The sequence below is a fragment of the Terrabacter sp. GCM10028922 genome (assembly GCF_042666095.1).
Classification (GTDB): domain Bacteria; phylum Actinomycetota; class Actinomycetes; order Actinomycetales; family Dermatophilaceae; genus Terrabacter.
In genome coordinates this window covers 1-112,914 of sequence record NZ_JBHTFG010000036.1, presented here as the reverse complement: position 1 = coordinate 112,914, position 112,914 = coordinate 1, and the positions used below count along the sequence as shown (strand labels likewise).

General features: G+C 70.0%; 116 protein-coding genes and 3 tRNA genes (1 of these 119 only partly in view). 95 read left to right on the top strand and 24 right to left on the bottom strand.

The features are described from left to right. The 3 genes from ACFQU3_RS23180 to ACFQU3_RS23170 all read right to left on the bottom strand — a co-directional run. Nucleotides 1–609, bottom strand: the start of a protein-coding gene (locus tag ACFQU3_RS23180; protein ID WP_385914207.1) for a cupin domain-containing protein. The gene continues 639 nt to the left of window position 1, outside the view; only the first 609 of its 1,248 coding nucleotides appear in the window; it begins with the start codon at nt 607–609; its stop codon lies beyond the left edge, outside the window. Next, the gene (locus ACFQU3_RS23175) at nt 609–797 is read right to left on the bottom strand and encodes a BatC protein (RefSeq protein ID WP_385914205.1); all 189 of its coding nucleotides are present in this window, start codon (nt 795–797) and stop codon (nt 609–611) included. Before ACFQU3_RS23175 ends, ACFQU3_RS23180 begins: the two co-directional genes overlap by 1 nt. A gap of 86 nt (nt 798–883) precedes the next feature. Further along, entirely contained in the window at nt 884–1,705 is an 822-nt protein-coding gene (locus tag ACFQU3_RS23170) for a hydrolase (protein ID WP_385914203.1), read from the bottom strand. Nucleotides 1,706–1,765: 60 nt separating this feature from the next. Here ACFQU3_RS23170 and ACFQU3_RS23165 point away from each other — a divergent pair, with 60 nt between their 5' ends. After that, nucleotides 1,766–2,650, top strand: coding sequence for a hypothetical protein (locus ACFQU3_RS23165; RefSeq protein ID WP_385914201.1), 885 nt, complete (start codon nt 1,766–1,768; stop codon nt 2,648–2,650). Nucleotides 2,651–2,662: 12 nt separating this feature from the next. Here the strand turns inward: ACFQU3_RS23165 and ACFQU3_RS23160 are convergent, their stop codons facing one another. Further along, nucleotides 2,663–4,015, bottom strand: a complete 1,353-nt coding sequence (locus tag ACFQU3_RS23160) for an AI-2E family transporter (protein ID WP_385914199.1) — start codon at nt 4,013–4,015, stop codon at nt 2,663–2,665. Between the two features lie 150 nt (nt 4,016–4,165). Here ACFQU3_RS23160 and ACFQU3_RS23155 point away from each other — a divergent pair. From ACFQU3_RS23155 to ACFQU3_RS23130, 6 genes are all read left to right on the top strand, one after another. Continuing rightward, nucleotides 4,166–4,238 (top strand) — tRNA-Thr (locus tag ACFQU3_RS23155). A gap of 59 nt (nt 4,239–4,297) precedes the next feature. Next, nucleotides 4,298–4,374 (top strand) — tRNA-Met (locus ACFQU3_RS23150). A gap of 169 nt (nt 4,375–4,543) precedes the next feature. Continuing rightward, complete coding sequence (gene rpmG / locus ACFQU3_RS23145; RefSeq protein WP_034801502.1) at nt 4,544–4,714, top strand: 50S ribosomal protein L33; 171 nt, start codon at nt 4,544–4,546, stop codon at nt 4,712–4,714. A 104-nt stretch (nt 4,715–4,818) separates the two neighbouring features. Continuing rightward, nucleotides 4,819–5,265, top strand: a complete 447-nt coding sequence (locus tag ACFQU3_RS23140; RefSeq protein WP_385914197.1) for a MaoC family dehydratase N-terminal domain-containing protein — start codon at nt 4,819–4,821, stop codon at nt 5,263–5,265. Beyond that, entirely contained in the window at nt 5,265–5,720 is a 456-nt protein-coding gene (locus ACFQU3_RS23135) for a MaoC/PaaZ C-terminal domain-containing protein (protein WP_385914195.1), read from the top strand. Before ACFQU3_RS23140 ends, ACFQU3_RS23135 begins: the two co-directional genes overlap by 1 nt. A 17-nt stretch (nt 5,721–5,737) precedes the next feature. Next, nucleotides 5,738–6,811, top strand: coding sequence for a UDP-N-acetylmuramate dehydrogenase (locus ACFQU3_RS23130; protein ID WP_385914193.1), 1,074 nt, complete (start codon nt 5,738–5,740; stop codon nt 6,809–6,811). 72 nt (nt 6,812–6,883) lie between these two features. Here the strand turns inward: ACFQU3_RS23130 and ACFQU3_RS23125 are convergent, their stop codons facing one another. From ACFQU3_RS23125 to ACFQU3_RS23110, 4 genes are all read right to left on the bottom strand, one after another. After that, nucleotides 6,884–7,561, bottom strand: a complete 678-nt coding sequence (locus ACFQU3_RS23125; protein ID WP_385914191.1) for a hypothetical protein — start codon at nt 7,559–7,561, stop codon at nt 6,884–6,886. 125 nt (nt 7,562–7,686) lie between these two features. Further along, on the bottom strand, nt 7,687–8,736 hold the full coding sequence (locus ACFQU3_RS23120; protein WP_385914190.1) for an adenosine deaminase: 1,050 nt from the start codon (nt 8,734–8,736) through the stop codon (nt 7,687–7,689). A 147-nt stretch (nt 8,737–8,883) separates the two neighbouring features. Next, entirely contained in the window at nt 8,884–9,414 is a 531-nt protein-coding gene (locus tag ACFQU3_RS23115) for a DUF5709 domain-containing protein (protein WP_385914188.1), read from the bottom strand. Beyond that, entirely contained in the window at nt 9,411–10,775 is a 1,365-nt protein-coding gene (locus tag ACFQU3_RS23110; RefSeq protein WP_385914186.1) for an aminotransferase, read from the bottom strand. Before ACFQU3_RS23110 ends, ACFQU3_RS23115 begins: the two co-directional genes overlap by 4 nt. 224 nt (nt 10,776–10,999) lie before the next feature. Between ACFQU3_RS23110 and ACFQU3_RS23105 the strand changes: the two genes are divergently transcribed. The 8 genes from ACFQU3_RS23105 (at nt 11,000) to ACFQU3_RS23070 (ending at nt 17,340) form a co-directional block, all read left to right on the top strand. Then, a tRNA-Trp gene (locus ACFQU3_RS23105) sits at nt 11,000–11,072 on the top strand. Nucleotides 11,073–11,189: 117 nt separating this feature from the next. Then, nucleotides 11,190–11,459, top strand: a complete 270-nt coding sequence (gene secE, locus ACFQU3_RS23100) for a preprotein translocase subunit SecE (protein WP_385914184.1) — start codon at nt 11,190–11,192, stop codon at nt 11,457–11,459. Between the two features lie 82 nt (nt 11,460–11,541). After that, entirely contained in the window at nt 11,542–12,432 is an 891-nt protein-coding gene (gene nusG, locus ACFQU3_RS23095; RefSeq protein ID WP_385914182.1) for a transcription termination/antitermination protein NusG, read from the top strand. 95 nt (nt 12,433–12,527) lie between these two features. Continuing rightward, complete coding sequence (rplK, locus tag ACFQU3_RS23090) at nt 12,528–12,959, top strand: 50S ribosomal protein L11 (protein ID WP_385914180.1); 432 nt, start codon at nt 12,528–12,530, stop codon at nt 12,957–12,959. Between the two features lie 145 nt (nt 12,960–13,104). After that, nucleotides 13,105–13,824, top strand: coding sequence for a 50S ribosomal protein L1 (gene rplA, locus ACFQU3_RS23085; RefSeq protein ID WP_385914178.1), 720 nt, complete (start codon nt 13,105–13,107; stop codon nt 13,822–13,824). Between the two features lie 132 nt (nt 13,825–13,956). After that, nucleotides 13,957–15,822 carry a gamma-glutamyltransferase gene (gene ggt, locus ACFQU3_RS23080; protein WP_385914177.1) on the top strand — a complete coding sequence of 622 codons (1,866 nt, stop codon included), beginning with the start codon at nt 13,957–13,959 and terminating at the stop codon, nt 15,820–15,822. Between the two features lie 160 nt (nt 15,823–15,982). Continuing rightward, entirely contained in the window at nt 15,983–17,059 is a 1,077-nt protein-coding gene (locus ACFQU3_RS23075; RefSeq protein ID WP_385914175.1) for a C2 family cysteine protease, read from the top strand. Continuing rightward, nucleotides 17,059–17,340, top strand: coding sequence for a hypothetical protein (locus ACFQU3_RS23070; protein ID WP_385914174.1), 282 nt, complete (start codon nt 17,059–17,061; stop codon nt 17,338–17,340). The genes ACFQU3_RS23075 and ACFQU3_RS23070 overlap by 1 nt, the downstream gene beginning before the upstream one ends. A gap of 19 nt (nt 17,341–17,359) precedes the next feature. Here the strand turns inward: ACFQU3_RS23070 and ACFQU3_RS23065 are convergent, their stop codons facing one another. Next, entirely contained in the window at nt 17,360–17,830 is a 471-nt protein-coding gene (locus ACFQU3_RS23065; protein WP_385914172.1) for a hypothetical protein, read from the bottom strand. Nucleotides 17,831–18,007: 177 nt separating this feature from the next. On the opposite strand from ACFQU3_RS23065, the gene ACFQU3_RS23060 reads away from it, so the two are divergent. Then, nucleotides 18,008–19,273 (top strand): choice-of-anchor P family protein, encoded by a 1,266-nt coding sequence (locus ACFQU3_RS23060; protein ID WP_385914171.1) that lies wholly within the window; start codon nt 18,008–18,010, stop codon nt 19,271–19,273. Between the two features lie 97 nt (nt 19,274–19,370). Here ACFQU3_RS23060 and ACFQU3_RS23055 read toward each other — a convergent pair whose 3' ends face one another. Beyond that, nucleotides 19,371–20,273: a DUF3152 domain-containing protein gene (locus ACFQU3_RS23055; protein ID WP_385914169.1), complete on the bottom strand. Its 903-nt coding sequence runs from the start codon at nt 20,271–20,273 to the stop codon at nt 19,371–19,373. Nucleotides 20,274–20,635: 362 nt separating this feature from the next. On the opposite strand from ACFQU3_RS23055, the gene rplJ reads away from it, so the two are divergent. Next, complete coding sequence (rplJ, locus tag ACFQU3_RS23050; protein WP_385914167.1) at nt 20,636–21,253, top strand: 50S ribosomal protein L10; 618 nt, start codon at nt 20,636–20,638, stop codon at nt 21,251–21,253. 69 nt (nt 21,254–21,322) lie between these two features. After that, nucleotides 21,323–21,709 (top strand): 50S ribosomal protein L7/L12, encoded by a 387-nt coding sequence (gene rplL, locus ACFQU3_RS23045; protein ID WP_385914165.1) that lies wholly within the window; start codon nt 21,323–21,325, stop codon nt 21,707–21,709. Between the two features lie 135 nt (nt 21,710–21,844). Here rplL and ACFQU3_RS23040 read toward each other — a convergent pair whose 3' ends face one another. After that, nucleotides 21,845–22,972 (bottom strand): pyridoxal-phosphate-dependent aminotransferase family protein, encoded by a 1,128-nt coding sequence (locus ACFQU3_RS23040; protein ID WP_385914163.1) that lies wholly within the window; start codon nt 22,970–22,972, stop codon nt 21,845–21,847. Further along, complete coding sequence (locus ACFQU3_RS23035) at nt 22,972–24,360, bottom strand: FAD-binding oxidoreductase (protein ID WP_385914161.1); 1,389 nt, start codon at nt 24,358–24,360, stop codon at nt 22,972–22,974. Before ACFQU3_RS23035 ends, ACFQU3_RS23040 begins: the two co-directional genes overlap by 1 nt. Before the next feature lie 123 nt (nt 24,361–24,483). Here ACFQU3_RS23035 and ACFQU3_RS23030 point away from each other — a divergent pair, with 123 nt between their 5' ends. Then, on the top strand, nt 24,484–25,557 hold the full coding sequence (locus ACFQU3_RS23030; protein WP_385914160.1) for a hypothetical protein: 1,074 nt from the start codon (nt 24,484–24,486) through the stop codon (nt 25,555–25,557). Between the two features lie 9 nt (nt 25,558–25,566). On the opposite strand, the gene ACFQU3_RS23025 is transcribed toward ACFQU3_RS23030, so the two are convergent. After that, nucleotides 25,567–26,037, bottom strand: a complete 471-nt coding sequence (locus ACFQU3_RS23025; protein ID WP_385914158.1) for a DUF4178 domain-containing protein — start codon at nt 26,035–26,037, stop codon at nt 25,567–25,569. Nucleotides 26,038–26,185: 148 nt separating this feature from the next. On the opposite strand from ACFQU3_RS23025, the gene ACFQU3_RS23020 reads away from it, so the two are divergent. The 13 genes from ACFQU3_RS23020 to ACFQU3_RS22960 all read left to right on the top strand — a co-directional run bounded on the left by ACFQU3_RS23020 (nt 26,186) and on the right by ACFQU3_RS22960 (nt 39,578). Next, nucleotides 26,186–27,202 (top strand): ABC transporter ATP-binding protein, encoded by a 1,017-nt coding sequence (locus ACFQU3_RS23020; protein ID WP_385914156.1) that lies wholly within the window; start codon nt 26,186–26,188, stop codon nt 27,200–27,202. A gap of 1 nt (nt 27,203) precedes the next feature. Further along, a complete protein-coding gene (locus ACFQU3_RS23015; RefSeq protein WP_385914154.1) occupies nt 27,204–27,974 on the top strand; it encodes an MlaE family ABC transporter permease in 771 nt (256 codons plus the stop codon). Nucleotides 27,975–28,073: 99 nt separating this feature from the next. After that, on the top strand, nt 28,074–28,838 hold the full coding sequence (locus ACFQU3_RS23010) for an ABC transporter permease (protein ID WP_385914774.1): 765 nt from the start codon (nt 28,074–28,076) through the stop codon (nt 28,836–28,838). After that, nucleotides 28,835–30,166 carry an MCE family protein gene (locus ACFQU3_RS23005; protein WP_385914152.1) on the top strand — a complete coding sequence of 444 codons (1,332 nt, stop codon included), beginning with the start codon at nt 28,835–28,837 and terminating at the stop codon, nt 30,164–30,166. The genes ACFQU3_RS23010 and ACFQU3_RS23005 overlap by 4 nt, the downstream gene beginning before the upstream one ends. After that, nucleotides 30,163–31,194: an MCE family protein gene (locus ACFQU3_RS23000; protein ID WP_385914150.1), complete on the top strand. Its 1,032-nt coding sequence runs from the start codon at nt 30,163–30,165 to the stop codon at nt 31,192–31,194. Before ACFQU3_RS23005 ends, ACFQU3_RS23000 begins: the two co-directional genes overlap by 4 nt. Continuing rightward, nucleotides 31,191–32,222: an MCE family protein gene (locus ACFQU3_RS22995; RefSeq protein WP_385914149.1), complete on the top strand. Its 1,032-nt coding sequence runs from the start codon at nt 31,191–31,193 to the stop codon at nt 32,220–32,222. Before ACFQU3_RS23000 ends, ACFQU3_RS22995 begins: the two co-directional genes overlap by 4 nt. Then, nucleotides 32,222–33,436, top strand: a complete 1,215-nt coding sequence (locus ACFQU3_RS22990; RefSeq protein ID WP_385914147.1) for an MCE family protein — start codon at nt 32,222–32,224, stop codon at nt 33,434–33,436. Before ACFQU3_RS22995 ends, ACFQU3_RS22990 begins: the two co-directional genes overlap by 1 nt. Before the next feature lie 56 nt (nt 33,437–33,492). After that, a complete protein-coding gene (locus ACFQU3_RS22985) occupies nt 33,493–34,692 on the top strand; it encodes an MCE family protein (RefSeq protein WP_385914145.1) in 1,200 nt (399 codons plus the stop codon). After that, nucleotides 34,689–35,987 (top strand): MCE family protein, encoded by a 1,299-nt coding sequence (locus tag ACFQU3_RS22980; RefSeq protein WP_385914143.1) that lies wholly within the window; start codon nt 34,689–34,691, stop codon nt 35,985–35,987. The genes ACFQU3_RS22985 and ACFQU3_RS22980 overlap by 4 nt, the downstream gene beginning before the upstream one ends. A 24-nt stretch (nt 35,988–36,011) precedes the next feature. Beyond that, nucleotides 36,012–36,662 (top strand): hypothetical protein, encoded by a 651-nt coding sequence (locus ACFQU3_RS22975; protein ID WP_385914141.1) that lies wholly within the window; start codon nt 36,012–36,014, stop codon nt 36,660–36,662. Further along, a complete protein-coding gene (locus ACFQU3_RS22970; RefSeq protein WP_385914139.1) occupies nt 36,646–37,401 on the top strand; it encodes a hypothetical protein in 756 nt (251 codons plus the stop codon). The genes ACFQU3_RS22975 and ACFQU3_RS22970 overlap by 17 nt, the downstream gene beginning before the upstream one ends. A 138-nt stretch (nt 37,402–37,539) precedes the next feature. Beyond that, nucleotides 37,540–38,502 carry a nitrilase-related carbon-nitrogen hydrolase gene (locus ACFQU3_RS22965; protein ID WP_385914137.1) on the top strand — a complete coding sequence of 321 codons (963 nt, stop codon included), beginning with the start codon at nt 37,540–37,542 and terminating at the stop codon, nt 38,500–38,502. Between the two features lie 65 nt (nt 38,503–38,567). After that, nucleotides 38,568–39,578 carry an agmatine/peptidylarginine deiminase gene (locus ACFQU3_RS22960; protein ID WP_385914771.1) on the top strand — a complete coding sequence of 337 codons (1,011 nt, stop codon included), beginning with the start codon at nt 38,568–38,570 and terminating at the stop codon, nt 39,576–39,578. A gap of 145 nt (nt 39,579–39,723) precedes the next feature. Here ACFQU3_RS22960 and ACFQU3_RS22955 read toward each other — a convergent pair whose 3' ends face one another. Then, nucleotides 39,724–40,038 (bottom strand): DUF4282 domain-containing protein, encoded by a 315-nt coding sequence (locus ACFQU3_RS22955; RefSeq protein ID WP_385914135.1) that lies wholly within the window; start codon nt 40,036–40,038, stop codon nt 39,724–39,726. Between ACFQU3_RS22955 and ACFQU3_RS22950 the strand changes: the two genes are divergently transcribed. The 9 genes from ACFQU3_RS22950 to tuf all read left to right on the top strand — a co-directional run bounded on the left by ACFQU3_RS22950 (nt 40,028) and on the right by tuf (nt 55,470). Beyond that, nucleotides 40,028–40,276 carry a hypothetical protein gene (locus ACFQU3_RS22950; protein ID WP_385914133.1) on the top strand — a complete coding sequence of 83 codons (249 nt, stop codon included), beginning with the start codon at nt 40,028–40,030 and terminating at the stop codon, nt 40,274–40,276. The two genes, ACFQU3_RS22955 and ACFQU3_RS22950, sit on opposite strands and share 11 nt — an antisense overlap. A 517-nt stretch (nt 40,277–40,793) precedes the next feature. Further along, nucleotides 40,794–44,276, top strand: coding sequence for a DNA-directed RNA polymerase subunit beta (rpoB, locus tag ACFQU3_RS22945; RefSeq protein ID WP_385914131.1), 3,483 nt, complete (start codon nt 40,794–40,796; stop codon nt 44,274–44,276). 122 nt (nt 44,277–44,398) lie between these two features. After that, nucleotides 44,399–48,295: a DNA-directed RNA polymerase subunit beta' gene (locus ACFQU3_RS22940; RefSeq protein ID WP_385914129.1), complete on the top strand. Its 3,897-nt coding sequence runs from the start codon at nt 44,399–44,401 to the stop codon at nt 48,293–48,295. Nucleotides 48,296–48,441: 146 nt separating this feature from the next. Then, nucleotides 48,442–50,058 carry a D-alanyl-D-alanine carboxypeptidase/D-alanyl-D-alanine-endopeptidase gene (dacB, locus tag ACFQU3_RS22935; RefSeq protein WP_385914127.1) on the top strand — a complete coding sequence of 539 codons (1,617 nt, stop codon included), beginning with the start codon at nt 48,442–48,444 and terminating at the stop codon, nt 50,056–50,058. A 35-nt stretch (nt 50,059–50,093) separates the two neighbouring features. Continuing rightward, complete coding sequence (locus ACFQU3_RS22930; protein WP_385914126.1) at nt 50,094–50,687, top strand: hypothetical protein; 594 nt, start codon at nt 50,094–50,096, stop codon at nt 50,685–50,687. 388 nt (nt 50,688–51,075) lie between these two features. Then, entirely contained in the window at nt 51,076–51,450 is a 375-nt protein-coding gene (gene rpsL, locus ACFQU3_RS22925) for a 30S ribosomal protein S12 (RefSeq protein WP_020143255.1), read from the top strand. After that, a complete protein-coding gene (gene rpsG / locus ACFQU3_RS22920) occupies nt 51,450–51,920 on the top strand; it encodes a 30S ribosomal protein S7 (RefSeq protein ID WP_045191913.1) in 471 nt (156 codons plus the stop codon). The genes rpsL and rpsG overlap by 1 nt, the downstream gene beginning before the upstream one ends. A gap of 132 nt (nt 51,921–52,052) precedes the next feature. Then, on the top strand, nt 52,053–54,170 hold the full coding sequence (fusA, locus tag ACFQU3_RS22915; protein ID WP_385914124.1) for an elongation factor G: 2,118 nt from the start codon (nt 52,053–52,055) through the stop codon (nt 54,168–54,170). Between the two features lie 103 nt (nt 54,171–54,273). Beyond that, nucleotides 54,274–55,470 carry an elongation factor Tu gene (gene tuf / locus ACFQU3_RS22910; protein ID WP_188032320.1) on the top strand — a complete coding sequence of 399 codons (1,197 nt, stop codon included), beginning with the start codon at nt 54,274–54,276 and terminating at the stop codon, nt 55,468–55,470. A gap of 447 nt (nt 55,471–55,917) precedes the next feature. Here tuf and ACFQU3_RS22905 read toward each other — a convergent pair whose 3' ends face one another. Together ACFQU3_RS22905 and ACFQU3_RS22900 are read right to left on the bottom strand one after the other, a co-directional pair. Then, nucleotides 55,918–56,421 carry a hypothetical protein gene (locus ACFQU3_RS22905; RefSeq protein ID WP_385914121.1) on the bottom strand — a complete coding sequence of 168 codons (504 nt, stop codon included), beginning with the start codon at nt 56,419–56,421 and terminating at the stop codon, nt 55,918–55,920. Continuing rightward, entirely contained in the window at nt 56,418–57,581 is a 1,164-nt protein-coding gene (locus ACFQU3_RS22900) for a WXG100 family type VII secretion target (RefSeq protein WP_385914120.1), read from the bottom strand. Before ACFQU3_RS22900 ends, ACFQU3_RS22905 begins: the two co-directional genes overlap by 4 nt. Nucleotides 57,582–57,720: 139 nt before the next feature. Between ACFQU3_RS22900 and ACFQU3_RS22895 the strand changes: the two genes are divergently transcribed. From ACFQU3_RS22895 to ACFQU3_RS22765, 27 genes are all read left to right on the top strand, one after another. Beyond that, nucleotides 57,721–59,025, top strand: coding sequence for a M18 family aminopeptidase (locus tag ACFQU3_RS22895; protein ID WP_385914118.1), 1,305 nt, complete (start codon nt 57,721–57,723; stop codon nt 59,023–59,025). 60 nt (nt 59,026–59,085) lie between these two features. After that, entirely contained in the window at nt 59,086–59,508 is a 423-nt protein-coding gene (locus ACFQU3_RS22890; RefSeq protein WP_385914117.1) for a thiol-disulfide oxidoreductase DCC family protein, read from the top strand. A gap of 339 nt (nt 59,509–59,847) precedes the next feature. Next, nucleotides 59,848–60,156: a 30S ribosomal protein S10 gene (gene rpsJ / locus ACFQU3_RS22885; RefSeq protein ID WP_009775966.1), complete on the top strand. Its 309-nt coding sequence runs from the start codon at nt 59,848–59,850 to the stop codon at nt 60,154–60,156. 13 nt (nt 60,157–60,169) lie between these two features. Then, nucleotides 60,170–60,823, top strand: coding sequence for a 50S ribosomal protein L3 (gene rplC, locus ACFQU3_RS22880; RefSeq protein ID WP_385914115.1), 654 nt, complete (start codon nt 60,170–60,172; stop codon nt 60,821–60,823). Beyond that, complete coding sequence (gene rplD, locus ACFQU3_RS22875; RefSeq protein WP_385914113.1) at nt 60,820–61,446, top strand: 50S ribosomal protein L4; 627 nt, start codon at nt 60,820–60,822, stop codon at nt 61,444–61,446. The genes rplC and rplD overlap by 4 nt, the downstream gene beginning before the upstream one ends. Beyond that, nucleotides 61,443–61,742 (top strand): 50S ribosomal protein L23, encoded by a 300-nt coding sequence (gene rplW, locus ACFQU3_RS22870; protein WP_385914111.1) that lies wholly within the window; start codon nt 61,443–61,445, stop codon nt 61,740–61,742. Before rplD ends, rplW begins: the two co-directional genes overlap by 4 nt. A gap of 29 nt (nt 61,743–61,771) precedes the next feature. Beyond that, nucleotides 61,772–62,608 (top strand): 50S ribosomal protein L2, encoded by an 837-nt coding sequence (gene rplB / locus ACFQU3_RS22865; protein WP_385914109.1) that lies wholly within the window; start codon nt 61,772–61,774, stop codon nt 62,606–62,608. 15 nt (nt 62,609–62,623) lie between these two features. Continuing rightward, on the top strand, nt 62,624–62,905 hold the full coding sequence (gene rpsS / locus ACFQU3_RS22860) for a 30S ribosomal protein S19 (RefSeq protein ID WP_141823434.1): 282 nt from the start codon (nt 62,624–62,626) through the stop codon (nt 62,903–62,905). A gap of 26 nt (nt 62,906–62,931) precedes the next feature. After that, on the top strand, nt 62,932–63,315 hold the full coding sequence (gene rplV, locus ACFQU3_RS22855) for a 50S ribosomal protein L22 (protein WP_385914107.1): 384 nt from the start codon (nt 62,932–62,934) through the stop codon (nt 63,313–63,315). After that, complete coding sequence (rpsC, locus tag ACFQU3_RS22850; RefSeq protein ID WP_385914105.1) at nt 63,315–64,139, top strand: 30S ribosomal protein S3; 825 nt, start codon at nt 63,315–63,317, stop codon at nt 64,137–64,139. The genes rplV and rpsC overlap by 1 nt, the downstream gene beginning before the upstream one ends. 2 nt (nt 64,140–64,141) lie before the next feature. Beyond that, a complete protein-coding gene (rplP, locus tag ACFQU3_RS22845) occupies nt 64,142–64,561 on the top strand; it encodes a 50S ribosomal protein L16 (protein ID WP_385914103.1) in 420 nt (139 codons plus the stop codon). Next, nucleotides 64,561–64,929, top strand: coding sequence for a 50S ribosomal protein L29 (rpmC, locus tag ACFQU3_RS22840; RefSeq protein WP_385914101.1), 369 nt, complete (start codon nt 64,561–64,563; stop codon nt 64,927–64,929). The genes rplP and rpmC overlap by 1 nt, the downstream gene beginning before the upstream one ends. Then, nucleotides 64,926–65,216, top strand: coding sequence for a 30S ribosomal protein S17 (rpsQ, locus tag ACFQU3_RS22835; RefSeq protein WP_188032307.1), 291 nt, complete (start codon nt 64,926–64,928; stop codon nt 65,214–65,216). Before rpmC ends, rpsQ begins: the two co-directional genes overlap by 4 nt. 75 nt (nt 65,217–65,291) lie before the next feature. Then, nucleotides 65,292–65,660: a 50S ribosomal protein L14 gene (gene rplN / locus ACFQU3_RS22830; RefSeq protein ID WP_142181405.1), complete on the top strand. Its 369-nt coding sequence runs from the start codon at nt 65,292–65,294 to the stop codon at nt 65,658–65,660. Nucleotides 65,661–65,662: 2 nt separating this feature from the next. Continuing rightward, nucleotides 65,663–66,034, top strand: coding sequence for a 50S ribosomal protein L24 (gene rplX / locus ACFQU3_RS22825; protein ID WP_385914099.1), 372 nt, complete (start codon nt 65,663–65,665; stop codon nt 66,032–66,034). A gap of 1 nt (nt 66,035) precedes the next feature. Continuing rightward, entirely contained in the window at nt 66,036–66,611 is a 576-nt protein-coding gene (gene rplE / locus ACFQU3_RS22820; protein ID WP_385914097.1) for a 50S ribosomal protein L5, read from the top strand. A 1-nt stretch (nt 66,612) separates the two neighbouring features. Further along, nucleotides 66,613–66,798 (top strand): type Z 30S ribosomal protein S14, encoded by a 186-nt coding sequence (locus tag ACFQU3_RS22815; protein WP_020143231.1) that lies wholly within the window; start codon nt 66,613–66,615, stop codon nt 66,796–66,798. Nucleotides 66,799–66,931: 133 nt separating this feature from the next. Beyond that, nucleotides 66,932–67,330 carry a 30S ribosomal protein S8 gene (rpsH, locus tag ACFQU3_RS22810; RefSeq protein ID WP_385914095.1) on the top strand — a complete coding sequence of 133 codons (399 nt, stop codon included), beginning with the start codon at nt 66,932–66,934 and terminating at the stop codon, nt 67,328–67,330. A 12-nt stretch (nt 67,331–67,342) separates the two neighbouring features. Next, nucleotides 67,343–67,879: a 50S ribosomal protein L6 gene (gene rplF, locus ACFQU3_RS22805; RefSeq protein ID WP_385914093.1), complete on the top strand. Its 537-nt coding sequence runs from the start codon at nt 67,343–67,345 to the stop codon at nt 67,877–67,879. Nucleotides 67,880–67,882: 3 nt separating this feature from the next. Then, entirely contained in the window at nt 67,883–68,257 is a 375-nt protein-coding gene (gene rplR, locus ACFQU3_RS22800; RefSeq protein ID WP_385914091.1) for a 50S ribosomal protein L18, read from the top strand. A 43-nt stretch (nt 68,258–68,300) separates the two neighbouring features. Then, complete coding sequence (gene rpsE / locus ACFQU3_RS22795; protein ID WP_385914089.1) at nt 68,301–68,957, top strand: 30S ribosomal protein S5; 657 nt, start codon at nt 68,301–68,303, stop codon at nt 68,955–68,957. Beyond that, a complete protein-coding gene (rpmD, locus tag ACFQU3_RS22790) occupies nt 68,957–69,139 on the top strand; it encodes a 50S ribosomal protein L30 (protein WP_045191891.1) in 183 nt (60 codons plus the stop codon). Before rpsE ends, rpmD begins: the two co-directional genes overlap by 1 nt. 2 nt (nt 69,140–69,141) lie before the next feature. Continuing rightward, a complete protein-coding gene (rplO, locus tag ACFQU3_RS22785) occupies nt 69,142–69,630 on the top strand; it encodes a 50S ribosomal protein L15 (RefSeq protein ID WP_385914088.1) in 489 nt (162 codons plus the stop codon). Nucleotides 69,631–69,810: 180 nt separating this feature from the next. Then, complete coding sequence (secY, locus tag ACFQU3_RS22780; protein WP_385914769.1) at nt 69,811–71,136, top strand: preprotein translocase subunit SecY; 1,326 nt, start codon at nt 69,811–69,813, stop codon at nt 71,134–71,136. Then, entirely contained in the window at nt 71,137–71,706 is a 570-nt protein-coding gene (locus ACFQU3_RS22775; RefSeq protein ID WP_385914086.1) for an adenylate kinase, read from the top strand. It abuts the gene before it with no gap. A gap of 21 nt (nt 71,707–71,727) precedes the next feature. Next, complete coding sequence (gene map, locus ACFQU3_RS22770) at nt 71,728–72,582, top strand: type I methionyl aminopeptidase (RefSeq protein ID WP_385914084.1); 855 nt, start codon at nt 71,728–71,730, stop codon at nt 72,580–72,582. A 55-nt stretch (nt 72,583–72,637) separates the two neighbouring features. Then, a complete protein-coding gene (locus ACFQU3_RS22765; RefSeq protein WP_385914082.1) occupies nt 72,638–74,086 on the top strand; it encodes a serine hydrolase domain-containing protein in 1,449 nt (482 codons plus the stop codon). Between the two features lie 15 nt (nt 74,087–74,101). On the opposite strand, the gene ACFQU3_RS22760 is transcribed toward ACFQU3_RS22765, so the two are convergent. After that, complete coding sequence (locus ACFQU3_RS22760) at nt 74,102–74,821, bottom strand: hypothetical protein (protein WP_385914080.1); 720 nt, start codon at nt 74,819–74,821, stop codon at nt 74,102–74,104. A gap of 81 nt (nt 74,822–74,902) precedes the next feature. Continuing rightward, nucleotides 74,903–75,118, bottom strand: coding sequence for a hypothetical protein (locus tag ACFQU3_RS22755; protein WP_385914078.1), 216 nt, complete (start codon nt 75,116–75,118; stop codon nt 74,903–74,905). 133 nt (nt 75,119–75,251) lie between these two features. On the opposite strand from ACFQU3_RS22755, the gene ACFQU3_RS22750 reads away from it, so the two are divergent. The 8 genes from ACFQU3_RS22750 to rplQ all read left to right on the top strand — a co-directional run bounded on the left by ACFQU3_RS22750 (nt 75,252) and on the right by rplQ (nt 79,842). Next, the gene (locus ACFQU3_RS22750) at nt 75,252–75,596 is read left to right on the top strand and encodes an iron chaperone (protein ID WP_385914076.1); all 345 of its coding nucleotides are present in this window, start codon (nt 75,252–75,254) and stop codon (nt 75,594–75,596) included. A gap of 201 nt (nt 75,597–75,797) precedes the next feature. After that, nucleotides 75,798–76,019 carry a translation initiation factor IF-1 gene (infA, locus tag ACFQU3_RS22745; RefSeq protein WP_006946284.1) on the top strand — a complete coding sequence of 74 codons (222 nt, stop codon included), beginning with the start codon at nt 75,798–75,800 and terminating at the stop codon, nt 76,017–76,019. A gap of 157 nt (nt 76,020–76,176) precedes the next feature. After that, entirely contained in the window at nt 76,177–76,290 is a 114-nt protein-coding gene (gene rpmJ / locus ACFQU3_RS22740; RefSeq protein WP_006592630.1) for a 50S ribosomal protein L36, read from the top strand. 222 nt (nt 76,291–76,512) lie between these two features. Beyond that, nucleotides 76,513–76,887: a 30S ribosomal protein S13 gene (gene rpsM / locus ACFQU3_RS22735; protein ID WP_141823451.1), complete on the top strand. Its 375-nt coding sequence runs from the start codon at nt 76,513–76,515 to the stop codon at nt 76,885–76,887. A 56-nt stretch (nt 76,888–76,943) separates the two neighbouring features. Next, nucleotides 76,944–77,339 carry a 30S ribosomal protein S11 gene (rpsK, locus tag ACFQU3_RS22730; RefSeq protein WP_188032296.1) on the top strand — a complete coding sequence of 132 codons (396 nt, stop codon included), beginning with the start codon at nt 76,944–76,946 and terminating at the stop codon, nt 77,337–77,339. A 41-nt stretch (nt 77,340–77,380) separates the two neighbouring features. Next, a complete protein-coding gene (gene rpsD, locus ACFQU3_RS22725) occupies nt 77,381–77,989 on the top strand; it encodes a 30S ribosomal protein S4 (protein ID WP_385914070.1) in 609 nt (202 codons plus the stop codon). Between the two features lie 158 nt (nt 77,990–78,147). Beyond that, the gene (locus tag ACFQU3_RS22720; protein WP_188032294.1) at nt 78,148–79,179 is read left to right on the top strand and encodes a DNA-directed RNA polymerase subunit alpha; all 1,032 of its coding nucleotides are present in this window, start codon (nt 78,148–78,150) and stop codon (nt 79,177–79,179) included. 72 nt (nt 79,180–79,251) lie between these two features. Next, nucleotides 79,252–79,842 (top strand): 50S ribosomal protein L17, encoded by a 591-nt coding sequence (rplQ, locus tag ACFQU3_RS22715; RefSeq protein WP_385914068.1) that lies wholly within the window; start codon nt 79,252–79,254, stop codon nt 79,840–79,842. Nucleotides 79,843–79,964: 122 nt separating this feature from the next. On the opposite strand, the gene ACFQU3_RS22710 is transcribed toward rplQ, so the two are convergent. After that, nucleotides 79,965–80,504 (bottom strand): hypothetical protein, encoded by a 540-nt coding sequence (locus ACFQU3_RS22710; RefSeq protein WP_385914066.1) that lies wholly within the window; start codon nt 80,502–80,504, stop codon nt 79,965–79,967. A gap of 126 nt (nt 80,505–80,630) precedes the next feature. Between ACFQU3_RS22710 and truA the strand changes: the two genes are divergently transcribed. The 10 genes from truA (at nt 80,631) to ACFQU3_RS22660 (ending at nt 91,377) form a co-directional block, all read left to right on the top strand. Next, the gene (truA, locus tag ACFQU3_RS22705; protein ID WP_385914064.1) at nt 80,631–81,488 is read left to right on the top strand and encodes a tRNA pseudouridine(38-40) synthase TruA; all 858 of its coding nucleotides are present in this window, start codon (nt 80,631–80,633) and stop codon (nt 81,486–81,488) included. A 61-nt stretch (nt 81,489–81,549) separates the two neighbouring features. Continuing rightward, nucleotides 81,550–82,164, top strand: coding sequence for a hypothetical protein (locus ACFQU3_RS22700; RefSeq protein ID WP_385914062.1), 615 nt, complete (start codon nt 81,550–81,552; stop codon nt 82,162–82,164). A 16-nt stretch (nt 82,165–82,180) separates the two neighbouring features. After that, nucleotides 82,181–82,807 (top strand): hypothetical protein, encoded by a 627-nt coding sequence (locus ACFQU3_RS22695; RefSeq protein WP_385914061.1) that lies wholly within the window; start codon nt 82,181–82,183, stop codon nt 82,805–82,807. Nucleotides 82,808–82,897: 90 nt separating this feature from the next. After that, nucleotides 82,898–84,580: an ABC-F family ATP-binding cassette domain-containing protein gene (locus ACFQU3_RS22690; RefSeq protein ID WP_385914059.1), complete on the top strand. Its 1,683-nt coding sequence runs from the start codon at nt 82,898–82,900 to the stop codon at nt 84,578–84,580. 65 nt (nt 84,581–84,645) lie between these two features. Next, nucleotides 84,646–85,698, top strand: a complete 1,053-nt coding sequence (locus tag ACFQU3_RS22685) for a nitronate monooxygenase (protein ID WP_385914057.1) — start codon at nt 84,646–84,648, stop codon at nt 85,696–85,698. Between the two features lie 147 nt (nt 85,699–85,845). After that, nucleotides 85,846–87,366 (top strand): ABC transporter substrate-binding protein, encoded by a 1,521-nt coding sequence (locus ACFQU3_RS22680; RefSeq protein WP_385914055.1) that lies wholly within the window; start codon nt 85,846–85,848, stop codon nt 87,364–87,366. Between the two features lie 32 nt (nt 87,367–87,398). Beyond that, on the top strand, nt 87,399–88,340 hold the full coding sequence (locus tag ACFQU3_RS22675) for an ABC transporter permease (protein ID WP_385914053.1): 942 nt from the start codon (nt 87,399–87,401) through the stop codon (nt 88,338–88,340). Then, nucleotides 88,324–89,169: an ABC transporter permease gene (locus tag ACFQU3_RS22670; RefSeq protein WP_385914051.1), complete on the top strand. Its 846-nt coding sequence runs from the start codon at nt 88,324–88,326 to the stop codon at nt 89,167–89,169. The genes ACFQU3_RS22675 and ACFQU3_RS22670 overlap by 17 nt, the downstream gene beginning before the upstream one ends. Continuing rightward, the gene (locus ACFQU3_RS22665) at nt 89,162–90,763 is read left to right on the top strand and encodes an ATP-binding cassette domain-containing protein (RefSeq protein ID WP_385914049.1); all 1,602 of its coding nucleotides are present in this window, start codon (nt 89,162–89,164) and stop codon (nt 90,761–90,763) included. The genes ACFQU3_RS22670 and ACFQU3_RS22665 overlap by 8 nt, the downstream gene beginning before the upstream one ends. 83 nt (nt 90,764–90,846) lie before the next feature. Continuing rightward, nucleotides 90,847–91,377, top strand: coding sequence for a YbaK/EbsC family protein (locus tag ACFQU3_RS22660; RefSeq protein WP_385914047.1), 531 nt, complete (start codon nt 90,847–90,849; stop codon nt 91,375–91,377). 13 nt (nt 91,378–91,390) lie between these two features. Here the strand turns inward: ACFQU3_RS22660 and ACFQU3_RS22655 are convergent, their stop codons facing one another. Next, on the bottom strand, nt 91,391–91,672 hold the full coding sequence (locus ACFQU3_RS22655) for a WhiB family transcriptional regulator (protein WP_385914045.1): 282 nt from the start codon (nt 91,670–91,672) through the stop codon (nt 91,391–91,393). 202 nt (nt 91,673–91,874) lie between these two features. On the opposite strand from ACFQU3_RS22655, the gene ACFQU3_RS22650 reads away from it, so the two are divergent. From ACFQU3_RS22650 to ACFQU3_RS22640, 3 genes are all read left to right on the top strand, one after another. Next, entirely contained in the window at nt 91,875–92,942 is a 1,068-nt protein-coding gene (locus tag ACFQU3_RS22650; RefSeq protein WP_385914043.1) for a MerR family transcriptional regulator, read from the top strand. A gap of 115 nt (nt 92,943–93,057) precedes the next feature. Further along, the gene (pulA, locus tag ACFQU3_RS22645; RefSeq protein WP_385914041.1) at nt 93,058–98,901 is read left to right on the top strand and encodes a pullulanase-type alpha-1,6-glucosidase; all 5,844 of its coding nucleotides are present in this window, start codon (nt 93,058–93,060) and stop codon (nt 98,899–98,901) included. 84 nt (nt 98,902–98,985) lie between these two features. Further along, nucleotides 98,986–99,927 carry an aldo/keto reductase gene (locus ACFQU3_RS22640; protein ID WP_385914766.1) on the top strand — a complete coding sequence of 314 codons (942 nt, stop codon included), beginning with the start codon at nt 98,986–98,988 and terminating at the stop codon, nt 99,925–99,927. 107 nt (nt 99,928–100,034) lie between these two features. Here ACFQU3_RS22640 and ACFQU3_RS22635 read toward each other — a convergent pair whose 3' ends face one another. Next, complete coding sequence (locus tag ACFQU3_RS22635) at nt 100,035–101,378, bottom strand: MFS transporter (protein ID WP_385914039.1); 1,344 nt, start codon at nt 101,376–101,378, stop codon at nt 100,035–100,037. Continuing rightward, complete coding sequence (locus ACFQU3_RS22630; protein WP_385914037.1) at nt 101,375–102,043, bottom strand: winged helix-turn-helix domain-containing protein; 669 nt, start codon at nt 102,041–102,043, stop codon at nt 101,375–101,377. Before ACFQU3_RS22630 ends, ACFQU3_RS22635 begins: the two co-directional genes overlap by 4 nt. Nucleotides 102,044–102,348: 305 nt before the next feature. On the opposite strand from ACFQU3_RS22630, the gene rplM reads away from it, so the two are divergent. The 5 genes from rplM (at nt 102,349) to ACFQU3_RS22605 (ending at nt 108,350) form a co-directional block, all read left to right on the top strand. Next, nucleotides 102,349–102,792, top strand: a complete 444-nt coding sequence (gene rplM / locus ACFQU3_RS22625) for a 50S ribosomal protein L13 (RefSeq protein WP_385914035.1) — start codon at nt 102,349–102,351, stop codon at nt 102,790–102,792. A 41-nt stretch (nt 102,793–102,833) separates the two neighbouring features. Then, nucleotides 102,834–103,337: a 30S ribosomal protein S9 gene (gene rpsI / locus ACFQU3_RS22620; protein ID WP_385914033.1), complete on the top strand. Its 504-nt coding sequence runs from the start codon at nt 102,834–102,836 to the stop codon at nt 103,335–103,337. A 262-nt stretch (nt 103,338–103,599) separates the two neighbouring features. Continuing rightward, entirely contained in the window at nt 103,600–104,946 is a 1,347-nt protein-coding gene (gene glmM / locus ACFQU3_RS22615) for a phosphoglucosamine mutase (protein ID WP_385914031.1), read from the top strand. Between the two features lie 122 nt (nt 104,947–105,068). Beyond that, on the top strand, nt 105,069–107,135 hold the full coding sequence (locus tag ACFQU3_RS22610; RefSeq protein ID WP_385914029.1) for a M3 family metallopeptidase: 2,067 nt from the start codon (nt 105,069–105,071) through the stop codon (nt 107,133–107,135). A gap of 33 nt (nt 107,136–107,168) precedes the next feature. Further along, a complete protein-coding gene (locus ACFQU3_RS22605; protein WP_385914764.1) occupies nt 107,169–108,350 on the top strand; it encodes a low temperature requirement protein A in 1,182 nt (393 codons plus the stop codon). 337 nt (nt 108,351–108,687) lie between these two features. On the opposite strand, the gene ACFQU3_RS22600 is transcribed toward ACFQU3_RS22605, so the two are convergent. Next, nucleotides 108,688–109,161 (bottom strand): beta-class carbonic anhydrase, encoded by a 474-nt coding sequence (locus ACFQU3_RS22600; RefSeq protein WP_385914027.1) that lies wholly within the window; start codon nt 109,159–109,161, stop codon nt 108,688–108,690. A gap of 56 nt (nt 109,162–109,217) precedes the next feature. Then, nucleotides 109,218–110,930: a fumarate hydratase gene (locus tag ACFQU3_RS22595; RefSeq protein WP_385914025.1), complete on the bottom strand. Its 1,713-nt coding sequence runs from the start codon at nt 110,928–110,930 to the stop codon at nt 109,218–109,220. 467 nt (nt 110,931–111,397) lie between these two features. On the opposite strand from ACFQU3_RS22595, the gene ACFQU3_RS22590 reads away from it, so the two are divergent. After that, complete coding sequence (locus tag ACFQU3_RS22590; RefSeq protein ID WP_385914023.1) at nt 111,398–112,723, top strand: ABC transporter substrate-binding protein; 1,326 nt, start codon at nt 111,398–111,400, stop codon at nt 112,721–112,723. Nucleotides 112,724–112,914: the final 191 nt, after the last annotated feature.

Below are 112,914 nucleotides of genomic sequence, written 5' to 3'. Positions count from 1 at the left end.
CTCCTCGACCTCGGCACGGTGGTCGGTCCACGGCTCGTCGCGCAGCGGGGCCGTGTGGACGGGCGGGTGCAGGCGCCAGCGTTTCTCACCGCCCATCTGCACCACGAAGACGTCGTGGACGTCGTAGTGGTCGCTGAAGCCGGTGTTCTGGCTCGGGGTGACGTAGGCGTTGGCCTGCACGGGGTGACCCAGCTCCTCGGCGAGCTGCTGGGTGAAGTCGATGAGCGGACCCCACGTGCGGTGCAGACCCTGCAGGACGATGGTGGAGCCGTCGGCGAAGAGGCGAAGCAGCTTGTCGTCACTGACCTGGTCGCCGACCGTCGCACCGACGCCGCCGCCCTGCGTGAACTCGCGGTCGCCGAGGGTGCGGCCGTTCCGGGCAACGCGCAGGAACGGCGCGCGCAGCCCGCGCCGCGACACGAGCTCGTCGACGGAGCCCTCCCCGAACAGGTCGAGGATCCCGCCGGGAAGGTCGTCCACACGCGTGAGCAGGGGCGTGCGTCCCCAGTGGTCACGCGCGAACGTGTCGGCGTCGACCGGCACGAGACGTCGTAACGCCGAGCGCCCACGCGGCTGCGTGGGCGCCCGGCCCGTCGTGCCAGCGGTCATCAGGCTCCGCCGTCTGCACCGCCGTCGTGGCTCTCCACGTCGGCTCCGCCGTCGGCGGGTCCCTCGGTGTCTGCTCCTCCGTCAGCTCCGCTGTCGTGGCTGCCCACGTCGGCTCCGCCGTCGGCCGGGCCCTCGGTCATCGGGTCGTCGCTGGTGTCGCCCACCGGGTCCAGCGGGTTGTCGCTCATGGCTTCTCCTCCAGAGGGTGCGAGGCGGCGCCGGACGACGCCGTCGCAGTTGACCTACCCGGTCGCCGGGCCTTCTGCACGCCCGGTCACGTCAGGTGGTCGAAGTCCCCGCGCGTCCAGGCTGCATGGCGGTCGGCGGAGCGGCGGACCACCGTCTTGGCGTCAGTTGGCACGACGGCGCCGAAGTTGTTGTAGAGGCGGTCGTAGTGCAGCCCCTCGAGCTGACGTGCGATGCGCTGGACGACGTTGCCCGACAGCGGGATCCGGTTCGGGTAGCTGCGCAGGAAGCTCACCGTCCGCCGGTCCGGGTTCGGGAAGACGGCGTCGCCGGCGAGCAGCACCCCGCGGCCGTCCGCACCGGCCTGCCACTCGACGACCGCCTGCCCGCGGAAGTGCCCGCCCACCCGGTGCAGCGTGAGGCCGGTCGCCACCTCGCGCCGTTCGTCGTACAGCTCGACGAGCGGGTCACGGCGTCGCACCCATTCGGCGTCGGGGGAGGCGACCAGGACCGGCACGTCGCCGAGTGCGCGCGCCCACTCCGTCTGCACGCCGTACATGTGCGGGTGGCTCGCGGCGACCGCGAGCGTCGGCCCGAGCGACCGCACGAAGGAGACGGCTGCGTCGTCGACGTAGCCGACGCAGTCGAAGAGCAGCACGCCCTCCGCAGTGCGCACGACCATGGTCTGCTGGCCGATGCCGACCGCAGGGTCGGCCCTCAGCCCCCAGAGGTCGTCCTCCACGGGGTCGATCGTGATCCGTGTGCCCGCCTCGCGAAGCTCACTGAGGGTGGTCCACCGTTGGCCCGACTCGGGCACCCACTGACGCTCGTCCTCGCACACGGCGCACTGCGCCGGCGGCTCCGCGAGGTCATCGGTCTCGACGGCACAGGTCGCACAGATCCAGATCACGGGGTCCAGACTGCCCGTCAGGAACGGGCTGCACCACCCGGTTTGGGGCAGGATGCAGGGGTGATCCTGCACCTGCGCGCCGCCGTCGAGCAGCTGTATGCCGCTCCGCCGGCTCAGTTCACCCCGCTGCGCTCTGAGCTGGTGGCGCAGGCGAAGTCGGCCGGCGAGAAGGAGCTTGCCGCCTCGATCGGTGCGCTGCGCAAGCCGACGGTCGCTGCGTGGGCGGTCAACCACTTCGTCCGCGGGCACGCCGACGAGCTCGAGGAGTTCAGGACCTTCGCGGAGCTCCTCCGCGAGGCGCAGCGCAGTCTCGACGCCGACCAGCTGCGCGTGCTCGGGCGTGAACGCTCCAAACGTGTCGACGCCCTCGCGGACCGCATCGCCGAGGTGGCCGCGGCCGAGGGGCAGAAGCTGGGTGCAGGCGTGGCGCAGGAGGTGCGAGACACCCTGACGGCGCTCATCGCCGACGAGGACGCGGAGGCCTCCGTTCTCACCGGTTCGCTCGTGCGGGCCCTGAGCTACTCCGGATTCGGTTCGGTCGACGTCGAGGACGTCGTGGCCCTCGGTACGGCCGGCGACGGCGACGAGTACGCCGACGAGGCCCGTCCCTCCCTGTCCGTCCTTCCCGGTGGGGGAGGCGACACCGTCGACCTCGAGGAGCGACGCCGGGCCAAGCGCACCGCGGAGCGCGCGAGGCTCCAGGCCGCGCTGGACGTCGCCCGAACCGAGCTGCGCACCGCCGACCGGCAGGTCGCCGTCCTCACGGCCCGGCACGAGGAGGTCACCGAGGGCATCGCCGACCTCGAGCGGCGGCTCGCCACGGCACGCGCCCGGCTGGAGAAGGTCACGGGCGAGCTCGACGAGGCGGCCGGCATACGTGATCGGCGCGAGCAGGAGGAGGCGGCGGCGCAGGAGGCTCTCGACGCCCACGACGCTGCCGACTGACGCGGGGGCCGCTCAGCCGCGGCGCAGCAGCCGCTGCAGCAGCGCCGGTCCCTGCTCCGGGTCGACCGCCGGCTCGCCGCCGGCCTCGGTCGGAGGTTCCTCGTCGTCGCCGTCCCCCTCCCGCTCGCCCGGCTGGAGCTGCGCGAGGTGGGGGAGCAGCTCGTACTTGTGCGCGTAGATGTCGAAGAGGGCCAGCATGAGCGCTGCGACGGGCACGGCGACGAAGGCGCCACCCACGCCGAAGAGCGAGGCACCGAAGAGCACCGAGCCGAACGACACCGCGGGGTGCACGTCGACCGCCTGGGCCGAGATCCGCGGCTCGATGGTGAGGTTCTCGACCTGCTGGTAGACGAGCGCGAAGGCCAGCATCGCGAGCCCCTGCCACGGCTGGTCGCCGACGAGCCCCACGAACACCGGCAACGCGATCGCGATGTAGGTGCCGACGTTGGGCACGAACTGCGCGACGATGCCCGTCCACACGCCGAGGGCCAGCCAGTACGGCATACCGATGATGAGCATGAACAGGCCGCTGAAGCCCCCGCAGATGCCGGCGAGCACGAGGCGTGCCGCCACGTACCCTCCGGTCTTGCGCACCGCGAGCTCCCAGGCGACGCCGACGACCTCCTGCTGGCGGGGCGGCACCAGCTGGGCGACCCAGCGGCGCAGCCGGGGGCCGTCGGCGGAGAAGTAGTAGGTGAAGAACGCAAAGGTGAGGCTGCCGAACGCCGCTCCGAGGACCGCGGCGACGACGCCGAAGAGGCCACCTGCGAGGTTCTGCGCGACCGACGCGAGTGCCGTGGTGCCGATGCCGAGCTGGTCGAGCAGCTTCCGGTAGTCGAGCGTGATGCCGAAGGTCTCGTTGGCCCAGGCGGCCAGGCTCTCGACGAGCGAGGGGACGGCTCGCACCAGCGTGGCGATCTGCTCGCCGAGGAGCTGTCCGAAGACGACGAGGAAGACTGCGAGGAAGACGACGGTGCCGAGCATGACGAGGGCGGTGGCGAACCCGCGTCGCATGCGTCTGCTGAGGCGGGCGACGGCAGGCTCCATCGCGATCGAGGCGATGACCGACATGACGAGCATGAAGATGACGTTGCCGGCGTCCGAGAGCACCCACTTGCCGATGGCCGCGAGCGCGACGACGGCGACGACGGTCCAACCTGCCCGCCACATGCTGCGCCGGTCGAAGTGCACGCGCACCTCCGTCGCGTCCACCTCCCGGTAGGGCTCGAACGGGCTCCGGGTGCTGCGTCCCGGCAGCGTCCTCGACGCCGGCACCGAGTCCGGGCTCGACGGGCTCGACGGGCTCGACGGGCTCGACGGGCTCGACGGGCCGGCGGCGGTCGCTGCTTCGGGGCGATCGGTCATGGCCCGATCCTGTCAGGCGCCGGGCACCCCACGAGGGGGCCCGCGGAGTGCTGGGTCGATTTCGTATCCGCGCCGCCGACCGTGTAGTCTCACCGTCGCACAACAGGTCGACCTTGGCCCGTCCGCGTGACGGTCTGCAGTGTCGGCCGCGCCCCAATAGCTCAGTCGGCAGAGCGTTTCCATGGTAAGGAAAAGGTCTAGGGTTCGATTCCCTATTGGGGCTCTGGTCGGTCGGGCCCCGGTCCGTCGCAGTCGCGGCGAGGTCGGGGAACGGCAGCCCATGGCGGGGTAGCTCAGCTGGTTAGAGCGCACGACTCATAATCGTGAGGTCGCGGGATCGAGCCCCGCTCCCGCTACCACTTCAGCGTGCACCCGCGCCGATTTCTCGAATCGTCCGGGTGTCGCGTAACCTTGGACGTCGCGCCTGCGTGTCACCCCGGGATGCCGCCCGGAACGCGTGACGCTCCGCGCGACACCCGTCGCAAGACGACCGAACACCAAAGAACGTTCCCGAAAGAGCAGGTTGCCGTGGCCAGCAAGAGCACCGACGTCCGTCCCAAGATCACGATGGCGTGCGTGGACTGCAAGGACCGCAACTACATCACGAAGAAGAACCGTCGGAACAACCCCGACCGTCTCGCGATGAACAAGTTCTGCCCCAAGTGCGGCAAGCACACGGAGCACCGCGAGACCCGCTGACCCAGCGCGATCCCCTGACCGCTCCCTCGGCCACCCGGCCGGGGGAGCGTCGTCGTTCCCGGACGCGTCGGGCCGGGGTCGGTGACGCTCGATAGGGTGCCCGTATGCCGGTGAACGCAGACTTCCAGGGCCGGGTCTACCCGCCCACCGAGACCTATCGGGTCAGTGCCGCCAAGATCCGCGAGTTCGCCGAGGCCGTCGGCTCGTCCGACCCGGTGCACGTCGACGCCGCCGTCGCCCGCGCGCGTGGCTATGCCGACGTCATCGCACCCCCGACGTTCGCGGTCCTCATCGCCCAGCAGTGCGACGCGCAGCTGGTCAACGACCCGGAGGCCGGCATCGACTTCTCCCGCGTCGTGCACGGCGAGCAGCGGTTCACCCACCACCGGCCCCTCACCGCTGGCGACGCCGTCGTCGGCACGCTCCACGTCGACGCGGTGCGTGAGGCGGGCGGGCACGCCATGGTCACGACCCGCACCGAGCTGGCCACCGAGACCGGCGAGGCCGTCTGCACGGCCACCTCGACCATCGTCATCCGAGGAGACGAGTGATGAGCACCCAGCCCACGGCCCCCGCGCCCGTGACGGTCCGAGCCTTCTCCGACGTGTCGGTCGGCGACGCACTGCCGTCGATTACCGTTCACGTCGACCGCGCCCGCCTCGTGCAGTATGCCGGTGCGTCGCTCGACCGCAACCGGATCCACTGGGACGAGCCGTTCGCCAAGAAGGTCGGGCTGCCCGATGTCATCGCACACGGCATGTTCACGATGGGTTCGGCCGTCACACTCGTGACCGACTGGGTCGGCGACGCCGGCCGCGTCGTCGAGTACGGCGTCCGTTTCACCCGGCCCGTCGTCGTCCCCTACGAGACGGGCGCCGACATCGAGGTCTCCGGCGTCGTCAAGGCGGCCGACCCGGAGACGAAGCGCGTCACCGTCGAGCTCACGGCGACCGCCGACGGCGCCAAGATCCTGGGCCGCGCGCTCGCCGTCGCCAGGCTCGACTGACCGGGCCGGTCCACCGCGTGCGCGAGCAACACGACGTTCCGCTGTCGACCTTCACGACGATGCGGGTGGGTGGCCCTGCTTCGCGGGTCGTCACCGTCGAGACCGCCGACGAGCTCGTCGACGCGGTCCGCGAGGTCGACGACGCCGACGAGCCCCTCCTTGTCCTGTCGGGCGGCTCCAACCTCGTGGTGTCCGACGACGGGTTCCAGGGCACCGTCGTGCGCATCGCCACGTCCGGCATCCACCCCGAGTCGGCCGACCTCTGCGGCGGGGTGATGGTCCGTGTCGCGGCCGGTGAGGTGTGGGACGACGTCGTCGCCCGGGCCGTAGACGAGGGCTGGGCGGGCATCGAGGCCCTGAGCGGCATCCCGGGGCTCACGGGCGCGACCCCGATCCAGAACGTCGGCGCCTACGGCCAGGACGTGTCGCAGACGGTCGCGCAGGTGCGCACGTGGGACCGCCAGGAGCAGGCCGTGCGCACCTTCATGAACGCCGACTGCGCCTTCACCTACCGCCACTCGCGGTTCAAGGGCCACTCTCGCTACGTCGTGCTCGACGTCCTCTTCCAGTTCGAGGTGGGCACCCTCAGCCGCCCCGTGGCGTATGCCGCCCTGGCGAAGGGTCTCGGTACCGAGCTGGGCACCCGGGTGCCCTTGTCGGACGCCCGAGCGGCCGTGCTCGAGCAGCGCCGGTCGCGCGGCATGGTGCTCGACGACGCCGACCCCGACACGTGGTCGTGCGGGTCGTTCTTCACCAACCCGATCCTCAGCCGGCACGAGTTCGACGACCTCGTCGAGCGGGTGGGGGAGCGACTCGGCTGGGAGGGCCCCACGCCGCCGCGCTTCCCCGAGCCCGACGGCCGCGTCAAGACGAGCGCGGCCTGGCTCATCGACCAGGCCGGCTTCGGCAAGGGCTTCGGACTGGGGGCCCCGGCTGCCCTGTCGACGAAGCACACGCTCGCCGTGACCAACCGTGGTGGAGCCACCACCTCCGACGTCCTCGCACTGGCGCGGCAGGTGCGCGACGGTGTCCGTGACGCGTTCGGCGTCACCCTGGTCAACGAGCCGGTGCTCGTCGGCGAGCGCCTCTGACAGCCTCGACGAAAGCGAGCGGCCCCGGACCCCAGTGGGTCCGGGGCCGCTCGGCATTGGCGGGGCTGTTGCCTACTTCGTGAGGACGACCGAGAAGGTCTTCGCCGTGATGCTCTTGTCGGTGGTGCTGACCTCGTACGCAGGTCGGTTGAAGGCCAGGCGCAGCGAGCTCGTCGTGCCCTTGTCGACCTTGAAGAACACCCAGCCGCGGTCGCGGTCGTCGCGCTTCGTCGTCTTGAGGGGGTCGGCTTTGAAGGCCTTGCCGAACTCGGACGTGACCGGGACGTTCTGCTTGGGGCTCGCGGCGATGAGGGTCAGCATCGACGGCTCGAGGGCGGCCGAGTAGCGCGAGCCTGCGTCGAACTCGACCTTGACGCCGACGATCTCGAAGGCCTCTGCGCCGACGGGCTGGTTCTTCGGGAACGGCAGGTTGCGCGAGACCCGGAGCGCGGTGATCGTGTGGCCGAGGTCAGGGTCCTTGATGACGGCCTTGATGGTGCGCGTCGAGAACTTGGCCGGGGGCGTGCTCGTGGGCGACGCCGTGGCCGTGGTGGTCTCGGACGTCGTCGTGGTCGTGCTCGTGGCAGGCGTCGTGCCGGCGGGAGCGGTCGGGTCGGCCGTCACGGGCGCCTCCCCGCTGCACGCCGCGAGCGCGACGACGGGGGCGACGAGGCCGACGACTGCGAGGCGTCGCAGACGGGCGCCGGTGGCGGTCGATGGGCGTGCGGAAGCGGGGGCAGAAGTTGTCATCTCCGGACCAGCATGACCGGGCGCACCGACCCTGAGCAAACCCGGTCCAGCGTCGGTGAGCGCCGCACCCTGTGCGCGCTGGCCCGTTTTGACCGGGTACCGCTGGGTTCCGGGTGTGGCCGGTGTCACGCCGGCGCGGCAGGCGTCGCGGCCGGCTTCTCCAGCCACGCGTCGACGTCCGCGAGGGCCGCCTTGCGCAGACGAGGCGGCATCCGGCTGCCCTCGAGGGAGCCTCTCGCGAGGCGGGCGAGGCCCTTGTCGTCGAAGCCGAGGTCACGGGCGGCGGCATACTGCGCCGCGAGGCGGGAGCCGAAGAGCAGGGGGTCGTCGGCGCCGAGGGCGACGGGCACGCCCGACTCGACGATGCGTCGCAGGGGCACGTCGGCAGGGTCGGCGTAGACACCGAGGGCCACGTTGCTGCCGGGGCACACCTCGAGGGTGACGCCGGCCTCGGCCACCGCGTCGAGCACCTGCGGGTCCTCGACGCACCGCACGCCGTGGCCGATCCGGTCCGGGTCGAGGTGCTCGAGGGTCTCCATGACCGACTGCGCACCGAGCAGCTCGCCGCCGTGCGGGACCAGTGCGAGCCCGGCGCGGCGCGCGATGTCGAACGCGGGTGCGAATTCGGCGACGAGCCCGCGGCGCTCGTCGTTGGAGAGCCCGAAGCCGACCACGGTGCCGGCCTCCTCGCCCGCGTGGTGAGCCGCGAGCCGGGCGAGCGTGCGCGCCTCGAGCGGGTGGCGCATCCGGCTGGCCGCGACGACGACGCCCACGCCGGTGCCACCTTCGGTCGACACTGCGCGCGCCTCGTCGAGGACGATCTCAAGCGCGGGGGTGATGCCGCCGACGAACGGAGCGTACGAGGTGGGGTCGACCTGGATCTCGAGCCAACGCGACCCCTCGGCCGCATCGTCCTGGGCGGCCTCACGCACGATGCGGCGCATGTCGGCCTCACCGCGCACGCACGACCGGGCCGCGTCGTAGAGGCGCTGGAAGCGGAACCAGCCACGCTCGTCGGTGGCCCGGGCCAGTTTCGGCGGCCAGCCCGAGACGAGGGCGTCGGGCAGCCGGATGCCGTGGGTCTCGGCGAGGTCACGCACGGTGCCGATGCGCATCGAACCGGTGAAGTGCAGGTGCAGGTGGGCCTTCGGCAGGTCCTGCACCGCACGCGTCATGCGGGCCAGTGTGTCACCCGACACGGCACGTCTCGCGCGCTCCACTGCTGAGCGCGCCAACGGGGCTCGGGGCGCGCGAAAGGTCACGCGGTCCCACTCGTTTCGCGCGCTCCACGCGGGAGCGCGCGAAACGGGCGGCCTCAGCGGTCAGTGGTCCTCGGGCTCGTCGGCGATCTCGTCGACGACGTGCATCGCGGCCTCCTCGGCCGAGGCACCTGCTCCGTCGACGCCCACGTCGCTGGCCCACGCCTGCTTCTCGTCGTCGTCGTGCGCGCCCTCGTCGTCGGCCACGAGGCGTCCGGCCCTCGCGTCGCCGACCTCGTTGTCGCCGAGCCAGTCGTCCTCGGCGTCGATCGAGTCGGGGTCGTCGCCGCCGACGCGGTCGCCGTCGAGCCCGCTCTCGTTGTCGGGCCGGCCGTAGGCGGAGTTCGGGTCGGTCTCCTCCTGGAGGATCCGCTGGTCGATCGTCTCGTCGATCGACTCCTCGTAGGCCGTCGTGCCGTGGGCGTCGACGCCCTGCGGGCGGTCGTTGGGGGAGTAGCCGCGGTCGAGGACGTCCTCCAGATCGCCGTCGTCGAGCGTGTCCTCGGGCTGCAGCTGGTCCTCGTCGTCGACGCTGTAGCTCGTCAGGTCGTCGTCGATGTTCTCGTTCGGCTCGTGGGGGTCGGTGGCACTCATCGCGCGGCTCCTTCGGTGGCGGGCTCTGCGGTCTCGGGCGACGGGACGTCGCCCCCTGCCCCTACCCCGGCGCCCCGGTCGGCCGTCACCTTCTCGGCGGCAGCGAGCGCCACGCACGTGGCGACGCCGGCCATCGCCGTGCGCACCTCGTCGAGCACCGGGAACGTCGGCGCGAGGCGGATGTTGCGGTCGCGGGGGTCCAAGCCGTGCGGGAACGACGCACCCGCCGGCGTCAGTGCGATGCCCGCCGCCTTGGCGAGCTCGACGACTCGTGACGCGGTGCCGTCGAGCACGTCGAGGTTGACGAAGTAGCCGCCCGTCGGGTGGCTCCACTCCGCGACGTCGAGTCCGTCGAGGCCCGCCGTCAGCGCCTCGTCGACGGCCGCGAACTTCGGCGCGATGATCTCGCGGTGACCCCGCATGTGGGCGCGCACGCCCTGCGCGTCCTTGAAGAACTCGACGTGGCGCAGGTGGTTGACCTTGTCGGGGCCGATGGACCCCATCGACAGGTGCTTGAGGTACCACCTGACGTTGGCCTCGCTCGCGGCCAGCACCGCCACGCCCGCGCCGGCGAAGGTGATCTTCGACGTCGAGGCGAACATGATCGGCCGGTTCGGGTGCCCCGAGGCTGCCGCGAGCGTCAGGATGTCCGCACTCTTCGCCTCGTCCTCGGTGAGGTGGTGGAACGCGTACGCGTTGTCCCAGAAGATCGTGAAGTCCGGTGCGGCCGCCGGCATGGCCGCGAGGCGGGCCGCGATCTCCTGCGACACCACGGCACCGGTCGGGTTCGCGTACGTCGGGACGATCCAGATGCCCTTGACGCTCGGGTCGTCCTTGACGAGCGCCTCGACGGCCGCCATGTCGGGGCCGTCGTCGTGCATGTCGACGGTGACCATCTCGATGCCGAACGACGCGAGCATGGAGAAGTGCCGGTCGTAGCCGGGCACCGGGCAGATGAAGCGGACCTTCTCCTCCTGCGACCACGGTCGCGGGGAGTCGACGCCTCCGAAGAGCAGGAAGTCGACGATCGTGGAGTACATCATCGTGAGGCTGGAGTTGCCGCCGGCGATGACCTGCGACGGCTCGACCCAGAGCAGCTCCGCGAAGATGGCCCGCAGCTCGGCCAGCCCCTCGAGGCCGCCGTAGTTGCGCACGTCGACCCCGGCGGCGTCCTTCGTCGACGACGGCAGGCTCAGCAGGTCGTCGGACAGGTCGAGCTGGGCTGCGGACGGCTTGCCTCGCGTCAGGTCGAGCTTGAGGCCGCGGTCCTGCAGGGCCGCGTAGGCTGACCGCTGCTCGGCGAGGAAGCCGGCCAGGTCGTCGTCGGACAGGGACGCGAGGGGGGTGCGCGGGTTCGTCACGACTCGATCCTGCCACTGCGGCGTGTCCCGGAGGGAGCCCGGTCCGTATGCCGGGTGGCGCCGACCGTGCGCCCCGCGTGGTGGGCGCGAGCAGGGGTCTGAGCGGGGGTGCGCCGCCGGTTCGCGCTGGGGTCCGATCGTCCCGTATGATCGTCGCTCGGACGGCTTCGCTGGCCATGCTGACGCATGCCGTCCCGCCGGAAACCACCCAACGGTCCCGGTGAAGGGCAATAGCTCAATTGGTAGAGCACTGGTCTCCAAAACCAGCGGTTGGGGGTTCGAGTCCCTCTTGCCCTGCGCATCCCAGTGATGTGGTCGTCGTGCAAGGCGGCACGCGGCTTCTGCCCTGACGTGGACACCACGTGTCCGGGGACGGCTGTCGCGGGCCTCGTACCCAGGCAGAAAGAAGGAATCGTGACGGAGACGAGCGCCAGGCGCGGGTCCGACCGGGCCGACAGGGCCAGCGGCGGCAACCCCGTGTCGCGGTTCTTCGGCGCGCTCAGCCTCTTCGTGCGCCAGATCCTCGACGAGCTGCGCAAGGTCGTGCGGCCGACGGGCCCCGAGCTCGTTCGCTACACCACGGTCGTCGTCGTGTTCGTCGTGATCATGATGGCTGTCGTGTCGGGGCTCGACTTCGGTCTGAGCAAGCTGATCGCGTGGGTCTTCACGGGCACCACGTTCTGACGCAGCGGCCGTCACACCGCGTCACGGGACGTCACCACCAGCCGCGACCGGCTGGTCCACAAGCAAGGAAGTAGGTCAGAGCGTGTCCGAGCAGTTCGCCCACGAGGGCGCCCCGAACGGCGAGAGCACCGAGAACGACGTCGTCGACCCCACGGTCGAGTCCGACGACCTCTCGGCGTCCGACGTCGCGGGAGCTGAGGACACCGAGGTCGACGCCGACATCGCCGCCACGAACGATGTGGACGACGTCGACGACCTCGATGCCGCTGACGAGACCGACGACGCCGACGAGGCCGACGACGACGACGCCGAGGTGGACGTCGACGCCGAGCTCGCCGAGGACGCCGCCCCGGCCGAGGGCAGCGGTGACCCCGTCGCCGACTTCAAGGCCGACCTGCGTTCGCGTTTCGGTGACTGGTACGTCATCCACTCCTACGCCGGCTACGAGAACCGCGTGAAGGCCAACCTCGAGACCCGCATCCAGACCCTCAACATGGAGGACTTCATCTTCGAGATCGAGGTCCCCATGGAGGAGGTCACCGAGATCAAGAACGGCCAGAAGAAGCAGGTCCGTCGCGTCCGGATGCCCGGGTACGTCCTGGTCCGCATGGACCTCACCGACGAGAGCTGGGGCGCGGTGCGCCACACGCCCGGCGTGACCGGCTTCGTCGGCAACGCCCACCAGCCCGTGCCGCTGTCGATCGACGAGGTCTTCACGATGCTCGCGCCGAGCTTCGAGGCTGCCGCCGCGGCGTCCGGCGGGGCCACGACCAAGACCGCCGCCCCGAAGGACGTCCGCGTCATCGACTTCGAGGTCGGCGAGTCCGTCACCGTCATGGAGGGGCCGTTCGAGACCCTTCCCGCCACGATCTCCGAGATCAACACCGACACGCAGAAGCTCAAGGTGCTCGTCTCGATCTTCGGCCGGGAGACCCCGGTCGAGCTCTCCTTCGCCCAGGTCGCCAAGATCTGACGAAGGTCCACACCCGTTCGGTGCGGCACCCCGCACCGGCATGCAACCGGGTCATCGCCCACGGCGTCGGCCCACAACGAAGAAGGTAGGCACCCATGCCCCCCAAGAAGAAGGTCTCCGGCTTCATCAAGCTGCAGATCCAGGCCGGTCAGGCCACGCCCGCCCCGCCCGTCGGCCCGGCCCTCGGCCAGCACGGCGTCAACATCATGGAGTTCGTCAAGGCGTACAACGCCGCGACGGAGGCCCAGCGCGGCAACGTCATCCCGGTCGAGATCACGGTCTACGAGGACCGCTCGTTCACCTTCGTCACGAAGACGCCCCCGGCCGCCGAGCTCATCAAGAAGGCCGCCGGCGTCGCCAAGGGCTCCGGTGAGCCGCACAAGACCAAGGTCGCCAAGCTCTCGCGCGACCAGGTCCTCGACATCGCCCGTCAGAAGATGGAAGACCTCAACGCCAACGACGAGGAGATGGCTGCCCGCATCATCGCCGGCACCGCTCGCTCGATGGGCATCGACACCGAGCTCTGAGCAGCACGGGTCACCGAAGCTTCGGGAGCCCGCCCTCGCAGGGGGCGGGCCGACCCGGAACCGGGCCGGACGGCATTCGTCGTCGGCCCCGTGGGAGACCAGCGCACGGTCGCACCACGACTCCACCAGGAAAGCAGGAGCAGTCATGAAGCGCAGCAAGAGCTACCGCGCAGCCGCCGAGCTCATCACGCCCGGCAAGGTCTACGCCCCCCTCGAGGCCGTCCGCGTCGCCAAGCAGACCGCGAAGGCCAAGTACGACGAGACCGTCGAGGTCGCCATGCGTCTCGGCGTCGACCCCCGCAAGGCCGACCAGGCCGTCCGCGGCACGGTCAACCTGCCGCACGGCACGGGCAAGACCGCCCGCGTCCTCGTCTTCGCCAACGGCGACAAGGCCGAGGCAGCCCGTGAGGCCGGTGCCGACCACGTCGGCTCCGACGACCTCCTCGAGAAGGTCCAGGGCGGCTGGCTCGACTTCGACGCCGTCGTCGCGACGCCCGACATGATGGGCAAGGTCGGCCGCCTGGGCAAGGTCCTCGGCCCCCGCGGTCTCATGCCGAACCCGAAGACCGGCACGGTCACGATGGACGTCGCCAAGGCCGTCTCCGACATCAAGGGCGGCAAGATCGAGTTCCGCGTCGACAAGCACGCGAACCTCCACTTCATCATCGGCAAGGCGTCCTTCGACGAGAAGTCCCTCGTCGAGAACTACGCCGCAGCCCTCGAGGAGATCCTGCGTCTCAAGCCGGCCAGCTCCAAGGGCCGCTACATCGAGAAGGCCACCGTCTCCACGACGATGGGCCCGGGCATCCCGCTCGACTTCTCCAAGACGCGCAACCTCCTCGCCGAGGATGACGCGACCGCCTGAGGTCGCCTCGCTCGTCGAGAGCCCGTCATCGTCTCGGTGGCGGGCTCTCGCCATGTCGGATGGCTCGATCCACGGCTCGATCCACGCGCCTCGGAGGGGTTCGGCGGGGGCCTGCGCCGGTACGGTCGGAGGATGAGCCGACACACCCGCAGCACCAGACGTTGGATCGTCGCAGGCGTGGCCGCAGGCCTCCCGCTCGCACTGCTCGCGCCGCAGGCCGGCGCCCAGCCCCCGGCCGCCCCGGCGGCACCGACCGTCGACACTGCTCGACACGGCACGACGACTGACCTGCCCAAGGTCCCGGTCATGGTGGGCTCCGGCGGGGCGGTGAGCTCGGTCGACCGTGACGCCTCACAGGTCGGGATCGACGTGCTGGCCCATGGGGGCAACGCCGCCGACGCCGCGGTCGCGACCGCGGCCGCCCTCGGTGTGACGGAGCCGTACAGCGCCGGCATCGGCGGCGGCGGGTTCCTCGTCTACTACGACGCGGCGAGCAAGAAGGTCTCGACGATCGACGGTCGCGAGACAGCGCCCGCGACGTTCACCGACCGGGCGTTCATCGACCCCGCGACGGGGCAGCCCTACGCGTTCGCCACGGCCGTCAACTCCGGCCTCTCCGTCGGCGTCCCCGGCACACCGGCCTTGTGGGACAAGGCGTTGCGCGACTTCGGCACCCTGTCGCTCAACGACGCCCTGAAGCCGGCCGAGAAGCTGGCGGCGAAGGGCTTCGTCGTCGACAAGACCTTCTCCGACCAGACAGCTGCGAACGCCACTCGCTTCAAGACGTTCCCGGAGACGGCACGGGTGTTCCTGCGCGACGGCGCCGCCCCGCCGGTCGGGTCCACGTTCACCAACCCCGACATGGCGACGGCCTACCGCACGCTGCGCACCCAGGGCGTGAAGTCGCTGTATGCCGGGTCGCTGGGTCGTGCGGTGGTCGCCGAGGCCCAGGCCCCGCACACCGACGGCACCAGTGTGCCGGCCGGCCAGATCACGATGGCCGACCTCGGCGCGTACCGGGCCCTGGCCAAGGACCCGATCCACTCGCAGTACAAGGGGTACGACGTCTACGGCATGCCGGTCCCGAGCTCAGGTGGCATCGCCGTCGCCGAGATCCTCAACCTCATGACGGCGTACGAGCAGCGCACCGGCATGTCCACGGCCGACGTCGACGAGGTCCAGTACCTCCACCGCTTCTCCGAAGCGTCAGCCACCGCCTTCGCCGACCGCAACCGCTACGTGGGCGACGTGGCCGGCGTCCCGGTCGGCGAGCTCGTCGACCCTGGCTTCGCGGCCGAGCGGGCCTGCTTCTTCGACCCGGCGGCGGCGCAGCCGCGGCCCATAGCGCCCGGTGTTCCCGATGGCGACTACACGTCGTGCCCGACCACCACGGTCGCCGAGAGGCAGCCCAACGACGGCCAGTCGACCACGCACCTGACGGTCGCCGACCGCTGGGGCAACGTCGCGGCCTACACGCTCACCATCGAGCAGACCGGTGGCTCGGGCATCACCGTGCCGGGCTACGGGTTCCTGCTCAACAACGAGCTGACCGACTTCAACTTCACGCCGACGCAGGGCGCCGCGCCCGACCCGAACCTGCCGGGGCCGAGCAAGCGGCCGCGGTCGTCGATGAGCCCGACGATCATCCTCGACGACGGTGCCCCGTTCCTCGCCGTGGGCTCGCCCGGCGGCGCGACGATCATCACCTCGGTGTCGCAGACGATCCTCGGCTACCTCGACCGCGACCTGAGCCTCGTGAACGCCATCGCGTCGCCGCGTCTCAGCTCCCGCAACGGCGCTTCCGAGCCGGCGGAGCCTGCCCTCCTGGCCAGCCCGGTCGCAGCGGGCCTGCGCGCGCTGGGCCACACGCTGTCCGACGGCGGCGAGATCGGCGCCGTGACGGCGATCCGGTCCTTCGGTGAGGGCCGGTTCGAGGCTGCCGCCGAGACCACCCGGCGGGGTGGGGGGTCGGCGATGGTGGTGTCGCCGGCGCCGTGAGAGGCGCCCTCGGCGACGCCCTGAGAGGCCCGGGAGTCGTGACGCGGCCCGGTCGATGGGGAGTGCTGCCCATCGACCGGGCCGTGGTCCGCTGAATAGGCTCGGGCGCGTGGCGGGACGTACCGGGTCGAACCGCACGGGCTGACAGGGGGAGCGCGTCGTGGCGATCTACCGCAAGGGCGCCGACACCGTGGCGCTGCGGCTGTCCGCGGACCGGTTGACCGGCCTGGGCCGCGAGCTCGAGGGCATCGGCCTCGAGTGCAACCGTGCAGTCGGCTCGCTCCGGGGTAGCTGGGGCGGCCGTGACCTCGACCATCTCGTCCAGCGGTGGCCGGGCACCGACCAGGGGCTGACGGCGTGCCGTGGGACCCTCGACTCGATGGCGGCGGCGCTGCGGCGCAACGCCGGCGCGCAGGACGCCGTGAGCGGCGAGGCGGGCGGTGGCTCGCCCTTCTCGCGCAACCCCACCGGGGGCGTCGGCAGCGGCGACGGCGGCGACCGGAACTCGCGCAACCCCGAGGACGGTCCCGGCCCGTACGAGGACATCGCGGACATCCCCATGGACGACGGGTCACTCGGCATGGACGACATCGAGCAGGGCCAGATCGGTGACTGCTGGGTCCTCGCAGCGCTCGGCCCGGTTGCCCAGGACGATCCCGCCTTCATCCGCGAGCACGTCCGCTACGACGCCGAGGCCGGCACCTACACGGTGACCCTCTACGACGACGGCGAGCCCGTCGACGTCGTCGTCGACGCGTCCGTCGTCGAGAACGGCGCCCGCGACCCTCAAGGCAACCCGAACTACGCGTCGATCTACGAGAAGGCGATGGCTTCGTTCCACGGCGGCAGCTACGACGACATCGACGGCGGCCACTCCGACGACGCGTTCGAGACGATCACGGGGCGTGACGCCGACAGCGGCGGCGAGTCGAGCTTCGACGACATCCAGGACCGCCTCGAGGGCGGCGACCTCATGGCCGTCGGCACCGAGGACGACGACGCGTTCTGGTGGTGGGAGGACGAGGTCGACGACAGCACGATCGTGCCGAACCACGCGTACATGGTCGACCGCATCGAGGAGCGTGACGGCCAGCGGATGATCCACCTCATCAACCCGTGGGGGCCTGACGGTGGCACGCTCGACGGCGAGCAGAAGGTCGGCGACGTCTGGCTCACGGAGGACGAGTACAAGGCGAACTTCGACAGCACGTACAGCGTGTCCGGCAAGGAGGGCTGATGAAGCAGGTCACGGCGGACCAGGGCAGCCAGCCGCGCTTCGGGCAGGTGCGTGTCGGCATCATGCGGGCCGGCGTCAAGCAGGGCGTGCGGACCGCGCGGCTCGCCGTGCGCACGCCCGACGAGTCGCGCATCGTGGACGTCGCCGAGGGATCGACCGTCGACGTGCCCGGCCACGGGTCGATCACCGTCACGGGCGTGCACCGCCGGCCCGTGCCGCAGGGGCGCGAGTCGGTCGACCTCGAGTGGCGCGACGAGGACGCGCGCGAAGCCGGGGAGTAGCAGCACGCGCGGAGGCGGCTCAGCAGTCGCCGCTGACCGGCACGCTGAGCCGTACGGTGCTGCGTCCCTTGGACTGGACCGCGACCCGGGCGTCCTGGTCGTCGGTCGCGGTGACCGCGACCCAGCCGCCGGGCAGCTGCTCGTCCCGGGCGTCCGCGAACCCGCGGTCCCCGAGGCTCGAGTCGAGGGCCTGGCGCAGCTCGGGCATCCTCGAGGACAGGTCGGTCGCGGTCTCGAACGATGCGGAGTACCACGTGCACCCGTCGTCCCCGCGCTGAGTCGTCTCGTCGCTGCCCCGTGTCCACCGGACGCCGAGCGCGTCGCCGGTCACCCCGGTCACGGCCTCGACCACCGGTCCGTATGCCGCCGCGGCACCGGAGGCGTCCAGCGACCGACCCGTGCAGCCCGCCGCCCCGATGCCGCAGACGGCGGCGAGCGCGACCCCTGCCGCGACGCGACGAACCTTCCCCGGGCGTGTCCGTGCTGTCATGCCCCGATTGTGGCAGTTGCCCCGGTCGGCGGTCGGCAGGTCCTGCCGCGGTGCGTGCGCGGAGCGCGCCGCAGTGAACCGCGCAAGTGCCGCATAACGGATGCCCGGTTTGTGTCGTTGAGCCGGGTACATCGGTCAGGGGATCGATGTCAGGGCATCGATGACAGGAGCAGGACCATGCGAACCAGGCAGAGGAAACTCGCCGCCGTCCTGGCGGCGGCCGCCATCTCGGGGCTGGGCGCGCCCCTTGCCGCTGCACCGGCCTCGGCAGCGGTGCTCCCGAAGGTCGCGTTCACGGCGCAGGCCTACGGCACCCAGGTCAACATCGGGGGTGTCGTGAGGTCCGGGCCCACCGCCCTCAGCTCGATCGGGTGCACGACGACCGCCCCCCGGTCGACGTCGGCAGCCGTCACCTCGGCGAACCTCCCCGTCGTCGGCTCGGTCGGCGCCGTCACGACGGCGGCGCGCACGAGCCAGTCGCTCTCGAGCAAGGCGAGCTTCTCCAGCGCCAAGGTCAAGGGCGTCAACCTCCTCGGTGGCCTCGTCCGCGCCGACGCGCTCGCCACGTCGAGCTCAGCCTCGGTCAACGGAGCGCGGCAGTACACCGGGGGCAACAGCGCCACACTGACCAACCTCGTCATCTCGGGTCGACCCGTGAGCGCGACAGCGGGGCCCAACACCCGCATCCGTGTCGGGGCAGCAGGGCAGACGCCCTTCGCGACCGCCGTCGTCAACAAGCAGGAGCGCGTCACCTCGAACGGTGAGCTTCGCGTGGCCACCGCTGCGGTGACGGTCATCATCGACGGCAGCAACAGCCTGGGCCTGCCCATCGGCTCGCGCATCGACGTCGCCCAGTCCCGCGCGTACCTCTCGGCACCCGTGACCGGCCTCGTCGGTGGCAAGGGGTTCGCGACGTCGGCCACCCTGCTCGACGGCCGCGTGGCATCCTCTCCGACGGCGCTGGTCTACGCGCGCTGCACGTCCGGTGACGGCGCGAGCAACGTCGCGGGCGTGACGCTCGCTGGCCTGTTGTCCACCGGCACGACGCAGACGACCTCGAGGTCGTCGGCCACGTCGACGTCGCGGTCCGTGACGGTCAAGAACACCGTCGCCTCGCCGAACGTGCTGCTCGGGCTCATCTCGGCGTCCGCGGTGACGGCCGAGACGTCGGTCTCCCAGACGGGCGCTCTGGCCCCGGTCGTGCGTGACTCGTCGCGCTTCCTCGCGCTCAGGGTCGCGGGCTTCCCGGCCATCACCGACACCGTGCGGCCCAACACCGTCGTCACGATCCCGCAGCTCGGCAAGGTCACCTTCCACAAGGTGACGAGGAGCTCGACCTCGATCGAGGTCGTCATGATCGAAGTGGTGCTGAACAGGTCCGTCGGCAGCCTTCCCACCGGCGCGGTGCTGCGGATCGGCTACTCGAACAGCAAGCTCGCCTGACGCGAGCCGCACGGCATCCGGCCAGGTGGCCGCGGGTCCCCACCGCCCGCGGCCACCGCTGTGCCCGGGCAGCCTGTCGGTACGGCAGAGGCGGACGTCAGGCGCGCTTGGCGGTCGGCCAGGGCCACGCGGTGCAGCCCTTGAGCCCGTAGGTCTGCTGCATCATGACGGGCGCGGGCCGGCCGGCGCCGCCGCAGTACGCGTGAGCGTGGCCGATCCCGTGGCCGACCTCGTGGTTGACGAGGTAGGTCCGGTAGCCGTCGACGTCGGTGCCGTACGCCGCGGCGCCGAGCACCCAGCGCCGCAGGTTGAGCGCGATGCGTCCACCGTTGTGACAGCTGACCTGGCCGCGCGTCTGCAGGGGTGCGCACAGCCTGTCGGTCGTGGTCGGGCTGGCCAGGGTGATGTGCAGGTCGATCGGGGCCCCCGCCGCGGCGTCGGCGGGCGAGACGTTGACGAAGCGCACGCCGTCCTTGGCCTGCCAGCCGCGCGGGTCCGTGAGCACCGAGCCGACCGACGTGGCGAGGTCTGCGGCACGGACGTCGAGGCCGCCCTCGAGCTCGACGGTGTAGCGCACGACGCGGCCCGTGGCCGGTGACGGCTTCAGCGCGGCGGCAGGCACCGCGACCACGGTGAACGCGCCCGAACCCTTCTCGATGACGGCGCCCGCAGCGTCGCGGCCGTCACCTGCGGTGTCAGCGTCGGCGGCCTTCGTCGCGCTGTCTGCCCTGCCGCCGCCCACGAGCGAGTCGGTCGAGGTCTCGGGCACGCGCTCGACCTCGTCGACCGACACGGCCGGCGCGATGCCCGCGGCGAGGGCCACGCGCGAGGCGCGCAGGACGCTCCCATCGGCGACGGGCTGCTCGGCGCCTGCCCACGACACGGACCACACGTCAGCCGCGACGCAGAGCATGACGGCCAGACCGGCCCACGTGCGCCGGCGTCGGATCGCCTGACGTTGCGACGGGGTCGGGGAGCGGACTGCAGAGCCACGCGCCATGGGTGCCACGCTAGGACACCTACCCGGTGAACGCAGGGAGCAGGCGCATGACGCGCGGGCGCTGACGTGCGTCCTCAGGTCGGCGTGACCGGTGCTCCGGTGCCTGCACTGCTCGATTTGGCCCGCACCCGCAGCGTCCCGTACTCTGGTCGACGACCAATGACCGCCGGTTTGGAGGGCGTGGGCAACCACGATCTCCCGAAGGTCCCGCACGATGCGGGCAGCCAGCGCAGGACACTCAGCCTCACGGCATACCGAGCGTATGCCGCTGCGAGCCCCGAGCGCCCTGCGCCGGGGCTCTTTTCGTGCAGGCCCTGCGGGCCCCTTCGCCGGCGGCCACCACGCAAGGGAAGGAGGCCCAGATGGCGAACGCCGAGAAGAGCGCAGCCATTGCCGAGATCGCGGACAAGTTCCGTGAGTCCGGCGCGGCCGTTCTCACCGAGTACCGCGGTCTGACCGTGGCACAGCTCTCGCAGCTGCGCAGCTCGATCCGGGAACACGCCACCTACGCCGTGGTCAAGAACACGCTCACGGAGCGCGCCGCGAAGGAGGCCGGTATCTCGGCCTTCGACGGCCACCTCCAGGGCCCGTCGGCCATCGCCTTCATCACCGGTGACCCGGTCGAGGCGGCCAAGGGTCTGCGTGACTTCGCCAAGGCTCACCCCCTCCTCGTGATCAAGGCTGGCGTCCTCGACGGCAAGTCCTTGAGCCCCGAGGAGATCACGAAGCTCGCGGACCTCGAGTCCCGCGAGGTTCTGCTGGCCAAGCTTGCGGGCGCCATGAAGGGCTCCCTCACCAAGGCTGCATACCTCTTCGTCGCTCCTCTGTCGCAGACGGCCCGTGTGGTCGACGCCCTGCGCCAGAAGGTCGAGGCGCAGGGTCCCGCCACGCCGGCTGCCGCCGACGAGGCTCCCGCCACGGAGGCCGCTGCGGCCGACGAGGCGACCACCGACGTCGCCGAGGGTGGCGACGAGAGCTGACTGCGCTCCCGCGCACCAGCTCGACTCAACAACACGCCACTCACGGCAATATCTAGGAAGGAAGCCACCATGGCGAAGCTCAGCACCGACGAGCTCCTTGACGCTTTCAAGGAGATGACCCTCATCGAGCTCTCCGAGTTCGTGAAGCAGTTCGAGGAGACCTTCGAGGTCACCGCTGCTGCCCCCGTTGCCGCCGCTCCCGCGGCCGGCGCCGGCGGCGCTGCCCCCGTCGAGGAGGAGGAGAAGGACTCGTTCGACGTCGTTCTCGTTGCCGCCGGCGAGAAGAAGATCCAGGTCATCAAGGAGGTCCGCGCGCTCACGAGCCTCGGCCTCAAGGAGGCCAAGGACCTCGTGGACGGCGCCCCGAAGCCCGTTCTCGAGAACGTCGACAAGGCTGCGGCCGAGAAGGCCAAGGAGCAGCTCGAGGGCGCCGGCGCCACCGTCGAGCTCAAGTGAGCCGTCCCGGCTAGACGCGAGTCAGCCGGGGCTCCAGCATCACCGCGAAGGCGGGTCCGACCACACGGTCGGGCCCGCCTTCCGCTGTTCCGTCTCAGCGGCGACGGGGCGGGGGTCGGGCGGCGACGGGCTGGGTCAGGACGCGTGCGCCAACGCGTCCCTGAGTGCGCCGAGGACGAGGGCGACGCGGTCGGGCCGCGCGTTGTGGCCCATGAGACCGATGCGCCAGACGGTGGCGGCGAACTCGCCGACGCCGGCGCCGATCTCGAGGTTGTGCCGTTCGAGGAGGTAGCCGCGCACGGCGGCGGAGTCGACACCCTCGGGTACGCGGACGGTCGTCAGCTCGGGCAGGCGGGCACCCTCGGCGGCGAAGAGCTCGAGGCCCATCTCGAGCAGGCCCTCCTGGAGCAGGCGGCCGGCCTCGGCGTGGCGGTCCCACACCTTCTCGAGCCCCTCGGCCGCGATGCGCTGCAGCCCCGCGTGCAGGCTCGCCACCATCGCGGTCGGTGCGGTGTGGTGGTAGGTGCGCTTGCCCGCCCCGGACGCCTCGCCGACGTAGCCGCCCAGCAGGCCGAGGTCGAGGTACCACGACGACGGCTTCTCGACGCGGCGTTCGAAGGCGCGGTCGCTGATCGTGAACGGGGCGAGCCCGGGCGCGACGCCGAGGCACTTCTGGGTGCCGGCGTAGCCGATGTCGATGCCCCACTCGTCGGCGCGCAGCTCGATGCCGCCGATGCTCGTGACCGCGTCGACGAGCAGCAGCGCGTCGCCCTTCGCGGCCCCGAGGGCGGCGATGTCGGAGCGGACACCTGTCGAGGTCTCGGCGTGCACGGCCGCGATGATCGAGGGCGCGGGGTGCGCCGCGACGACCCGCTCGGCATCGACGGGTGTGCCCCACTCGTGGTCGACTCGGACGACCTCGGCCCCGTGACGGCCGGCGACGTCCACCATGCGTTCGCCGAAGAGCCCGTTGACCGCGACGACGACGACGTCGCCCGGGGAGACGGTGTTGACGAACGCTGCCTCCATGCCGGCCGACCCGGTCGCCGACAGCGGTAGCGTGCGCCGGTTGTCGGTGCCCCACACGTGGCGGAGCAGCTCGCAGGTCTCGTCCATGACCTCGAGGAAGTCCGGGTCCAGGTGGCCGAGGAGCGGCGCGGCGAGGGCGAGCGTCGCCTCCGGGTAGGGGTTGCACGGACCCGGCCCGAAGAGGTGCCGCTCGGCGATCGGGCGAGGATTGGCCGTCACAGGGGTGGTCGTCATCAGAATCCGGCTCCAGGGTTGAGGATGTCCAACGGGTCGAGGGCGTTCTTGATGCGGTGGGTCAGGGCCATGACGTCCGGTCCGAGCTGCTCCGGCAGGGCCGCCCGCTTGAGGCGGCCGACGCCGTGCTCGCCGGTGATCGTGCCTCCGAGGGCGATGGCGAGACTCATGACCTCGGAGAACGCGAGCGCCGCGCGCTCCTTCGCGTCGGCGTCTCCGGGCGGGTACACGACGATCGGGTGGGTGTTGCCGTCGCCGGCGTGCGCGACGACCGGGATCTCGACGCCACGGATGCGGGCGATCTCGGCGATGCCGGTCAGCAGGTCCGGCAGCCGCGGCACGGGCACGCCGACGTCTTCGAGCATGATCGCGCCACGCCGCTCGATCGCGATGATCGCAGCGCGGCGGGCGGCGACGAAGAGCTCGCTCTCGGCGGCATCCGTCGTCGTGAAGCACTCGCGGGCGCCCCCGGCGCTGCACAGCCGCTCCATCTCGGCGACCTCCTCGCCGCGGGCGGCGCCGGGGGCGTCGGACTGGGCGATGAGCAGGGCGCCGGCCGTGCGGTCGAGGCCCATGCTGCGGTGGTCCTCTACGGCGTTGATCGAGGCCTGGTCCATGAGCTCCATCATCGAGGCGCGCAGCGTGGCACCGATGGCGACGACGACGCGGGCAGCGTCGGCCACGTCGTCGAAGGTGGCGACGAGCGTCGCGGGCGGGGCCTGTGCGGGAACCAGCCGGAGGATGGCGCGGGTGACGACACCGAGCGTGCCCTCGCTCCCGACGAAGAGCTTGACGAGAGAGAGGCCCGCGCTGTCCTTGACGCGCTGCCCACCGAGGCGCACGAGGGTGCCGTCCGCGAGCACGACGTCGAGGCCGAGCACGTAGTCGGTCGTGACGCCGTACTTGACGCAGCAGAGCCCGCCGGCGTTGGTCGCGACGTTGCCACCGATCGAGCAGATCTCGAACGACGAGGGGTCGGGTGGGTACCACAGCCCGTGCTCGGCCGCGGCCTGCTTGACCTCGACGTTGAGGGCACCGGGCTGGACGGTCACCGTGCGCGTCGCCGTGTCGACCTCGACCGCGCGCATCCGCTCGAGGCTCAGCACGAGGCACCCGTCGACCGCGTTCGAGCCGCCCGACAGCCCGCTGCCGGCACCTCGCGGGACGACGGGCACGCCGTGCTGAGCGGCCCACCGCACCGTGGCCTGCACGTCGGCCGCGCTCGCCGCGCGCACCACGGCGAGCGGCATACCGGCGCCGGCGTCAGCCGTGTAGTCGAAGCGGTACGCGGCGACGCCCTCGGGTTCGGTGAGGAGCGCGCCCGGCGTCAGCGCCTGCGTGAGCCCGGCCAGGTGGAGGTCCCGAGCGTCCTTGCTCACTGTCGTCACCGAACCACCGTAACCACGCCCGACCGGCGTCGCGCCCCCGGCCGCGCGCGAGCCCGGAGCATGCGCTCCGTGAGCTGCCCGACCTCGACGAGGCGGCGTGGCCGCGCCGGGTAGGTTTGCCGCATGGGATGGCTGTCTCGCACCTTCAGGCCCGCCGGTGAGACCGCGGCGACCACCGAGCCGGGGTCACCGGAGGAGCACCCGGTGCCGTCGGTGCCCATCAGCCCCGACGCTGCCTCGAGCGTGACCATTGCGACCGACCCTGGCGCGGTGACGGTGGGCGAGCCGACCCCGTCGGGGCCGGTGGGTCGTTACGGCCCGCTCGTCAGCGTCACCCGCTTCGAGGCGGCTCCTCCCGAGCTCGAGTGGCAGCTACCGCTCAACGGCGAGCTCTACCGGCTCATGCCGGGCTCGGACCGCCCCGACTACTCGCTCCTCGTGCTCGACAGACCGCTGCACTTCTATCCGCAGGAGGGCTTCGACCTGAACCGCGTCGACGCGGACCAACGGGTCGATGACCGCAAGGGACGCACCATGGTGCGGGTCCACGCGCTCCTGCTCTGCGCCCGCTACGTCGGGCAGCAGCTCCACCCCGGTATGACGGACCTGGCCGTCAACCTCGCCTACGTCATCGACAACTCGCTCGCGAGGGACGCCGAGGTCGACTTCGCGAAGATCGAGTTCGCCGCCATCGGCTCTCTCAGCGAAGGCCACCAGCCGCGCCAGGCGCCGGCCGCCCAGCGCGCGGACGCCGCCCCAACAGCCCCAACCGCCCCAGCCGCCGACGCCGCCCCAGCAGCCGACACCGCCCCAGCAGCCAACACCGCCCCCGCAGCCCCAGCGGCCGCGGCCGTTGCGCCGGCGGACGGGGAGGCCGACGGCCGCGCGGGCACACGCCCGACGGTCTCGGACCTGCTCGACGAGGTCGCGGCGACGCTGCGTCAGGGGGTCGCCGCCCAGCGGGGGGCACCCGTCGAGCGGCTCACGGCCGCGCTCACCCTCGACGCCGAGCACCGGCTCACCGGGTTGTCGGGCAACGCGGACGGCCAGGCTCCGGTGCCGACGCCAGAGACGTTCACTCGTCTCGGCGAGCTGCTCGCGGCCCTCGCGGGCCACGGCGAAGACGGGCGCGTCGCCGCCGTGACCCTCCGCGTCGACGGCGACGCGGTGAGCCACGAGGTCACCGGCACCCACTGAGCCGGCAGGTCAGTCGCCCGCGACCTCGCGGTAGCTGCGGACCAGCGAAGGGTCGACGAGGCGGCCGAGACTGATCTCCCACACGCCGGCGTCGAAGCTCTCGAAGACGAGCAGGCCCTGGGCGTCGGAGAACTCGACGAAGTCGCACGAGCCGTGCGACCCCGTGCCCGTGTCGCCCTCGGCGACGTAGGTCGCGGTGCCGGCCTCGAGCAGGGTCCACCGGCGGCCGTCCATGGTCATGCCGGCCCGGTCGGGCTCACCGAAGAGGTCGTACCGCGGCTTCCAGTGCACGACCGTGGCTCCGCCACGCGGGCGGATCGAGAGCCATTCGTTCGGGCCAGGGGTGCTCTCGATGCAGTGCTCGCCCCAGCGCGTGCCGCCCCAGTCGAAGCGCAGGGTGCCGATGACCCGGTGGCGGGTGCCCTCCACCTCGAGGACGGCCCCGGGCACGACCTGGGTCGGCCGGAGCTCTGCACGCATTCCCCCCTCCTCGTCCGCACGGTGGACCCAGCGTATCCACGCCGGCAGGCAGAGGTCCGCACAAGTGAACTGGCGCGTAACTTCCGCGTCGCGCACTCGTTTCCCCGTAGCCGAGTCGAGACGGTGGAGAGATGTAGGTGGATGCCACATGGGTGTGGAGATCACGGTCACGGGGCTGACCAAGACCTTCGGGTCGCAGACGATCTGGCGGGACGTGACCCTCACGCTTCCCGCGGGGGAGATCTCGGTCATGCTCGGCCCGTCGGGCACGGGCAAGTCGGTGTTCCTCAAGACCCTCGTCGGCCTGCTCAAGCCCGACGCCGGCTCGATCATCATCAACGGCCGTGACCTCACGCGCCTGCGCGAGTCGGATCTCTACGAGGTGCGCAAGCTGTTCGGCGTCCTGTTCCAGGACGGCGCCCTCTTCGGGTCGATGAACCTCTACGACAACATCGCGTTCCCCCTGCGGGAGCACACGAAGAAGACCGAGGCCGAGATCCGGCGCATCGTGGGCGAGAAGATCGAGCTCGTCGGGCTCCAGGGAGCCGAGGGCAAGCTGCCCGGCGAGATCTCCGGCGGGATGCGCAAGCGCGCCGGGCTCGCCCGCGCCCTCGTGCTCGACCCCGAGATCATCCTGTTCGACGAGCCCGACTCAGGCCTCGACCCGGTGCGCACTGCCTACCTCAACCAGCTCATCGTCGACCTCAACGCGCAGATCGAGGCGACCTTCCTCATCGTCACGCATGACATCAACACCGCGCGCACGGTTCCCGACAACATCGGCCTGCTGTACCACCGGCACCTCGCGATGTTCGGGCCGCGCGAGATGCTGCTCAGCTCCGAGGAGCCGGTGGTGCGCCAGTTCCTCAACGCCCAGCGGGTCGGCCCCATCGGCATGTCCGAGGAGAAGGACGCCGACGAGCTCGCCGCAGAGTCGGGTCAGGAGCTGCCGCCGCTGCCGCCGATCGCGCTCCAGCTGCCGACGAGCGACGGCTCGCTGCGGCGAACGGCGCGCCCTGCGGGTGCCTGGTGTCGCGACAACGGCGTGACGCCTCCGCCGGGATCCTTCGAGACCTCGACCGTGGCGGCGGGCGCGATCGCGTCGCCGAGCCGCAGCACCTCCCCGTATGCCGTCCCGTCCGAGCTCGTGGGCGAGGTGAGCTGACGTGGCCGCACCCCTCACCGGCGTCCTGCGCCAGTCGGGTTCGCTCTTCGCCCTGGCGCTGGACGTCTTCCGGGCCCTGCCCAAGCGGCCCTTCCAGGTCAAGGAGTTCATCCAGCAGGCGTGGTTCATCGCGAGCGTGACGATCCTGCCGACGGCCCTCGTGTCGATCCCGTTCGGCGCGGTCATCGCGCTGCAGCTCGGCACGTTGACGCGCCAGCTCGGCGCCCAGTCCTACACGGGCGCCGCCAGCGTGCTCGCCGTGCTGCGCGAGGCGAGCCCGATCGTCACGGCGCTGCTCATCGCAGGCGCCGGTGGGTCGGCCATCTGCGCGGACCTGGGCTCGCGCAAGATCCGCGAGGAGATCGACGCGATGGAGGTGCTCGGCATCAGCCCGATCCAGCGCCTCGTGGTGCCGCGGGTACTCGCCTCGATGCTCGTCGCGCTCCTGCTCAACGGCCTCGTCTCCGTCGTCGGAGTCGTCGGCGGCTACGTCTTCAACGTCATCGTCCAGGGCGGCACGCCGGGTGCCTACATCGCGAGCTTCACCGCGCTCGCGCAGCTGCCCGACCTCTGGACGGCGGAGATCAAGGCGCTGGTCTTCGGCGCCATCGCGGCCGTGGTCGCGGCCTACAAGGGACTCAACGCCGGGGGCGGTCCGAAGGGGGTCGGCGACGCCGTGAACCAGAGCGTCGTCATCACCTTCATGCTGCTGTTCGTCGTCAACTTCGTCATCACGGCCGTGTACTTCCAGGTCGTCCCCCAGAAGATCTAGGAGACGACAGTGACGACGAGGACCCAGAACCCCACGGGGGAGCGGCTGCTGCAGGTCGCGACCCGGCCCGCCCGCGCGCTCGACTCGCTCGGCGAGCAGATGCGCTTCTACGTGCGCTCGCTGGCGTGGAGCGGCCGCACGCTGCGCCGCTACAAGAAGGAGGTCGTCCGGCTCCTGGCCGAGGTCTCCCTCGGCACGGGCGCGCTCTCCGTCATCGGCGGCACGGTCGGCGTCATCGCCTTCCTCGCCTTCTTCACCGGCACCGAGGTCGGCCTGCAGGGCTACTCCTCGCTCGACCAGCTCGGCACGGGTGCCTTCACCGGGTTCTTCTCGGCCTACCTCAACACCCGCGAGATCGCACCGCTCGTCGCCGGCCTGGCGCTCGCGGCCACCGTCGGCTGCGGCTTCACCGCGCAGCTCGGCGCCATGCGCATCTCCGAGGAGGTCGACGCGCTCGAGGTCATGGGCATCCCGTCGCTGCCGTTCCTCGTCACGACGCGGATGATCGCCGGCTTCGTCGCCGTCATCCCGCTGTACGTCTTGGGCCTGCTCAGCTCGTACGCGGCCACGCGCTTCATCTCGACGACCTACTTCGGGCAGTCGGAGGGCACGTACGACCACTACTTCCATCTGTTCCTGCCACCCGGCGACGTGTTCTGGTCGTTCGTCAAGGTGATGGTGTTCGCGGTCGTCATCATCCTCATCCACTGCTACTACGGCTACACCGCCTCGGGTGGCCCCGCCGGTGTCGGCGTCGCCGTCGGCACAGCGGTACGCACCTCGATCGTCGCGATCAACATCGTCGACTTCTTCCTGTCGCTCGCCATCTGGGGTGCGACGACGAGCGTGAGGATCGCCGGATGAGCGAGACGAGCCCCGGGCCGCTCACCCAGCTGACGCGATGGCGCATCGGCGCGAAGGCGTACGGCATCGTCTTCCTCACCGTCGTGGCCCTGCTCGTCGGGCTCGCCGTCGCGTCCTTCCAGCAGCGGTTCACGCCCGTCGTCATGGTCACGCTCGAGACGAACCGCCTCGGCAGCCAGCTGCAGGAGAGCTCGGACGTCAAGCTGCGGGGGCTGCTCGTCGGCGAGGTGCGCACGGTCGAGGCGACCCCTGACGGCGCGCGCCTCGAGCTGGCCCTGCGTCCCGAGGACGTCGCCAGGATCCCGTCCAACGTCCGTGCGCGCCTGCTGCCCAAGACCCTGTTCGGGGAGCGCTACGTCGACCTCGTGACGGCGCCGACGAACGCGCGTCCGATCCGGGCCGGCGACGTCATCCCGCAGGACCGCAGCCGCGTCGCCATCGAGCTCGAGACCGTGCTCGAGAACCTCTACCCGCTGCTGCGCACGGTCCAGCCGGCCAAGCTCGCCACGACCCTGAACGCCCTGTCGACGACGCTCGACGGCCGTGGCGAGCAGATCGGTCGGAACCTCGTGCTCGTCGACCGCTACCTCAAGGCCCTCAACCCGAAGATGCCGACGATCCAGAAGGACATCTCGCTGCTCGCCGACGCGGCCGACCTCTACGACGGCATCGCGCCGGACTTCTTCCGGCTCACCGAGGCCGCCCGCGTCACGAACCGCACGATCGTCGAGAAGGACCAGCAGCTCGCGGCCTTCCTCGTCGGCACGGCCGGCTTCGCCAACGAGGCCGCGGGCTTCCTGCGCGACAACGAGCAGCGGATCATCCAGGTCGGTCAGGTCAGCAGGCCGACGCTCGGGCTCCTCGCCGAGTACTCGCCGATCTACCCCTGCGTCGCGTCGGGCCTCGTGAACTGGCTCCCGCGCGTCAATGCCGCCTTCTCCGGCAACACCTTCCACATCACCCTCGAGGTCGTGCCGCCGCGCCAGCCCTACCGGCCGGGGGAGGAGCCACGTTGGAACGAGAAGCGCGGCCCGGACTGCTTCGGCCTGCCCAGTCCCGACGGGTCGCAGTCGAACCCGTTCGCGGGCAACCACTTCGACGACGGCACCCACCCGGCCAGCGACGCGACACCCTTCTCGGCGCTGCCACAGGCCCTGCTGGGCCAGGCGCCCGCGGCGGACTCCGGCTCGGCCGGCACCGTCGAGGAGCAGAGGGTCGTCAGCGCGCTGCTGGCGGATGACGGGGACCCGGCGCCGGCCGGCGCGAGCGGCATCCAGACGCTCCTTGCGGGGCCGATGATGCGCGGCACGGTGGTGAGCATCCGATGAAGGTCAAGGGTTCGCTGGTCAAGCTCATCGTCTTCGCGGCCGTCACGCTGTTCGCGACGAGCATCCTCGCGCTGACGATCGCCAACATCCAGCTCGGCTCCAAGGCGACCTACACCGCCGTGGTGCGCGACGCGACCGGCGTCGTCGCCGGTCAGGACGTCCGCATCGCCGGCGTCCGCGTCGGTGAGGTGACCGACGTCCGGGTCGCCCGTGGCGCCACGTCCGACGGAGCCGACGCCGAGATCGAGTTCTCGGTGCTCAAGAGCTCGGTGCTCACGCAGGGCACCGAGGTGACGGTCAAGTACCGAAACCTCGTCGGCCAGCGCTATCTCGCGCTGAGCCAGGGCACGGGTGCCCCGGCGCCGCTGGCGGACGGGGCGACGATCCCGCTCTCGCGCACCCACCCGGCGCTCGACCTGACGGTGCTCTTCAACGGCTTCAAGCCGCTCTTCGCGGCCCTCTCGCCCAGCGACGTCAACGAGCTGTCGGGCCTGCTCATCCAGACCCTGCAGGGAGAGGGCGGAGACATCAACACGCTGCTCGCCAAGACGGCGAGCCTGACGTCGGCCATCGCCGACCGCGACGCCGTCATCGGGCGCACCGTCGACAACCTCAACGCCGTGCTCGGCACCGTCGACGCGCACGACCAGCAGCTGCTCTCGCTCATCGACCAGCTGCAGCGCTTCACGAGCGGCCTCGCGGCCGACCGGGAGACGATCGGCCGTTCGCTGTCGGGCATCAACACCCTGTCGGCCGAGACCGCCGACCTTCTCGTCTCGACGCGCCCGCTCGTCAAGGACGACATCGCCCAGCTGCGCACCCTCGCGACGACGGTCAACAAGCCCGCGAACGTCAAGGAGTTCGAGGACTTCATCACCAACGCCCCGAAGCGCATCACCACCCTGACGCGCACGGCCACCTACGGGTCGTGGTTCAACTTCTACCTCTGCCGCTTCGACACCAGGAACCCGATCCTGCCCGGCGTCAGCCCGACCTACGACGTCGCGTCCGCGAGGTGCCCCTCATGAGCACGCCCTTCCGCGAGCGCAACCCCGTGCCGATCGGCGCGGTCGGTCTGGCCGTCCTCGCCCTGCTCCTCTACCTGGCGTTCAACGCTGCCAGCCTGCCCTTCATCGGCGGCGGCACGGCATACAGCGCGGCGTTCTCCGAGGCCGGGGGCATCCGCCCCGACGACGACGTGCGCATCGCCGGCGTCAAGGTCGGCAAGGTCACGGGCGTCGACCTGGAGGGCGACCACGTGCGCGTCGACTTCAGGGTCACCGAGGACGCGAGCTTCGGCCCCCAGACCGGTGCGTCGATCCGGATGAAGACGATCCTCGGCGAGAAGTACGTCGCGCTCGACCCCAAGGGCACCGGCCAGCTCGAGGCCGACGCGCAGATCCCCGTCTCGCGCACGGTGAGCTCCTACGACGTCATCAACGCCTTCCAGGACCTGACGACGACGACCGAGCGCATCGACACCGACCAGCTGGCGTCGTCGCTGACCGTCATCGCCACCGAGTTCCGGGACAGCCCCCAGTACGTCCGGGCCACTCTCGACGGACTGTCGCGCCTGTCGCGGACGATCGCCAGCCGCGACTCCGAGCTGGGCTCCCTGCTCCAGCGGGCCAACCACGTCACCGGGCTCGTGCGCAGCCGCAACCAGCAGGTCAGCACGCTCATCAAGGATGCCGACCTGCTCATGGTCGAGCTCGTGAAGCGCCGGGACGACATCCGGACGCTCTTTCGCAACACCTCGGCGCTCGCCAAGCAGCTGACCGGCCTGGCCCGCGACAACCGCGCGCAGCTGAAGCCCGCGCTGGCCGAGCTCGACAAGACGCTCGCCATGCTCCAGAAGCACGACGCCGACCTGCAGAAGACGATCCGTGCGATGGCACCCTTCACGCGCGTGTACGCCAACACGCTGGGCACCGGCCGCTGGTTCGACACGTGGGTCTCCAACCTCGTCGTGCCCGTGGGTGCGCCCGGTCTCGCCCTGCCCGGGACGCAGCTGCCCGACCTGCTCCTTCCAAGCACCTCCGGAGGTGGTCGCTGATGGCCGCGCCCCAGGCGTCCCGTATGCCGTTCGGCCGGCTCCACGGTCCTGCGACGCTCCTCGGCAAGCTCGTCACCGGCCTCGTCGTCGTCGCACTCGTGGCGGCAGGCATCGTCTTCTGGCCCCGCCAGGCCCAGACGAGCGTCAGCGCCGACTTCACCCGTGCGGTCGGGCTCTACCCGGGCTCCGACGTGCGCATCCTCGGCGTCAAGGTCGGCCAGGTCGACACCGTGACGCCGGAGGGCGACCACGTGCACGTGACCTTCAGCTACGACTCGAAGTACCGCGTCCCGGCGTCGGCGAAGGCGGCGATCGTCGCGCCGTCGCTCGTCTCGGACCGCTACGTGCAGCTGTTGCCGGTCTACGAGAACGGCCCGACCCTCGCGGCTGGCACGCGGATCCCCTTGCAGCGCACCGCCGTCCCGGTCGAGCTGGACCGTGTGTCGCAGAGCCTCGACGACCTCATGGTCGCCCTCGGCCCCGACGGCGCGAACAAGGACGGCGCCCTCGACGCGCTGCTCCGCACGTCGGCCGCCAACCTCGAGGGCAATGGCGAGCAGGTCAACGCCACGGTCCGCGACCTGTCGACGGCGCTCTCGACCCTCTCGGGCAGCCGCGACGACCTCTTCGGCACGGTGAAGAACCTCCAGTCCTTCACCTCGATGCTCGCCACGAACAACACGCAGGTGCGTCGGCTCAACTCCGACCTCGCCACCGTGGCGGTCCAGCTGAGCGAGGAGCGCGACAACCTCAAGGCCACCCTCGAGAGCCTCGGCGTGGCCGTCGACGAGGTCTCCGGCTTCGTGGCCGACAACCGCGCGCTGCTCAAGAGCAACCTCGACCGCGCCGTCACCGTCACCGATGCGTTCGCCAAGAACCGCCAGGCTCTCGCGCAGCTGCTCGAGAACGCGCCCGTCGCCTTGTCGAACCTCCAGAACGCGTACCACCCGCAGACCGGCACGCTCGACACCCGCAACAACGCCAAGGGTCTCGACGACCCGCTGCTGCTCGTGTGCTCGATCCTCACCGGCCCGACCCGCACCGGCAACACGAAGCTGTGCGACTCACTCAAGGACGCCGTGCTGCCCAAGCTCCCGACGCTGCCCTCGCTGCCGAGCGGCTCTGCGCTGCAAGGCACTCCGCAGCCCGACGGGCTCGTCAACCTCCGCGGTGCCGACCCGACCCTCGGCGGACTCCTCGGAGGCTCCCGATGACGTATACCGACCCACGGCGGGCCACGGCCGCCGTCCACCCCACGAGAAGGACCCGCGTGGTGACCATCGCGGTGAGCCTGCTGACGCTCGTCGGGGTCTCGGGCTGCAGCGCGTACGACCTGCCACTGCCTGGCGGCGCAGGCACGGGCGACGACTCCTACACGGTCACGGCGGAGTTCGCCGACGTGCTCGACCTCGTGCCGCAGTCGTCGGTCAAGGTCAACCAGGTCACCGTGGGCTCCGTCGAGGACATCCAGGTCACGGGGTGGACCGCGACCGTGCACCTGCGGCTCCCGCGTGGCGTCGTGCTCCCCGACAACGCGACGGCCGAGCTCAAGCAGACGTCGCTGCTCGGCGAGAAGTACGTCGCCCTCGCCGCGCCGACTGACGTGGCGCCCCAGGGCCGGCTCGGTCAGGGCGACCGCATCCCGCTCGCGCGCACGAGCCGCAACCCCGAGGTGGAGGAGGTCCTCGGCGCGATGTCCCTGCTGCTCAACGGTGGTGGCGTAGCCCAGCTCAAGACCATCGAGGCTGAGCTCAACAACGCTCTCCGAGGCCGCACGAGCAACGTCAGGGACCTCGTGAAGCAGCTCGGCACCTTCGTCGGGGGCCTCGACGCGCAGCGGTCCGAGATCGTCCGTGCCATCGACAGCATCGACCGGCTCTCGGGCACCCTCGCGAAGAACCAGGACAGGATCGGCAAGGCCCTCGACGAGCTGCCGAAGGGCCTGACGATCCTCGCCGACCAGCGTCGCCAGCTGACCGCGATGCTGACGGCGCTGCGCGACCTCGGCGAGGTCGGCACCCGCGTCATCCGCGGCTCGCGCGCCGACCTCGAGGCCAACCTTCGCGCCGTCAACCCGATCCTGCGCCAGCTCAACAAGGCTGGGGACGACCTGCCCAAGAGCTACCAGCTGCTGCTGACCTACCCGTTCCCGAACAACGCCCAGAACACCATCAGGGGCGACTTCACCAACCTCTGGGTGACCCTCGACACCGACGTCGACACCATCGCCGAGAACCTCGGCGTCGGCCGGCTGCCGGACCTGCCGCTGCCCTCGGTCCCGCTGCCCTCGGTCCCGCTGCCGTCGGTCCCGCTCCCCAGGGTGCCGCTGCCGTCGGTCCCGGGCGTCCCGGTGCCCACCGGACTGCCCACGACGCTGCCCGGTGGCGTGCTCGGCGCGCCCCAGTCGGGGTCGGCAGAGGCCGACGAGGCGTCGTGGTCCACGCTGTTCCCCACGGGAGGCTCCCGATGATCACCCGTACCGTGCGGCTCCAGCTCGCCGCCTTCGCGCTGCTGTCGGTCACGCTCGTGGCGATCCTCTCCGCCAACTACGTCGGGCTCACCGACAAGATCGCGGGTGGCACGTACCTCGTGTCGGCTGACCTCGCCCAGTCAGGTGGAATCTTCGTCGGTGCCGAGGTGACCTACCGCGGCGTCACCGTCGGCAAGGTCGAGGGGATGCGCCTGTCGGGCAACGGCGTGCTGGTCGATGCCCGTCTCGACCGCGGCACCCAGGTCCCGAAGGACACGACCGCCGTCGTCGAGAACCGCTCGGCGGTGGGGGAGCAGTACCTCGACCTCCAGCCGCGCACCGCCCGCGCGCCCTTCCTCGCCGCCGGCGACGTCATCCCGCGCGAGCGCACGACGTTCCCGATCCGCATCGACCAGCTGCTCCAGCACGTCGACAACACGGTCGCCTCGGTGCCACGCGACGCGCTGGTGACCACCGTCGACGAGCTCGCCGAGGCCTTCAAGGGCGGCGGCGCGGACCTCCAGCGGCTCATCGACTCGGGCGACGCGTTGACGATCGCCGCGTCCGAGGCGCTGCCGGAGACGACCAAGCTCATCGACGACGGCCGGATCGTGCTCGACACCCAGGTGCGCACCGGCGACGACATCCGCACGAGCGTCTCCGGCTTCGCTGACGTCGCCGACGCGCTCCGCGAGGCCGATCCCGACCTGCGGGTGGTGCTCGACCGGGGCTCCGTCGCCGTCACGCAGCTCGACGCCCTCATCTCCGAGAACAAGCAGAGTCTCGCGGCCCTGCTCGCCAACTTCATCACCATCGGCAACGTGACGACGGCACGGCTCGACGGCATCGAGCAGCTGCTCGTCACCTACCCGGATGTCGTCACGGGCGGCTACACCGTCATCCCCGGCGACGGCACCGCGCACTTCGGCCTCGTGCTCAACGCCGACGACCCCAAGGCGTGCGAGGTGGGCTACGAGGGCACGAGGAAGGTCGACCCCCACCAGACGCAGGGTCTTCCGCCCGTCAACCTCGATGCGCACTGCGCCGCCTCCCGCGGCTCGGGCGTCAACGTGCGTGGTGCCCAGAACGCCCCCAAGCCCACCCGGAGCAGCCAGGGCGGACAGAGCTTCCCCATGGCGTTCGGCCCCGTGCCGGTGGCTCTCGGCAACCGGGCCGTGACCTCCGGCAGCCCTGCCTCGTTGTCAGTGCAGTCCCCGGTCGTCCCGGCCGGCGACGACGAACGGACCGGCAACGGCACGAGCTGGCTCTGGATGATGCAGGAGGCGCTCCGCTAGCCGGTGATGGAAGGACACCCCTCGATGACGATGGTCACCACCCGCTCGGAGGCCGAGCGACCCCCACAGTCGCCAGACCCGACTGACGACGGTGCGGCGCGCGCCGCGACCGGTCCAGCCGGCGCGCCGCCCGACGCGACCCCGAGCCCCTCCGACGCGCCACGTGCGGACGTTAGGGGTGCCCGCACGTGGCGTCCCCGCCCGCGTCTCCTCTGGACGCTGACGGCCCTCTTCCTGCTCGCCGCGGTCGCGGTCACGGCCTCGCTGGGCCGGGCGACGTGGCAGCAGCAGCGCGCGGCCGACAGCCGCGCCGCGGCGCTCGCGGCCGGCCGGCAGATCGCCGTGAACTTCGTGACGATGAACGCCGCGACGTTCGACGCCGACACCAAGCGCGTCCTCGCAGAGTCCACCGGCTCGTTCCAGAAGGAGTACTCCTCCACGCTGGCGCAGCTCAAACCGGTCGTCACGGCCAACAAGACGGTCTCCACCGTCGAGCGCGCCGAGGCCTCGCTCGTGTCGGGCGACGACGACTCGGCCAAGGTGATCGTGGGAGTGGTCGCCCCGACGTCGAACGCCTCGACCCCGAAGGCCGAGAAGAAGACGTACCGGCTCCGCCTCGACCTCGTGAAGGTCGGCGACGCGTGGAAGGTGAGCAACCTTGACTTCGTCAGCTGACAACCCTCGCCCGGCCGTCGCATCCGGCAGCCCGCGCAAGCGCGTCGCCGGAGCCCGGCGCCGAGGCCGTCCCACGACCGACCAGACGCTCAGGCCCGTGGCGCCGCCGGCGACGGCGCTGTCACCGGATGCCGTCGAGACCGAACGGCCCGCCACCCTCGACGAGCACGTCGAGCCCACGGCGCGGACGGCCGCCACCCTCACGTCCGTGGACACTGGAGAGCAGCCGCAGCCCGAGCGGGCCGAACGGCGATCCGCAGGTCTCTGGTCCTCCGCGATCGGCGCGACGCTCGCGCTCGCGCTCCTGGCCGCCTCGCTCGTCTACGCCCTGCGCCCGGGCATGTCCGATACCGACCGCACGGCCGCGGCCGGGTCGGCCCGCACGACGCTCGAGAGCCTGCTCAGCTACAGCGGTGCCACGTTCGACCGCCACGTCAGCGAGGTCACGGCGCAGCTCACCTCGCCGTTCAAGGACCAGTTCACGAAGGTCGCGGCCACCGACATCAAGCCGATGGCCCTCAAGAACGAGGCGACGGTCCAGGCCAAGGTCTACGACGTGGGCGTCATGGACACGGCCGGTGACGGCGGCGAGGGCACGACCGTGCGCGTCATGGCCTTCGTCAACCAGGCCACGACGACCAAGGCCCAGCAGGCTCCGGCGATCGACCAGAACCGGGTCATCGCGACCATGCGCAAGGTCGGCGACCGCTGGCTCGTCAGCGACCTGTCGGCCTTCTGACGGGGGGAAGGTCCCGGGCGTCGTGGTCGACGTCCGGGACCGACGCCTCCGTCAAGGCTGTCGTGCCTTCTCGGAGGTCCACCGGGGCATGGGGCCGGCAGCGGCCGTGGGTCCCGGTGGGTTGGCATACTGCACGCTGTGAAGCTCATCCAGGCCAATGGCGTCCCTGATTCCCTCGCCCGCGTCGACGACCCGGAGGCTCCGCCGGTGCGGGTGGGCCTCGTCCAGCACCGGTGGGTCGATGACCCCGATGCGCTGGTCGACACGCTCCGTGACGGCATCCGCACGGCGGCCGATGCCGGGGCACGCATCGTCTTCCTGCCGGAGCTGACGCTGTCGCGATACCCCGCCGACACCCTGCCCGAAGGGACCCCCTCGGCCATCGCGGAGGACCTCGAGGCCGGCCCCACCGTCACCTTCGCCCGCGAGGCCGCACGAGACTTCGGTGTCCACGTCCACGCGTCGCTCTACGAGCGGTCCGACGCCGGTGACGGGCTCGGCTTCAACACCGCCGTCGTCGTGGCCCCGAGCGGAGAGCTCGTCGCGCGTACCCGCAAGACCCACATCCCGGTGACGGCCGGCTACTACGAGGACAAGTACTTCCGTCCCGGTCCGTCCGAGGACGCCTATCCCGTTGTGGCACTGGACGACCCGTCCCTGCGGCTGGGCCTCCCGACGTGCTGGGACGAGTGGTTCCCCGAGGTGGCCCGCCTCTACTCGCTCGGCGGGGCGGAGGTGCTCTGCTACCCCACGGCCATCGGCTCCGAGCCCGACCACCCCGGCTTCGACACCCAGCCGTTGTGGCAGCAGGTCATCGTCGGCAACGGCATCGCCAACGGCCTCTTCATGGTCGTGCCCAACCGGTTCGGCACCGAGGGCCTCATCACCTTCTACGGCAGCTCGTTCATCTCCGACCCCTACGGCCGCATCCTCGTGCAGGCGCCTCGCGACGAGGCCGCCGTCCTCGTCGCAGACCTCGACGTGGCTCAGCGTCGCGACTGGCTCGACCTCTTCCCGTTCCTCGCGACGCGTCGCCCCGACTCGTATGCCGCCCTGACGGCCCCCGTGCGCGACGAGCACCGTCGTGAGGTCGACCAGTGACCGACGCCGCCCCGGCGCCCTCGGGCGTGCTGGCGGGCAGGTCGGCGGGCGAGGCGGTCTGGCGGATGCCGGCCGAGACGGCCCCGCACGACTGCACCTGGATGGCGTGGCCCAGCCAGGGGTACACGCTGGGCGACACCCAGGCCGAGGTCGAGACGGCTCGCAGCACGTGGGCCGCGGTCGCCAACGCGATCGTCCCGTTCGAACCGGTGCGGATGGTCGTCGTGCCCGACGACCTCGACGTCGCGCGCGCGCTGCTGCACCCTGACGTCGAGCTCGTGCCGGCCGCCCTCGACGACGCGTGGATGCGCGACATCGGCCCGACGTTCGTTCGCTCTGCCGACGGCACGCGCCTCGGGGCCGTCGACTGGGTCTTCAACGGCTGGGGCGCGCAGGCCTGGGCCAGCTGGGAGCACGACGCGCGCATCGGGTCCTACCTCGGCGGGCTCGCCGGCGCCGAGGTCATCGACTCGAGGCTCGTGAACGAGGGGGGCGGCATCCACGTCGACGGGCTCGGCACGGTGCTGCTCACCGAGACCGTGCAGCTCGACCCCGGCCGCAACCCCGGCCTGACCCGTGCCGACGTCGAGGCCGAGCTTGCCCGCACGATCGGCGCGACGGCGTTCGTCTGGCTGCCGCGCGGTCTGACGCGCGACTACGACGAGTTCGGCACGCGGGGCCACGTCGACATCGTCGCGACGATGCCGAGCCCCGGGATCGTGCTGCTGCACGACCAGCAGGACCCCGCGCACCCCGACCATGCTGTGAGCCGGGAGCTGCGAGAGCTGCTCCAGGACGCTCATGATGCGCGCGGCCAGCGGCTCGAGGTCGTCGGCGTGCCCGCCCCTCGCACCCTGGCCGACGCTGAGGGCCCCGTCGACTGGTCGTACATCAACCACCTCGTCGTCAACGACGCCGTCATCGCCTGCACGTTCGGGGACGAGCAGGACGACGCGTCCCTCGGGGTGCTGGCCGACGCCTACCCCGGCCGCACCGTCGTCGGCGTCGACGCCAGGCCGCTCTTCGACCGCGGCGGCGGCATCCACTGCATCACCCAGCAGCAGCCCTCCCTCTGAGACCCCTCTCGCCACCCCCAACCCCACACCCCCGAGTCGAGTGGGCACTTCGCACCCGCCGGACCCCCCGGACCAGTCGAGTGGGCACTTCGCACCCGGGTGAAAGTGCCCACTCGACGTGGTGGGGTGGCCCTGTGGCGGAAGGTCAGGCCTGGGGGAGCCGTCGGTGGATGTCCTCGCTCATGCGGACGACCGAGAGGTAGAACTCCAGCGTCATGCGAATGACCGCGAGGTAGATGACCAGGAAGATCGGGCCGAGGATGAGCGCCGTGAGGCCGCTGCCGAAGCCCCGCGCGAAGCCGACGAAGACGAAGATGAGCCAGCTGGCCGTGAGCGCGACGGTCGCGAGCAGGTAGACGAAGCGCACGAGGATCGGCGTGACGAAGTTGGTGAAGCTGAAGTCGAAGAGGGCGCCGAGGAACCCGGCGCCCTCCTTCGCGGGGTCGGGGATGCTCGACATGCCGGTGGGCCCTCCGGTCGATGCGGGCGGTGGCGGCGGCGTGCTGCCGCCCGAAATGGACGAGGGCGAGGACGGGGACGGGGACGGGGGCGAGGCCGAGGGCGAGGGCGAGGAAGGCTGGCCCGTCGGCATCGGCGTCGTCGGGTGGCTGCCCGCGGGCTGGTTGAAGGAGGGCTGCTCGGGCGGGTTGGGGTCGGACATGGCTTCCTTCTGGACGGTCGCGTCGGCGGATCTCTGACGGTCGCCAATGCTAGGGCTGGGCATGCGTACGGACGGCTCGACCGGGCGTGCCTGCGACGCGTCGTCGCAGGTCAACGCGGTACGTGGACGCGACGCCCGGCGTGTCGCCGGGCGTCGAAGGGAGCGCTCACGACGCGGCCGGAGGCAGTCCTCGGAAGCGGTCGCGACGCGCCTCGCAGGGCAGGGGTCTTGACGCCGGGCCCGCGGAGGGCCATATTCGTCGCGTTCGCATCGCGAGCTCCCGGTCCGGGGGGCGTGGCAGGTCACGCCGAGGTCCACAGGTCGTCAACGACTGGTGGCCGCTCGGCAGACGATCTCCGTCTCTTGACCCGGCTGGACACTCCTGCCCTTTGACGGTAGGCTAGGCCTTTGCGCTGCCCATGCCCACCCTTCGCGACCTCGGTCAAGCCACTCACCATGCCATCCGGCATCCGGCTCGACCTCGGGACCCGCGAGCGGAGCCATGCGGCAACGCGGATCTGAAGATTCGAAAAAGGCCCGTGGAAGGACCCTCCTTGGCTGCCTCGCGTACTGCGACGAACATGTCCACCGCACAGACCCCTTCGGGACGTCTGTCCTTCGCGAAGATTCGCGAACCGCTCGAGGTCCCTGACCTCCTGGCCCTTCAGACGGAGAGCTTCGACTGGCTGCTCGGCAACGAGCGCTGGCAGGCTCGCGTCGCCGCGGCCAAGGCCGAGGGACGCACCGACGTCCCGGACCGGTCCGGGCTCGAGGAGATCTTCGAGGAGATCTCCCCGATCGAGGACTTCAGCGGCTCCATGTCGCTGTCGTTCCGCGACCACCGCTTCGAGGAGACCCGCAAGTCCATCGAGTCGTGCAAGGAGCGCGACCAGACCTACGACGCGCCGCTCTTCGTCACGGCTGAGTTCATGAACGCCCAGACGGGTGAGATCAAGAGCCAGACCGTGTTCATGGGTGACTTCCCGCTCATGACCGAGCGCGGCACGTTCATCATCAACGGCACCGAGCGTGTCGTCGTCTCCCAGCTCGTCCGCAGCCCGGGCGTCTACTTCGAGCGCACGCCCGACAAGACGTCCGACAAGGACATCTACACGGCCAAGATCATCCCGAGCCGTGGTGCCTGGCTCGAGTTCGAGATCGACAAGCGCGACATGGTGGGCGTCCGCGTCGACCGCAAGCGCAAGCAGTCGGTCACGGTGCTCCTCAAGGCCCTCGGCTGGACCGAGGCCCAGATCCTCGAGGAGTTCGGCGAGTTCGAGTCGATGCGTCTGACCCTCGAGAAGGACCACACGCAGGGCCAGGACGACGCGCTGCTCGACATCTACCGCAAGCTGCGCCCGGGCGAGCCGCCGACGAAGGAGGCCGCGCAGACGCTGCTCGACAACCTCTACTTCAACGGCAAGCGCTACGACCTCGCCAAGGTCGGCCGCTACAAGGTCAACAAGAAGCTCGGCCTCGACGCCTCGATCAACGACTCGACCCTGTCGATCGACGACATCGTCAAGACCATCAAGTTCATCGTCACGCTCCACGACGGCCAGGACTCGATGAAGGGTGTCAAGAACGGCGACGAGATCGACGTCCGCGTCGAGGTCGACGACATCGACCACTTCGGCAACCGCCGCCTGCGCTCCGTCGGCGAGCTCATCCAGAACCAGGTCCGCACCGGTCTGTCGCGCATGGAGCGCGTCGTCCGCGAGCGCATGACCACGCAGGACGTCGAGGCCATCACGCCGCAGACCCTGATCAACATCCGCCCCGTGGTGGCGTCGATCAAGGAGTTCTTCGGGACCTCGCAGCTCTCGCAGTTCATGGACCAGAACAACCCGCTCGCGGGTCTGACGCACAAGCGTCGTCTGTCCGCGCTCGGCCCGGGTGGCATCTCCCGTGACCGCGCCCAGATGGAGGTCCGTGACGTCCACCCGTCGCACTACGGCCGCATGTGCCCGATCGAGACGCCGGAAGGCCCGAACATCGGCCTCATCGGCTCGCTCGCGTCCTACGGCCGCATCAACGCGTTCGGCTTCATCGAGACGCCGTACCGCAAGGTCGAGAACGGCCACGTCACCGACGAGATCCACTACCTGTCGGCCGACGAGGAGGACCGCTACGTCGTCGCGCAGGCCAACGCCCCGCTCGACAAGAAGAACGACTACGTCGAGGATCGCGTCCTCGTGCGCACCAAGGGCGGCGAGGTCGAGCTCGTCCCCGGCGCCGACGTCGACTACATGGACGTCTCGCCGCGCCAGATGGTGTCGGCCGCGACCGCGATGATCCCGTTCCTCGAGCACGACGACGCCAACCGTGCCCTCATGGGCGCCAACATGCAGCGTCAGGCGGTCCCGCTCGTCAAGAGCGAGGCCCCGCTCGTCGGCACCGGCATGGAGTACCGCGCCGCCGTCGACTCCGGTGACGTCGTCCGTGCCGAGAAGGCCGGCGTCGTCCAGGAGGTGTCGGCTGACCTCGTCACCGTCGCCAACGACGACGGCACGTACCAGACGTACCGCATCGCCAAGTTCGCGCGCTCCAACCAGGGCACGAGCTACAACCAGGTCGTCCTCGTCAACGAGGGCGACCGTCTCGAGGCCGGTGGCGTCATCGCCGACGGTCCCGCGACCGACGGTGGCGAGATGGCGCTCGGGCGCAACCTGCTCGTGGCGTTCATGTCGTGGGAGGGCCACAACTACGAGGACGCGATCATCCTCAGCCAGCGTCTGGTCCAGGACGACGTCCTCTCCTCGATCCACATCGAGGAGCACGAGGTCGACGCCCGCGACACGAAGCTCGGCCCCGAGGAGATCACCCGGGACATCCCGAACGTCTCCGAGGAGGTCCTCGCCGACCTCGACGAGCGCGGCATCATCCGCGTCGGCGCCGAGGTCCGTGACGGCGACCTGCTCGTCGGCAAGGTCACGCCCAAGGGCGAGACCGAGCTGACCCCGGAGGAGCGCCTGCTCCGTGCGATCTTCGGCGAGAAGGCGCGCGAGGTGCGCGACACCTCGCTCAAGGTGCCCCACGGCGAGACCGGCACGGTCATCGGCGTCAAGGAGTTCCGCGCCGACCTCGGCGACGACCTCCCCCCGGGCGTCAACCAGCTCGTCCGCGTCTACGTGGCCAACAAGCGCAAGATCACCGACGGTGACAAGCTCGCCGGTCGCCACGGCAACAAGGGCGTCATCTCGAAGATCCTCCCGGTCGAGGACATGCCGTTCCTCGAGGACGGCACGCCGGTCGACGTCGTGCTCAACCCGCACGGTGTGCCGCGTCGTATGAACCTCGGCCAGATCCTCGAGCTGCACCTAGGCTGGGCCGCCTCGCGCGGCTGGAAGATCGAGGGCAACCCCGAGTGGGCTGCCGAGATCGCGCCCGACGCGCACGAGGCCCCGCCCGGCTCGCGCGTGGCGACGCCGGTCTTCGACGGTGCGTCCGAGGACGTCGTGACGGGTCTGCTCGACTCGACGCTCAAGACGCGTGACGACGTGCGCCTCATCGACGCCTCGGGCAAGACGCGCCTCTTCGACGGCCGCTCCGGCGAGCCGTTCCCGGAGCCCGTCGCGGTCGGCTACATGTACATCCTCAAGCTGCACCACCTCGTCGACGACAAGATCCACGCTCGCTCGACGGGTCCCTACTCGATGATCACCCAGCAGCCGCTCGGCGGTAAGGCCCAGTTCGGTGGCCAGCGCTTCGGTGAGATGGAGGTCTGGGCGCTCGAGGCGTACGGCGCTGCCTACACGCTCCAGGAGCTGCTGACGATCAAGTCGGACGACGTCCCTGGCCGCGTCAAGGTCTACGAGGCGATCGTCAAGGGCGAGAACATCCCGGACTCGGGCATCCCGGAGTCGTTCAAGGTCCTCCTCAAGGAGATGCAGTCCCTGTGTCTCAACGTCGAGGTCCTGAGCTCCGACGGCACGACGATCGAGATGAAGGAGTCCGACGAGGAGGTCTTCCGCGCTGCGGAGGAGCTCGGCATCGACCTGAGCCGGCGTGAGCCGTCCAGCGTCGAAGAGGTCTGAGAAGGCCACCACACGACAGGCGGTGCGTATGCCGCTGGGCCAGCTCAGCGGCATACGCCACCGATGTCTTCGAATCCCACTCAGACCAAAGACTTAACGAGAGTTACGAGAGAAGGAACCACGTGCTCGACGTCAACTTCTTCGACGAGCTGCGCATCGGCCTCGCCACCGCGGAATCCATCCGCCAGTGGAGCCACGGCGAGGTCAAGAAGCCCGAGACCATCAACTACCGCACCCTCAAGCCGGAGAAGGAGGGCCTCTTCTGCGAGCGCATCTTCGGCCCGACCCGGGACTGGGAGTGCAACTGCGGCAAGTACAAGCGCGTCCGCTTCAAGGGCATCATCTGCGAGCGCTGTGGCGTCGAGGTCACGCGCGCCAAGGTGCGCCGCGAGCGGATGGGCCACATCGAGCTCGCCGCGCCCGTCACCCACATCTGGTACTTCAAGGGCGTCCCGTCGCGCCTCGGGTACCTGCTCGACCTCGCCCCGAAGGACCTAGAGAAGGTCATCTACTTCGCGGCCTACATGATCACGTCCGTCGACGAGGACCAGCGCCACGCTGACCTGCCGTCGCTCGAGGCGCAGATCCAGGTCGAGAAGAAGGAGATCGAGAACCGCCGCGACGCCGACGTCGAGGCCCGCGCCCAGACGCTCGAGCGCAACATCGCCGAGCTCGAGGCCGAGGGCGCCAAGGCCGACGCCAAGCGCAAGATCCGCGACCAGGCCGAGCGCGAGATGAACAACATCCGCAAGCGCGCCGACCAGCTGGTCGAGCGCCTCGAGCAGGTCTGGGACCGGTTCAAGAACCTCAAGGTCCAGGACCTCGAGGGCGACGAGATCCTCTACCGCGAGATGCGTGACCGCTTCGGTCTGTACTTCGAGGGCGGCATGGGCGCCGCGGCGATCCAGAAGCGGCTCGAGTCCTTCGACCTCGACGCCGAGGCCGACCTCCTCCAGGAGATCATCGCGACCGGCAAGGGCCAGAAGAAGACCCGCGCCATCAAGCGCCTCAAGGTCGTCAACGCGTTCCAGATGACGACGAACCACCCGTCGGGCATGGTCCTCGACGCGATCCCGGTCATCCCGCCGGACCTGCGTCCGATGGTGCAGCTCGACGGTGGCCGCTTCGCGACGTCGGACCTCAACGACCTCTACCGTCGCGTCATCAACCGCAACAACCGCCTGAAGCGCCTGCTCGACCTCGGTGCGCCCGAGATCATCGTCAACAACGAGAAGCGCATGCTCCAGGAGGCCGTCGACAGCCTCTTCGACAACGGCCGTCGTGGTCGCCCGGTCACGGGTCCCGGCAACCGTCCGCTCAAGTCGCTCTCCGACATGCTCAAGGGCAAGCAGGGCCGGTTCCGCCAGAACCTCCTCGGCAAGCGCGTCGACTACTCCGGCCGTTCGGTCATCGTCGTCGGCCCGCAGCTGAAGCTGCACCAGTGCGGTCTGCCCAAGCAGATGGCGCTCGAGCTGTTCAAGCCCTTCGTGATGAAGCGCCTGGTCGACCTCGACCACGCGCAGAACATCAAGTCGGCCAAGCGCATGGTCGAGCGGGCCCGCCCGGTCGTGTGGGACGTCCTCGAAGAGGTCATCACGGAGCACCCGGTGCTGCTCAACCGCGCACCCACGCTGCACCGTCTCGGCATCCAGGCGTTCGAGCCGCAGCTCGTCGAGGGCAAGGCCATCCAGATCCACCCGCTCGTCTGCTCGGCGTTCAACGCCGACTTCGACGGTGACCAGATGGCCGTCCACGTGCCGCTCTCAGCGGAGGCGCAGGCCGAGGCCCGCATCCTCATGCTGTCGAGCAACAACATCCTCAAGCCGGCTGACGGTCGCCCCGTCACCATGCCGACGCAGGACATGATCACCGGCATCTACCACCTGACCGACGCGGTCGACGGTGGCGGCATCGGTGCGGGTCGCGCGTTCTCGTCCCCGTCTGAGGCCCGCATGGCCTTCGACCGTGGCGAGATCCAGCTCGGCTCAGCGATCAAGCTGCGCCTCGCCGACGCGGTGCCCCCGACCGGCTACGAGCTGCCCGAGGGTGTCGAGGCCGGCAAGGACGGCATCGTCCCGAGCATCACGCTCGAGACGACGCTCGGCCGCGCGATCTTCAACGACACGCTGCCGGTCGACTACCCGTTCGAGAACCGCCCGGTCGACCGCAAGCGGCTCTCGGCGATCGTCAACGACCTCGCCGAGCGCTACTCCAAGGTCCAGGTCGCTGCCTCGCTCGACGCCCTGAAGGAGGCCGGTTTCCACTGGTCGACGCGCTCGGGCTGCACCGTCGCGATCTCCGACGTCACGACGCCGGACAACAAGACGGCCATCCTCGAGGGCTACGAGACGAAGGCCGCCAAGGTCCAGACCCAGTACGAGCGTGGTCTGATCACCGACGACGAGCGCCGCCAGGAGCTCGTCGAGATCTGGACGCAGGCCTCGAACCAGGTCGCCAAGGAGATGGAGACCAACTTCCCGCGCACGAACCCCATCTACCGGATGGTGTCCTCGGGTGCTGGTGGTAACTGGTTCCAGATCCGTCAGATCGCCGGTATGCGTGGCCTCATGGCCAACCCGAAGGGCGAGATCATCCCGCGTCCGATCAAGGCGAACTTCCGTGAGGGCCTCACGGTGCTCGAGTTCTTCATCTCGACGCACGGTGCCCGCAAGGGTCTGGCCGACACGGCGCTTCGTACCGCCGACTCGGGCTACCTGACGCGTCGTCTCGTCGACGTGTCGCAGGACGTCATCATCCGTGAGGACGACTGCGGCACCGACCGTGGCCTCAAGCTGCCGATCGCCCAGGTCAACGAGACCACGGGCACGCGTGCGCCGAGCGAGGTCGTCGAGGCCTCGGTCTACGCCCGCACGCTGGCCGAGGACGTCGTCGTCGACGGTGAGACGCTCGCCGTCGCCGGCATCGACCTCGGTGACGTCGTCATCGACGCGCTCTACGCGGCCGGTGTCGACGAGGTGCGGATCCGTTCGGTGCTCACGTGCGACAGCAAGGTCGGCACCTGCGCGGCCTGCTACGGGCGTTCGCTGGCGACGGGCAAGCTCGTCGACATCGGCGAGGCCGTCGGCATCATCGCGGCCCAGTCGATCGGTGAGCCCGGCACGCAGCTGACGATGCGTACCTTCCACACCGGTGGTGCGGCCGCGGCCGACGACATCACCCAGGGTCTGCCGCGTGTCGTCGAGCTCTTCGAGGCGCGCACACCCAAGGGTGTCGCCCCGATCGCCGAGGCCACCGGCCGCGTCGAGATCGAGGACACCGACAAGGCGCGTCGCGTCCTGCTCACGCCCGACGACGGCTCCGAGCAGCACGCCTACCCGGTCAGCAAGCGCTCGCGCCTGCTGGTCGCCGACGGTGACCACGTGACCGTGGGCGACAAGCTCGTCCAGGGCGCGATCGACCCCAAGCAGGTCCTTCGCATCCTCGGCCCGCGTGCCGCTCAGAAGCACCTCGTCGACGAGGTGCAGCGGGTCTACCGCCAGCAGGGTGTGTCGATCCACGACAAGCACATCGAGGTCATCGTGCGGCAGATGCTGCGGCGCGTGACGATCATCGAGGCCGGCGACGCGGACCTCCTCCCGGGCGAGCTCGCCGAGCGCGGCCGCTTCGAGGACGAGAACCGTCGCGTCATGGCCGAGGGTGGCCGCCCGGCCGCCGGTCGTCCCGAGCTGATGGGTATCACCAAGGCCTCGCTGGCGACCGAGTCGTGGCTGTCGGCTGCGTCCTTCCAGGAGACGACCCGCGTGCTCACGCAGGCCGCCATGGAGGCCAAGTCCGACCCGCTGCTCGGCCTCAAGGAGAACGTCATCCTCGGAAAGCTCATCCCTGCCGGCACGGGCCTGCCCCGCTACCGGAACATCAAGGTCGAGCCCACCGAGGAGGCCAAGGCTGCGATGTACTCGCTGCCGAGCTACGACGCCTACGACTACGCAGGCTTCGGTTCGGGCACCGGCGAGGCCATCCGTCTCGACGACGAGGCTCTCGGTCTCGACAAGTTCTGACCGGGCGAACCGGTCACGGGCCTTCGGGCCGGTGACCACCGAGTATGCCGCTGGGCCGGCCCCCCGACAGGGGGGTCGGCCCAGCGGCGTTCCGGCGCCACCGGTAGCCAGCGAGACCGGACAAAACGGACTACTCTCGCCGCAGGGTGGCCGACCGACGACGTCAGGGCCCGTCGGCGACACCCGCCCGGGAGGTCGTCATGGTCGGTGCCCCTCGTCCGCTCAAGGTCGTCCGCGGGACCCGCGGGCCGCGCAGCCGGCCGGTGCGCTGGCCCTTCCTCGTGGCGATCGCGATGCTCGCGGTGGCGGCGCTCGTCGCCGCGGCCCCGCCTGGTTCGGGCGCGACGGTGTACGACCCGCGCGACGCAGCGCTGCGCCGCGAGGTCAGCAAGGTCATGTCCGACCCCAGCGTGACCGCGTCGACAGCGCGCGTCGGGGCAGTCGTCGCCGACGCGTCGACGCGTCGCCAGGTCTACGTTCGCTACGCGAACACGCCGCTCGCGCCGGCGTCGGCACAGAAGACGTTCACGGCGGCGGCCGCGATGTACCACCTGGGCACCGGCTACCGCTGGAGCACCGATGTCTACTCGGCGCCCTTGCAGGCCGGGGGAGTCGTCCCGGGGCGGCTCTACCTCAAGGGCCGCGGCGACCCGACCCTGCTCGAGCGTGATCTGACGGCGATGGTGAGCGGCCTGCGCGCGAAGGGTGTCACGCGGGTCGCGGGCGACGTCGTCGCCGACGCGTCGTACTTCGACGACGTGCGGTACAGCCCGTACTGGTCGACGTCGTACGCGTCGAGCTACTACGCCGCACAGGTCTCGGCCCTGACCCTGTCGCCCGACACCGACTATGACGCGGGCACCGTCATCGTCGCCGCGACCCCGTCCACGTCGACTGCGCTCGCACCCCGGATCACGTTGACGCCGCCCACGGCGTCTACGCACGTCACTGTCGTCAACAAGGCGCGCACGTCAGCGGCGGGCACGGCGACGACGATCGCCGTGAGCCGCAAGGCGGGCACGAACATCGTCACCGTCACGGGGCAGGTTCCGGTCAAGCACGCCGCCGCGAAGAAGTGGGTGACGGTCAACGATCCCGCGCTTCTCGCCGGCCGCGCCTTCCGGGCGCGCCTCGTCGCCGCGGGCATCCGCGTCGACGGCACCGCCGTGCGCGGTACCACGCCGTCGGGCCAGGTCCTGCTCACCCGGCACAGCTCGATGACCCTGGGCCGGCTGCTCGTGCCGTTCCTCAAGCTGAGCAACAACTCCCACGGCGAGGCAATCGCGAAGACCCTCGGCGCACGGGCGACCGGCAAGGGCACGTGGGCGAGCGGCACGGCCGTGCTCCGGGCGTATGCCGCCCGCATCGGCATCTCCACGACGGGCATGCGCTTCGTGGACGGCTCGGGCCTGGCCCGCGCCAACCGGCTGACCCCGAACCAGCTCGCCGGCCTCCTCGACAAGGTGCAGCGCACCTCCTGGTGGGCCACCTTCCGCGGCGCCCTGCCGGTCGCGGGCACCGACCCGGTCCGATGGACGGGGGGCACGCTCGCCAAGCGCATGCGCGGGACCGCCGCCGCCGGCAACCTGCGGGCCAAGAACGGCAACCTCACGGGCGTCACGTCCCTGGCCGGCTACGTCACCGGGGCGGACGGCCGGCGCTACGTCTTCGTCGTCATGAGCACCTTCAGCGGGACGTCACCGCGACCCGTCGAGGACCGGCTGGGCGTGCTGCTCGCGGGCTGGCGCATGGCCAACCGCTGAGTCCTGCGAGGTCGTCCGCTCGATAGGGTGGTCGCATGACCGAGCCCACGGCCGCCGTGCCGAACGCGTCCGACCCCGCCGACCACGCCCAGGCCGACGCCCTTTCCGCCACCACGGCCACGGGGGAGCGCGGCGTGGGCGAGGGCGGTCCGACGCCGACGATCATCGTCCTCACGGAAGAGGCCCTCCGGTCCGTCGACGTCGACAAGATCGTCGGGCTGCACGAGGACGAGCAGCCGACGTACCGCGTGCTCGTCCCGGCCGACACCCAGCGCAACCTGCTCAGCTCCTTTCTCAACCACCTGAGCCTCTTCGAGATGCGTGAGGCCCTCGAGTCCCTTCGCCCGGTCGACCGCCGGACCGCGCGCAGCGATGCCGACACCGCCCTCACCGCGACCCTGGCGCAGTTCGAGCGCCACGAGGTCGTCGCGACCGGGGAGATCACGGCCGACGACCCCATGCCCGCGCTCGTCGAGGAGGTCGCGCGGCTCGGCGCGCGCGAGGTCGTCGTCGTCACCGAGCCGCACGCCGTCGAGGACACCTTCCACCGGGACTGGGCCTCCCGGGCGCGCGAGTCCCTGGGCGTCCCGGTGCTGCACATGTATGCCGGCGACTGGCGCCTCGGCTGACGGTGCCAGGCGAGGGTGCCGGGCGAGCTGGGACCAGCGCGGCGGCATACCGCACGGGCGCCTCAGGCGGCGCTCGAACCGATTTGGTCGGCGTGCCGCACCCCGGTACGCTTGAACACTGTGTCTGAGGCACGTCCTCAGCCATGCGCGATGACGGCCACGGTGCCCTGTCCGCCCGCTCCCGTGGGCACGACATCACTGCGGTCCAGAGCACACCTCCCGCCGGGCAACCCGACCAGACCGAGCGCCACACGGCACTCGTGACGGACGGGGAGTGCAGGGGGGAGAACCGGTCCCGACACGCCCGACCTCGGGGGTCGCGGACCGAACAGCCAAGGAGTCGTCCTCCCGGTCGACTGACAACGAGCAACGTTATGGAGTAACCAGGTTGCCTACCATCAACCAGCTGGTCCGCAAGGGCCGCCAGGACAAGGCCAGCAAGGCCAAGACCCCGGCGCTCAAGGGCTCGCCCCAGCGTCGCGGTGTCTGCACCCGCGTCTACACCACCACCCCCAAGAAGCCGAACTCTGCCCTGCGCAAGGTCGCCCGTGTGCGCCTCTCCAGCGGCATCGAGGTCACGGCCTACATCCCCGGCGTCGGCCACAACCTGCAGGAGCACTCCATCGTGCTCGTGCGCGGTGGCCGTGTGAAGGACCTCCCGGGTGTGCGTTACAAGATCGTCCGCGGCACGCTCGACACCCAGGGTGTCAAGAACCGCAAGCAGGCTCGTAGCCGCTACGGCGCGAAGAAGGAGAAGAGCTGATGCCTCGTAAGGGACCCGCTCCGAAGCGCCCGCTCGTCGTCGACCCGGTCTACGCCAGCCCGCTCGTCACGCAGCTCGTCAACAAGATCCTCCTCGACGGCAAGAAGTCGATCGCCGAGACGATCGTCTACGGCGCCCTCGAGGGCTGCCGCCAGAAGACCGGCACCGACCCCGTCGCCACGCTCAAGCGTGCGCTCGACAACGTCAAGCCGGCCATGGAGGTCAAGAGCCGTCGCGTCGGTGGCGCGACCTACCAGGTGCCGATCGAGGTCAAGCCGGGCCGCAGCACGACGCTGGCCCTGCGCTGGCTCGTCGGTTACTCCCGCCAGCGCCGCGAGAAGACGATGACCGAGCGCCTCATGAACGAGATCCTCGACGCGAGCAACGGCCTCGGTGCCGCTGTGAAGCGCCGCGAGGACACCCACAAGATGGCCGAGTCCAACAAGGCCTTCGCGCACTACCGCTGGTGACCAGCGGTCCGGCCGGTATGCCGGGGAGCGCGCTCCACGGCATACCGGCGGGCACGCGCCCGCCCGTCACTCGACGCGGCCCCCGGCGCCCCACGATTTTCACACCACGACGAATGAGACGAGAAACCTGACGTGGCACTCGACGTCCTGACGGACCTCAAGAAGGTCCGCAACATCGGCATCATGGCGCACATCGACGCTGGCAAGACCACGGTGACGGAGCGCATCCTGTTCTACACCGGTGTCAACCACAAGATCGGTGAGACCCACGACGGCGCGTCGACGACCGACTGGATGGAGCAGGAGAAGGAGCGCGGCATCACGATCACGTCTGCCGCCGTGACCTCCTTCTGGGAGGGCACCCAGGTCAACATCATCGACACCCCCGGACACGTCGACTTCACGGTCGAGGTCGAGCGCTCCCTGCGCGTCCTCGACGGTGCCGTCGCGGTGTTCGACGGCAAGGAGGGTGTCGAGCCCCAGTCCGAGACCGTGTGGCGCCAGGCCGACAAGTACGACGTGCCGCGCATCTGCTTCGTCAACAAGATGGACAAGCTCGGCGCCGACTTCTACTTCACGGTGCAGACGATCAAGGACCGCCTCGGTGCGGAGCCGCTCGTCATGCAGCTGCCGATCGGTGCCGAGAACGACTTCCTCGGCGTCATCGACCTCATCTACATGCGCGCCCTCGTGTGGCCCGGCGACGCCAAGGGCGATGTCACGATGGGTGCGAAGTACGAGATCGCGGAGATCCCCGCCGACCTCCAGGCGAAGGCCGAGGAGTACCGCACGGCTCTCGTCGAGCGCGTGGCGGAGGCCGACGACGACCTCATGGAGAAGTACCTCGGCGGCGAGGAGCTCACCGTCGACGAGCTCAAGGCCGGCATCCGCAAGCTCACCGTGAACTCCGAGCTGTACCCGGTGTTCTGCGGCTCCGCGTTCAAGAACCGCGGTGTGCAGCCGATGCTCGACGCTGTCGTCGACTACCTCCCGTCGCCCCTCGACGTCCCCCCGATGATCGGCCACAAGCCGGGCAACGAGGAGGTCGAGCTGACGCGCGCACCCTCGACGGACGAGCCGTTCTCGGCCCTCGCCTTCAAGGTCGCCACGCACCCGTTCTTCGGCACGCTGACCTTCATCCGCGTCTACTCGGGCCACATCAGCTCGGGCACCGGTGTCATCAACTCGACGAAGGGCAAGAAGGAGCGCATCGGGAAGCTCTTCCAGATGCACGCCAACAAGGAGAACCCCGTCGACGAGGCCATGGCCGGCCACATCTACGCGGCCATCGGCCTGAAGGACACGACGACGGGCGACACCCTGTCCGACATCAACGAGCAGATCGTGCTCGAGTCGATGACGTTCCCCGACCCGGTCATCCAGGTCGCGATCGAGCCGAAGACGAAGGGTGACCAGGAGAAGCTCTCCACGGCCATCCAGAAGCTCTCGGCCGAGGACCCGACCTTCCAGGTCCACCTCGACGAGGACACCGGCCAGACGATCATCGCCGGCATGGGCGAGCTCCACCTCGACATCCTCGTCGACCGCATGAAGCGCGAGTTCAAGGTCGAGGCCAACGTCGGCAAGCCGCAGGTGGCCTACCGCGAGACGATCCGCCGCTCGGTCGAGAAGTACGACTACACGCACAAGAAGCAGACCGGTGGCTCCGGCCAGTTCGCGAAGGTCCAGGTGTCCTTCGAGCCGCTGGGCGAGACCGAGGACGGCTCGATGTACGAGTTCGTCAACGCCGTCACCGGTGGTCGCGTTCCGCGTGAGTACATCCCGTCGGTCGACGCCGGCATCCAGGACGCCATGCAGTACGGCGTGCTCGCCGGCTACCCGCTCGTCGGCATCAAGGCGACGCTCAACGACGGCGCCTACCACGACGTCGACTCCTCGGAGATGGCGTTCAAGATCGCCGGCTCGATGGTCCTCAAGGAGGCCATCAAGAAGGCGGACCCGGTTCTGCTCGAGCCGATGATGGCCGTCGAGGTCCGTACGCCCGAGGACTACATGGGCGACGTCATCGGCGACATCAACTCCCGTCGTGGCCAGATCCAGGGCATGGAGGACATCAGCGGCGCCAAGGTCGTCAAGGGCCTGGTCCCGCTGTCCGAGATGTTCGGCTACGTCGGCGACCTGCGCTCCAAGACGCAGGGCCGTGCGAGCTTCTCCATGGAGTTCGACTCCTACGCAGAGGTCCCCAAGGCTGTTGCCGAGGAGATCATCAAGAAGACCCGCGGGGAGTGACTGCGGGACATCCCGTAGTCTCTTTCATCGGAATCCACCCCACAGCGCCACGTCCTGCCCTGGTCGTACGGCGTAACACAAGAAAGTCCTGAGGAGGACCACAGTGGCGAAGGCAAAGTTCGAGCGGACCAAGCCGCACGTCAACATCGGCACCATCGGTCACATTGACCACGGCAAGACGACGCTGACGGCTGCGATTTCCAAGGTTCTGCACGACAAGTACCCGGACCTGAACCCCCAGTTCGCGTTCGAGGACATCGACAAGGCTCCTGAGGAGCGCCAGCGCGGCATCACGATCTCGATCGCGCACATCGAGTACCAGACCGAGGGTCGTCACTACGCGCACGTCGACTGCCCGGGTCACGCTGACTACGTCAAGAACATGATCACCGGTGCGGCCCAGATGGACGGCGCGATCCTCGTGGTCGCCGCCACCGACGGCCCCATGCCGCAGACGAAGGAGCACGTCCTCCTGGCCCGCCAGGTCGGCGTCCCCTACATCGTCGTGGCGCTCAACAAGGCCGACATGGTCGACGACGAGGAGATCCTCGAGCTCGTCGAGATGGAGGTCCGTGAGCTCCTGTCGCAGTACGAGTTCCCGGGCGACGACCTGCCCGTCGTCAAGGTCTCGGCGCTGAAGGCGCTCGAGGGCGACGCCGAGTGGGGTCAGTCGGTCCTCGACCTCATGGACGCCGTCGACACCTCCATCCCGGAGCCCGAGCGCGATGTCGACAAGCCGTTCCTCATGCCCGTCGAGGACGTCTTCACGATCACCGGTCGTGGCACCGTCGTCACCGGTCGTATCGAGCGCGGCATCCTCAAGGTCAACGAGGAGATCGAGATCGTCGGCATCCACACCGGTCCGCCGGCCAAGACGACCGTCACGGGCGTCGAGATGTTCCGCAAGCTGCTCGACGAGGGTCGCGCCGGCGAGAACGTCGGTCTGCTCCTTCGTGGCACGAAGCGCGAGGACGTCGAGCGCGGGCAGGTCATCTGCAAGCCGGGCTCGATCACCCCGCACACGGACTTCGAGGCTCAGGTCTACATCCTGTCGAAGGACGAGGGCGGCCGTCACACGCCGTTCTACGACAACTACCGTCCGCAGTTCTACTTCCGTACGACGGACGTGACGGGTGTCGTGCACCTGCCCGAGGGCACCGAGATGGTCATGCCCGGCGACAACACCGACATGACGGTCGAGCTCATCCAGCCGATCGCCATGGAGGACGGCCTCAAGTTCGCCATCCGTGAGGGTGGCCGCACGGTCGGCGCCGGTCGCGTCACGAAGATCATCAAGTGATCTGACGCTGCACCGCAGCACTCTGGAAGGGCCCGTTCCGCTTCGGCGGGGCGGGCCCTTCCGCACGCTCGGAGGAGTGGGCACGTCCCAGGCGTACGCCGTGTGGCGCAGGCCTGCGCCCGCGCCCCTGATCGCCCCTGACCTACACACGCAGCCTGCTACGTCACTGCTGCGTGGGGTGGAGCAGCGACGTAGCGCTGAGGGTGGTCGCGCGTGGGCGGTGGGGTGCGGCGGCTACGTCACTGTTGCGTGGGGTGGAGCAGTGACGTAGCGCGTGGGGTGGTCGCTCGCGGGCGGTGGGGTGCGGCGGCTACGTCACTGTTGCGTGGGGTGGAGCAGTGACGTAGCGCTGAGGGTGGTCGTCCGCGGGCGGTGGGGTGCGGCGGCTACGTCACTGTTGCGCGGGGTGGAGCAGTGACGTAGCGCAGGTGCCGGGCAGGTGCGGCGCTACTGCCCGAGGGCCACGAGCACGACGGTGTCGGAGTCGGCGGCGAGGTACGCCTTGGCGCGGAAGCTGCCCTGGGCGAACTTGGCGTCGAGGGCCTCCGAGCGCAGCAACTGTCCCGAGGGGATCGCGGCGCGCACGCCGTCCTCGACGTCGGGAGACTCGGTGGTCGGCTGCGGGGACGTCGAGCGCAGGGCGCTGGCGGCGTCCGGGGTGAGCTCGACGACGGCGTCGATCCAGTACGTCGACGGGCCGGGCGCCTCGCCACCCAGCGTGCCTGACATCCAGGTCGCCGACACCGGCGTCCCCAGGGCGCCGAACCGCTTCGTCAGCGGCTCGAGGTCGGTGCGCACGTCGCCGGTGCCGGTCTTGGTCGCAGTGCTCACGGTGCTCCTCGTGCGGTCGTTGCTGGGGGTGGGCTCGGTGCTGCAGCCTGCGGCGGCCATGACGGGGACCGTCACGGACAGCAGGGCGGCGATCGCTGCTGCGGCGCGGCGGGTCCTCATCGGCTGCTCCCTCGCTCGTCCGCCCGGTCCTCACGACCGAGGCCGGGCGTGCGCTCGACGTCGCCGCTGCCGACGTCGACGTTGGGTGGCGGCGACCCGACGGGCCACGTGATGGTACGGGTGACGTCACCGCTCGACGCGAACGGCTTGGCCCAGCCGATCTCGGTGAAGCGTCCGTTCTCGTTGTCCCCGGCGCCGGTCGCGATGTCGGACTGCTCGGGGTTGAAGTTGTAGTAGTCCTCGGCGTGCACGGTCACCGTCATCGAGACCTGGCCGTCCTTCACGGTGACGTCGGCGCTGCTCCACTGCTGGTAGCCGCCGATCGTCTTCTGCCAGTTCTCGGTCTTGGGGTACGCCGTCGCGGCGTGGGCGTCACCCGTCATGCTGAAGTGGGTGTTGCCGTTGCGCACCATCTCGTCGACGGCCGCCGCAGTGCGAGCGACCTCACCGTTGACGTTGGCGGCGATGGACGGGTCCTCCTTGTATCCCTCTTCGTAGTCGAAGCGGATCGGCTCACCGTTGTTGTCCCAGTAGTGGTCGTACAGCGCGGTCGCGTCGTCGAGGTCGGAGCGCACCGCGCGTCCGCCCTCGAGCTTGGCCATCCACTCGAGCTTGGAGAGGTGGTCGCGCCAGTTCGACTCCTTGGAGTCGTACTCGAAGCCCTCGTCCCACTGGATGTCGGGCTTCTTCGGCTCGCCGAAGTCGTAGCCGTCGACGGGGCCGCCCGTGCCTGTCGTGGCCGGCGGCGGGGGAGTGGTCGGCGTCGGCGCGGGACCGGGCGAGGGAGACGGTTCCGGGCTGAACGACATCGGTACGGCCGCAGCGAGCGGGCCCGCTCCGCCGGCCCCCGATCCACCGTTGCCGCCGCTGCCACCGTGGCCGCCGCCCTGACCGCTCGCGGAGCGCTGCCGTGCGGCGTTCTCGCGCAGCTTGGCCCCGAGGCCGTTCAGGGCGCGCTCGAGGGCGTCGATGCTCGGTGCGGACGAGCGCCAGTCGCCGCGGAACGTGTCGAAGTCGCCGCCGCCCCAGGCCGCGCCGAGCGAGCCGAACGCGTGGTCGACCGCGGTGCGCGTGGCCCGGCACTCGCCGGCGAACCTGTCGAGCTGCCCGGCGGCCCGCTCCAGGGCGTCCGGATCGGCGCCCTTCCTGTACACGACCACGTCTGCTGCCCTTCCCCGAGCTGTCACGTTCGTGGCGGCCGAGGCTTGGCCGCCACCCAAACCCTAGGCATGCGCGCCGCACGCGGCCAATGGGGAGCACTCCCCGGGCCCCGAGGGACGCCGGATAGGGTCGGGGGCCATGGCGCACTCGTTCGACACCGACACCGAAGCCCAGGGTCTCATCGACTACGTCGACGCCAGCCCGACGCCGTTCCACGCGTGCGAGCAGGCCGCGTCCCGGCTGGCTGCCGAGGGCTTCACCGAGGTCGTCGAGGCGGAGGCGTGGCCCACCGCGCCCGGCCGCCACTACCTCGTGCGCGGCGGCTCGCTCATCGCGTGGGACACGACCGGCGCGCACGGCAGCGGTGCCGGTCCCGCCGCTGGCTTCCGCGTGGTCGGCGCGCACACCGACAGCCCGAACCTGCGGATCAAGCCGAACCCCGACCACTCCCGCGCCGGATGGCAGCTGCTCGGCATCGAGCCGTACGGCGGGCTCATCCTCAGCTCGTGGCTCGACCGTGACCTCGGGCTCGCCGGCCGTGTCGCCGTGCGCGTCGCAGGGGGCGTCGAGTCGCGTACCTTCCACGGGCGCGAGGCGCTGCTGCGGGTCGCGCAGCTCGCCATCCACCTCGACCGCACCCAGAACGACGCCCTGACCCTCAACCGGCAGCAGCACATGGAGCCGCTCTGGGGCGTCGGCGACGAGCCGGGCGACTTCGTCGGCTACCTCGCCGAGCAGGTGGGCGTCGACCGCGAGGACGTCCTCTCGTGGGACGTCATGACGCACCCCGTCCAGCCGTCGGCGCGCCTGGGCCGCTCCCGCGAGCTGATCGCCGCACCGCGCATCGACAACCTCGCGACGTCGTACGCAGGTGTGCGAGCCCTGCTCGATGCTGTGGCCACCGAGCCGAGCCACGTCCCCGTCCTCGTCCTCTTCGACCACGAGGAGATCGGCAGCACGTCGGAGCGCGGGGCGACGTCGACCCTGCTGCCGTCAGTGCTCGAACGGATCGTCATCGCCGGTGGCGGCTCGCGCGACGACTACTGGCGTGCCCTGGCCGCGACCGTCATCGCGTCGGGGGACATGGGGCACGCCACCCACCCCAACTACGCCGACCGGCACGAGCCGCTCCACCAGATCCGCGTCAACGGCGGACCGGTCCTCAAGGTCAACACCAACCTGCGTTACGCCACCGACTCCGTCGGCGCCGCCGCATTCCGCCTCGCGTGTGAGCAGGCGGGCGTGCCGATGCAGACCTTCGTCACCCGCAGCGACCTGCCGTGCGGCTCGACGGTCGGACCGGTCACCTCGTCGTTGACCGGTGCCACCACCGTCGACTTCGGAGCCGCCGCCCTGTCGATGCACAGCACGCGTGAGCTGATGGGTGCCGACGACCCGGCGATGTATGCCGGCGCGTTGAGCGCCTTCCTCGCCCCCGCGTGAGGGCGCGGGCCACCCGCCCGCCACACGGCATACACGCTCGGGGCATGGAAGGATGGGCACGTGGACGCTCCACCGCTCGACGTGCCTGACCGGCCGACCCTCGTCTACGACGCGGACTGCGGGTTCTGCACGCGCAGTGCCCAGTTCGCCAAGCGGTGGGTCGACCGGCGCGACCGGTTCGACGTGCGGCCCTGGCAGGAGCTCGATCTCGCGGCCGTCGGCCTCTCGCCGGAGGACTGTGACGATGCGGCACAGTTCCTGACGGCCGACGGCTCGATTCGCTCAGGACACCGGGCCATCGCGAGCGCGGCGACCCACGGGGCGCCGCCCTGGCGACCCGTCGGCTACCTGCTCATGGCTCCCGGCGTCTCCCGCGTCGCGGCGCGCGCCTACCACTGGGTCGCCGAGCACCGCTACCAGCTTCCGGGCGGCACCGCGGCGTGCGCGCGGGACCAGCAGGACCGGCCCCCGGGCGACCGGTGAGCCCCACGCGGCGCGCCAGGGACCCCGGGCCTGCGACGCCGCGCCGCCCCGATTTGATAGTGCCCCGCAGGCTCTGGCACACTTACCAGGTTGCTTGACGCGCGTCGCTGACCCATGTCGGTGTCGCCACCCCTTGAGAGCCTCCTGACGGGGACTCGCTCGGACTCCTCTCGGAGGCCCGAGGGAAGCGCAAGCCACCCGGTTCGGCCGGGCAATCCACGACGAGAGTCGCACTGAAGTGTGCGACTTTCACCGCGAAGCGGGCGCGACACGCCCGACCTCGGGGGTCGGATGCCAAGGGAACCGGCAGTCATAAGCGAGAGAGAGACGTTACTTCAGATGGCGGGACAGAAGATCCGCATCCGGCTGAAGTCGTACGACCACGAGGTCATCGACAACTCGGCCCGGAAGATCGTTGACACAGTGACGCGCGCCGGCGCGACCGTGGTGGGCCCGGTTCCGCTGCCGACGGAGAAGAACGTCTTCGTCGTCATCCGGTCGCCCCACAAGTACAAGGACAGCCGCGAGCACTTCGAGATGCGCACGCACAAGCGCCTCATCGACATCATCGACCCGACGCCCAAGGCCGTCGACTCGCTGATGCGTCTCGACCTGCCGGCGGACGTCAACATCGAGATCAAGCTCTGAGGCGGTAGTTGACATGACTGTTGCTCAGAAGAACGTCAAGGGCGTGCTCGGCGAGAAGCTCGGCATGACCCAGGTGTGGGACGCCGACAACCGGCTCATCCCCGTGACCGTCGTCAAGGCCGGCCCCTGCGTCGTCACGCAGGTGCGCGCCGACGAGACCGACGGCTACTCCGCGGTCCAGATCGCCTTCGGCGCGATCGACCCGCGCAAGGTGAACAAGCCGATGTCGGGCCACTTCGAGAAGGCCGGCGTCACGCCGCGCCGTCACCTCGTCGAGCTGCGCACCGCCGACGCCGGCGACTACGAGCTCGGCCAGGAGATCACGGCCGAGTCGTTCGAGGCCGGCCAGCGCGTCGACGCGACCGGCACGACCAAGGGCAAGGGCTTCGCCGGTGTCATGAAGCGTCACGGCTTCCACGGCGTCTCCTCCTCGCACGGCGCCCACCGCAACCACCGCAAGCCGGGCTCCATCGGCGGCTGCTCGACCCCGGGCCGTGTCTTCAAGGGCATGCGCATGGCCGGTCGCATGGGTGGCGTTCGCCAGACGACCCAGAACCTCCAGATCCACGCCGTTGACGCCGAGAAGGGCCTGCTGCTCATCAAGGGTGCCGTTCCCGGCCCCCGCGGTGGCATCGTCCTGATCCGCACGGCTGCGAAGGGTGCATGATCCAGATGGCCACGAAGACCCCCAAGCTTCCCGCTGACATCTTCGACGTCCAGACCAACGTCCCGCTGATCCACCAGGTCGTGGTGGCGCAGCTCGCGGCCGCCCGTCAGGGCACGCACTCGACGAAGACCCGCGGCGAGGTCCGCGGCGGTGGGCGCAAGCCGTACCGCCAGAAGGGCACCGGCCGCGCTCGTCAGGGCTCGACCCGCGCCCCGCAGTTCGCCGGCGGTGGCGTCGTCCACGGCCCGCAGCCGCGTGACTACTCGCAGCGCACGCCCAAGAAGATGAAGGTGGCCGCCCTGCGCGGCGCCCTGTCCGACCGGGCCCGCTTCGACCGCATCCACGTCGTCGACTCCATCGTCTCGGGCGACGTGCCCTCGGCGAAGGACGCAGCCGTGCTGCTCGCCGGTCTGACCGAGCGCCCGAACCTGCTCGTCGTGCTCGAGCGCGGTGACGAGGTGGCGTTCAAGTCGGTGCGCAACCTGCAGAACGTGCATGTGCTGGTCGCCGACCAGCTCAACACGTACGACGTGCTCTGTGCCGACGACATCGTCTTCACCCAGGCCGCCCTCGACGCGTTCGTCGCTGGCCCGGTCAAGGCCGACAAGGAGGCCTCCAAGTGAGCATCCACGCCAAGGACCCCCGCGACATCCTGATCGCGCCGGTCGTCTCCGAGAAGTCGTACGGGCTGCTCGACGAGGGCAAGTACACCTTCATCGTCGACCCCCGCGCGAACAAGACGGAGATCAAGATCGCCATCGAGCAGATCTTCAACGTCAAGGTCGACAAGGTGCACACCCTGAACCGTCAGGGCAAGAGCCGTCGCACCCGTTTCGGCATCGGCAAGCGCAAGGACACCAAGCGTGCGATCGTCTCCCTCCGCGAGGGCTCGATCGACATCTTCGGTGCGGGCGCCTGAGATCGACGAAGAACAAGGACTGAACCAACATGGGTATCCGTAAGTACAAGCCGACCACACCGGGCCGTCGCGGCTCGTCGGTCGCCGACTTCGTCGAGATCACGCGTTCCACCCCGGAGAAGTCGCTCGTCCGGCCGCTTCCCAAGACGGGTGGTCGCAACAACGCAGGCCGCATCACCACCCGCCACATCGGTGGCGGTCACAAGCGTGCGTACCGCGTCATCGACTTCCGTCGCCACGACAAGGACGGCGTCCCTGCCAAGGTCGCTCACATCGAGTACGACCCCAACCGCACGGCGCGCATCGCGCTCGTCCAGTACGCCGACGGCGAGAAGCGCTACATCCTGGCGCCGAACCGCCTCAAGCAGGGCGACCCGATCGAGAACGGCCCCGGGGCCGACATCAAGCCGGGCAACAGCCTGCCGCTGCGCAACATCCCGGTCGGCACGGTCGTGCACGCCATCGAGCTCAAGCCGGGTGGCGGCGCCAAGATCGCCCGCTCCGCCGGTGCGCGCGTCCAGCTCGTCGCCAAGGACGGCCCCTTCGCCCAGCTGCGTATGCCGTCCGGTGAGATCCGCAACGTCGACGTCCGCTGCCGCGCGACCGTCGGCGAGGTGGGCAACGCCGAGCAGAGCAACATCAACTGGGGCAAGGCCGGCCGCATGCGCTGGAAGGGCAAGCGCCCGACCGTCCGCGGTGTGGCCATGAACCCGGTCGACCACCCGCACGGTGGTGGTGAGGGCAAGACGTCCGGTGGACGTCACCCCGTCAGCCCGTGGGGTCAGGCCGAGGGCCGGACCCGCAAGGGACACAAGGAAAGCGACAAGCTCATCGTGCGTCGCCGCCGTACTGGCAAGAAGCGCTGATAAGGAGCCTTTGGAATGCCTCGTAGCCTGAAGAAGGGCCCCTTCATCGACGACCACCTTCAGAAGAAGGTGGACGCCCAGAACGAAGCGGGCACCAAGACCGTCATCAAGACCTGGTCGCGCCGTTCGGTCATCAGCCCGGACATGCTCGGTCACACCTTCGCCGTCCACGACGGCCGCAAGCACGTCCCGGTGTTCGTCACCGAGTCGATGGTCGGCCACAAGCTCGGCGAGTTCGCGCCGACCCGCACGTTCAAGGGTCACGTGAAGGACGACAAGAAGGGTCGTCGTCGCTGATGGCCACCGAATCCAAGGAAGAAGTCATGGAAGCCAAGGCTTCGGCTCGGCACGTCCGGGTCAGCCCGCAGAAGGCTCGCCGTGTCGTGGACCTGATCCGCGGCAAGGCCGCCACCGACGCCGTCACGGTGCTCACGTTCGCGCCGCAGTCCGCCTCGGAGCCCGTGAAGAAGGTGCTCGAGAGCGCGATCGCCAACGCCCGCGTCAAGGCCGACCGCGAGTCGGTCGCGTTCGACGAGCGCAACCTCGTCATCTCGGCGGCGTTCGTTGACGAGGGCCCGACGATGAAGCGTTTCCGTCCGCGTGCCCAGGGCCGCGCCGGTCGCATCAACAAGCGCACGAGCCACATCACCGTGGTCGTCACGCAGCCCGAGGCTGCAAACACCAACCGCGTGAAGGGAGCCCGCTGATGGGTCAGAAGGTCAACCCCCATGGCTTCCGTCTGGGCATCACCACCGACCACAAGAGCCGCTGGTTCGCCGACTCGACCAAGTCGGGTCAGCGCTACCGCGACTACGTCAAGGAAGATGTCTCGATCCGTCGCCTGATGGAGACGGGCATGGAGCGCGCCGGCATCGCCAAGGTCGAGATCGAGCGCACCCGTGACCGCGTCCGCGTCGACATCCACACGGCCCGCCCGGGCATCGTCATCGGCCGCCGCGGCGCCGAGGCCGACCGCATCCGCGGCGAGCTCGAGAAGCTCACGGGCAAGCAGGTCCAGCTGAACATCCTCGAGGTGAAGAACCCCGAGGTCGACGCGCAGCTGGTCGCCCAGGGCATCGCCGAGCAGCTCTCGGCTCGCGTGTCGTTCCGTCGCGCCATGCGCAAGGGCATGCAGTCCGCCCAGCGCGCCGGCGCGAAGGGCATCCGCGTGCAGGTCTCCGGTCGCCTCAACGGCGCCGAGATGAGCCGCACCGAGTTCTACCGCGAGGGTCGTGTCCCGCTGCACACGCTGCGTGCGCAGATCGACTACGGCTTCTACGAGGCCCGCACCACGTTCGGCCGCATCGGCGTCAAGGTGTGGATCTACAAGGGCGACATGACGGCCAAGGAGCTCGCTGCCCAGCAGGCTGCGGCTCCGCGCCCGTCGCGTGGTCCGCGTCGTGACGGCGGTGACCGTCCGAACCGCGCCCGTCGTGGTGACCGCAACGAGACCGCCGCTGCTCCGGCAGTGAACGAGACCGCTGCTGCCGAGGCCCCCGCCGCGGCAAGCACCGAGAATGAGCAGGCCTGACCATGTTGATTCCCCGTCGAGTCAAGCACCGCAAGCAGCACCACCCGAACCGCCACGGCGCGGCCAAGGGTGGCACGGCGATCGCTTTCGGTGACTACGGCATCCAGGCCCTCGAGCCGGCCTACGTGACCAACCGCCAGATCGAGTCCGCTCGTATCGCGATGACCCGCTACATGAAGCGTGGCGGAAAGGTGTGGATCAACATCTACCCCGACCGTCCGCTGACCAAGAAGCCCGCCGAGACCCGCATGGGTTCCGGTAAGGGCTCGCCGGAGTGGTGGATCGCCAACGTCAAGCCGGGCCGCGTCATGTTCGAGATCTCGGGCGTGACCGAGCCGGTGGCGCGTGAGGCCATGCGTCTCGCGATGCACAAGCTCCCCATGAAGTGCCGCTTCGTTCAGCGTGAGGGTGGTGACATCTGATGGCAGTCGGAACCAAGGACCTGGCTCCCGAGCAGCTGCGTGGTCTGGACGACGCGAAGCTCGCGGACGAGCTGAAGAAGGCCAAGGAAGAGCTGTTCAACCTGCGTTTCCAGTCGGCCACCGGCCAGCTGGACAACCACGGGCGTCTGCGCGCAGTCAAGAAGGACATCGCGCGGATCTACACCGAGATGCGTGAGCGCGAGCTCGGCATCGGTTCGGCCCCCGCCGCTCCCAAGGCGGAGGAAAAGGCCGAGCAGGTCGAGAAGAAGGCTGCCAAGGCCGACAAGAAGGCTGACAAGGCCGAGAAGGCTGACAAGGCCGAGAAGAAGGCCAAGAAGGCTGACAAGGCGCAGGAGGCTGACGCATGAGCGAGCAGGAGAAGGTCGTGAGCGACCAGGCGAACGAGCGCAACTACCGCAAGACCCGTCAGGGCTACGTGGTGAGCGACAAGATGGACAAGACCGTCGTCGTCGAGGTCGAGGACCGCGTCAAGCACGCCCTCTACAGCAAGGTCATCCGCCGCACCAGCAAGGTCAAGGCGCACGACGAGCAGAACGCTGCCGGCGTCGGCGACCGCGTGCTCATCATGGAGACGCGTCCGCTCTCCGCGACGAAGCACTGGCGTGTCGTCGAGATCCTCGAGAAGGCCAAGTAAGCCACCCCCCATTTCCGTTCGGCAAGGCTCATCCGGGCAACCGGTGAGAACCAGCACGACGACAGGAGTTAGACAGTGATTCAGCAGGAGTCGCGGCTGCGCGTCGCCGACAACACCGGTGCCAAGGAACTCCTTTGCATCCGTGTTCTCGGTGGCTCGGGCCGTCGCTACGCCGGCATCGGCGACACCATCGTCGCCACCGTCAAGGACGCGATCCCCGGCGGCAACGTGAAGAAGGGTGACGTCGTCAAGGCCGTCATCGTCCGCACCGTCAAGGAGCGTCGCCGCGCCGACGGTTCCTACATCAAGTTCGACGAGAACGCTGCGGTGATCCTCAAGGCCGACGGCGACCCGCGTGGTACCCGTATCTTCGGCCCGGTGGGTCGTGAGCTGCGCGAGAAGAAGTTCATGAAGATCATCTCTCTCGCGCCGGAGGTGCTGTGAACATGGCGAAGGCAAAGATGAAGATCAAGAAGGGTGACCTCGTCCAGGTCATCTCCGGCCGCAGCCAGAAGAACGGCGGCGACCGGGGCAAGCAGGGCAAGGTCATCGCGGTCTACCCGGAGACCCAGCGCGTGCTCGTCGAGGGCATCAACCGCGTCACCAAGCACGTCAAGGCCGGCGCGACCGCCCGTGGCACCCGCACCGGTGGCCTGACCCACACCGAGGCCGCGATCCACGTCAGCAACGTTGCGATCGTCGACCCCGAGTCGAAGAAGCCGACCCGCGTCAGGACGCGAGTCGAGACCGTCGAGCGCAATGGCCGCCAGAAGGCGGCTCGCGTCCGTGTCGCGGTCAAGTCGGACAAGGACCTCTGAGATGACCGAGAACACAGCGACCATCACCGCGGCGAAGCCACGCCTGAAGCAGCGCTACCAGGACGAGATCAAGGGCTCGCTGCTCGAGCAGTTCGGCTACGCGAACGTCATGCAGGTGCCCGGCGTCGTCAAGGTCGTCGTCAACATGGGTGTCGGCGACGCTGCCAAGGACAGCAAGCTCATCGAGGGCGCCGTGCGCGACCTCACGGCCATCACCGGTCAGAAGCCGGTCGTGACCAAGGCTCGCAAGTCCATCGCCCAGTTCAAGCTGCGTGAGGGCATGCCGATCGGCGCGCACACGACGCTCCGCGGTGACCGCATGTGGGAGTTTCTCGACCGTCTCGTGACGATCGCCCTCCCGCGCATCCGCGACTTCCGTGGCCTCTCGCCGAAGCAGTTCGACGGCAACGGCAACTACACGTTCGGCCTGACCGAGCAGTCGATGTTCCACGAGATCGACCAGGACCGGATCGACCGCGTGCGAGGCATGGACATCACCGTGGTCACCACGGCGACCAACGATGACGAGGGTCGCGCGCTGCTCAAGCAGCTCGGCTTCCCCTTCAAGGAGAACTGACATGGCCAAGACCGCGCTCGTTAACAAGGCGAACCGGAAGCCGAAGTTCAAGGTCCGCGCGTACACCCGTTGCCAGAAGTGCGGTCGCCCGCACTCGGTGTACCGCAAGTTCGGCCTCTGCCGCATCTGCCTTCGCGAGATGGCTCACGCGGGCGAGCTGCCGGGCGTGACCAAGAGCTCCTGGTAACCGGCTCCCCGAGTCCAGAGCAACCCCAAGACCAACACACCTCTGACACCGTAGGTCGGCCACACGACGGCCCAGCCGTCGCAGGGCAGATAGCCCCGGTCGAAACCCCGGTGAGGAAGGGCGGAGAGCCCACATGACCATGACTGACCCGATTGCGGACATGCTGACCCGCGTCCGGAACGCCAACTCGGCGCACCACGACGTCGTCTCCATGCCGTACTCGAAGCTGAAGAAGAACATCGCCGAGATCCTCCAGTCCGAGGGCTACATCGCCTCGTGGAAGATCGAGGAGGCCGAGGTCGGCCAGACGCTGACCATCGACCTCAAATACGGCCCGAACCGCGAGCGCTCGATCGCCGGCGTGCGTCGCGTGAGCAAGCCCGGTCTGCGCGTCTACGCCAAGTCGACGAACCTGCCCAAGGTTCTCGGTGGCCTCGGTGTCGCGATCCTGTCGACCTCGACCGGTCTCCTGACCGACAAGCAGGCACACGAGAAGGGCGTGGGTGGGGAAGTCCTCGCCTACGTCTGGTAAGGAGACACTGACATGTCGCGAATCGGACGACTCCCTGTCTCCATCCCCTCGGGTGTCGACGTCAAGGTCGAGGGCCAGGACGTCATCGTCAAGGGCCCCAAGGGTGAGCTCTCCCTGACCGTCGTGCAGCCGATCACGGTCGAGCTGGCCGAGGGCAACCTCGAGGTCAAGCGCCCCGACGACGAGCGTGACTCGCGCTCGCGCCACGGCCTGACCCGCTCGCTCATCAACAACATGGTCCTCGGGGTCACCGAGGGCTACGAGAAGAAGATGGAGATCCACGGCACGGGTTACCGTGTCGCCGCGAAGGGCTCGAACCTCGAGTTCTCGCTCGGATACTCGCACCCGATCACGATCGAGGCTCCCGCCGGCATCAACTTCGCCGTCGAGAACCCGACCCGCTTCTCGGTGCAGGGCATCGACAAGCAGCTCGTCGGTGAGGTCGCTGCCAACATCCGCAAGCTGCGCAAGCCCGACCCGTACAAGGGCAAGGGCGTTCGCTACGCGGGCGAGCAGATCCGTCGCAAGGTTGGAAAGGCCGGTAAGTAAGCCATGGCAATGATCATCAAGCGCGGCAGGTCCAAGGCTGCCGCCCGCATCCGTCGCCAGGTGCGCGGTCGCAAGAAGATCGCCGGCACCGCGGCCCGTCCCCGCCTCGTCGTGTCGCGCTCGAGCCGTCACCTCTTCGTCCAGGTCGTCGACGACACGGTCGGCAAGACCGTGGCCTCGGCCTCGACGATGGAGGCCGACCTGCGCGCGTTCGACGGCGACAAGACGGCCAAGGCCAAGAAGGTCGGCGAGCTCGTGGCTGCCCGCGCCAAGGACGCCGGTGTCGAGGCCGTCGTGTTCGACCGTGGTGGCAACAAGTACCACGGCCGCGTCGCGGCGATCGCCGAGGGCGCCCGTGAAGGTGGGCTGTCCCTGTGACCAACCACTTCGTGACCGCAATTGTTGAGATGAGGAACATCTGATGCCCGGACAGCAGCGTCGAGGCACCGGCCCCGCCGGTGGCGGCGAGCGCGCCGACCGTGGCGATCGCCGTGACAACCGCGGCGGCCGCGACAACCGCGACAGCCGTGACGACAAGAACCAGTACGTCGAGCGCGTCGTGACCATCAACCGTGTCGCCAAGGTCGTCAAGGGTGGTCGTCGCTTCAGCTTCACCGCTCTCGTCGTCGTCGGTGACGGTGACGGCACGGTGGGCGTCGGCTACGGCAAGGCCAAGGAAGTTCCCGCGGCCATCGCCAAGGGTGTCGAGGAGGCCAAGAAGAACTTCTTCAAGGTCCCGCGCATCCAGGGCACCATCCCGCACCCCGTCCAGGGTGAGGCCGCGGCCGGTGTCGTCATGCTCCGCCCCGCTGCCCCCGGTACCGGTGTCATCGCCGGTGGCCCGGTGCGTGCGGTGCTCGAGTGCGCCGGCATCCACGACGTCCTCAGCAAGTCGCTGGGCTCCGACAACGCCATCAACATCGTGCACGCCACGGCCCAGGCCCTGCGTGACCTCGAGCGCCCCGAGTCGGTCGCTGCGCGTCGTGGCAAGACCCTCGAGGAGGTCGCCCCGGCGGCCATGCTCCGGGCTCGCGCCGCGGGTATCGCCGAGGCCCAGGCCCAGAAGGCTGGTGCGTGATGGCTCGTCTCAAGGTGACCCAGACCCGTTCCGAGATCGGCGGCAAGCAGAACCAGCGTGACACGCTGCGCAGCCTCGGTCTGAAGCGCATTGGCGACGTCGTCGTCAAGGAGGACCGTCCCGAGATCCGCGGGATGGTCAAGACGGTCACGCACCTCGTGACCGTCGAGGAGGTTGACTGACCATGGCCGACAAGAACGTCGAGGCCGCCAAGAAGTCGGGCGAGTCCGCCCTCAAGGTCCACCACCTGCGTCCGGCCCCCGGAGCCAAGACCGCCAAGACCCGCGTCGGTCGTGGTGAGGGCTCCAAGGGCAAGACCGCCGGTCGTGGCACCAAGGGCACGAAGGCCCGTTACCAGGTCCCGGAGCGGTTCGAGGGCGGCTCGATGCCGATGCACATGCGCCTCCCGAAGCTCCGCGGCTTCAAGAACCCGTTCCGCACCGAGTACCAGGTCGTCAACCTGGACCGCCTGCAGCTCCTCTTCCCGGAGGGCGGTCAGGTGTCCGTCGAGGACCTCGTCGCCAAGGGCGCCGTCCGCGACGGTTTCCCGGTGAAGGTGCTCGGCACGGGCGAGATCTCCGTCAAGGTGGAGGTCGAGGCGCACAAGTTCTCGGCGTCCGCCAAGGAGAAGATCGAGGCCGCAGGCGGCTCGGTCACGGCCCTCACCGACTGAGTGAACAGGCCCGAGTGACCATCACACACCTCGTGTGAGCAGCGCCCCGAGCGCCACCCCGCGAGCCGACGTGACGTCGGCCATGGCGGAGGGAGGCTCGGGGCGCTGCGCCTTTGCGTTAACCTTCCACGGATTGCATGAATGACGCCGCGCCACCGCGCGGCCCCCCAGGAGGACCCAGTGCTCGCCGCCTTCGTACGCGCGTTCCGAACCCCGGACCTGCGCAAGAAGCTGCTCTTCACGCTCGGCATCATCGTGCTGTTCCGACTCGGCTCGCACGTGCCGACGCCGGGCATCAGCTACGGCCTGGTGCAGAACTGCCTCGAGGCCGGCAAGGCCGCGGGCGGCAGCGACCAGAGCGGGTTCCTCAACCTCGCCAACCTCTTCAGCGGAGGCGCGCTGCTGCAGCTGTCGGTGTTCGCGCTGGGGATCATGCCGTACATCACGGCGAGCATCATCATCCAGCTGCTCACGGTCGTGATCCCACGCTTCGAGGCGCTCAAGGAGGAGGGCCAGTCGGGGCAGAGCAAACTGACGCAGTACACGCGCTACCTGACGATCGGTCTCGCCATCCTCCAGTCGGCGACGCTCGTCACCTTCGCGCGCAACCCCTCAAGCCTCTTCGGCGGCCAGTGCGACTCGATCATGACGGACCAGTCGATGGTGACGATCCTCATCATGGTCCTGACGATGACCGCAGGCACGGGCCTGATCATGTGGTTCGGCGAGCTCATCACCGACAAGGGCGTCGGCAACGGCATGTCCCTCATGATCTTCACGTCGATCGCCGCGGGCTTCCCGGCCTCGCTGTGGGGCATCAAGGAGAACAAGGGCTGGGGCACCTTCCTCGGCATCATCCTGCTGGGGATGTTCGTCATCGCTGCGGTCGTCTTCGTCGAGCAGTCCCAGCGCCGCATCCCGGTGCAGTACGCCAAGCGCATGGTCGGCCGTCGCATGTACGGCGGCACGTCCACCTACATCCCGCTCAAGGTCAACATGGCCGGCGTCATCCCGGTCATCTTCGCCAGCTCGCTGCTCGCCCTGCCGGGCCTGATCGCGCAGTTCAACACGCGCGCGGACGGAAACAACCCCGCCTGGGTGCAGTGGGTCCAGGACAACCTCGTCCGCGGTGACCACCCCATCTACATGGCGATCTACGTCGCCCTCATCCTCTTCTTCACGTTCTTCTACGTCTCCATCACGTTCAACCCGACCGAGGTCGCAGAGAACATGAAGAAGTACGGCGGCTTCATCCCGGGTATCCGGGCCGGGCGACCCACGGCCGAGTACCTCAACTACGTCCTGACCCGAATCACCGTGCCGGGTGCCATCTACCTCGCCATCGTCTCGCTCATCCCGCTCGTCGCCCTCGTGCTCGTCGGCGCCAACCAGAACTTCCCGTTCGGTGGCACCTCGATCCTCATCGTCGTCGGTGTGGGCCTCGAGACGGTCAAGCAGATCGAGGCGCAGCTCCAGCAGCGTCACTACGAAGGGTTCCTCCGCTAAATGCGACTGATCATCCTCGGCCCGCCCGGTGCCGGTAAGGGCACGCAGGCGGCCCGGATCGCCGAGCGCCTCGGCATCCCGGCCATCTCGACCGGCGACATCTTCCGCGCCAACATCAAGGACCAGACCGAGCTCGGTCGACGGGTCCAGGGCATCCTCGCGTCCGGGGGCTACGTGCCCGACGAGGTCACCAACGAGATCGTCGAGGACCGCCTGACGTGGGCCGACGCCACGCACGGCTTCCTCCTCGACGGCTATCCCCGCACCGCCGGCCAGGTCGACGCGCTCGACGCCATGCTCGCCCGCCACGGACACGCCCTCGACGCCGTCCTCGAGCTCGAGGTGGACGAGGACGCCATCGTCGACCGGCTGCTCAAGCGCGCCGAGACCGAGGGCCGCGCCGACGACACCGAAGAGGTCATCCGCGAGCGCCAGGCGATCTACCGCAAGGAGACCGCACCGCTGGCGCAGCACTACGAGCTCGTCGGCCTGCTCGTCAAGGTCGACGGCATGGGTGCCGTCGACGAGGTCACCGACCGCGTCATCGCGGCCCTGCCGCAGCACGCCTGACAGGGCGAGGACGTCAGCACCATGTTCGGACGCCGCAATCGGCTCCAGGGCCGCACCGACGAGCAGCTCCTCCTCATGCGTGAGGCGGGGCTGCTCGTCGGGCGCACGCTCGAGATGCTCGCGAGCGAGGTGCGACCTGGCGTCACGACGCTCGAGCTCGACCGCCTCGCCGAGGAGTTCATCCGCAGCAACGGCGGCATCCCGAACTTCCAGCTCGTCCCGGGTTACAGCCACACGCTCTGCACGAGCGTCAACGACGAGGTCGTCCACGGCATCCCCGGCCCGCGGGTCCTCGAGGTGGGCGACATCGTCTCCATCGACTGCGGCGCCGAGGTGTCGGGCTGGAACGGCGACGCGGCCTTCACCGCCGTCGTCGGAGGCCCCGAGGCAGGACGCCCTGAGGACCTGGCGCTCATCGCCGCCACCGAGGCGAGTCTCTACGCCGGCATCGCGGCGATGGAGGTAGCCGGCCGCCTGTATGCCGTCGGCGACGCCGTCGAGGCGAGCATCGAGGCCGCGGCCGAGCGCGACGGCCACGTCTACGGCGTCATCGACGAGTACGTCGGTCACGGCATCGGCACCCAGATGCACATGGACCCGCAGATCCCGAACTACGCCGTGCGCGAGACCGGGCCCAAGCTCGTCGCCGGCTTCACCGGCGCCATCGAGCCGATGATCACTCTCGGCTCCACCGACACGAAGGTGCTCGCCGACGACTGGACGGTCGTCACCGCCGACGGGTCGCGCGCCGCGCACTGGGAGCACTCCGTCGCGGTCCGCGAGGGCGGCCTGTGGATCCTCACCGCCATCGACGGCGGCAAGGCGGCCCTCGAGGCCAATGGCGCGGCATACGCCCCCCTCGACGCGTCCGGCTGACGCGCAGCTGACCGACTCCCCCACACGCGCCCGTCGGGCGCGTAGCCTCACGCTCGTGAGCCTTCCCCGAAGCACGCCGTCGGCGCAGGACGTTGACGCCGCCGGCCTCCTCGCGTTCGTCGACGCAGTCGAGCACGACCACCTCGGGCTGCACAGCCTCATGGTGGTCCGGCACGGTCACGTCGTGGCCGAGGGCTGGTGGAGGCCGTATTCCACCGACCGTGTCCACCTCGCGTACTCCCTCTCGAAGACGCTCACGGCGACGGCCGTCGGCTTCCTCGTTCAGGAAGGACGCCTCTCGCTCGACGACCGCGTGCTCGACCACTTCCCGGACCTCGACCGTGAGGCCGTCGCGCCCGGCTGGGAGGACGTCCGGGTGCGGCACTGCCTGTCCATGACCGTCGGTCACGAGCAGGACGCGTGGGGCCACGTGTTCGACCGGATGAGTGGCAGCGACTTCGGAGAGTCCCGCGACTGGGTGCCGCGCGTCTTCGCGACCGAGCCGACGCACGAGCCCGGCACGGTCTTCGCGTACAACCAGGTCGCGACCTACCTGCTCGCCGTCGTCGTGCGCGACCTGACGGGCGCCGGGATCGCCGACGTGCTGCGGCCGCGACTGCTCACGCCCCTGAGTTTGGCGCCCGACATCCCGTGGCATCGTGACCCGTTGGGTCGCGAGCTCGGTTTCACGGGAGCGCACCTCACGACCGAGGCCATCGCGTCCGTCGCCCAGCTCTACCTCGACCGCGGACGGTGGCAGGGCCACCAGCTGCTCTCGGAGACGTGGGTCGACGAGGCGACGCGCGCCTTCGGCCCGCGCAACGAGGACCCGGGCGCCGACGAGGACTGGACCCGTGGCTACGGCTACTCGTTCTGGATGCAGCGGTTCGGCTTCCGCGGCGACGGTGCCTACGGCCAGTTCCTCATCGTCCTGCCCGAGCACGACTCGGTCGTGGCGGTCACGGCCGAGCAGACGCGCATGCAGTCGACGCTCGACCTGCTGTGGGCCCACGTCGTCCCGGCCATCGGTGCGGGGTCTGCGTCGGACGCCGCGGACCACGAGCTGGCCGAGCGTCTCGCGGGGCTCGAGATCCCGGCGATGTGGGGCGACGCGCTCGGCCCCGAGTACGCCGAGTTCAACCGCTCCGACGCCTCGGACCTCTCGTCCGACTACACCGCCGTCTCGGTGACCCGCGACGGAGCCGAGTACGTGCTCGGCCTCGCCCGCCGAGGCGAGTGGGTACGCGTTCCGGTCGGGGTCGGCGCGTGGCGCGAGGGTGAGCTCGTGGCCGGGGGAGCGGTCCTGCCGGTCGTGGCGAGCGGGGGCTGGGTCGACGAGGACACCTTCCGCGCCGAGGTGATCGCGATCGAGACGCCGCACCGCATCCGCGTCGAGGCCCGCATGCGCAGCGCGGACGCAGACGTGACGTGGCGGATGGTGCCGCTCACGGGTTACGACCCCGTCTGGCTGGCAACTCGCTGGGAGCCGGTGCCCGCTCGCTGACTCTTGTCGGATGCCCTAGCGTCCGAGGGTGCCGGCGCGCCCGCCGACGTGCACGACGAGGCGCTCGGCGACGACGCGGGCGTTGGCCTGCAGCACGTCGAGGGGCACACGCGGGAGGTTCTCCTCCCAGTCGATGAGGGGCGAGCCGCGGAACTGCAGGATGCGCGCCGGCCGCCCGAGGAAGAACAGGTGGGCGTGCGCGCCGCCGTCGCCGTACTTCGCGAGCTGGAACCGGCCGACCGAGGGGACGTGCTCGACGGCGTCCCCGATGGCCACGATGAGCTGACCCATCTCGGCCGCGAGCGCGGTCGGTAGGCTCGGCACGTCGTGGTGCTCGACGGGCGAGAGCATGAGCATGACCGGCAGCCCGGTCTTCCGGCTGAGCGTGAGACGCCAGCGCGGGTTGCTCCACACGAGCGTCCCGTCGTCCTCGCCCGGCCCCTGAGCGCACGCGCAGTCGGAGCTCGACTCGCCCCGCCGCGGCGGCTCCGCATCGGCGAGCGGCTGGATCGGCTTGAGCTGCAAGGAGCTCGGCTCATAGGGGTAGATGTCCCACCCGGGCATCTCCTCGACGGCCACGGGGAGGCGGCCGTCGTGGCCGGTCGCGGCGACGATCCTCGCGTAGTAGTCCTCGACGCTCTCGGCCTCGGCCGGTGGTGCGCTGACCGTGTCGGTGCGGTCCGGGGGAGCGTCGGGGGTGGACGGGGGAGACGGGGCGGCGCCGGGCTCGGTCACCCGGCCAGTATGCCGCGCCACCCCACGCGTAGCGCGCGGACCTCGGGCGGAGACGTCACCCGGAGACGCCGCCCTGGGACGTCACTGCGAGGGCTGGGGCGCCGAGCAGCCGATGCGCGGGTTGACGCCGACGTAGTTGAGCGGCCCGGCGACGATCGTCACGGCGATCGTCGCGAGGCGGCTGCAGCTCGGGTCGGACGACCCGAAGTAGCCGCGTTGGAACCCGGCGACGACACCGATGAGGAGCCACAGGAGCACGACGATCGTGACGATCCCGTTCCGGCTGCGAACGATCATGGCTGGCCTTCCGTGCACGGGCCGCCTGGCGGACAGCAGGAGGAGGAGTCGTCGAAACGGCACACTGGGACTACTGAGCACGTACCCATCTCGTACGTCGCCACGAACACGCCAACGATGGGAGCATCGGCGCATGGGGACGATCGGGGAGTACCTGGCGGGCTTGGCGCCCGAGCAGCGCGACGCCCTGCAACGGGTCGTCGACGTGGCGGTTCGCGCGGCGCCCGACGCGGAGGAGGGCACGAGCTACGGCATGCCGGCGCTGCGGCTGGGCGGCCGGCCCCTGCTCGGCATCACGGCCGCGGCCAAGCACCTGTCGGTGTTTCCCTTCAGCCCCGCGGTCGTGGAGGCCGTGACCCCCGACCTCGAGGGTTTCTCGTTCAGCAAGGGCACGATCCGTTTCACCGTCGAACGGCCGATCCCCGATGCTGTCGTCGAGCGGCTCGTCGAGCTGCGGCGTGCCGAGCTCGACGCCTGACCGCGACGGCTGACCCGGACGCTGCGGGGGAGCGATCGGGCGCCCGGCGTCGATTTCGGGAACCGCGCGATCTGGCGTAGTCTTGTGCGTTGGGTGTCGTGTGCCTCGACGCCCGACTTTTGCCTGTGCCCCGTGCACGGCACCAGGCACGCCCCAAGGCCGGCTCAGTCCGGGTCGGCCACCAACAGATAGACGGAGGATATGGCCAAGAAGGACGGTGTCATCGAGATCGAGGGCACGATCGTCGAGGCTCTCCCGAACGCGATGTTCCGGGTGGAGCTGACCAACGGTCACAAGGTGCTCGCCCACATCTCGGGCAAGATGCGCCAGCACTACATCAGGATCCTCCCCGAGGACCGCGTGGTGGTGGAGCTCTCGCCCTATGACCTGACCCGCGGTCGGATCGTCTTCCGCTACCGCTGAGCACCAGGGTCGGCCGGCACGAGTCCGCGAGAGCGAGCGCGTCCGGCCGGGACGAGTGCGAGGCACCAACTCCCGACACACCACCAAGCGCCTGGTCGACACGAGCCCGCCCGCGGGCCCGCGAAGCTCAGGCGCGTGATCTGAAGACAGCAGGCAGATGAAGGTTCAGCCGAGCGTCAAGAAGATCTGCGACAAGTGCAAGGTGATCCGCCGCAACGGTCGGGTCATGGTGATCTGCGAGAACCTGCGCCACAAGCAGCGCCAGGGCTGAGCAGAGCCACCACCCTCGCCGTCGACAGACTTCGACAGCACGCAAAGAAATTGAATAAAGCAGCACCCGGCCCCTGATGACCGACCGTCGTGTCGGCGCAGGACGTCACCCCCGGCACGGAGGCCGGGGACCGGTGGCCCGTCCTTCTGAGTGGCGGGCCCAGACCCCGGACCGGTGCCTGCTCCAGACCTCCGCGAAACAGAATCCAGGAGAACCACCAACATGGCTCGTCTTGTTGGAGTCGACCTTCCGCGCGACAAGCGCGTCGAGGTCGCACTGACCTACATCTTCGGTGTCGGTCGCACCCGTTCCAAGGAGGCGCTGGTTGCCACCGGCGTCGACCCCAACACCCGCGTCAAGGACCTCGGTGAGACCGAGCTCGTTGCGCTTCGTGACTTCCTCGAGGGCAACTACCGCCTCGAGGGTGACCTTCGCCGTGAGGTGCAGGCCGACATCCGCCGCAAGGTCGAGATCGGTTCCTACGAAGGCCTTCGTCACCGTCGTGGTCTGCCCGTGCGCGGTCAGCGCACCAAGACCAACGCGCGCACCCGCAAGGGCCCGAAGCGCACCGTGGCCGGCAAGAAGAAGGCCAAGTGACGCTGATCGCCTCGCGATCACGTCTCACCGACATTCAGTTCTGACGTAGGAGAAACATGCCTCCCAAGGCTCGTGCGACGAAGGTTCGTCGCAAGGAGAAGAAGAACGTCGCCCACGGGCACGCTCACATCAAGAGCACGTTCAACAACACCATCATCTCGATCACGGACCCCACGGGTGCTGTGATCGCGTGGGCCTCTGCCGGCCAGGTCGGCTTCAAGGGCTCGCGCAAGTCCACCCCGTTCGCTGCCCAGATGGCGGCCGAGGCTGCGGCCCGCCGCGCGATGGAGCACGGCATGCGCAAGGTCGACGTCTTCGTGAAGGGCCCGGGCTCGGGTCGCGAGACGGCGATCCGTTCGCTCACCGCCACCGGCCTCGAGGTCGGCGCGATCAGCGACGTCACGCCCACGCCGCACAACGGTGTCCGCCCGCCCAAGCGCCGTCGCGTTTGATTTCGGCGACGAAGATACAGCGCGAGAGAGACCGATAAATTATGGCTCGTTACACCGGCCCGATCACCAAGAAGTCCCGCCGCCTCAAGATGGACCTCGTCGGCGGCGACAAGAACTTCGAGCTCCGTCCCTTCCCGCCCGGCCAGCACGGCCGTCGCCGGATCCAGGAGAAGGAGTACCTCACCCAGCTCCAGGAGAAGCAGCGCGCCCGCTTCACCTACGGCGTCATGGAGAAGCAGTTCGTCCGGTACTACAAGGAGGCGGCCCGCCGCCCCGGCAAGACCGGTGAGAACCTGCTCCAGATCCTCGAGTCGCGTCTCGACAACGTGGTCTACCGCGCAGGCCTGGCCCGCACGCGTCGCCACGCCCGTCAGCTCGTGACCCACGGTCACTTCGAGGTCAACGGCGTGCGCGTCGACGTCCCGAGCTACCGCGTCGAGCAGTACGACATCATCACGGTCCGCAAGCAGTCGGTCGAGACCTTCCCGTTCGAGCTGGCCCGCCAGACGTTCGGCGAGCGTCCCGTCCCGGCCTGGATGCAGGTCGTCGACGGATCGCTGCAGGTCCTCATCCACCAGCTCCCGGTGCGTGCGCAGATCGACTCGCAGCTCACCGAGCAGCTCATCGTCGAGCTCTACTCGAAGAACTGATGCACGACGGCGTATGCCGTCCGGCCCGGCCGGACGGCACACGCCGGGATTGCGCGTGGGGTCGGCTCGCAGACAGAGCCGAGCCGGCCCGCCCGGATCGCGACCGGGCAGTTTCACGAGGCGTCATATGGCGGTCGCCCGTGGGAAGGAACTGAACAGTGCTCATCGCACAGCGTCCCGTGCTCTCCGAAGAGGTCGTGGTCGACAACCGCAGCCGCTTCGCCATCGAGCCGCTCGAGCCCGGCTTCGGCTACACGCTCGGCAACTCCCTTCGCCGCACCCTGCTCTCGAGCATCCCGGGCGCGGCGGTCACCTCCATCCGCATCGACGGCGTGCTCCACGAGTTCACGACCGTTCCGGGCGTGAAGGAGGACGTCACCGAGATGATCCTCAACATCAAGGGCCTCGTCGTCTCCTCGGAGCACGACGAGCCGGTCGTCATGTACCTGCGCAAGCAGGGCCCGGGTGCGGTCACCGCCGCCGACATCACGCCGCCGGCTGGTGTCGAGGTGCACAACCCCGACCTGCACATCGCGACGCTCAACGACAAGGGCAAGCTCGAGATGGAGCTGACCGTCGAGCGTGGCCGCGGCTACGTCTCGGCCCAGCAGAACAAGTCCGGTGACCAGGAGATCGGCCGCATCCCGGTCGACTCGATCTACAGCCCGGTGCTCACCGTGACCTACAAGGTCGAGGCGACCCGAGTCGAGCAGCGCACCGACTTCGACAAGCTCATCGTCGACGTCGAGACGAAGAACTCGATGACCCCGCGCGACGCCATGGCCTCGGCCGGCAAGACGCTGGTCGAGCTCTTCGGCCTGGCCCGCGAGCTCAACGTCGAGGCCGAGGGCATCGACATGGGCCCGTCGCCGACGGACGCCGCGCTCGCCGCGGACCTCGCGCTGCCGATCGAGGACCTCGACCTGACGGTTCGTTCCTACAACTGCCTCAAGCGCGAGGGCATCCACACCGTGGGTGAGCTCGTGGGCCGCAGCGAGGCCGACCTCCTCGACATCCGCAACTTCGGTGCGAAGTCGATCGACGAGGTCAAGGCCAAGCTCGTCGGCATGGGTCTGGCCCTCAAGGACAGCCCGCCCGGGTTCGACCCCTCGGCCCTCGTCGACGGTTACGGCGAGGACGACTACAACGACGACGACGACCAGTCGTTCGTCGAGGACGAGCGTCTCTGACCAACCGCCTCGTGACCTAGCCCTCGGCGCACCGCTCGAGACGGCCTGGTCAGACTTCTAGGAGAAAACGAAATGCCCACCCCCACCAAGGGTCCCCGCGTCGGTGGCGGCCCCGCCCATGAGCGGCTGATCCTGGCCAACCTCGCGACGTCGCTCTTCGAGCACGACAAGATCACGACGACCGAGGCCAAGGCCAAGCGTCTGCGCCCGCTCGCCGAGCGTCTCATCACGTTCGCCAAGCGCGGTGACCTGCACGCCCGTCGTCGCGTCCTCACGGTCGTGCGCGACAAGGGCGTCGTGCACCGCCTCTTCGCCGAGATCGCCCCCGACATGGCGGCTCGCGAGGGTGGCTACACCCGCATCACGAAGATCGGTGCCCGCAAGGGTGACAACGCCCCCATGGTCGTCATCGAGCTCGTCCGCGAGCCGCTGTCGGCCAAGAAGGCGACGGTCAAGGAGGCCGAGGCCGCCACGAAGCGCGCTGCCAAGCAGAGCGAGGCGAAGCAGGCCGCAGCCGAGACGAAGGCCGCCGAGGACGCCGAGAAGGCCGAGGAGCCGACCGTCACCGAGGCGGCAGCCGAGGTCGAGGCCACCGAGGTCGAGGCCACCGAGGCGGAGGCCACGGAGGCCGCCGGCTCCGAGAAGGCCGACTCCGGCTCCTGAGTCCTGCTGCATGAGGCTGCACGCGCTGCAGTGACACGAGAGTGGCCACGCCCGTACGCCGGGCGTGGCCACTCGTGTGTCGGCTCAGTGGGGAGTGAGGTCGTGCGAGGCGGCCCGGCAGGTCACCACTGGTGCGCGACGTCGACGACGAGGCGGCGTCCCCCGTCCGCGTCGGCGAGCACGAACGCCCGCATGGGCAGGCGGGCCCGGACGCCGAGGCCGTAGTCGGTGTAACCCTCGAAGCTGCCGATGTTCTTCAGCTGCCGGAACGTGCGCCAGCCGGAGAAGGTCCTCGTGCTCATGCCGAGCGTCGACGGCGCGTTGACCGTGATCTGGATCTTCGCCCCACCGCTGACGGCGACGGGCATGCCGCTGCCGGGGGAGGTCACGGCACTGACGTAGCGCACGCTGTAGCCGAGCGTGCCCCGGCCGGGGTCGACGTCGAAGACGAGCCGGTCGAAGCACGTGTGCTGCCCGGCGCGGACACCGGTGACCTTGCCGGTCCACAGCAGGCCGGGGCTCGTGGCCTTGGCCGTGGAGCCCCAGGTGATGCCGCAGTACGGTGCGGCGGACGCGGCCCCGCTGGTTGAGGCGACGGCGGCAGGGGCGGCGAGCGCGGCCGCGACGAATGCGACGGCGGCCCGGCGTGTGATGGTGTTCATGGGGGTTCCCTTTCTGCGAGACCGGCACCGTGCTCGGCACTCACCGATAAGACGTGCACGGGTCCGAGCGGGTTGACGGCCGGCTGATACGGGTCCCGGGGGGGGGGGCGGTTAGGCTCGGACGCCATGAGCGAGTCGAGCGGGTCCACGCTGCGCGTGCGCCTCGACCTCGCGTACGACGGGACGGCCTTCTCCGGCTGGGCGACCCAGCCGGGTCTGCGCACCGTGCAGGGCGAGCTGTCCGCGGCGCTCGCCACCGTGCTGCGCGCGCCCCAGCCCGTGCAGCTCACGGTCGCCGGGCGTACCGACGCGGGCGTGCACGCACGCGGGCAGGTCGCGCACCTCGACGTGGACCGTGCCGCATGGGACGCCCTCCCGGGGCGCTCCGACCGGGAGCCGGGGGAGGCGCTCGTGAGCCGGCTCGCCGGAGTGTTGCCGAGCGATGTCGTCGTGAGTCGCGCCGAGCCGGCGCCGGATGGCTTCGACGCCCGGTTCTCGGCTCTCGAACGCCGGTACCTCTACCGCATCGCCGATCCCGGCGCGGAGCGGGATCCGCTGCGGCGCAACGACACCGTCTGGTGGCGAAAGTCGCTCGACGTCCATGCCATGGACGAGGCGTCGCAGGCGCTCGTGGGGCTGCGCGACTTCGCGGCGTTCTGCAAGCAGCGCGAGGGCGCGACGACGATCCGCACGTTGCTCGACTACTCGTGGCGACGCCTGCCTGACGGTGTGCTCGTCTCCACGGTCCGGGCCGACGCGTTCTGCCACTCCATGGTGCGCTCGCTCGTCGGCGCCGTCGTGCCCGTGGGGGAAGGGCGCCGGCGGCCGGAGTGGCCGCGGGACCTGCAGGCACGGGCGGTGCGGGCCTCGGAGATCCATGTCATGCCCGCCCACGGCCTGAGCCTGGAGGAGGTCGTGTACCCGGCCGAGGCCGACCTCGCGGACAGGGCCCTCGCCACGCGAGCCCGGCGCGAGCACTCCTGAGGATGTCTCGGGCGCCAGACCGGACCGGCGCCCGATCACGACCTGTGGTTGGATCGAGCGCATGATTTCGCGCCCGAGCCGTGCCGTCTCGGTCGGTGTCCTGACCTGTGCGCTCGTTCTGACGGGCTGTTCCCAGGGCTCGCAGGGCTCGCCGACGGGCGCGGCCTCGAGCCCGTCGAGCGTGTCGGCGACGACACCGGGGGCCTCCGCGTCGACGACCACGGCAGCCGGCGACGAGGTCCAGGGCCGTTCCGGCGCCTTCGCGGTCGTGCCCCCGGAGGGGTGGGTCGAGGCGACGGACCAGGCCAAGGGCGTCGCCAACGTCGATCTCGTGCTGCTCTCGTCGAAGAAGACCGACAGCTTTGCCAACAACCTCGTCGTCATCTCCACCGACGGCGACCAGTCGCTCCTGGAGGACGAGCTCGCCAAGGGCAAGGAGCAGATGGGCGCCGCCGGGCGCACCGTCTCGGACGCACCCGGCAAGACGGTCGCCGGCGTTCCGGCCATGGGCTTCACGACGACGTATGAGCAGCAGGGCCTCAAGGTCCTGGCCCGGTCCTACGCCGTGCAGCGTGCTGGAAAGGTCTACCTGCTCACCCTCAGCTCGTCGCAGAGCGACTCGAGCCACGCCATGGCAGAGCTCGACGAGCTCCTGTCGACCTGGACGTGGACGTAGCCGTATGCCGGTGCGCGTGACGACATCGGTGGTGGCGCTTCTCCCGGCGCTCGCCCTGGTCGCCGCGGGGCTGGCCGGGTGCTCCGGCGACCCGGCGGCCAGCGTCCCCACGCCGACCGACACGGGCGTCGTGCACCTGTCGACCTCGGCACCTCCCACGACCGACAGCGCGGGTCACCGCATCCAGCAGCTCCCGGCGCCGACGACGCAGGTCGCCTTGAGCGCGGACCGCGTGCGCGGCGCCGACTACAGCTACCTGGCGCCGGTCGGCTGGAGCCGCGCCGACCGTGACCTCGACCCACCGCCCGACACGCTCATCAAGCCGGACGACGACGAGGTGCCGGCCTTCATCGCCGTCGAGCGCCCGATCGAGGTCGGCTCGCACAGCCTGGTCGAGGTCGTCGACGGCCTGCGCAAGGGCTTCGAGGGCAAGGGCCTGACGCCGATGGCTGCGCCCGAGCGCGACGTCGCAGGGTACGAGGCGATGGGCATCGTCGTCGACCAGGCCGAGGACGTGCGTCACGTCTACTACGTCGTCGCGTACACCGAGAAGGTCTTCGCGATCCGCCTCACGTACGACCCGGCGCACCCCGAGTCGCTCGACGTCTTCCGTGCCGTCCTCGACTCGTGGTCCTGGGGCTGAGGGGGCTTGACCCTTGCCCGCGCGGAAAGGCGAGGGCACCGTCGCTTATCCGCGTGACGCAGCGACCGGCATACGTCAGGCTTGACCCTCGTGGGCCATGTCGACGTCAACTCCGTCTCCTTCAGCCTGCCCGACGGCAGGCCGCTGCTGGGCGGCGTGTCGGTGCGGGTGGGGGAGGGTGCCAAGGTGGCGCTCATCGGGCCCAACGGCACGGGCAAGACCACGCTGACGCGCATCATCGCCGGTGACCTCGCGGCTCACGAGGGGGCAGTCACGCGCTCGGGTGGGCTCGGCGTCATGCGCCAGTTCATCGGCAAGGTGCGCGACGACACGACGGTGCGTGACCTGCTCGTCTCGGTGGCGCCCGAGCGCATCCGGTCTGCCGCGGAGGAGGTCGACCGCACCGAGCTGCTCATGATGGAGCGCGACTCCGAGGCCGACCAGATGGCGTACGCCCACGCTCTCGTCGAGTGGGGCGAGGCAGGCGGCTACGAGCAGGAGACGGTGTGGGACCAGTGCACCGTCGCGGCGCTCGGCATCGCGTACGAGAAGGCGCAGTGGCGCAAGGTCACGACGCTCTCCGGCGGTGAGCAGAAGCGGCTCGTCCTCGAGGCGTTGCTGCGCGGGCCGGAGGAGGTGCTGCTGCTCGACGAGCCGGACAACTACCTCGACGTGCCGACGAAGCGCTGGCTCGAGCAGGCGCTGGTGGAGTCGCCGAAGACCGTCCTCTTCATCAGCCACGACCGCGAGCTGCTCGAGCGCGTCGCGACCCGCATCGCCACGCTCGAGCCCGGTGCCGCCGGTGCCACCCTCTGGGTGCACCCGGGGCGCTTCTCGACGTATGCCGCGGCGCGGGCCGACCGCAATGCGCGCCTCGAGGAGCTGCGCCGGCGCTGGGACGAGGAGCACGTCAAGCTCAAGACGCTCGTGCAGACGCTCAAGGTCAAGGCCAAGTACAACGACGGCATGGCGTCGCGCTACCAGGCCGCCCAGACGCGCCTCGCCAAGTTCGAGCAGGCCGGGCCGCCGGAGGAGACGCCGATGCTCCAGAAGGTGACGATGCGCCTCTCGGGGGGCCGCACGGCCAAACGCGCCATCGTCGCGACGGGCCTCGAGCTGACCGGCCTGATGAAGCCGTTCGACCTCGAGGTCTGGTACGGCGAGCGCGTCGCGATCCTCGGCAGCAACGGCTCCGGCAAGTCACACTTCCTGCGACTGCTGGCGTGCGGCGGGACAGACCCGGAGCGCGAGCACCAGCCCGTAGGTGACGTGCAGCCCGTGCACGTTGAGCACAGCGGCGTCGTGCGGCTCGGCTCGCGCGTGCGGCCCGGGTGGTTCGCGCAGACGCACGAACACCCGTCGCTCGTCGGTCGCACGCTGCTCGAGATCCTGCACCGCGGCGACGAGCACCGGGCCGGCAAGCCCCGTGAGGAGGCGGCGCGTGCGCTTGACCGCTACGAGCTCGCGCGGTCGGGCGAGCAACGCTTCGAGTCGCTGTCGGGTGGGCAGCAGGCCCGCTTCCAGATCCTGCTGCTCGAGCTGTCGGGCGCGACGATGCTGCTGCTCGACGAGCCGACCGACAACCTCGACCTCCAGTCGGCCGAGGCGCTCGAGGAGGGGCTCGACCGCTTCGAGGGCACGGTGGTGGCCGTGACGCACGACCGGTGGTTCGCACGCGGGTTCGACCGCTTCCTCGTCTTCGGCGCGGACGGGCGGGTCTACGAGTCGACCGAGCCGGTGTGGGACGAGGGCCGAGTCGTCCGTCCGCGCTGACGGCGGCGGAGGCGGCCTCCCGACGTCCTCCCACCGTCGGCGGGGGCACGGAGTAGCGTCGAGGCATGCTGCTGCGCGAGCTGGAGACAGGAGTCGTCGGTGCGCCGATGGCGGGCGGACCGACCACGCCCGAGCTCGTGGCGGCCGTCGGCGACGCGGGCGGGCTCGGCTTCCTCGCGGCGGGGTACCTCACCGCGGGCCAGCTGGCTGCGGCGATCGCCGAGGTCTGGGACGCCACGTCGCGACCCTTCGGCGTCAACCTCTTCGTGCCCGAGACGGCCAACACCTATGCCGCGGGGCCGGGGGCGCTCACCGGCCAGGACCGTGCGGTCGCCGTGGCGGCCTATCGCGACGCCCTGACCGTCGACGCGCAGGCGCTCGGCGTCGAACCCGGCGAGCCCCGTCCCGGTGACGACGACGACTGGGAACGCAAGGTCGACCTCGTCGTGCGCGAACACGTCCCGGTCGTGTCGTTCACCTTCGGCCTCCCCGGGCCGGCGGTCCTCGGCGAGCTGCGCCGGTCGGGCACGGCCACGGTGGCGACCGTGACCGACCTCGAGGAGGCCCGGGCAGCGCTGGACGCGGGCGTCGACGGTCTGTGCGTCCAGGGGCCCGACGGGGGAGGCCACCGCGGCACCCTCGACGCGGCCAAGCAGCCCTCCGATGTCGACCTCGTCGACCTCGTGGCCGCGGTACGCGCCGAGACCGACGTCCCGGTCGTCGCGGCGGGCGGTGTCGCCGACGCCGAGCGCGCCGCTGCCGTCCGCGCCGCCGGCGCCGACGCCGTGCAGATCGGTACGGCCCTGCTGCTCACACCCGAGGCAGGCACGGGCCTTGCGTACCGACGCGCGCTCGGCGACCCGGCCTTCACGGACACAGCAGTGACCCGCGCCTACTCGGGACGCCTTGCCCGTGGGCTCGAGACGGAGTTCCTCAGGCGGCACGACGCGCATGCGCCGGCGGCCTACCCGGAGGTCCACCACCTGACCGTGCCGTTGCGGCGGGCCGCGGCTCGCGCCGAACGGCCCGACCTGCTCGCCCTCTGGGCCGGCACGGGGTGGCAGTCCGCGCGAGCGGTGCCGGCTGCCACGGTCGTCGCCGCGTTCGCGACCCGCTGACCCGCACCAGAACCCAGCACGGGACCGGCTGCAGGGGGCAGCGTAGGTAAGGCTATCCTAAGAAGTCGTTACCTACCCAAGCCCTCGTGTCGGGGCCATCACAGCAGGCGGTCACCCTTGCGTACTCCCAGCCGGTCCAGAGCCGCAATGGGGCTTGCGGCCCTCCTCACCCTCACCGGGTGCGGTCTGAGCGGGGGCCAGACCGGCGCCACGAGCACGGTGGCAGACCGTGGACAGCGCATCGTCGTCGACAACTTCCGCGCTCCTGTAGCCGGCTGGGCGCTGGAGTCCGACGCGGCCTACATCCTGTCGCTGTCCGGTTGCCTCGAGACGCTGACCAAGTACGACCAGGCCCGGGGCAAGGTCGTCCCGTTCCTGGCAACCGAGTGGAAGCAGGTCTCACCGCTTCGGTGGGACTTCACCATCCGCGAGGGCGTGACGTTCCAGGACGGCAGCCCCCTCACCGCGGAAGCCGTGGCGGATGCCCTCAGCTCCGTGCTCGAGAGCACGGTGCCGGCCAGGGCGTTCAGCCCGAGCGTCGTCAGTGCCGTCCAGGCTGCTGACGCCAAGACCGTCCGCGTCACCACTCCCGTGGAGGACCCGCTGGTTCCCTTCCGTCTCGCGAGCGTCAACACGGGCATCCTCGCGCCGGCTGCCTACCAGGGCGCCACGATCGACCCGTTCGGCCACTGCACCGGGCCGTTCGTGCCCGTCTCGGAGAAGGCGAAGCAGTCGCTGACGCTGGACCGCAACGAGAACTACTGGGGCGGTGACGTCCAGCTCGCCGGAGCCGAGGTCCGCTTCATCACCAACGGCGCCACCCGCGCCGCCCAGGTCCAGACGGGCGAGGCGGACATCTCCCTGTCGATCCCAGCCTCTGCGTTGTCCTCGCTCCAGAACGCCCCCGGGGTCACCGTGCTCAAGGCTGACTCTCCGCGTACCGCCACGCTGTACCTGAACAACGGCCGCGCTCCCTTCGACGACGTGGACTTCCGCAAGGCCCTTCGGTCGGCGCTGGACGTGAAGGCCCTGGCCGCCGGCGTGTACGAGGGTGCGGCGTTGCCGGCAGCGGGGCCGTTCGCCCCGTCCGAGCAGTGGGCGTCCGACAAGGCCGGCTCCCCGCAGCAGGACGTCGCCGCGGCAAAGAAGCTTCTCGCCGCTGCCGCATACACGCCCGACAGGCCGCTGGAGATCATCGCCATCGTCGAGCGGGCAGAGTTCGCCGACGTCGCGACCGTGATCCAGGCCAACCTGAAGAGCATCGGCGTTCCCGTCACCATCAAGGCCAAGGAGTACGCCTCGGCCGAACCGGACGTGCTGGCCGGCAACTACGACATGATCCTCAGCCAGCGCAACCGGCTCATCGACATCGCCGACCCGATCGGCTTCCTGACTGCCGACTACACCTGCAAGGGGACCTACAACCTCAGCCACTTCTGCAACAAGGAGTACGACGCCATCCTCGCCAAGGCCGCCCAGACGTCCGGCACCGAAGAGCGGTACGGGCTGTACACCCGGGCCGGCGAGATCCTCGATTCGCAGGCGGTCAACCTCTGGCTGGTCAACGAGCAGGCGACCGATGCCGTCCGCAGCAACGTCCTGTCCTACCTCCAGGACCCGTTGTCGCGTTACGTCCTGACCGCGCAGACAGCGAAGTCCGGCTCCTAGCACCGAGCTGAGACCCACGAACCACTCTCCGCATGATCAGTTTCCTTGCGAAGCGGGCGGCGACCCTCGTGGCCGCCGTCCTGCTGTCGTCCTTCGCGGTCTTCCTGATTCCCTACGTGACCCCGGGAGATCCCGTCCGGAAGATCATCCGGTCGCGGGTTGCAGGCGACGTCGTGGACGAGTCCACCGTCCGGGCGTATGCCCAGAGCCTCGGGCTGCACGACCCGCTTCCGGTGCAGTACCTGCGGTGGCTCTCGGATCTGTGCACCGGAGACATGGGGCTCTCACACGTCAGCCGTACGCCCGTCGTCGACCAGGTGATGCCTGCCCTCGCCATCACCCTGAGCCTCGTGACCGTGGCCCTGGCCACGGCTGCGCTCGTGTCGCTGCCCCTGGGCGTCCTGGCCGCCCTGCGGCAGGGCGGACGGACCGACACGCTGATCACCACGGTCACCCAGTCCTTCATCGCCATGCCGGAGTACTGGCTGGCACCTCTGCTGGTCGTGGTCTTCGCCCTGAAGCTGTCGGTGCTGCCGTCAGCCGGGTGGGACACGGCGTCCTCCATCGTGCTGCCGGCGGTGACGCTCGCCCTCCGGCCGATCAGCTTCTTCACCTCGGCCGTCCGTTCGGGCATGATCGACGCGCTCGAGGCCGAGCACGTGCCCGCAGCACGGGCCCGCGGGCTCAGCCGGAGGCAGACCCTCGTGAGGCACGTTGTCCCCAACGGTCTGGTCCCGTTGTCGACTCTCGTCGCTGTCTGGTTCGCCGGGCTCCTCGGAGGCTCCGTGATCGTCGAGGTGATCTTTGCCGTTCCGGGCATGGGACGGCTCCTGTACGACGCGGTGGTCAACAGCGACATCCCCCTGGCGCAGGGCGGTGTGGTCGTGGTCGTGGCCCTCGCCGTAGCCATCACCAGCCTCGCCGACTCCGTCCACCGGATCCTCAGCCCCAAGGTGGGTGGCACTCTTGCGTAGCCCGTCAACGTTCGACAGGGCCGCCGTCGTCATCCTGGCCCTGACGGTTGTCGCCGTGGCCGCAGCCCCTGTGCTGGCGCCGTTCCCACCGGACGGCCAGAACCTCGCGGCGCGACTGTCGCAGCCGAGCGCCGCCCACTGGCTGGGGACCGACCACCTGGGGCGGGACACGCTGAGCCGCCTGCTCGACGGCGGCCGCTTCTCCCTGGCGGTGGCGGCGCTGGCGACCCTGCTGACCGGGGTCTTCGGCCTGGCGGTCGGGGTGGTCAGTGCCCGTCGCAAGGGGTGGTTGGACGAGTTCTTCACGCGCACCAACGACGTTCTGCTCGCCCTGCCCGAGATGGTCGTGGCGCTCTTCGTCGTTGCCGCGATGGGGACCGACTTCACATCGCTGCTGGTGGCCCTCACGTTGACCGGGTGGACGCCGTTCGCCAGACTCGCCCGTACGCTCGCGTACGACCTGTCGGCGCGCGGGTTCGTCGAAGCGGCGCGCGTGGTGGGTTGCTCGCCGACGTTCATCGTCTTCCGCCACCTCCTGCCGCACCTGGCGGCGCCCCTGCTGGGGCAGGCCACACTGCGGTTCGGGCAGATGCTGATCAGCGTCGGCGCACTGTCCTACCTGGGTCTCGGCGTCCAGCCGCCACAGTCGGACTGGGGATCCATGCTGGCAGCAGCCCAGCCCTACGTGGAGAGGGCGCCTTGGGGGATGGTCGCCCCGGGACTCGCGATCTTCCTCGTGGCACTGTGCGTCACGCTGATCGGTCAGCGGGCATCCCGCTCGGCTGCGGAACCCCTACCGGCCCTGGTGGGGGAGGGTCGAGGTGCCTGAGCTCGTCGTCGACGACCTGTTCGTCCACAGCACGTTCACGTCGCAGCCCGTCCTGGCAGGCGTCAGCCTGTCGGTGGCGCCCGGGGAGTTCGTGGCCCTCGTGGGAGGTTCGGGCTCGGGAAAGACCATGACGGCCATGTCCGTGCTCCAGCTGTTGCCGAAGCAGATGCAGATTCACTCAGGGTCCATCCGGCTGGGTTCCCAGGAGCTCGTCGGTGCCCCGGAACCCGTGCTGAACAGCATCCGCGGCGGCCGCCTCGGGATGCTGTTCCAGCAGCCGAAGAAGATGTTCAACCCGAACAGGACCATCCGCCAGCACCTGAGGGAACCGCTGAGACTCCACGCCGGCCTACGGGGCAGGCCGGCGGAGGCCAAGCTGCTCCAGCTGCTGGCCGAGGTGGGCTTCGAGGACCCCCAGTGGGGGGCACGGGCCTACCCGCACCAGCTGTCCGGCGGCATGGCTCAACGGGCCATGACCGCGATGGCCCTGGCCGGCCAACCGGAGATGCTGCTCGCCGACGAGCCGACGTCCGCGCTGGACAAGGTCCTGGAGAGCCAGATCCTCGAGCTGCTGGACCGCGAACGGAGCCAGCGCGGGCTGGGCATTCTCTACATCACCCACAACCTTGCCTCCCTCGCTGCCTTCGCGGACCGGGTGCTGGTCATGGAAGCGGGAAGGATCGTCGAGTCCGGCACGACGCAGGAGATCCTGGGCAGTCCAAGGACCGCCTACACGCAGCAGCTGCTCGACGCCTCGATCCTGCTGCCCCCGAGCAACCCGGACACCGCGCCGCGGCAGCGGAACGCCCTCACCCTCAACGGTGTCGTCAAGCAGTTCGGGTCGAGAAGGCGTCGGGGTCGCCCGGCGCTGGACTCCGTCTCACTCGACGTGAAGCACGGGGAGATCCTGGGCGTCCTGGGCCAGTCCGGTTCCGGGAAGAGCACGCTTGCCCGCGCGATCGTCGGCCTGGAAGGGATCAGTGGCGGGAGCATCACCCGGACGCTGGAAACAGCCGACGGTGCGGCCGCCGCGCCGGCGACCGCCGTCCAGCTGGTGTTCCAGGAGCCGCACGACTCCTTCGACCCGCGCATGACGCTGCGCACCAGCCTGGAGGCGCCGCTCCGCGGCAGAGGCCTTTCCCCGACAGAACGGTCCCAGCGGCTCGACGACGCCATGATGGAGGTCGAGCTGGATCCCGCGATGCTGGACAGGCGTCCGGACCACTGTTCCGGTGGCCAGCTGCAGCGGGTCACGATTGCCCGTGCCCTGCTGATGGAACCGCACGTCCTGATCTGCGACGAAGCGACGTCGGCCCTGGACGCCCTGACGCAGCGAACCATCCTCAACCTGCTGCGACGCCTCCACCACGAGCGCGGGTTGTCCATCATGCTGATCACCCACGACATGGACGTCGTGCGGCACATGTGCCAACGGGTGGCGGTTCTCTTCCAGGGTCGCGTGGTGGAAGTGGCCGAGACGCACACGTTCTTCTCCGACCCGCAGCACGCGCACAGCCAGGCGCTCGTCTCGGCTGCCATTCCCTGTCGTGGCCTGCACCTGAAGAAGATCAGGGCTGTGTCGTCCAAGGCGTGAAGGCACCGCCTGACCCGCGCGACGGGCCCGGCTGCCCACGGGCACCTGCGCGCTCGCGTGGGGACACGGCATACCGTGTGGGCATGCCGAGCGCCGAGGGAAACCTGACCTGGGTGGCCGCCACCGAGCGGCCCGACCTGCTCGCCCCGCCCGTCGCGGCGGCGCTGGACCACGTGCCCGGAGCCAGGGTGGCCCCGATCGACGCGGCGCTCGCCGACACGGCAGCGTTCTGTGAGGCCTACGACGTGGCGCCCGAGGCGTCGGCCAACTGCGTCGTCGTGGAGGCTCGCCGGGGCGAGGTGACGACCCTCGCCGCCGTCATGGTGCTCGCGACCGACCGGGCCGACATCAACCGCGCGGTGCGCCGGCACCTCGGCGCCCGCAAGATCTCGTTCGCCGACCAGGCCAAGGCCGAGGAGCTGACCGGGATGGAGCAGGGCGGCATCACACCGGTCGGGCTCCCCGGGGACTGGCCCGTCCTCGTCGACCAGGCCGTCGCGGCGGCCGGCTCCGTCGTCGTGGGGGCCGGCGTGCGCGGAGCGAAGCTGTTGCTCGACGCCGTCGTGCTGACGCAGCTGCCGGGCGCCGAGGTGCTCGATCTCGCCGTGCGCTGAGCCCGAGGGCGCTTCAGCCGGCGGCGTCCCAGAGCAGGTGAACGCGTTCGGTCGGCGTCGTGCCGCCCCAGATGCCGAACGTCTCCGGGACCCGTAGGGCGTGCTCCAGACACTGCTGGCGGACGGGGCACGAAGCGCAGACGCGGCGAGCCGCCTCGGTCTGCGCCCGGCGCTCGCGCTGGTCGAGGTCCTGGTCGTCGAGGAAGAACTGCTCGGCGCCCTTGCTCCGGCAGCGACCCTGCTCCTGCCACTCGTACGAGGAGTAGACGGGACGGGGAAGGCGGGTGATCATCATGCTGTCCTCCCTTTGGTACGGGTCGTGATGTGTGTCGGAAGTGCCGGCGATCTGATGCAGAACCTATGCAGAAACTGATGCATTGCACAAGAGGTTGCATAAGTTTAGGATTGGCGGGCTCTCGCGGAGGTCGAGACTGTCCGGCGGAACCCGGGCCGCCGAGGCCGATGCGGCGACCCGGACGTGAGCGGTGGTCATCGAGATGAACCAGGATGCGGCGCCAACGGCCGAGCTCGGGTGGCCCGTCGGCGCCGTCGCCGAGCGCCTCGGCATCGCCGCGCCGACGCTGCGGTCCTGGGACCGGCGCCACGGCGTGGGCCCGAGCGTCCGCACGAGCGGCAACCACCGTCGCTACACCGAGATCGACATCCGTCGCGTCGAGCTCATGTCGAGGCTCACCGCCCAGGGCATCCCGGCGCAGAGCGCCGCCGACTCCGTGCTCGCCATGGACGCATCGTCCATCGCGCAGCGTCTCGACGGCGACCGTCCGGACGTCGGCGGACAGCGCGGCCGACCGGGGGGACCTGTCGGCCCCGCCGGCCTCGCCGGCCCCGCCGGTACGGATGACCTGGCGGGCCTGGCGGAGGGGTCGGGACCCACGGGTGACGTGAGCGACCTGGTCGAGGCGATCGTCAGCGCGGCCCGCACGCTCGACCCCCGGACGATGGCGCAGGTCTACCACCAGGTGCTGCGCAGGCGGGAGGTCGGCCGCGCCTGGGTCGAGGTCTTCGTGCCCGCCTTGCGCCGGGTCGGCGATCTCTGGGAGGAGGGGCAGCTCGGCGTGCAGTCGGAACACCTGACGAGCGAGCTGCTCCAGTCGGAGCTGCGTGCGGTCATGCGGGCCAACCGGCTGCGGGTCGCCGGGGCGCCGGTCATCCTGGCCAGTGCGGACGACGAGCAGCACCACCTGCCGCTCCTCGCGCTCGAGGCGGAGCTCGCGCGCCGCGGAGTCGCCAGCCTGTTCCTCGGTCCGCGTGTGCCGGCCGACGCGCTGGTCTCGGCGCTGCGCGAGTCCCGTCCGCGGGCCCTCTTCCTCTGGGCGTCGCTCTCTCGCCCGGCGGACGAGCCGTTCTGGCGTCGGCTCGAGGTCGTGGACTGGGACCTCGAGGTCGTCATCGGCGGGCCAGGTTGGCATGACGGGGTGGCTGTGCCCGAAGGTCCCGTCGCGCTGATGCGGGTGTCGGACTTCGGCTCGGCCGTGAGGCTGCTCGCCACGCGATCCCGGGGCCGCCTCGCCGACGCCGGAGCCCCGCAACTTTCTGAGAATTGATGCAAAAAATTGCAGTGAAGGTCTGGCGTGGTGTCCGAACGGGCCGCTAGGTTCGCTCCGTTGGTCGCGCGCCCAGACGCGGGCGCAGCTCGACCGAGCCCACAAAGGAGTGCGCATGCGCCGTCGCCCGGCCCTGTCCGTTTTCAGCATCTCGGCCCTCGTCGTCGCCGGTCTCGCCGTCCCGCTGACCGGAGCGCCCACCGCCGGGGCGGAGCAGCCGCGCACCGCGACGCTGGTCGGCTCGCTGCAGTCGGAGCTCGGCTGCGCGGACGACTGGCAGCCCACCTGCACCGCGACCGACCTCGCGCTGCAGGCCGGCACGACGACGTATGCCGCCGAGCTCACCGTCCCGAAAGGCTCCTACGAGCTCAAGGTCGCGATCAACCACTCGTGGGACGAGAGCTACGGGAACGGCACCGGCAACGTGCCGCTCGTGCTCGCCGGGCCAGCGAAGGTGCGCTTCACGTACGACGACACGACCCACGCCATCGGCATCGCCCCGACCGACCTGCCGGGCCCGGCGACCGCGGCCGACCCCGAGCTCGCCACGGGGTCGCTGCGTCAGCTCGCGACCAGGGAGCGCTTCTACTTCGTCATGGCCGACCGCTTCGCCAACGGCGACGCGGCCAACGACAGCGGTGGCCTCACCGGTGACCGGCTCGCGACCGGCTTCGACCCCAGCAACGAGGGCTTCTACCACGGCGGTGACCTCAAGGGCCTGACCGGCAAGCTCGACTACATCAAGGGTCTCGGCACCACAGCCATCTGGCTCACACCGTCGTTCAAGAACCGTCCCGTGCAGGGCACCGGCTCCGACGCGAGCGCCGGCTACCACGGCTACTGGGTCACCGACTTCACGCAGATCGACCCGCACCTGGGCACCAACGCCGACATGAAGTCGCTGATCGACGCGGCGCACGGCAAGGGGATGAAGGTCTACTTCGACATCATCACGAACCACACGGCCGACGTCGTCGACTACGAGGGCGGGCAGCACGCATACGTCTCCAAGACCACCGCGCCCTACGAGGACGCCGCCGGAACGAGCTTCGACGACGCGACGGTGTCCGACAAGCCGATGTGCGCGGGCACGACCAAGGCCTACCCCGACTGCTTCCCGGCGCTCTCGGCTGACACGTCGTTCCCGTACACCCCCGTCTTCCGCAGCGAGGCCGACACGACCGTCAAGGTGCCGGAGTGGCTCAACGACCCGACGATGTACCACAACCGGGGCGACTCGACCTTCGCCGGCGAGTCGTCCAGCTACGGCGACTTCGTGGGACTCGACGACCTCTTCACCGAGCGCGCCGACGTCGTGCAGGGCATGACCGACGTCTACAAGACGTGGGTCGACTTCGGCATCGACGGCTTCCGCATCGACACCGTCAAGCACGTCAACATGGAGTTCTGGCAGGCGTTCTCACCCGCAGTCCTCAAGCACGCCGAGGAGGTCGGCAACGACGACTTCTTCATGTTCGGCGAGGTCTTCGACGGCAGCCCGGCCTTCCAGAGCCAGTACACCACCAAGGGCCGGCTCCCGGCGACGCTCGACTTCGGCTTCCAGGGTGCCGCGCTCGGGTTCGCCCAGGGCAAGGCCACGACCGGCATCCGTGACCTGTTCGGCGGCGACGACTACTACACCGACACCGACTCCAACGCCTATGAGCTGCCGACCTTCCTCGGCAACCACGACATGGGCCGCGTCGGCGCCATGCTGCTCGGCAGCGGCTACGACAACGCCGACGCCGCCCAACGCAGGAACGTCCTCGACCGGGCCGAGCTGGCCAACTCGCTGATGTTCCTGACCCGCGGCAACCCGGTCGTCTACTACGGCGACGAGCAGGGCTTCACCGGCCCGACGAGCGGCTTCGACGACAAGCGCGCCCGCCAGGACATGTTCGGCTCGCAGACCCCGATCTACCAGGACGACGTCGTCATCGGCAGCGCCGACCTGCAGGGCACCGGAGCGCACTACTCGACCGACGTGCCGCTCTACCAGCACATCAGGGCTCTCGCCGCCCTGCGGCAGGCGCACCCGGCCCTGGCCGACGGCGCGCAGATCCACCGCTACGCCTCGGACTCCGCCGGCATCTACGCCTTCAGCCGCATCGACAAGGCCGCCCAGCGCGAGTACGTCGTCGTCGCCAACAACGCGACGACGCCGAAGACCGCGACGTTCTCGACGTACTCCGCCGGCTCGAAGCTCGTACCGCTCCTCGGCGCCTCCGCCGACCTGCGGGCGGCGGCCGACGGCCGCGTCACGGTGACGGTGCCGCCGCTGTCGGTCGCGGCGTACCGCGCGAGCTCGACCATGGCCCAGTCGAAGTCGGCACCGGTCATCTACCCCGTGACTCCCAGTGCGGGCGGCGTGGTCGGCGGCCGGGCCGAGATCTCCGCGGCCCTGCCCGGCAACACGTTCGCCGAGGTGACGTTCCTCCAGCGCCCGGTCGGGACGACGAAGTGGACGCCCATCGGCACCGACGACAACGCGCCCTACCGGGTCTTCCACGACGTGACCGGCCTCGCCAAGGGCACGCTCATGGAGTACCGCATGGTGGCCAAGGACCTGGCCGGCCACGTGTCGGCGACCTCGACGTACGGCGTCGTCGGTGATCCGACGACGTCCGGTGGTGGCGGCGGCGGTGGCGTCGGCCCGGTCACCCAGCCGGCCAACGCGAGCGTCCCCGGCAACCACAACTCCGAGATGGGCTGCCCGGGTGACTGGCAGCCCGACTGCGCGCAAGCGCAGCTGGCCCTCGACCCCAAGGACGAGATCTGGAAGGGCTCCTCCGACTCGATCCCCGCCGGCGACTACGAGTACAAGGTCGCGATCAACAAGTCCTGGGACGAGAACTACGGCGTCGGGGGAGCGCGCGGCGGCGGCAACATCGCCTACACCGCCGCAGGCGGCAAGCGGGTCAGCTTCTTCTACGACCACCGGACGCACTGGGCGACCAGCGATGCCCAGGGCCCGATCCTCACGGCGCCCGGCAGCTTCCAGAGCGAGCTCGGCTGCCCCGGCGACTGGTCGCCCGACTGCATGCGCTCGTGGCTGCAGGACCCCGACGGTGACGGCACGTACGTGTTCACGACCGACCAGATCCCTGCCGGCAGCTACGAGTTCAAGGTCACGCACGGGCTGTCGTGGGACGTCAACTACGGCCAGGGCGGGGCTCCCGGTGGCGCCAACGTGTCCTTCTCGGTGCCGGCCGACGGAGTCCTCACGACGATCTCCTACACCTTGGCGACGCACGAGATCTCGGTCAGGACGTCACGCGCGGGCGCCGCTCCCGACCTGACGAAGGCCAAGGCGTACGTCGTCGGGCCCGATCTCGTGGCCTGGCCGGCAACCGCCCTTCCCGCCGGCACCGAACCGGGCGCCCTGACGTGGCGCCTGCACTGGTCGGCCGACGGCGGACTCGGCCTCGACGCAGAGGCCGTCACCGGCGGCTCAGTGGCGACCCTGACACGTGACCCTGCAGGCCTGCCGACCTCTCTCGTCGCGGACCACCCCGAGCTCGAGGGCTCGGTCGCCCTGCGCCTCGATCGGAAGACCGCGCGCCTGCTGCCCGAGATCCTCAAGGGGCAGGTGGCCGTCGCCATGTACGACTCGACAGGCAGCCTGCTCGATGCAACTGGTGCCCAGGCGGCGATCGCGCTCGACAGCCTGTATGCCGCGTCGGCCCGGACCCGGTCGTACGGCGTCAGCTTCCCGGGTCGTGGCCGTGTCGGCTTCACGCTGTGGGCCCCGACCGCCCAGCAGGTGAGCCTGCTCACCTGGCCGGAGGGCACGCCCGACCAGCCCGCCGAGACCGCCACGCGCACCGCGATGACGCGCTCGGACGACGGTGCGTGGTCGGCGTCGCTCGGCGCCTCGGCACGAGACGCCCGCTACCTCTACGAGGTGAAGGTGTTCGCGCCGTCGACGGGCAAGGTCGAGACGAACCTCGTGACCGACCCGAGCTCCGTGGCGCTGACGCTGAACTCGACGCGGTCCGTGGCCGTCGACCTGCGCGACCCGGCATACATGCCGTCCGTCTGGCGCACGACACCGGCGCCCAAGCTCGCCCAGGACGTCGACTCGACGATCTACGAGCTGCACATCCGCGACTACTCGGCCTCGGATGCCAAGGTGCCTGCCGGCGTGCGTGGCAGCTACCTGGCGTTCGCGGCCGACGGCGACGGCCGGGCCCACCTCAAGGCGCTCGCCGGCGCCGGCCTCAACACCGTGCACCTGCTGCCGAGCTTCGACATCGCCTCGATCGAGGAGGACCCGGCGAAGCAACAGACGCCGCAGTGCGACCTCGCCTCCTACGCTCCCGACAGCGAGGAGCAGCAGAAGTGCGTCGGGGCGGTCGCGGCCAAGGACGCCTTCAACTGGGGCTACGACCCCTACCACTGGAGCGTCCCGGACGGTTCGTACGCCTCGAGCGCCTCTGCGGCAGACGGCGGCGCCCGGGTGGAGGAGTTCCGCACGATGGTCGGGGCCCTGCACCAGGACGGCCTGCGGGTCGTGCTCGACCAGGTCTTCAACCACACCGCGGCCTCGGGCCAGGCCGACAAGTCGGTGCTGGACAAGGTCGTGCCGGGCTACTACCACCGCCGGGGCGCGACGGGCGCGGTCGAGACCTCGACGTGCTGCCAGAACATCGCCACCGAGCATGCGATGGGCGAGAAGCTCATGGTCGACTCGGTCGTGTCCTGGGCCCGCAACTACAAGGTCGACGGCTTCCGCTTCGACCTCATGGGCCACCACAGCAAGGCCAACATGCTCGCGGTGCGCGCGGCGCTCGATGCCCTGACGCCCGAGAACGACGGCGTCGACGGCAGGTCCGTCTACCTCTACGGCGAGGGCTGGAACTTCGGTGAGGTGGCCGACAACAAGCTCTTCGTGCAGGCGACGCAGGGCCAGCTCGGCGGCACCGGCATCGGCACCTTCTCCGACCGGCTGCGTGACGGCGTCCGCGGCGGTGGTCCCTTCGACGAGGACCCGCGCCGGCAGGGCTTCGGCTCCGGAGAGGCCACCGACCCCAACGGGGCCGCGGTCAACGCGGACGCGGTGACGCGACTCGCGAGCGACACGGACCTCGTGCAGCTCGGGCTCGCCGGCAACCTCAGGACGTTCACGTTCCGCAGCCAGAAGACGGGGCAGCTCGTCAACGGCACCCAGGTCGACTACAACGGCTCGCCGGCAGGCTACGCCGACCAGCCCGACGAGGTCGTCACGTACGTCGACGCGCACGACAACGAGACGCTGTTCGACTCGCTGACGTACAAGCTGCCCGCAGCGACGACGATGACGGACCGGGTGCGCATGAACACCCTGTCGCTCGCGACGACCGCGCTCGCACAGACGCCGTCGTTCTGGCATGCCGGTGCCGACCTGCTCCGCAGCAAGTCGCTGAACCGCGACAGCTACGACAGCGGCGACTGGTTCAACCGGCTCGACTGGACCGGTGCCGACAACGGTTTCGGCCATGGTCTGCCCCCACAGGAGCAGAACGCCGCCAAGTGGCCGTTCATGAAGCCGTTGCTCGCCAACCCGGCCCTCAAGCCGTCGGCCGCCGACGTTCGCGCCGCCGACGCGATGGCCCAGGACCTGCTGCGACTTCGCTTCGGCACCAAGCTGTTCCGTCTCGGCAGCGCCGCCGCCATCAACGCCAAGGTGACCTTCCCCGTCTCCGGCACGGCCGAGGCGAAGCAGGGCGTCATCGTCATGCGCATCGACGACGCGTTGGGCCTCGACGCCGACCCGGCGCTGCGCGGGGCCGTCGTCGTGTTCAACGCGACGCCGAGCGCCGTCACCCAGAAGGTGCCCGGCCTGACCGGTCCGGTCCGGCTGAGCCCGGTCCAGGCCGACGGCGCCGACACCGTCGTCAAGCAGGCGGCATACGACGCGTCCACCGGGGCGTTCTCGGTGCCGGGTCGCACCGTGGCTGTCTTCGTCCAGCCGAGCTGAACCCCGTCGCCGGCGGTCGCGCCCGCCCGCCTCCCGGAGGTTGGCGGGCGCGGCTACGTTGGGCGGGTGACGACAACTCCCGACATGACCTACCGGCAGCTCGGCGACAGCGGGCTGACCGTCTCGACGGTCGGCATCGGCTGCAACAACTTCGGCCGCCGCATCGACCAGGACGCGACCAATGCCGTGGTGCGCCAGGCGCTCGACAGCGGCATCACGCTCTTCGACACGGCCGACATCTACGGGCAGGGCGCGAGCGAGGAGATGCTCGGACTCGCGCTCGGCGCCGAGCGCGAGAACGTCGTCGTGGCAACGAAGTTCGGCATGGACATGCAAGGGGCCAACGGCCCCGACTGGGGCGTCCGCGGGTCGCGTCGCTACGTGCGCAAGGCCGTCGAGGCCAGCCTCCGGCGCCTCGGTACCGACTGGATCGACCTCTACCAGCTGCACCGCCCCGATCCCGTGACGCCGATCGACGAGACGCTCGCGGCGCTGGACGAGCTCGTGCGCGAGGGCAAGGTGCGCTACCTGGGCAGCAGCAACTTCACGGGCTGGCAGGTCGTCGACGCCGACTGGACCGCCCGCGCTGCCGGCGCGGCACGGTTCGTCTCGGCGCAGAACGAGTACTCGCTGCTAGAGCGTGACGCCGAGGAGGAGCTCGTCCCGGCGTGCGAGCACGTCGGCGTCGGGCTGCTCCCGTTCTTCCCGCTCGCGTCCGGGCTGCTCACCGGCAAGTACCGCCGGGGCGAGCCCGCGCCCGAGGGCACCCGCCTCGCGGGCATGGCCGACCGGCTCGCGGCCGCCGACTGGGACACGATCGAGCGCATCGAGGCGTATGCCGCCCAGCGCGACCTGCGACCGATCGACGTCGCGATCGGGGGCCTCGCGGCCCAGCCCGCGGTCGCCTCGGTCATCGCCGGCGCCACCCGTCCCGAGCAGGTCGTGGACAACGTGCGCGCCGGCCTCTGGGAGCCGACCGCCGAGGACCTCGCGGAGCTCGACGAGATCACGACCCCCGGCACCTGACCTGCGCGTTCCGAACGTCGAGTGGGCACTTTCACCCGGCTGGTGCGGTGCGCCGGCCTGGGTGAAAGTGCCCACTCGACGTGGGGGGCGGCGCAGTGGGGTGGACGTCAGGGGGTGGCCGGCTCGGGGGAGTCGGCGGGGGCCGGGGACGGCATTCGGCCGCGGTCGCGCTCGGCCCGCAGGGCGTGCCGGTAGAACCACGCGCCGAGCACGCTGAACGCACCCGCACTCACCATCGCGGTCTGCGTGGACGAGTGCTCGGCGAGCACGCCGAACAGGGGAGCGGCGACACCGAACGCCACCGAGGCGACCATCGAGTTGATCGACAGCACCGTCGCGCGGTTGCGCGCCCGGGCCTCACGGTGCAGCAGCGCGGAGTGGGCGGGGCCGGCCGACCCATGCAACAGGTACGTGACGCCATAGGCCGCGATGAGGGCGGCCGGTCCGGCGACGAGCCCCATGACGACGGCGCCGAGGCCGTTGAGGACCCGCGCCAGGATCGCCGTGCGGGCCACCCCGACCCGGCGGCTGGTCCATCCCGACAGCGCCGCCCCGAGCGCGAAGACACCCCAGCCGGCGGCGGCGACCGGCCCCATGATGGCCCCCGCGCGCTCCTCGCCACCGACGAGCTCGGCGAGCCGGATCGGCTGGAACGTCTCGAAGACCAGCATCGCGACGGACCAGAACAGCTCGACGGTGACGATGCCGCGCAGGGCGCGGTTGTCGCGCAGCAGCCCGAGGCCCTCACGGACGACGACCGGCGACTCCTTGGCGGACGCGAGCGCGCGGCGCACGCCGGAGCTGTCGAGGTGCTCGGCCGACCTGGGTTCACGAAGCAGCACGAGGACGGCCACGAGGTGCAGGGCGTTGAGGGCGACGAAGACGGCGACGGGCAGGACGAGGGCCGACGCGCCGGTGACGGGGTGCCACCAGACCAGCCCGCCCGAGAGGAGCGCGCCCGCCCCGATGCCGACACCGAGCACCGTCCCCTGTGCCGACAGCGCCCCGTCGACGTCGGCGCCGGGTGTCGTGGCATGGACCGTGTCGACGAACCAGGCCTCGAGCGGCCCGGAGTCGAGCGCGCGGAAGATGCCGGTCAGCACCGCCGCGGCGAAGAAGACCCAGAAGGAGTGCGCCAGGAGCAGGACCACGCTCGCGACGACGTTGACGACGGCCGAGACGACGAAGACCGGCCGGCGGCCGAAGGCGTCCGCGAAGCCGCTCGTCGGCAGCTCGAGCGCGAAGATCGTCAGGCCCGCAGCGGACGACACGGTCATGGCCTGGGCGACCGTGAGGCCGCGCTCGAGCTGCCACAGCGTGAGCAACCCGACGACGAGCCCGACGGGGAACCAGCGCGTGAAGGTCAGGACGAGGAAGACGCGCCGGGCCGCGGCCGGGGCGAGGACGGCGGGCCGCTCGCCCGCGGCGCGATCGCGGGGGTCGCCGCTCATCGCGAGGTACCCCTGTCCGGGGCGCTCGGCGGCCGGTCGAGGTCGAGCGGGTAGGCGAAGGCGTAGACCGCGATGCGCCGGGCCTGCGGGTTGCCCTGGCCGACGCGCCGGTAGCGTTCGATGAGCTCCCACATCTCCTCGCGCATCGCCGCGAGGGCCTCGGCCGTGACGAGGACCGACGCGTCGCTCGAACCGCAGGCGTCCTGCCAGGCGGTGGGCCACGTCGTCGAGACGTCGAGCCACTTGTCGTACTGCTCGCTGAAGTGCCGCGCGTAGTCGCGGGTCAGCCAGTTGAGCGCGGTCTCGCTGTCCTCGTCACCCTCGAAGTCGCTGGGGTGCCACGAGTGGTACTCCGAGCTGGCGCGCCACAGCCGTCGTTTGCCCTCGCCCTCCTCGGTGTCTCGGACGAGGCCGACCGACTCGAGCTTGCGCAGGTGGTAGCTCGTCGCCCCCGAGTTGGTGCCGAGCAGCGCGGCGAGGTCGGTTGCGGTCGAGGGCCCGTGCCGTCGGAGTGCACCGAGCAGGCGCGAGCGCAGGGGATGGGCGAGGACCCGCAGGCTCTCCGGGGTCAGCCAGAGGTTCTCGTCGTCGGCGCCGGAGCTCTGCCCTGATGTGGGCCGTGAGCTGGGCCCGGAGTTCGCGGGCGAGGGGTCGTGTGCAGCCATAGTGTGCACAATACCTTTGCACAGTCTGTTTGCACAAGATCTGTGCACGCTACGCTGATCAGGGCATCGCTGCAGGTCAGGGGCCGTTGACAGGGGTGAGCGCGCTGATTTGGGTGCGCGGCGCCAAGCCCGTAGCATTGATGACGTTGTGCGCCGGGCCGTCAGGCGAACCCATCACCCCCAGAGGTGCGGGCGACGCGGACCGAGCCCAGCGGCATTCCGGAACGATCCGGCGTTCAGGCTCGCCCGACGTCGGCTCCCGGCACCACACTGCTCCACCATTTCAGAAGCGAAGGCAGACTCCATTGCGCACGTACACCCCGAAGCCCGGCGAGGTCACTCGCACGTGGCACGTCATCGACGCGACCGATGTCGTGCTCGGCCGTCTCGCGAGCCAGGCCGCAGTCCTGCTCCGGGGCAAGCACAAGCCGCAGTTCGCGCCGCACGTCGACACCGGTGACTTCGTCATCATCGTCAACGCCGAGAAGGTCGCCCTCACCGGCGCCAAGCTCGAGCAGAAGAAGGCCTACCGCCACTCGGGCTTCCCGGGCGGTCTGCGCGCCACGTCCTACACCGAGCTGCTCGCCAAGAGCCCCGAGAAGGCCGTCGAGAAGGCCATCCGCGGCATGCTCCCCAAGAACTCGCTGGCCCGCCAACAGCTGTCCAAGCTCAAGGTCTACCGCGGTGCCGAGCACCCGCACGCGGCCCAGAAGCCTGTCCCCTTCGAGATCACCCAGGTCGCGCAGTAAGCCTCCGGCTTCCCGCTGCTGCGTAGAAAGCGAATATCAACGTGACTGACATTGTGAACGAGGAAGTCCTCGACACCGAAGAGCCGGAGCTCACCGAGTACACCTCGGAGTCCGACGCCTCGGTCTCGGGCGAGCCCAAGCGGTCCCGCGAGGTCTCCGTCCCCGGCGCCGCCACCGGCCGCCGCAAGCAGGCCATCGCCCGCGTCCGCATCGTGCCGGGCACCGGCGAGTGGAAGGTCAACGGGCGCAGCCTCGACTCGTACTTCCCCAACAAGGTGCACCAGCAGATCGTCAAGGAGCCCCTGACGCTGCTCGAGCTGGACGGGTCCTACGACGTTCTCGTCCGCGTCCACGGTGGTGGCCCCTCCGGCCAGGCCGGCGCGGTGCGCCTGGGCGTCGCCCGCTCGCTCAACGAGGTCGACACCGAGCTCAACCGTCCCGCCCTGAAGAAGGCCGGCTTCCTCTCCCGTGACGCTCGCGTCCCGGAGCGGAAGAAGGCCGGTCTCAAGAAGGCGCGCAAGGCTCCCCAGTACAGCAAGCGCTGACCCGCGCTGCTGCCAGGCTCGCGCGAGGGCCCTCGAGCACTGCTCGGGGGCCCTCGCCGTTTCCGCGGCGGGCCGTTCCGGTCGTCCGTACGGCCCGCGTATGCCGTGTGGCGGCGCGTGGTCGCCCGGCCGCCTTGTCCGCTTTGTCCGCCAAGGGCATTCTTCGTCCCGCTCGACTGGTCGTGCCGGGTCTGGGCGGTATCGTCGTCCGAGCACATCCACCGGCCTCAGGGCCACACCCCAATCGGGAAGGCAACACAGCGTGGCTCGACTCTTCGGTACGGACGGCGTCCGTGGTGTGGCGAACAAGGACATCACAGCCGAGCTGGCCCTTGACCTGTCGGTCGCCGCGGCGCACGTCCTGGCCGAGGTCGGCGAGTTCAACGGGCACCGGCCCGTCGCAGTCGTCGGCCGCGACCCGCGCGCTTCGGGTGAGTTCCTCGCCGCCGCGACCGTTGCCGGCCTCGCCTCGGCGGGGGTCGACGTCCGCGACGCGGGCGTGCTGCCGACGCCGGCGATCGCCTACCTCGTGGCCGAGCAGGACGCCGACCTCGGGGCGATGCTGTCGGCGTCGCACAACCCCATGCCCGACAACGGCATCAAGTTCTTCGCGCGGGGCGGGCACAAGCTCGCCGACGACCTCGAGGACCAGATCGAGAGCCGGCTGCGCGACAACTGGCAGCGTCCCACCGCCGGTGACGTCGGCCGCATCACGCCGCTCGTCGACGGTGCCGACCGGTACGTCGCCCACCTGCTCTCGGTCCTGCCGCACCGCCTCGACGGCTTGCACGTCGTCATCGACGCCGCCCACGGCGCCGCCTTCGAGGTCGCACCGCGCGCCTTCCGCCTGGCCGGCGCCGAGGTCACCGTCATCGGCGGCGAGCCCGACGGCATCAACATCAACGACGGCTACGGCTCGACCCACCTCGAGCGGCTCAAGGAGGCCGTCGTCGCGGCCGGCGCCGACCTCGGCATCGCCCTCGACGGCGATGCAGACCGCTGCCTCGCCGTCGACGCCGCCGGCCACGAGGTCGACGGCGACCAGATCATGGCCATCCTCGCGCTCGCGATGAAGGAGCAGGGAGTCCTGCGGGGTGACACCCTCGTCGCCACGGTCATGTCCAACCTCGGCATGATCCAGGCCCTCGGCGGCGCCGGCATCAAGGTGCTCCAGACGGCTGTCGGCGACCGTTACGTCCTCGAGGGCATGAAGAGCGGCGGCTTCACCCTCGGTGGCGAGCAGTCGGGTCATGTCGTCATGCTCGACCACTCCACGACGGGCGACGGCACGCTGACCGGCCTCATGCTCGCCTCGCGCGTCGCCGCGACGGGTCGCACGCTCGCCGACCTCGCCCGTGTGATGACCCACTTCCCGCAGGTGCTCGTCAACGTCAAGGGCGTCGACAAGGCAGCGCTCGACGCCAACACCGTGGTCGCAGACGCCGTGCGGGCCGCCGAGGGTGAGCTGGGCGACACCGGGCGCGTGCTGCTGCGCAAGTCGGGCACCGAGCCTGTCGTGCGCGTCATGGTCGAGGCGGCCGACGGCGAGCAGGCCGCGGCGGTGGCCGACCGTCTCGTGGGCGTCGTCAAGTCCGAGCTGTCCCTCTAGGTTCGCCGGACGACGCGCGTGGGCTCGCCCCGTCGCAGGGGCGGCCACACGGCATACGACCGGGTCTGCGTGACGGCGGAAACGGCGTGGAGGCGACGCCGCCCGCTGCATAGGGTCAGGTCATGCCTGACGCCACCCTCGAGACCACGCCCGCGACGGACAACCCGCTGTTCACTGCGAGCGCCCTGCCGTTCTCGCTGCCGCCCTTCGACCTGATCCGCGACGAGCACTACCCCGAGGCCTTCGACCGCGGCATGGACGAGCACCTCGCCGAGGTGGAGGCGATCGCCGCGAACCCCGAGCCGCCGACGTTCGACAACACGCTCGTCGCGCTCGAGCTCTCGGGTGCGCTGCTCAGCCGCACGAGCCTGGCCTTCTTCGGCACCTCCAGCTCGCTCGCCACCGACGCCGTCCAGGCGGTCGAGGAGGAGTACGCCCCGAAGCTGACCGCCCACGGCGACGCCGTCCGGCTCGACCCGCGGCTCTACGCGAGGATCAAGGCCGTCCACGACGACGAGGTGGCGATGGCCGCGCTCGACCCGGAGTCGCGACGTCTCGTCGAGCGCCACCTCACCGAGATGACGGTCGCCGGAGCCGGGCTCGGCGATGACGCCAAGGCGCGCCTGCGCGACCTCAACGGCCGGCTCGCGACCCTGAACACCCGCTTCGAGAAGCAGCTGCTCGCCGACTCCAACGACCTCGCCGTCCTCGTCGACGACGTCACGCAGCTCGAGGGACTCACGGCCGGCGAGATCTCTGCCGCAGCCCAGGCGGCCCGCGAGCACGGCCACGACGGCCAGTACCTCATCACCCTCGTGCTGCCCACCGGCCACCCGCACCTCGCGGCCCTGACCGACCGCGACCTGCGCAGGCGTCTGCACGAGGCGCAGGGCGCTCGCGGCAACCGCGGCAACGCCAACGACACCAAGGCGCTCGTCCTGGACATCGTGCGCCTGCGCGCCGAGCGGGCCCGCCTCCTCGGCTACGACACGCACGCCGGTGCGGCGCTGGCCGACTCGACGGCGCGCTCGCCCGAGCGGGTCATGGACCTGCTCGGCCGGCTCGCGCCCGCCGCCGCCCGCAACATCGAGGCTGAGCGCGCGCTGCTCGAGCAGGAGGCAGGCCACCCGATCGAGGCGTACGACTGGGCGTTCTGGTCCGAGAAGGTGCAGGCCTCGACGTATGCCGTCGACCTCGCCGCGATGCGGCCCTACTTCGAGGCCGAGAGAGTGCTCCGGGACGGGATCTTCCACGCGGCCGAGAAGCTCTACGGCCTCACCTTCCACGAGCGCGCCGACCTCGACGGCTACCACCCCGACGTACGGGTCTTCGAGGTCCGCGACGTGGGCGGGACGCCGTTCGGGCTCTACCTGCTCGACCTCTACACCCGCGACACGAAGAAGGGCGGGGCGTGGATGAACAGCCTCGTCCACCAGAACGCCCTGCTCGACGAGCCGAACGCGGTCGTGTGCAACAACCTCAACGTCCCTCGGCCCGGTGCCGGAGAGCCGACGCTTCTGACCTACGACGAGACGCGGACCTTCTTCCACGAGTTCGGCCACGCGATCCACGGGCTGCTCGCGCGCGTCACCTACCCCCATTTCGCCGGCACGCGCGTCTTCCGCGACTTCGTCGAGTACCCGAGCCAGGTCAATGAGATGTGGATGCTGTGGCCGGAGGTCCTCTCGAACTACGCCGTCCACCACGAGACGGGGGAGCGCCTCCCGCAGGAGCTCGTCGACCGGCTCGTCGCGGCCCAGTCGTGGGGCGAGGGCTTCGGCACGGGCGAGTACCTCGCGGCCTCGCTCCTCGACCAGGCCTGGCACGCGCTCGACGTCGACGAGGCAGCGGCCGTGACCGACGTCGAGGCCTTCGAGGCCGCGGCGCTCGAGAAGGTCGGTCTCGCACACCCGCTCGTGCCGCCCCGCTACCGCTCGACCTACTTCGCGCACACGTTCAGCTACTCCTACGACGCGCAGTACTACGCGTACATCTGGAGCGAGGTCCTCGACGCGGACACGGTGGCGTGGTTCCGCGAGAACGGCGGCCTGACGCGCGCGAACGGCGACCGGTACCGCCGCTACGTCGTGGGGATCGGCGGCTCCGCCGACCCATTAGAGTCCTATCGGGAGTTCCGGGGCGCCGAGGCGGACATCCGCCATCTCCTCGGACGCCGGGGCCTCGACTGACGGCCGCGCTGGCAGACTCTGCTCGTGAGCCACATGAACGTCGTACCCCTGCGTCGCCGGATGCAGCCTCGCGACCCCCACGAGGCACACCGTGTCGCCACTCCCCTCGAGCTGTTCTTCGACCTCGTCTTCGTCGTCGCCATCGCGAGCGCCGCCGCCCAGTGGCACCACGGGCTTGCCGCCGGTCACCCGGGAGACCTCGTGGGCTTCGTGATGGTGTTCTTCGCCATCTGGTGGGCGTGGATGAACTACACGTGGTTCGCCTCGTCCTACGACTGCGACGACGTCGTCTACCGGCTGCTCACCTTCGCCATCATGGCGGGGTCGCTGATGCTCGCCGGCGGCATCCCCGAGCTGTTCGGCTTCGGCCAGTCCGCACTCGTGGTCGCTGGGTACGCCGTGATGCGCCTTGCGATGGTCGCCATGTGGGTGCGGGCTGCGAGAAGCCATCCGGAGGGCCGCGCGACGGCCCTTGCCTATGCCGCGGGCATCGCGTTCGTGCAGGCGCTGTGGATCGCCCGACTGGCGGTCAACGGACGGACGCTGCTGATGGTGTCGTTCTTCGCGCTCATCGTGCTCGAGCTTCTCGTGCCGATCGTCGCTGAGCGCCGCGGCGTCACACCCTTCCACCCGCACCACATCGCCGAGCGCTACGCGCTGCTCACCATCATCGTGCTCGGCGAGGTCATCCTCGCCTCCGTGCAAGCGGTTCAGGGGGCCTTGGCAGAGGGTGCCGAGAGCGGCCTGCTCGCGCTCATCGTCGGTGGCCTGCTCGTCGTCTTCTCGATGTGGTGGCTGTACTTCAAGCGCGAGCACGCGAGCCTCTTCGAGGGGTCGATTCGCAGCACCTTCGTCACCGGCTACGGTCACTACCTCGTCTTTGCGTCGGTGGCTGCCACCGGTGCGGCCCTCGCGGCGGCGGTGGATGTCGTGCAGGCGGACGCGCACACGTCGTCGCGCGCCGTCGGCCTCGCCCTCACCGGGGCGGTCGCCGCCTACGTCTGGTGCCTGACCGTGATGCACGCGATGGCGGGGGCTCCCGTCGGCGAGACGAGGGCCGGTGTCGCCGTCGGGATCGTCGTCCTCGTCGTCGCCGGCCTCGCCCCGCCGATCGGCGTCACGGTGCTGCTCACCGGTGTCGTGCTCGCACTGGCCGTCGCGCACCACGTGTGGGTGACGGGTAGGGACGAGGAAGTGCCGGCCTCCGCCGGCTGACCCCGTCCGGCGGGTGAAAGTGCCCACTCGACTCGATGGTCGAGCGGGGTCTGGCGAGGATCCGGGTGCAAAGTGCCCACTCGACTCGATGGTCGAGTGGGGTCTGGCGAGGGTCCGGGTGCAAACTGCCCACTCGACTCGATGGCCGAGCGGGGTCTGGCGAGGGTCCGGGTGCAAACTGCCCACTCGACTCGGGTGAGCCCATCGAGGAGCGCGTGCCATACGGTGCAAAGTGCCCACTCGACTCGATGGTCGATCGGGGGTTGGCGGGGCGCGCCCGGGTGCGAAGTGCCCACTCGACTCGATGGTCGAGTGGGCACTTTGCACCGCTTGGGTGTCAGTCGACGGGCTGGAGCAGGCCGGTGTCGACGTCGTAGATGAACCCGCCCACGAGAGTGCCCGATGCGATGAGCGGATGGCTGCGCACCTTCGCGACGTCGGCGCGCAGCGTGCGTACCTGGTCCTCGATGACCCCGAAGGTCATCCACGACGCGTCCTTGCCGGCGCTCGCGCCGACCTTGTCGCGCAGCTCGTCCTCGGAGTTGCTCGCCACCGCACAGCGCGTGTGCGGCACGACGAGGACGCGCTCGACGCCGAGCAGGTGCGTGCCGAGGACGAGTGCCTCGAGGGCGGGTTCGGTGACCCGGCCACCCGGGTTGCGGAAGATCTTGGCGTCGCCGGGCGACAGCCCGAGCATCCGCAGCGGGTCGATGCGTGAATCCATGCACGTCACGACCGCGACTCCACGGTGGGCCACGCCGTCGAACCCGCTCAGCGTGAACCGTGCCGCCCACGTACGGTTGGCGGCCAAGAGATCGTCGAATCCCTTCTGGCCAGAGGGAGTTTCAGTCACAGGAGCCCTTTCGATCACTGGAGACCCGGTCGCTTGGAGATGGTGAAGGCCATCGGCTTGCCCACCTCTGCGAAGAAGTCGTTGCCCTTGTCGTCGACGACGATGAAGGCCGGGAAGTCTTCGACGTCGATCTTCCAGACCGCCTCCATGCCGAGCTCCTCGTACTCGAGGACCTCGACGTGCCTGATGCAGTCCTGCGCCAGCCGCGCGGCCGGCCCGCCGATCGAGCCGAGGTAGAAGCCGCCGTGCTCGTTGCACGCATCGGTCACCTGCTTGCTCCGGTTGCCCTTGGCCAACATGACCTTGGACCCTCCGGCGGCCTGGAACTGGTCGACGTAGGAGTCCATGCGACCCGCGGTGGTCGGACCGAAGGAACCGGACGGCATACCCTCGGGCGTCTTGGCCGGGCCGGCGTAGTAGACCGGGTGGTCCTTGAGGTACTGGGGCATCTCCTCGCCCGCGTCGAGGCGCTCCTTGATCTTGGCGTGGGCGATGTCGCGGGCGACGACGAGCGGGCCGGTCAACGACAGGCGGGTCTTGACCGGGTGCTTCGTCAGCTCGGCGAGGATGTCGTCCATCGGCTGGTTGAGGTCGATCTTGACGACGACGTTGCGGCTGGTCGAGCTGACGCCGACGGCGTCGTCCTCGTGCTCGCCGAGGTCGACGGCCCCGGCGTCGGGCAGGAAGCGCGCCGGGTCGGTCTCGAGCTGCTCGATGAAGACGCCCTCGGGTGTGATCTTGCCGAGGCACTGGCGATCGGCCGAGCACGAGACCGCAATGGCGACAGGCAGACTCGCGCCGTGGCGGGGGAGGCGCACGACCCGCACGTCGTGGCAGAAGTACTTGCCGCCGAACTGCGCCCCGATGCCGAACTGCCGGGTCAGCTCGAGCACCTTCTCCTCGAGCTCGGTGTCGCGGAAGGCGTGAGCCGTCATCGAGCCGGTCTTCGGGAGCGTGTCGAGGTACTTGGCGGACGCGTACTTGGCCGTCTTCAGGGCGAACTCGGCGCTCGTGCCGCCGATGACGATCGCGAGGTGGTAGGGCGGGCACGCCGCCGTGCCGAGCGAGCGGAGCTTCTCGTCGAGGAAACGCATCATCGCGTCCTCGTTGAGGATCGCCTTCGTCTCCTGGTAGAGGTAGCTCTTGTTGGCCGAGCCGCCGCCCTTGGCCATGAAGAGGAACTTGTATGCCGTGTCGTGGCCCGCGGCGGTGTCGGCGTAGATCTCGACCTGGGCCGGGAGGTTGGAGCCGGTGTTCTTCTCGTCCCACGTCGTGAGGGGCGCCATCTGCGAGTAGCGCAGGTTGAGGCGGGTGTAGGCGTCGTAGACGCCCTCGCTGATCGCCCGCTCGTCGGCGCCGGGGGTGAGCACGTGCTGGCCGCGCTTGCCCATGACGATCGCCGTGCCGGTGTCCTGGCACATCGGCAAGACGCCGCCGGCTGCGATGTTGGCGTTCTTGAGCAGGTCGAGAGCGACGAACTTGTCGTTGTTGCTGGCCTCGGCGTCCTCGAGGATGTTGCGCAGCTGCTGGAGGTGGCCGGGGCGCAGGTAGTGGGCGATGTCGTGCATCGCCGTCTCGGTGAGCAGCCGCAGCGCCTCCGGGTCGACCTCCAGGAAGGTGCGTCCACCCGGTCCGTCGACGGCTCGCACGCCCTCGGTCGTCAGCAGCCGGTAGGGCGTCTCATCGGTGCCGATCGGCAGCAGGTCCTCGTACTGGAAGTCGGTCACACTCACTCCTCGGAACGCCCGGCTCCTGTCGAACCGGTGGCCACGACGCAGGCCCAGCCCACGGTATCGCGGTGGCTTGCGACGAGGCTCCCCGGTGTCACCGGCCGGGCAGCGGGGCCACGTCCGCGGCGGCCGGGGGGTCCGTCACCTGATCAGGTGGCGAGATCGCCTGCCCGATGGAGGAATTCGCGAGGCTCCCGCGCTGCCCGTTCGGGCGCATTCGGGCGAAGAGCCGCTCCGCACGCACGTGCAGTCCGTCAGGTGACGTAACACTTCTGCAAAATTTTTCAGAGGTGTGGCGGCCGTCACTCTTGTGGTGTTGGGTGAGAGGGACGGAAACGACGGGGCGCAGGCCCCGTCGGCACAACACCGATGGCGACATCGGATCCTGAGGAAAGCCGGTCACCAAGGCGTGACCGGTCAGCTTGGGGCCAACGGAGCCCCCAACCCTCCAAGGAGGAGCAGGAATGTTGAACCGAAAGGCAGGGCTGACAGCTCTCATCGGCATCGCCGTCGCGGGCTTGGCGTCCGGATGTCTCTCGTCCAACTCCGGATCCGGCCCCAGCGCTGGCACGGCCAGCGGCCCCGGAAAGAGCACCATCGAGGTCATGTACGGCCTCGGACCCGACACCGAGCCCGGCTTCAAGCTCGACGTCGAGAAGTGGGCCAAGGACAACGGCATCACGGTGAAGTTCACCAAGGCGGCCTCGTGGGACACCGAGATCCGCACGCGCGTGCAGGGCGGCAACGCCCCTGACGTCGGCCTGTTCCCGCAGCCCGGCCTCATGTGCGACCTGGCCAAGCAGAAGAAGCTCGTCCCGTTCGACGCCGCCACGGTCACCACGAACAAGGAGACGCTCGTGCCGGGCATCGTCGAGGCCGGCACGTGCGCCGACGGCCAGGTCTACGGCCTGCCCAACGAGGTCAGCGTCAAGAGTGTCCTGTGGACCGACGCGCCGGCCTTCAAGGCGGCCGGCTACACGGCCCCGAAGACCCTCGACGAGCTGCTCGCGCTGACCGAGAAGATCAAGGCCGACGGCAAGACCCCGTGGTGCATCGCTGCCGAGTCCGGCGCGGCCACCGGCTGGCCGATCACCGACTGGCTCGAGGACCTCGTCCTGCGCTTCGCCGGGCCCGAGAACTACGACAAGTGGGTCAAGGGCGAGCTGAAGAACAACAGCCCCGAGATCAAGCCGGCGTGGGAGTACTTCCAGAAGATCGCCTTCGGTGAGGGCTACGTCCGAGGCGGCACGAAGTCCATCGTCGCGACGAACTTCCAGACCGGCGGCAACGCGATGTTCACCCAGCCCCCGGGCTGCTTCCTGTTCAAGCAGGCCACGTTCGTGGCCAACAAGGGCGGCTTCCCCGACGCGGTCATCGCCAAGCTCGACACCGAGACCGGCCCGCTGGCGTTCCCCGCCAAGACCGAGGGCGACAACCCGGTGCTCATCGGCGGTGACATCGCGGCCGCGTTCAACAACGACGCCAACACCCTGAAGCTGCGCAACTTCATCGCCAGCAAGGAGAACGGCGTCGAGCAGGCCAAGAACGGCGCCTTCTCGGCGCACAAGACGTCCGACGTGTCGCTGCTGCCGAACAAGACGCTCCAGACGATCGCCACCGAGGTGCTGTACAAGGCGACCGCCGCACGATTCGACGGCTCCGACCTGATGCCCGCCAAGGTGGGTGCCGGGACGTTCTGGACCGAGCCGGTCAAGTGGCTCTCGGGCCAGCAGGACCTCGACACCACGCTCAACAACATCGACGACAGCTTCCCGAAGACCGGCAGCTGACGCCCGCCCGGCCGCGGGGGTGACCACCAGGGTCACCCTCGCGGTTGCTAGCGCTTTGTCCTACTTCAGAGAGGAAGTGCCATGGCCATCAAGATCGTGAACGCGGTAGTCGCGATCATCGGCGGGATCGGCGGCGCCATCATCATCTTCTGGATCCTCAACAAGCTGGCCGAGTCGTTGAAGGGCCGCTG

Coding starts and splice junctions, on each gene's coding strand:
- ACFQU3_RS23175 (WP_385914205.1), bottom strand. CDS start 797: ATGAGCGACAACCCGCTGGACCCGGTGGGCGACACCAGCGACGACCCG.
- ACFQU3_RS23160 (WP_385914199.1), bottom strand. CDS start 4,015: ATGACCGATCGCCCCGAAGCAGCGACCGCCGCCGGCCCGTCGAGCCCG.
- ACFQU3_RS23140 (WP_385914197.1), top strand. CDS start 4,819: ATGCCGGTGAACGCAGACTTCCAGGGCCGGGTCTACCCGCCCACCGAG.
- ACFQU3_RS23135 (WP_385914195.1), top strand. CDS start 5,265: ATGAGCACCCAGCCCACGGCCCCCGCGCCCGTGACGGTCCGAGCCTTC.
- ACFQU3_RS23125 (WP_385914191.1), bottom strand. CDS start 7,561: ATGACAACTTCTGCCCCCGCTTCCGCACGCCCATCGACCGCCACCGGC.
- ACFQU3_RS23120 (WP_385914190.1), bottom strand. CDS start 8,736: ATGACGCGTGCGGTGCAGGACCTGCCGAAGGCCCACCTGCACCTGCAC.
- ACFQU3_RS23115 (WP_385914188.1), bottom strand. CDS start 9,414: ATGAGTGCCACCGACCCCCACGAGCCGAACGAGAACATCGACGACGAC.
- rplK (WP_385914180.1), top strand. CDS start 12,528: ATGCCCCCCAAGAAGAAGGTCTCCGGCTTCATCAAGCTGCAGATCCAG.
- rplA (WP_385914178.1), top strand. CDS start 13,105: ATGAAGCGCAGCAAGAGCTACCGCGCAGCCGCCGAGCTCATCACGCCC.
- ggt (WP_385914177.1), top strand. CDS start 13,957: ATGAGCCGACACACCCGCAGCACCAGACGTTGGATCGTCGCAGGCGTG.
- ACFQU3_RS23070 (WP_385914174.1), top strand. CDS start 17,059: ATGAAGCAGGTCACGGCGGACCAGGGCAGCCAGCCGCGCTTCGGGCAG.
- ACFQU3_RS23065 (WP_385914172.1), bottom strand. CDS start 17,830: ATGACAGCACGGACACGCCCGGGGAAGGTTCGTCGCGTCGCGGCAGGG.
- ACFQU3_RS23060 (WP_385914171.1), top strand. CDS start 18,008: ATGCGAACCAGGCAGAGGAAACTCGCCGCCGTCCTGGCGGCGGCCGCC.
- ACFQU3_RS23055 (WP_385914169.1), bottom strand. CDS start 20,273: ATGGCGCGTGGCTCTGCAGTCCGCTCCCCGACCCCGTCGCAACGTCAG.
- rplJ (WP_385914167.1), top strand. CDS start 20,636: ATGGCGAACGCCGAGAAGAGCGCAGCCATTGCCGAGATCGCGGACAAG.
- rplL (WP_385914165.1), top strand. CDS start 21,323: ATGGCGAAGCTCAGCACCGACGAGCTCCTTGACGCTTTCAAGGAGATG.
- ACFQU3_RS23040 (WP_385914163.1), bottom strand. CDS start 22,972: ATGACGACCACCCCTGTGACGGCCAATCCTCGCCCGATCGCCGAGCGG.
- ACFQU3_RS23030 (WP_385914160.1), top strand. CDS start 24,484: ATGGGATGGCTGTCTCGCACCTTCAGGCCCGCCGGTGAGACCGCGGCG.
- ACFQU3_RS23025 (WP_385914158.1), bottom strand. CDS start 26,037: ATGCGTGCAGAGCTCCGGCCGACCCAGGTCGTGCCCGGGGCCGTCCTC.
- ACFQU3_RS23020 (WP_385914156.1), top strand. CDS start 26,186: ATGGGTGTGGAGATCACGGTCACGGGGCTGACCAAGACCTTCGGGTCG.
- ACFQU3_RS23010 (WP_385914774.1), top strand. CDS start 28,074: ATGCGCTTCTACGTGCGCTCGCTGGCGTGGAGCGGCCGCACGCTGCGC.
- ACFQU3_RS23005 (WP_385914152.1), top strand. CDS start 28,835: ATGAGCGAGACGAGCCCCGGGCCGCTCACCCAGCTGACGCGATGGCGC.
- ACFQU3_RS23000 (WP_385914150.1), top strand. CDS start 30,163: ATGAAGGTCAAGGGTTCGCTGGTCAAGCTCATCGTCTTCGCGGCCGTC.
- ACFQU3_RS22995 (WP_385914149.1), top strand. CDS start 31,191: ATGAGCACGCCCTTCCGCGAGCGCAACCCCGTGCCGATCGGCGCGGTC.
- ACFQU3_RS22990 (WP_385914147.1), top strand. CDS start 32,222: ATGGCCGCGCCCCAGGCGTCCCGTATGCCGTTCGGCCGGCTCCACGGT.
- ACFQU3_RS22980 (WP_385914143.1), top strand. CDS start 34,689: ATGATCACCCGTACCGTGCGGCTCCAGCTCGCCGCCTTCGCGCTGCTG.
- ACFQU3_RS22975 (WP_385914141.1), top strand. CDS start 36,012: ATGACGATGGTCACCACCCGCTCGGAGGCCGAGCGACCCCCACAGTCG.
- ACFQU3_RS22960 (WP_385914771.1), top strand. CDS start 38,568: ATGCCGGCCGAGACGGCCCCGCACGACTGCACCTGGATGGCGTGGCCC.
- ACFQU3_RS22950 (WP_385914133.1), top strand. CDS start 40,028: ATGCTCGACATGCCGGTGGGCCCTCCGGTCGATGCGGGCGGTGGCGGC.
- ACFQU3_RS22955 (WP_385914135.1), bottom strand. CDS start 40,038: ATGTCGAGCATCCCCGACCCCGCGAAGGAGGGCGCCGGGTTCCTCGGC.
- ACFQU3_RS22930 (WP_385914126.1), top strand. CDS start 50,094: ATGACCGAGCCCACGGCCGCCGTGCCGAACGCGTCCGACCCCGCCGAC.
- rpsG (WP_045191913.1), top strand. CDS start 51,450: ATGCCTCGTAAGGGACCCGCTCCGAAGCGCCCGCTCGTCGTCGACCCG.
- ACFQU3_RS22905 (WP_385914121.1), bottom strand. CDS start 56,421: ATGAGGACCCGCCGCGCCGCAGCAGCGATCGCCGCCCTGCTGTCCGTG.
- ACFQU3_RS22895 (WP_385914118.1), top strand. CDS start 57,721: ATGGCGCACTCGTTCGACACCGACACCGAAGCCCAGGGTCTCATCGAC.
- rpsJ (WP_009775966.1), top strand. CDS start 59,848: ATGGCGGGACAGAAGATCCGCATCCGGCTGAAGTCGTACGACCACGAG.
- rplC (WP_385914115.1), top strand. CDS start 60,170: ATGACTGTTGCTCAGAAGAACGTCAAGGGCGTGCTCGGCGAGAAGCTC.
- rplD (WP_385914113.1), top strand. CDS start 60,820: ATGATCCAGATGGCCACGAAGACCCCCAAGCTTCCCGCTGACATCTTC.
- rplB (WP_385914109.1), top strand. CDS start 61,772: ATGGGTATCCGTAAGTACAAGCCGACCACACCGGGCCGTCGCGGCTCG.
- rpsS (WP_141823434.1), top strand. CDS start 62,624: ATGCCTCGTAGCCTGAAGAAGGGCCCCTTCATCGACGACCACCTTCAG.
- rplV (WP_385914107.1), top strand. CDS start 62,932: ATGGAAGCCAAGGCTTCGGCTCGGCACGTCCGGGTCAGCCCGCAGAAG.
- rpsC (WP_385914105.1), top strand. CDS start 63,315: ATGGGTCAGAAGGTCAACCCCCATGGCTTCCGTCTGGGCATCACCACC.
- rplP (WP_385914103.1), top strand. CDS start 64,142: ATGTTGATTCCCCGTCGAGTCAAGCACCGCAAGCAGCACCACCCGAAC.
- rpmC (WP_385914101.1), top strand. CDS start 64,561: ATGGCAGTCGGAACCAAGGACCTGGCTCCCGAGCAGCTGCGTGGTCTG.
- rpsQ (WP_188032307.1), top strand. CDS start 64,926: ATGAGCGAGCAGGAGAAGGTCGTGAGCGACCAGGCGAACGAGCGCAAC.
- rplX (WP_385914099.1), top strand. CDS start 65,663: ATGGCGAAGGCAAAGATGAAGATCAAGAAGGGTGACCTCGTCCAGGTC.
- rplE (WP_385914097.1), top strand. CDS start 66,036: ATGACCGAGAACACAGCGACCATCACCGCGGCGAAGCCACGCCTGAAG.
- ACFQU3_RS22815 (WP_020143231.1), top strand. CDS start 66,613: ATGGCCAAGACCGCGCTCGTTAACAAGGCGAACCGGAAGCCGAAGTTC.
- rpsH (WP_385914095.1), top strand. CDS start 66,932: ATGACCATGACTGACCCGATTGCGGACATGCTGACCCGCGTCCGGAAC.
- rplF (WP_385914093.1), top strand. CDS start 67,343: ATGTCGCGAATCGGACGACTCCCTGTCTCCATCCCCTCGGGTGTCGAC.
- rplR (WP_385914091.1), top strand. CDS start 67,883: ATGGCAATGATCATCAAGCGCGGCAGGTCCAAGGCTGCCGCCCGCATC.
- rpsE (WP_385914089.1), top strand. CDS start 68,301: ATGCCCGGACAGCAGCGTCGAGGCACCGGCCCCGCCGGTGGCGGCGAG.
- rpmD (WP_045191891.1), top strand. CDS start 68,957: ATGGCTCGTCTCAAGGTGACCCAGACCCGTTCCGAGATCGGCGGCAAG.
- rplO (WP_385914088.1), top strand. CDS start 69,142: ATGGCCGACAAGAACGTCGAGGCCGCCAAGAAGTCGGGCGAGTCCGCC.
- ACFQU3_RS22775 (WP_385914086.1), top strand. CDS start 71,137: ATGCGACTGATCATCCTCGGCCCGCCCGGTGCCGGTAAGGGCACGCAG.
- map (WP_385914084.1), top strand. CDS start 71,728: ATGTTCGGACGCCGCAATCGGCTCCAGGGCCGCACCGACGAGCAGCTC.
- ACFQU3_RS22755 (WP_385914078.1), bottom strand. CDS start 75,118: ATGATCGTTCGCAGCCGGAACGGGATCGTCACGATCGTCGTGCTCCTG.
- ACFQU3_RS22750 (WP_385914076.1), top strand. CDS start 75,252: ATGGGGACGATCGGGGAGTACCTGGCGGGCTTGGCGCCCGAGCAGCGC.
- infA (WP_006946284.1), top strand. CDS start 75,798: ATGGCCAAGAAGGACGGTGTCATCGAGATCGAGGGCACGATCGTCGAG.
- rpmJ (WP_006592630.1), top strand. CDS start 76,177: ATGAAGGTTCAGCCGAGCGTCAAGAAGATCTGCGACAAGTGCAAGGTG.
- rpsM (WP_141823451.1), top strand. CDS start 76,513: ATGGCTCGTCTTGTTGGAGTCGACCTTCCGCGCGACAAGCGCGTCGAG.
- rpsK (WP_188032296.1), top strand. CDS start 76,944: ATGCCTCCCAAGGCTCGTGCGACGAAGGTTCGTCGCAAGGAGAAGAAG.
- rpsD (WP_385914070.1), top strand. CDS start 77,381: ATGGCTCGTTACACCGGCCCGATCACCAAGAAGTCCCGCCGCCTCAAG.
- rplQ (WP_385914068.1), top strand. CDS start 79,252: ATGCCCACCCCCACCAAGGGTCCCCGCGTCGGTGGCGGCCCCGCCCAT.
- ACFQU3_RS22710 (WP_385914066.1), bottom strand. CDS start 80,504: ATGAACACCATCACACGCCGGGCCGCCGTCGCATTCGTCGCGGCCGCG.
- truA (WP_385914064.1), top strand. CDS start 80,631: ATGAGCGAGTCGAGCGGGTCCACGCTGCGCGTGCGCCTCGACCTCGCG.
- ACFQU3_RS22700 (WP_385914062.1), top strand. CDS start 81,550: ATGATTTCGCGCCCGAGCCGTGCCGTCTCGGTCGGTGTCCTGACCTGT.
- ACFQU3_RS22685 (WP_385914057.1), top strand. CDS start 84,646: ATGCTGCTGCGCGAGCTGGAGACAGGAGTCGTCGGTGCGCCGATGGCG.
- ACFQU3_RS22680 (WP_385914055.1), top strand. CDS start 85,846: ATGGGGCTTGCGGCCCTCCTCACCCTCACCGGGTGCGGTCTGAGCGGG.
- ACFQU3_RS22675 (WP_385914053.1), top strand. CDS start 87,399: ATGATCAGTTTCCTTGCGAAGCGGGCGGCGACCCTCGTGGCCGCCGTC.
- ACFQU3_RS22660 (WP_385914047.1), top strand. CDS start 90,847: ATGCCGAGCGCCGAGGGAAACCTGACCTGGGTGGCCGCCACCGAGCGG.
- ACFQU3_RS22655 (WP_385914045.1), bottom strand. CDS start 91,672: ATGATGATCACCCGCCTTCCCCGTCCCGTCTACTCCTCGTACGAGTGG.
- ACFQU3_RS22650 (WP_385914043.1), top strand. CDS start 91,875: ATGAACCAGGATGCGGCGCCAACGGCCGAGCTCGGGTGGCCCGTCGGC.
- pulA (WP_385914041.1), top strand. CDS start 93,058: ATGCGCCGTCGCCCGGCCCTGTCCGTTTTCAGCATCTCGGCCCTCGTC.
- ACFQU3_RS22640 (WP_385914766.1), top strand. CDS start 98,986: ATGACCTACCGGCAGCTCGGCGACAGCGGGCTGACCGTCTCGACGGTC.
- ACFQU3_RS22635 (WP_385914039.1), bottom strand. CDS start 101,378: ATGAGCGGCGACCCCCGCGATCGCGCCGCGGGCGAGCGGCCCGCCGTC.
- ACFQU3_RS22630 (WP_385914037.1), bottom strand. CDS start 102,043: ATGGCTGCACACGACCCCTCGCCCGCGAACTCCGGGCCCAGCTCACGG.
- ACFQU3_RS22610 (WP_385914029.1), top strand. CDS start 105,069: ATGCCTGACGCCACCCTCGAGACCACGCCCGCGACGGACAACCCGCTG.
- ACFQU3_RS22605 (WP_385914764.1), top strand. CDS start 107,169: ATGAACGTCGTACCCCTGCGTCGCCGGATGCAGCCTCGCGACCCCCAC.
- ACFQU3_RS22590 (WP_385914023.1), top strand. CDS start 111,398: ATGTTGAACCGAAAGGCAGGGCTGACAGCTCTCATCGGCATCGCCGTC.